The organism is Enterobacteriaceae endosymbiont of Donacia proxima (assembly GCF_012569285.1).
Classification (GTDB): domain Bacteria; phylum Pseudomonadota; class Gammaproteobacteria; order Enterobacterales; family Enterobacteriaceae.
This window is the reverse complement of the sequence record NZ_CP046198.1, coordinates 232,998-348,340: the sequence shown is the minus strand read 5'-3', so window position 1 is coordinate 348,340 and position 115,343 is coordinate 232,998. Positions and strand designations below refer to the sequence as shown.

112 protein-coding genes, 12 tRNA genes, 1 other RNA gene and 2 pseudogenes (1 of these 127 only partly in view) are annotated in these 115,343 nt (G+C 20.5%); 102 read left to right on the top strand and 25 right to left on the bottom strand.

The genetic code is table 11. From position 1 onward, the window contains the following. Window positions 1–38 precede the first annotated feature (38 nt). The 4 genes from GJT97_RS01705 (at window position 39) to crp (ending at window position 1,078) form a co-directional block, all read left to right on the top strand. Window positions 39–120: transfer RNA gene (locus GJT97_RS01705), tRNA-Tyr, on the top strand. A 42-nt stretch (window positions 121–162) separates the two neighbouring features. Further along, window positions 163–233 (top strand) — tRNA-Gly (locus GJT97_RS01700). A gap of 52 nt (window positions 234–285) precedes the next feature. Then, a tRNA-Thr gene (locus tag GJT97_RS01695) sits at window positions 286–358 on the top strand. A 90-nt stretch (window positions 359–448) separates the two neighbouring features. After that, window positions 449–1,078 (top strand): cAMP-activated global transcriptional regulator CRP, encoded by a 630-nt coding sequence (crp, locus tag GJT97_RS01690; RefSeq protein ID WP_169767767.1) that lies wholly within the window; start codon window positions 449–451, stop codon window positions 1,076–1,078. A gap of 14 nt (window positions 1,079–1,092) precedes the next feature. Here the strand turns inward: crp and trpS are convergent, their stop codons facing one another. The 10 genes from trpS to rpsF all read right to left on the bottom strand — a co-directional run bounded on the left by trpS (window position 1,093) and on the right by rpsF (window position 9,169). Continuing rightward, window positions 1,093–2,094 (bottom strand): tryptophan--tRNA ligase, encoded by a 1,002-nt coding sequence (trpS, locus tag GJT97_RS01685; protein WP_169767766.1) that lies wholly within the window; start codon window positions 2,092–2,094, stop codon window positions 1,093–1,095. A 32-nt stretch (window positions 2,095–2,126) separates the two neighbouring features. Beyond that, entirely contained in the window at window positions 2,127–2,789 is a 663-nt protein-coding gene (gene rpe / locus GJT97_RS01680) for a ribulose-phosphate 3-epimerase (protein ID WP_169767765.1), read from the bottom strand. Window positions 2,790–2,834: 45 nt separating this feature from the next. Further along, a complete protein-coding gene (gene aroB, locus GJT97_RS01675) occupies window positions 2,835–3,932 on the bottom strand; it encodes a 3-dehydroquinate synthase (RefSeq protein WP_169767764.1) in 1,098 nt (365 codons plus the stop codon). Between the two features lie 38 nt (window positions 3,933–3,970). After that, window positions 3,971–4,498, bottom strand: a complete 528-nt coding sequence (aroK, locus tag GJT97_RS01670) for a shikimate kinase AroK (RefSeq protein ID WP_169767763.1) — start codon at window positions 4,496–4,498, stop codon at window positions 3,971–3,973. Between the two features lie 234 nt (window positions 4,499–4,732). Continuing rightward, on the bottom strand, window positions 4,733–6,616 hold the full coding sequence (gene htpG / locus GJT97_RS01665; protein WP_246208919.1) for a molecular chaperone HtpG: 1,884 nt from the start codon (window positions 6,614–6,616) through the stop codon (window positions 4,733–4,735). A gap of 122 nt (window positions 6,617–6,738) precedes the next feature. After that, window positions 6,739–7,845, bottom strand: a complete 1,107-nt coding sequence (gene dnaX / locus GJT97_RS01660; protein ID WP_169767762.1) for a DNA polymerase III subunit gamma/tau — start codon at window positions 7,843–7,845, stop codon at window positions 6,739–6,741. Window positions 7,846–7,875: 30 nt separating this feature from the next. After that, window positions 7,876–7,971: signal recognition particle sRNA small type (gene ffs / locus GJT97_RS01655), an RNA gene on the bottom strand. A 49-nt stretch (window positions 7,972–8,020) separates the two neighbouring features. Next, window positions 8,021–8,476, bottom strand: a complete 456-nt coding sequence (rplI, locus tag GJT97_RS01650; protein ID WP_169767761.1) for a 50S ribosomal protein L9 — start codon at window positions 8,474–8,476, stop codon at window positions 8,021–8,023. A gap of 48 nt (window positions 8,477–8,524) precedes the next feature. Further along, a complete protein-coding gene (gene rpsR, locus GJT97_RS01645) occupies window positions 8,525–8,752 on the bottom strand; it encodes a 30S ribosomal protein S18 (protein ID WP_169767760.1) in 228 nt (75 codons plus the stop codon). 51 nt (window positions 8,753–8,803) lie between these two features. Beyond that, window positions 8,804–9,169 (bottom strand): 30S ribosomal protein S6, encoded by a 366-nt coding sequence (rpsF, locus tag GJT97_RS01640; protein ID WP_169767759.1) that lies wholly within the window; start codon window positions 9,167–9,169, stop codon window positions 8,804–8,806. A 123-nt stretch (window positions 9,170–9,292) separates the two neighbouring features. On the opposite strand from rpsF, the gene ung reads away from it, so the two are divergent. The 30 genes and pseudogenes from ung (at window position 9,293) to GJT97_RS01490 (ending at window position 43,813) form a co-directional block, all read left to right on the top strand. After that, the gene (ung, locus tag GJT97_RS01635; protein ID WP_169767758.1) at window positions 9,293–9,973 is read left to right on the top strand and encodes a uracil-DNA glycosylase; all 681 of its coding nucleotides are present in this window, start codon (window positions 9,293–9,295) and stop codon (window positions 9,971–9,973) included. A gap of 125 nt (window positions 9,974–10,098) precedes the next feature. After that, on the top strand, window positions 10,099–11,211 hold the full coding sequence (gene asd / locus GJT97_RS01630) for an aspartate-semialdehyde dehydrogenase (RefSeq protein ID WP_169767757.1): 1,113 nt from the start codon (window positions 10,099–10,101) through the stop codon (window positions 11,209–11,211). A gap of 143 nt (window positions 11,212–11,354) precedes the next feature. Then, the gene (gene fkpA / locus GJT97_RS01625; RefSeq protein ID WP_169767756.1) at window positions 11,355–12,179 is read left to right on the top strand and encodes an FKBP-type peptidyl-prolyl cis-trans isomerase; all 825 of its coding nucleotides are present in this window, start codon (window positions 11,355–11,357) and stop codon (window positions 12,177–12,179) included. A gap of 89 nt (window positions 12,180–12,268) precedes the next feature. Then, window positions 12,269–12,670: a sulfurtransferase complex subunit TusD gene (gene tusD, locus GJT97_RS01620; RefSeq protein WP_169767755.1), complete on the top strand. Its 402-nt coding sequence runs from the start codon at window positions 12,269–12,271 to the stop codon at window positions 12,668–12,670. Further along, a complete protein-coding gene (gene tusC / locus GJT97_RS01615; protein WP_169767754.1) occupies window positions 12,670–13,035 on the top strand; it encodes a sulfurtransferase complex subunit TusC in 366 nt (121 codons plus the stop codon). Before tusD ends, tusC begins: the two co-directional genes overlap by 1 nt. 22 nt (window positions 13,036–13,057) lie before the next feature. Further along, on the top strand, window positions 13,058–13,357 hold the full coding sequence (gene tusB, locus GJT97_RS01610) for a sulfurtransferase complex subunit TusB (protein WP_169767753.1): 300 nt from the start codon (window positions 13,058–13,060) through the stop codon (window positions 13,355–13,357). A gap of 42 nt (window positions 13,358–13,399) precedes the next feature. Beyond that, window positions 13,400–13,771, top strand: a complete 372-nt coding sequence (rpsL, locus tag GJT97_RS01605) for a 30S ribosomal protein S12 (RefSeq protein ID WP_169767752.1) — start codon at window positions 13,400–13,402, stop codon at window positions 13,769–13,771. Between the two features lie 63 nt (window positions 13,772–13,834). Beyond that, window positions 13,835–14,305: a 30S ribosomal protein S7 gene (gene rpsG / locus GJT97_RS01600; RefSeq protein ID WP_169767751.1), complete on the top strand. Its 471-nt coding sequence runs from the start codon at window positions 13,835–13,837 to the stop codon at window positions 14,303–14,305. A gap of 153 nt (window positions 14,306–14,458) precedes the next feature. Then, window positions 14,459–16,570, top strand: a complete 2,112-nt coding sequence (gene fusA, locus GJT97_RS01595) for an elongation factor G (protein WP_169767750.1) — start codon at window positions 14,459–14,461, stop codon at window positions 16,568–16,570. A gap of 56 nt (window positions 16,571–16,626) precedes the next feature. Next, on the top strand, window positions 16,627–17,811 hold the full coding sequence (tuf, locus tag GJT97_RS01590; protein WP_169767749.1) for an elongation factor Tu: 1,185 nt from the start codon (window positions 16,627–16,629) through the stop codon (window positions 17,809–17,811). 146 nt (window positions 17,812–17,957) lie between these two features. Continuing rightward, window positions 17,958–18,332: a preprotein translocase subunit SecE gene (gene secE, locus GJT97_RS01585; RefSeq protein WP_169767748.1), complete on the top strand. Its 375-nt coding sequence runs from the start codon at window positions 17,958–17,960 to the stop codon at window positions 18,330–18,332. Window position 18,333: 1 nt separating this feature from the next. Further along, entirely contained in the window at window positions 18,334–18,879 is a 546-nt protein-coding gene (gene nusG, locus GJT97_RS01580; RefSeq protein WP_169767747.1) for a transcription termination/antitermination protein NusG, read from the top strand. Window positions 18,880–18,946: 67 nt separating this feature from the next. Further along, window positions 18,947–19,375, top strand: a complete 429-nt coding sequence (gene rplK / locus GJT97_RS01575) for a 50S ribosomal protein L11 (protein ID WP_169767746.1) — start codon at window positions 18,947–18,949, stop codon at window positions 19,373–19,375. A gap of 6 nt (window positions 19,376–19,381) precedes the next feature. Then, complete coding sequence (gene rplA, locus GJT97_RS01570) at window positions 19,382–20,083, top strand: 50S ribosomal protein L1 (RefSeq protein ID WP_169767745.1); 702 nt, start codon at window positions 19,382–19,384, stop codon at window positions 20,081–20,083. Between the two features lie 133 nt (window positions 20,084–20,216). Next, window positions 20,217–20,705 (top strand): 50S ribosomal protein L10, encoded by a 489-nt coding sequence (gene rplJ / locus GJT97_RS01565; RefSeq protein ID WP_169767744.1) that lies wholly within the window; start codon window positions 20,217–20,219, stop codon window positions 20,703–20,705. 46 nt (window positions 20,706–20,751) lie between these two features. Further along, window positions 20,752–21,120, top strand: coding sequence for a 50S ribosomal protein L7/L12 (rplL, locus tag GJT97_RS01560; RefSeq protein WP_169767743.1), 369 nt, complete (start codon window positions 20,752–20,754; stop codon window positions 21,118–21,120). Between the two features lie 98 nt (window positions 21,121–21,218). After that, window positions 21,219–25,229, top strand: a complete 4,011-nt coding sequence (gene rpoB / locus GJT97_RS01555; protein WP_169767742.1) for a DNA-directed RNA polymerase subunit beta — start codon at window positions 21,219–21,221, stop codon at window positions 25,227–25,229. Between the two features lie 60 nt (window positions 25,230–25,289). Further along, window positions 25,290–29,507: a DNA-directed RNA polymerase subunit beta' gene (gene rpoC / locus GJT97_RS01550; RefSeq protein WP_169767741.1), complete on the top strand. Its 4,218-nt coding sequence runs from the start codon at window positions 25,290–25,292 to the stop codon at window positions 29,505–29,507. A gap of 248 nt (window positions 29,508–29,755) precedes the next feature. Then, a complete protein-coding gene (locus GJT97_RS01545) occupies window positions 29,756–30,388 on the top strand; it encodes an RlmE family RNA methyltransferase (protein ID WP_169767740.1) in 633 nt (210 codons plus the stop codon). Window positions 30,389–30,424: 36 nt separating this feature from the next. Then, window positions 30,425–32,248, top strand: a pseudogene (ftsH, locus tag GJT97_RS01540) (ATP-dependent zinc metalloprotease FtsH); the annotation flags it as partial. Window positions 32,249–33,401: 1,153 nt separating this feature from the next. Continuing rightward, complete coding sequence (secG, locus tag GJT97_RS01535) at window positions 33,402–33,671, top strand: preprotein translocase subunit SecG (RefSeq protein ID WP_281352043.1); 270 nt, start codon at window positions 33,402–33,404, stop codon at window positions 33,669–33,671. 10 nt (window positions 33,672–33,681) lie between these two features. After that, a tRNA-Leu gene (locus GJT97_RS01530) sits at window positions 33,682–33,767 on the top strand. Window positions 33,768–33,823: 56 nt separating this feature from the next. Next, window positions 33,824–33,900: transfer RNA gene (locus tag GJT97_RS01525), tRNA-Met, on the top strand. Between the two features lie 196 nt (window positions 33,901–34,096). Continuing rightward, window positions 34,097–35,591: pseudogene (gene nusA / locus GJT97_RS01520) on the top strand (transcription termination factor NusA). Between the two features lie 28 nt (window positions 35,592–35,619). Beyond that, window positions 35,620–38,007, top strand: coding sequence for a translation initiation factor IF-2 (infB, locus tag GJT97_RS01515; protein ID WP_169767737.1), 2,388 nt, complete (start codon window positions 35,620–35,622; stop codon window positions 38,005–38,007). A 41-nt stretch (window positions 38,008–38,048) separates the two neighbouring features. Next, window positions 38,049–38,390 carry a 30S ribosome-binding factor RbfA gene (gene rbfA, locus GJT97_RS01510; protein ID WP_169767736.1) on the top strand — a complete coding sequence of 114 codons (342 nt, stop codon included), beginning with the start codon at window positions 38,049–38,051 and terminating at the stop codon, window positions 38,388–38,390. Between the two features lie 48 nt (window positions 38,391–38,438). Then, entirely contained in the window at window positions 38,439–39,392 is a 954-nt protein-coding gene (gene truB / locus GJT97_RS01505; RefSeq protein WP_169767735.1) for a tRNA pseudouridine(55) synthase TruB, read from the top strand. 29 nt (window positions 39,393–39,421) lie between these two features. Continuing rightward, on the top strand, window positions 39,422–39,691 hold the full coding sequence (gene rpsO, locus GJT97_RS01500) for a 30S ribosomal protein S15 (protein WP_169767734.1): 270 nt from the start codon (window positions 39,422–39,424) through the stop codon (window positions 39,689–39,691). 85 nt (window positions 39,692–39,776) lie between these two features. Next, window positions 39,777–41,873, top strand: coding sequence for a polyribonucleotide nucleotidyltransferase (pnp, locus tag GJT97_RS01495; RefSeq protein ID WP_169767733.1), 2,097 nt, complete (start codon window positions 39,777–39,779; stop codon window positions 41,871–41,873). A 248-nt stretch (window positions 41,874–42,121) separates the two neighbouring features. After that, entirely contained in the window at window positions 42,122–43,813 is a 1,692-nt protein-coding gene (locus tag GJT97_RS01490) for a DEAD/DEAH box helicase (protein WP_169767732.1), read from the top strand. Between the two features lie 126 nt (window positions 43,814–43,939). Here the strand turns inward: GJT97_RS01490 and pgi are convergent, their stop codons facing one another. Continuing rightward, entirely contained in the window at window positions 43,940–45,556 is a 1,617-nt protein-coding gene (pgi, locus tag GJT97_RS01485) for a glucose-6-phosphate isomerase (protein WP_169767731.1), read from the bottom strand. A 116-nt stretch (window positions 45,557–45,672) separates the two neighbouring features. Here pgi and GJT97_RS01480 point away from each other — a divergent pair, with 116 nt between their 5' ends. Together GJT97_RS01480 and fldA are read left to right on the top strand one after the other, a co-directional pair. After that, window positions 45,673–46,455, top strand: a complete 783-nt coding sequence (locus GJT97_RS01480; RefSeq protein ID WP_169767730.1) for an alpha/beta fold hydrolase — start codon at window positions 45,673–45,675, stop codon at window positions 46,453–46,455. A 19-nt stretch (window positions 46,456–46,474) separates the two neighbouring features. After that, window positions 46,475–46,987 carry a flavodoxin FldA gene (gene fldA / locus GJT97_RS01475; protein ID WP_169767729.1) on the top strand — a complete coding sequence of 171 codons (513 nt, stop codon included), beginning with the start codon at window positions 46,475–46,477 and terminating at the stop codon, window positions 46,985–46,987. A 57-nt stretch (window positions 46,988–47,044) separates the two neighbouring features. Here the strand turns inward: fldA and glnS are convergent, their stop codons facing one another. Further along, the gene (gene glnS, locus GJT97_RS01470) at window positions 47,045–48,700 is read right to left on the bottom strand and encodes a glutamine--tRNA ligase (RefSeq protein WP_169767728.1); all 1,656 of its coding nucleotides are present in this window, start codon (window positions 48,698–48,700) and stop codon (window positions 47,045–47,047) included. Between the two features lie 104 nt (window positions 48,701–48,804). On the opposite strand from glnS, the gene GJT97_RS01465 reads away from it, so the two are divergent. The 13 genes from GJT97_RS01465 (at window position 48,805) to GJT97_RS01405 (ending at window position 62,618) form a co-directional block, all read left to right on the top strand. Then, window positions 48,805–48,880: transfer RNA gene (locus GJT97_RS01465), tRNA-Met, on the top strand. Between the two features lie 14 nt (window positions 48,881–48,894). Then, window positions 48,895–48,984, top strand: a tRNA-Leu gene (locus GJT97_RS01460). A gap of 10 nt (window positions 48,985–48,994) precedes the next feature. Next, window positions 48,995–49,066: transfer RNA gene (locus GJT97_RS01455), tRNA-Gln, on the top strand. A 53-nt stretch (window positions 49,067–49,119) separates the two neighbouring features. Continuing rightward, a complete protein-coding gene (gene miaB, locus GJT97_RS01450; protein WP_169767727.1) occupies window positions 49,120–50,460 on the top strand; it encodes a tRNA (N6-isopentenyl adenosine(37)-C2)-methylthiotransferase MiaB in 1,341 nt (446 codons plus the stop codon). Between the two features lie 9 nt (window positions 50,461–50,469). Then, window positions 50,470–50,925, top strand: coding sequence for an rRNA maturation RNase YbeY (ybeY, locus tag GJT97_RS01445; RefSeq protein ID WP_169767726.1), 456 nt, complete (start codon window positions 50,470–50,472; stop codon window positions 50,923–50,925). A gap of 72 nt (window positions 50,926–50,997) precedes the next feature. Then, complete coding sequence (gene leuS / locus GJT97_RS01440; RefSeq protein ID WP_169767725.1) at window positions 50,998–53,541, top strand: leucine--tRNA ligase; 2,544 nt, start codon at window positions 50,998–51,000, stop codon at window positions 53,539–53,541. A 27-nt stretch (window positions 53,542–53,568) separates the two neighbouring features. Further along, the gene (holA, locus tag GJT97_RS01435) at window positions 53,569–54,591 is read left to right on the top strand and encodes a DNA polymerase III subunit delta (RefSeq protein ID WP_169767724.1); all 1,023 of its coding nucleotides are present in this window, start codon (window positions 53,569–53,571) and stop codon (window positions 54,589–54,591) included. A 32-nt stretch (window positions 54,592–54,623) separates the two neighbouring features. After that, on the top strand, window positions 54,624–56,498 hold the full coding sequence (gene mrdA, locus GJT97_RS01430) for a penicillin-binding protein 2 (RefSeq protein WP_169767723.1): 1,875 nt from the start codon (window positions 54,624–54,626) through the stop codon (window positions 56,496–56,498). A gap of 24 nt (window positions 56,499–56,522) precedes the next feature. Further along, window positions 56,523–57,626 (top strand): rod shape-determining protein RodA, encoded by a 1,104-nt coding sequence (rodA, locus tag GJT97_RS01425; protein WP_169767722.1) that lies wholly within the window; start codon window positions 56,523–56,525, stop codon window positions 57,624–57,626. 51 nt (window positions 57,627–57,677) lie between these two features. Then, complete coding sequence (serC, locus tag GJT97_RS01420) at window positions 57,678–58,772, top strand: 3-phosphoserine/phosphohydroxythreonine transaminase (RefSeq protein WP_169767721.1); 1,095 nt, start codon at window positions 57,678–57,680, stop codon at window positions 58,770–58,772. 39 nt (window positions 58,773–58,811) lie between these two features. Continuing rightward, on the top strand, window positions 58,812–60,110 hold the full coding sequence (aroA, locus tag GJT97_RS01415) for a 3-phosphoshikimate 1-carboxyvinyltransferase (protein ID WP_169767720.1): 1,299 nt from the start codon (window positions 58,812–58,814) through the stop codon (window positions 60,108–60,110). A gap of 211 nt (window positions 60,111–60,321) precedes the next feature. Next, window positions 60,322–61,983 (top strand): 30S ribosomal protein S1, encoded by a 1,662-nt coding sequence (rpsA, locus tag GJT97_RS01410; RefSeq protein WP_169767719.1) that lies wholly within the window; start codon window positions 60,322–60,324, stop codon window positions 61,981–61,983. A 5-nt stretch (window positions 61,984–61,988) separates the two neighbouring features. After that, window positions 61,989–62,618, top strand: a complete 630-nt coding sequence (locus GJT97_RS01405) for an MBL fold metallo-hydrolase (RefSeq protein ID WP_169767718.1) — start codon at window positions 61,989–61,991, stop codon at window positions 62,616–62,618. An 88-nt stretch (window positions 62,619–62,706) separates the two neighbouring features. Here GJT97_RS01405 and GJT97_RS01400 read toward each other — a convergent pair whose 3' ends face one another. The 3 genes from GJT97_RS01400 to rmuC form a co-directional block, all read right to left on the bottom strand. Further along, on the bottom strand, window positions 62,707–63,915 hold the full coding sequence (locus tag GJT97_RS01400; protein ID WP_169767717.1) for a porin: 1,209 nt from the start codon (window positions 63,913–63,915) through the stop codon (window positions 62,707–62,709). A gap of 91 nt (window positions 63,916–64,006) precedes the next feature. Then, window positions 64,007–65,410, bottom strand: coding sequence for an asparagine--tRNA ligase (asnS, locus tag GJT97_RS01395; protein ID WP_169767716.1), 1,404 nt, complete (start codon window positions 65,408–65,410; stop codon window positions 64,007–64,009). A 641-nt stretch (window positions 65,411–66,051) separates the two neighbouring features. Beyond that, the gene (gene rmuC, locus GJT97_RS01390) at window positions 66,052–67,389 is read right to left on the bottom strand and encodes a DNA recombination protein RmuC (protein ID WP_169767715.1); all 1,338 of its coding nucleotides are present in this window, start codon (window positions 67,387–67,389) and stop codon (window positions 66,052–66,054) included. Window positions 67,390–67,524: 135 nt separating this feature from the next. Between rmuC and GJT97_RS01385 the strand changes: the two genes are divergently transcribed. Next, window positions 67,525–67,598: transfer RNA gene (locus GJT97_RS01385), tRNA-Ile, on the top strand. A gap of 14 nt (window positions 67,599–67,612) precedes the next feature. Continuing rightward, window positions 67,613–67,685, top strand: a tRNA-Ala gene (locus tag GJT97_RS01380). Between the two features lie 15 nt (window positions 67,686–67,700). Here GJT97_RS01380 and GJT97_RS01375 read toward each other — a convergent pair. Beyond that, window positions 67,701–67,940, bottom strand: a complete 240-nt coding sequence (locus GJT97_RS01375; protein WP_169767714.1) for an oxidative damage protection protein — start codon at window positions 67,938–67,940, stop codon at window positions 67,701–67,703. Between the two features lie 71 nt (window positions 67,941–68,011). On the opposite strand from GJT97_RS01375, the gene trmB reads away from it, so the two are divergent. Further along, window positions 68,012–68,719 (top strand): tRNA (guanosine(46)-N7)-methyltransferase TrmB, encoded by a 708-nt coding sequence (gene trmB, locus GJT97_RS01370; protein ID WP_169767713.1) that lies wholly within the window; start codon window positions 68,012–68,014, stop codon window positions 68,717–68,719. Here trmB and hemW read toward each other — a convergent pair. After that, complete coding sequence (gene hemW / locus GJT97_RS01365) at window positions 68,702–69,850, bottom strand: radical SAM family heme chaperone HemW (protein WP_169767712.1); 1,149 nt, start codon at window positions 69,848–69,850, stop codon at window positions 68,702–68,704. The genes trmB and hemW overlap by 18 nt on opposite strands. A gap of 618 nt (window positions 69,851–70,468) precedes the next feature. Continuing rightward, window positions 70,469–70,885 (bottom strand): Holliday junction resolvase RuvX, encoded by a 417-nt coding sequence (ruvX, locus tag GJT97_RS01360; RefSeq protein ID WP_169767711.1) that lies wholly within the window; start codon window positions 70,883–70,885, stop codon window positions 70,469–70,471. Window positions 70,886–71,154: 269 nt separating this feature from the next. On the opposite strand from ruvX, the gene rpsJ reads away from it, so the two are divergent. From rpsJ to rplQ, 28 genes are all read left to right on the top strand, one after another. After that, on the top strand, window positions 71,155–71,466 hold the full coding sequence (gene rpsJ, locus GJT97_RS01355) for a 30S ribosomal protein S10 (protein WP_169767710.1): 312 nt from the start codon (window positions 71,155–71,157) through the stop codon (window positions 71,464–71,466). 39 nt (window positions 71,467–71,505) lie between these two features. After that, the gene (gene rplC, locus GJT97_RS01350) at window positions 71,506–72,150 is read left to right on the top strand and encodes a 50S ribosomal protein L3 (protein WP_169767709.1); all 645 of its coding nucleotides are present in this window, start codon (window positions 71,506–71,508) and stop codon (window positions 72,148–72,150) included. A gap of 26 nt (window positions 72,151–72,176) precedes the next feature. Further along, a complete protein-coding gene (gene rplD, locus GJT97_RS01345; protein WP_169767708.1) occupies window positions 72,177–72,782 on the top strand; it encodes a 50S ribosomal protein L4 in 606 nt (201 codons plus the stop codon). After that, complete coding sequence (rplW, locus tag GJT97_RS01340) at window positions 72,779–73,084, top strand: 50S ribosomal protein L23 (RefSeq protein WP_169767707.1); 306 nt, start codon at window positions 72,779–72,781, stop codon at window positions 73,082–73,084. Before rplD ends, rplW begins: the two co-directional genes overlap by 4 nt. 18 nt (window positions 73,085–73,102) lie before the next feature. Next, complete coding sequence (rplB, locus tag GJT97_RS01335) at window positions 73,103–73,924, top strand: 50S ribosomal protein L2 (RefSeq protein ID WP_169767706.1); 822 nt, start codon at window positions 73,103–73,105, stop codon at window positions 73,922–73,924. A gap of 20 nt (window positions 73,925–73,944) precedes the next feature. Further along, the gene (gene rpsS, locus GJT97_RS01330; protein ID WP_169767705.1) at window positions 73,945–74,232 is read left to right on the top strand and encodes a 30S ribosomal protein S19; all 288 of its coding nucleotides are present in this window, start codon (window positions 73,945–73,947) and stop codon (window positions 74,230–74,232) included. A 35-nt stretch (window positions 74,233–74,267) separates the two neighbouring features. Then, complete coding sequence (gene rplV, locus GJT97_RS01325; protein WP_169767704.1) at window positions 74,268–74,603, top strand: 50S ribosomal protein L22; 336 nt, start codon at window positions 74,268–74,270, stop codon at window positions 74,601–74,603. A gap of 15 nt (window positions 74,604–74,618) precedes the next feature. Beyond that, on the top strand, window positions 74,619–75,329 hold the full coding sequence (rpsC, locus tag GJT97_RS01320) for a 30S ribosomal protein S3 (protein ID WP_169767703.1): 711 nt from the start codon (window positions 74,619–74,621) through the stop codon (window positions 75,327–75,329). A 17-nt stretch (window positions 75,330–75,346) separates the two neighbouring features. Further along, entirely contained in the window at window positions 75,347–75,748 is a 402-nt protein-coding gene (gene rplP / locus GJT97_RS01315) for a 50S ribosomal protein L16 (protein ID WP_169767702.1), read from the top strand. Between the two features lie 12 nt (window positions 75,749–75,760). Continuing rightward, the gene (gene rpmC, locus GJT97_RS01310) at window positions 75,761–75,958 is read left to right on the top strand and encodes a 50S ribosomal protein L29 (protein ID WP_169767701.1); all 198 of its coding nucleotides are present in this window, start codon (window positions 75,761–75,763) and stop codon (window positions 75,956–75,958) included. 3 nt (window positions 75,959–75,961) lie between these two features. After that, window positions 75,962–76,216: a 30S ribosomal protein S17 gene (gene rpsQ, locus GJT97_RS01305; RefSeq protein ID WP_169767700.1), complete on the top strand. Its 255-nt coding sequence runs from the start codon at window positions 75,962–75,964 to the stop codon at window positions 76,214–76,216. 103 nt (window positions 76,217–76,319) lie between these two features. Next, on the top strand, window positions 76,320–76,691 hold the full coding sequence (rplN, locus tag GJT97_RS01300) for a 50S ribosomal protein L14 (RefSeq protein WP_169767699.1): 372 nt from the start codon (window positions 76,320–76,322) through the stop codon (window positions 76,689–76,691). A gap of 19 nt (window positions 76,692–76,710) precedes the next feature. Next, window positions 76,711–77,025 (top strand): 50S ribosomal protein L24, encoded by a 315-nt coding sequence (rplX, locus tag GJT97_RS01295; RefSeq protein WP_169767698.1) that lies wholly within the window; start codon window positions 76,711–76,713, stop codon window positions 77,023–77,025. Window positions 77,026–77,042: 17 nt separating this feature from the next. Then, complete coding sequence (gene rplE / locus GJT97_RS01290) at window positions 77,043–77,582, top strand: 50S ribosomal protein L5 (RefSeq protein WP_169767697.1); 540 nt, start codon at window positions 77,043–77,045, stop codon at window positions 77,580–77,582. 15 nt (window positions 77,583–77,597) lie between these two features. After that, window positions 77,598–77,903, top strand: a complete 306-nt coding sequence (rpsN, locus tag GJT97_RS01285; RefSeq protein ID WP_169767696.1) for a 30S ribosomal protein S14 — start codon at window positions 77,598–77,600, stop codon at window positions 77,901–77,903. A gap of 30 nt (window positions 77,904–77,933) precedes the next feature. After that, window positions 77,934–78,326, top strand: coding sequence for a 30S ribosomal protein S8 (gene rpsH, locus GJT97_RS01280; RefSeq protein ID WP_169767695.1), 393 nt, complete (start codon window positions 77,934–77,936; stop codon window positions 78,324–78,326). A 19-nt stretch (window positions 78,327–78,345) separates the two neighbouring features. Beyond that, a complete protein-coding gene (gene rplF / locus GJT97_RS01275; protein WP_169767694.1) occupies window positions 78,346–78,879 on the top strand; it encodes a 50S ribosomal protein L6 in 534 nt (177 codons plus the stop codon). 30 nt (window positions 78,880–78,909) lie between these two features. Next, window positions 78,910–79,263, top strand: a complete 354-nt coding sequence (gene rplR, locus GJT97_RS01270; protein ID WP_169767693.1) for a 50S ribosomal protein L18 — start codon at window positions 78,910–78,912, stop codon at window positions 79,261–79,263. 24 nt (window positions 79,264–79,287) lie between these two features. After that, window positions 79,288–79,818 carry a 30S ribosomal protein S5 gene (gene rpsE / locus GJT97_RS01265; RefSeq protein WP_169767692.1) on the top strand — a complete coding sequence of 177 codons (531 nt, stop codon included), beginning with the start codon at window positions 79,288–79,290 and terminating at the stop codon, window positions 79,816–79,818. Continuing rightward, window positions 79,802–79,981, top strand: coding sequence for a 50S ribosomal protein L30 (rpmD, locus tag GJT97_RS01260; protein ID WP_169767691.1), 180 nt, complete (start codon window positions 79,802–79,804; stop codon window positions 79,979–79,981). The genes rpsE and rpmD overlap by 17 nt, the downstream gene beginning before the upstream one ends. Before the next feature lies 1 nt (window position 79,982). Then, a complete protein-coding gene (gene rplO / locus GJT97_RS01255; RefSeq protein WP_169767690.1) occupies window positions 79,983–80,411 on the top strand; it encodes a 50S ribosomal protein L15 in 429 nt (142 codons plus the stop codon). A 7-nt stretch (window positions 80,412–80,418) separates the two neighbouring features. Then, window positions 80,419–81,747 (top strand): preprotein translocase subunit SecY, encoded by a 1,329-nt coding sequence (gene secY, locus GJT97_RS01250; RefSeq protein WP_169767689.1) that lies wholly within the window; start codon window positions 80,419–80,421, stop codon window positions 81,745–81,747. A gap of 42 nt (window positions 81,748–81,789) precedes the next feature. Next, complete coding sequence (rpmJ, locus tag GJT97_RS01245) at window positions 81,790–81,906, top strand: 50S ribosomal protein L36 (RefSeq protein WP_169767688.1); 117 nt, start codon at window positions 81,790–81,792, stop codon at window positions 81,904–81,906. Between the two features lie 55 nt (window positions 81,907–81,961). After that, window positions 81,962–82,318 carry a 30S ribosomal protein S13 gene (gene rpsM / locus GJT97_RS01240; protein WP_169767687.1) on the top strand — a complete coding sequence of 119 codons (357 nt, stop codon included), beginning with the start codon at window positions 81,962–81,964 and terminating at the stop codon, window positions 82,316–82,318. 20 nt (window positions 82,319–82,338) lie between these two features. Beyond that, window positions 82,339–82,728 carry a 30S ribosomal protein S11 gene (rpsK, locus tag GJT97_RS01235; protein WP_169767686.1) on the top strand — a complete coding sequence of 130 codons (390 nt, stop codon included), beginning with the start codon at window positions 82,339–82,341 and terminating at the stop codon, window positions 82,726–82,728. A 56-nt stretch (window positions 82,729–82,784) separates the two neighbouring features. Continuing rightward, a complete protein-coding gene (rpsD, locus tag GJT97_RS01230; RefSeq protein WP_169767685.1) occupies window positions 82,785–83,405 on the top strand; it encodes a 30S ribosomal protein S4 in 621 nt (206 codons plus the stop codon). A 22-nt stretch (window positions 83,406–83,427) separates the two neighbouring features. Next, window positions 83,428–84,432 carry a DNA-directed RNA polymerase subunit alpha gene (locus GJT97_RS01225; RefSeq protein ID WP_169767684.1) on the top strand — a complete coding sequence of 335 codons (1,005 nt, stop codon included), beginning with the start codon at window positions 83,428–83,430 and terminating at the stop codon, window positions 84,430–84,432. Window positions 84,433–84,454: 22 nt separating this feature from the next. Continuing rightward, window positions 84,455–84,841: a 50S ribosomal protein L17 gene (gene rplQ, locus GJT97_RS01220; protein ID WP_169767683.1), complete on the top strand. Its 387-nt coding sequence runs from the start codon at window positions 84,455–84,457 to the stop codon at window positions 84,839–84,841. Here rplQ and fmt read toward each other — a convergent pair. Further along, entirely contained in the window at window positions 84,834–85,811 is a 978-nt protein-coding gene (fmt, locus tag GJT97_RS01215; protein WP_169767682.1) for a methionyl-tRNA formyltransferase, read from the bottom strand. The genes rplQ and fmt overlap by 8 nt on opposite strands. Further along, window positions 85,808–86,344 carry a peptide deformylase gene (gene def / locus GJT97_RS01210; protein WP_169767681.1) on the bottom strand — a complete coding sequence of 179 codons (537 nt, stop codon included), beginning with the start codon at window positions 86,342–86,344 and terminating at the stop codon, window positions 85,808–85,810. The genes fmt and def overlap by 4 nt, the downstream gene beginning before the upstream one ends. Window positions 86,345–87,016: 672 nt before the next feature. Here def and aroE point away from each other — a divergent pair. From aroE to GJT97_RS01195, 3 genes are all read left to right on the top strand, one after another. Further along, on the top strand, window positions 87,017–87,853 hold the full coding sequence (aroE, locus tag GJT97_RS01205) for a shikimate dehydrogenase (RefSeq protein WP_169767680.1): 837 nt from the start codon (window positions 87,017–87,019) through the stop codon (window positions 87,851–87,853). 34 nt (window positions 87,854–87,887) lie between these two features. After that, a complete protein-coding gene (locus tag GJT97_RS01200) occupies window positions 87,888–88,511 on the top strand; it encodes a Fe-Mn family superoxide dismutase (protein WP_169767679.1) in 624 nt (207 codons plus the stop codon). Window positions 88,512–89,330: 819 nt separating this feature from the next. Continuing rightward, window positions 89,331–89,561, top strand: coding sequence for an ABC-2 transporter permease (locus GJT97_RS01195; RefSeq protein ID WP_169767678.1), 231 nt, complete (start codon window positions 89,331–89,333; stop codon window positions 89,559–89,561). 427 nt (window positions 89,562–89,988) lie between these two features. Here GJT97_RS01195 and dksA read toward each other — a convergent pair whose 3' ends face one another. Continuing rightward, window positions 89,989–90,441, bottom strand: coding sequence for an RNA polymerase-binding protein DksA (gene dksA / locus GJT97_RS01190; RefSeq protein ID WP_169767677.1), 453 nt, complete (start codon window positions 90,439–90,441; stop codon window positions 89,989–89,991). 296 nt (window positions 90,442–90,737) lie between these two features. Here dksA and trxA point away from each other — a divergent pair, with 296 nt between their 5' ends. From trxA to GJT97_RS01170, 4 genes are all read left to right on the top strand, one after another. After that, complete coding sequence (gene trxA, locus GJT97_RS01185) at window positions 90,738–91,070, top strand: thioredoxin (RefSeq protein WP_169767676.1); 333 nt, start codon at window positions 90,738–90,740, stop codon at window positions 91,068–91,070. A 167-nt stretch (window positions 91,071–91,237) separates the two neighbouring features. Beyond that, window positions 91,238–92,497, top strand: coding sequence for a transcription termination factor Rho (rho, locus tag GJT97_RS01180; protein WP_169767675.1), 1,260 nt, complete (start codon window positions 91,238–91,240; stop codon window positions 92,495–92,497). 229 nt (window positions 92,498–92,726) lie between these two features. Continuing rightward, window positions 92,727–92,799: transfer RNA gene (locus GJT97_RS01175), tRNA-His, on the top strand. A gap of 11 nt (window positions 92,800–92,810) precedes the next feature. Further along, window positions 92,811–92,884 (top strand) — tRNA-Pro (locus GJT97_RS01170). A 27-nt stretch (window positions 92,885–92,911) separates the two neighbouring features. Here GJT97_RS01170 and ribB read toward each other — a convergent pair. Then, complete coding sequence (gene ribB, locus GJT97_RS01165) at window positions 92,912–93,559, bottom strand: 3,4-dihydroxy-2-butanone-4-phosphate synthase (protein ID WP_169767674.1); 648 nt, start codon at window positions 93,557–93,559, stop codon at window positions 92,912–92,914. A gap of 199 nt (window positions 93,560–93,758) precedes the next feature. On the opposite strand from ribB, the gene GJT97_RS01160 reads away from it, so the two are divergent. Then, complete coding sequence (locus GJT97_RS01160; protein ID WP_169767673.1) at window positions 93,759–94,985, top strand: multifunctional CCA addition/repair protein; 1,227 nt, start codon at window positions 93,759–93,761, stop codon at window positions 94,983–94,985. A gap of 26 nt (window positions 94,986–95,011) precedes the next feature. Here GJT97_RS01160 and uppP read toward each other — a convergent pair whose 3' ends face one another. Together uppP and tsaD are read right to left on the bottom strand one after the other, a co-directional pair. Beyond that, entirely contained in the window at window positions 95,012–95,818 is an 807-nt protein-coding gene (uppP, locus tag GJT97_RS01155) for an undecaprenyl-diphosphatase UppP (RefSeq protein ID WP_169767672.1), read from the bottom strand. A gap of 22 nt (window positions 95,819–95,840) precedes the next feature. Then, window positions 95,841–96,863 carry a tRNA (adenosine(37)-N6)-threonylcarbamoyltransferase complex transferase subunit TsaD gene (tsaD, locus tag GJT97_RS01150; protein ID WP_169767671.1) on the bottom strand — a complete coding sequence of 341 codons (1,023 nt, stop codon included), beginning with the start codon at window positions 96,861–96,863 and terminating at the stop codon, window positions 95,841–95,843. A gap of 130 nt (window positions 96,864–96,993) precedes the next feature. Between tsaD and rpsU the strand changes: the two genes are divergently transcribed. From rpsU to rpoD, 3 genes are all read left to right on the top strand, one after another. Continuing rightward, window positions 96,994–97,209 carry a 30S ribosomal protein S21 gene (rpsU, locus tag GJT97_RS01145; RefSeq protein WP_169767670.1) on the top strand — a complete coding sequence of 72 codons (216 nt, stop codon included), beginning with the start codon at window positions 96,994–96,996 and terminating at the stop codon, window positions 97,207–97,209. Between the two features lie 46 nt (window positions 97,210–97,255). After that, complete coding sequence (gene dnaG / locus GJT97_RS01140) at window positions 97,256–99,001, top strand: DNA primase (protein WP_169767669.1); 1,746 nt, start codon at window positions 97,256–97,258, stop codon at window positions 98,999–99,001. Between the two features lie 88 nt (window positions 99,002–99,089). Next, window positions 99,090–100,889: an RNA polymerase sigma factor RpoD gene (gene rpoD, locus GJT97_RS01135; protein WP_169767668.1), complete on the top strand. Its 1,800-nt coding sequence runs from the start codon at window positions 99,090–99,092 to the stop codon at window positions 100,887–100,889. A gap of 82 nt (window positions 100,890–100,971) precedes the next feature. Here rpoD and map read toward each other — a convergent pair whose 3' ends face one another. After that, a complete protein-coding gene (gene map / locus GJT97_RS01130; RefSeq protein WP_169767667.1) occupies window positions 100,972–101,766 on the bottom strand; it encodes a type I methionyl aminopeptidase in 795 nt (264 codons plus the stop codon). Between the two features lie 156 nt (window positions 101,767–101,922). Between map and rpsB the strand changes: the two genes are divergently transcribed. The 11 genes from rpsB to tilS form a co-directional block, all read left to right on the top strand. Further along, a complete protein-coding gene (rpsB, locus tag GJT97_RS01125) occupies window positions 101,923–102,633 on the top strand; it encodes a 30S ribosomal protein S2 (protein ID WP_425482454.1) in 711 nt (236 codons plus the stop codon). 3 nt (window positions 102,634–102,636) lie between these two features. Continuing rightward, window positions 102,637–103,449 carry a translation elongation factor Ts gene (tsf, locus tag GJT97_RS01120; protein ID WP_169767666.1) on the top strand — a complete coding sequence of 271 codons (813 nt, stop codon included), beginning with the start codon at window positions 102,637–102,639 and terminating at the stop codon, window positions 103,447–103,449. A 62-nt stretch (window positions 103,450–103,511) separates the two neighbouring features. Then, entirely contained in the window at window positions 103,512–104,240 is a 729-nt protein-coding gene (gene pyrH, locus GJT97_RS01115; protein ID WP_169767665.1) for a UMP kinase, read from the top strand. Between the two features lie 34 nt (window positions 104,241–104,274). Continuing rightward, entirely contained in the window at window positions 104,275–104,829 is a 555-nt protein-coding gene (locus GJT97_RS01110) for a ribosome recycling factor (RefSeq protein ID WP_169767664.1), read from the top strand. Between the two features lie 68 nt (window positions 104,830–104,897). Next, window positions 104,898–105,635 (top strand): polyprenyl diphosphate synthase, encoded by a 738-nt coding sequence (uppS, locus tag GJT97_RS01105; RefSeq protein ID WP_169767663.1) that lies wholly within the window; start codon window positions 104,898–104,900, stop codon window positions 105,633–105,635. A 77-nt stretch (window positions 105,636–105,712) separates the two neighbouring features. After that, a complete protein-coding gene (gene rseP, locus GJT97_RS01100; RefSeq protein WP_169767662.1) occupies window positions 105,713–107,071 on the top strand; it encodes an RIP metalloprotease RseP in 1,359 nt (452 codons plus the stop codon). Next, window positions 107,052–109,568 carry an outer membrane protein assembly factor BamA gene (gene bamA / locus GJT97_RS01095; protein ID WP_169767661.1) on the top strand — a complete coding sequence of 839 codons (2,517 nt, stop codon included), beginning with the start codon at window positions 107,052–107,054 and terminating at the stop codon, window positions 109,566–109,568. Before rseP ends, bamA begins: the two co-directional genes overlap by 20 nt. A 22-nt stretch (window positions 109,569–109,590) precedes the next feature. Next, window positions 109,591–110,112, top strand: coding sequence for an OmpH family outer membrane protein (locus GJT97_RS01090; RefSeq protein ID WP_169767660.1), 522 nt, complete (start codon window positions 109,591–109,593; stop codon window positions 110,110–110,112). 34 nt (window positions 110,113–110,146) lie between these two features. Next, window positions 110,147–110,581: a 3-hydroxyacyl-ACP dehydratase FabZ gene (gene fabZ / locus GJT97_RS01085; RefSeq protein WP_169767659.1), complete on the top strand. Its 435-nt coding sequence runs from the start codon at window positions 110,147–110,149 to the stop codon at window positions 110,579–110,581. Window positions 110,582–110,623: 42 nt separating this feature from the next. Continuing rightward, window positions 110,624–114,133 carry a DNA polymerase III subunit alpha gene (dnaE, locus tag GJT97_RS01080; protein ID WP_169767658.1) on the top strand — a complete coding sequence of 1,170 codons (3,510 nt, stop codon included), beginning with the start codon at window positions 110,624–110,626 and terminating at the stop codon, window positions 114,131–114,133. 43 nt (window positions 114,134–114,176) lie between these two features. Further along, window positions 114,177–115,343 carry the 5' portion of a tRNA lysidine(34) synthetase TilS gene (gene tilS, locus GJT97_RS01075; RefSeq protein WP_169767657.1) on the top strand. Its footprint extends 162 nt past the window's final position, so 1,167 of the gene's 1,329 nt are visible here — the first part of the coding sequence; its start codon is at window positions 114,177–114,179; its stop codon lies beyond the right edge, outside the window.

Sequence of the window (115,343 nt, the reverse complement as noted above, 5' to 3'; positions counted from 1 at the left end):
TTTATGTTTCTTTTTAGATTTTTTATAATAATAAAAAAGGTGGGATACCCAAGTGGTTAACGGGAGCAGACTGTAAATCTGTCGTCATAGACTTCGAAGGTTCGAATCCTTCTCCCACCAAAATATTTTTATAAAAAATATAATATTATAGTTTAATGTATGGCAGACATAGTATAATGGTATTACTTTAGCCTTCCAAGCTAAAAATACGGGTTCGATTCCCGTTGTCTGCTTAATAGGTAGATCTATAAATAAAAATATAAATAATATTTATATTATATTTTAGCTGATATAGCTTATTAGGTAGAGCACATTCTTGGTAAGAATGAAGGTCTCAGTTCAATTCTGGGTATCAGCATATATAAATATTTACATGTAATATTTTTAAACAAAATAAAAATTTTTTATTAATTTTATAAAATACAAGATAGTAGAAGGATAATTACTAATGTTTCTTAAGTTACAAAAAGATTCTACTTTAGAATGGTTTCTTTCTTATTGTAATATTAATAAATACCCTGCTAAAATGATTTTGATAAAACAAGGAGATATTTCTAAAAATTTATATTATATATTAAAAGGAAGTATAGTTGTTTCTATTAAAAATAGAAATGGTAAAGAAATAATACTGCATTATTTAAATGCGGGTAGTTTTATAGGTGAAAATAGAATTTTTAATAATTCTTATAAAGAAATTACCTTAATTAAATTAAGAACAGAATGTGAGTTAGCAGAAATTTCACATAAAAATTTTTTTAATTTGATCAAAATTAATCGTGATATTATCATGAGAATTACTTCGCAAATTATAAATAAATTACAAATTACATTTAAAAAAATTAGTAATTTAGCTTTTTTAGATGTTACTCATCGAATTTCTAAAGAATTATTAAATTTAGCTAAATCCCCAGATGCGATTACCCATCCAGATGGAATGCAAATAAAAATAACTAGACAAGAAATAAGTAAAATAGTAGGTTGTTCAAGAGAAACTGTAGGACGTACACTCAAAATTTTAAAAAATCGTAATTTAATTTATGCTCATGGCAAGACAATTGTTGTATATGGAACAAGATGATTTATTTTATTTTATTACATATTTAACCCAATAATATTATATACTTTTTTTAAAGTAATTTTAGCGTATTTTTCTGCTTTTTGTGCTCCATTAAGCATAATTTTTCTTAAAAGAATTTCATTTTTTCTGTAAAAAAAAAACTTTTTTCTTAATTTATTTAAAAATAAACATAAATTATTAATGACAAATTCTTTTAAATCATAATAATTTTTATTTTGAAAATTATATTCTAATTCTTTTATAGAAATTTGAGTTATATTAGATAATATAATAAGTAAATTAGAAATTCCTGGTTTATTTTTTAAATCGAATTTTATATTTGGGGGGTTATCAGAATCTGTAATCGCATGTTTAATTTTTTTTCTAATTGTAAAATCATTATCAAATAATGTAATTATATTATTTTTATTATTATCAGATTTAGACATTTTTTTAAAAGGAGATAATAATGACATTATACATGAACCATAGTTTTCATGTAATTTTTTTTTAGGAATTGTAAATATTTTTTTCTTATAAATATTATTAAATCGACGTGCAATATCTTTAACTAGTTCAATATGTTGAACTTGATCCTTTCCTACTGGAACTTTATATGTTTGATATAACAATATATCTGCTGCCATTAATATGGGGTAACTAAATAATCCGACATTAATATTTTGATTTAAATAAATTTTTTCTTTAAATTGTGTCATGCGTTTTATTACACCAAAATTAGCAAAACAATTTAAGATCCAATTTAATTGAGTATGTTGAGAAACATGAGATTGTATAAAAATAATACTTTTTTTTGGATCAATACCAGATGCTAAACATATAGATAAAACATCTAATATATTATTATTTAAAATATTTTTTTTTTGATAAATAGTTAAAGCATGTAAATCAGCTATACAATAAATACAAAAATATTTTTTTTGTAATTTTTCCCATTGACTTAATGCCCCAATATAATTTCCAATAGTTAATAAACCAGTTGGTTGAATCCCACTAAATATTATTTTTTTTTTCATAATTATATAAAATGTATTTTAAATTTTTAAAACTAAGTATTTAATTTTAATTTAATATTTTGAATATTCTCATAATATGAAAATGAATTTTTAAATATAGCTGAACCTATCACAAGAATATCTGCGCCAGCAAATGCAATTTTTTTTATATTATTAATATTAATACCTCCATCTACTTCTAATAAAATATTTTTTCTTTTAATAATTTTCTTAATTTTAATAATTTTATCATAAATATGATTTAAAAATTTTTGTCCTTCAAAACCAGGATTAACAGACATAATTAAAATTATGTCTAATTTATCAAATAAATAATCTAAATAAAACAAAGAAGTTGCAGGATTTAAAGCTAAACCAGCTTTACATCCATAATTCTTTATTAAAGAAATACTTTTATCTAAATGATAAGAACTTTCAGGATGTAAAGTGATAATATCAGCACCTGATTTTGCAAATTTAATGATTAAATCATCTACTGGTTTTGTCATCAAATGTACGTCTATTATACATTTAATTCCATAATCTCTTAAAGATTTTAAAACTAAAGGTCCAATAGTTAAATTAGGTACATAATGATTATCCATAACATCAAAATGTATGATATCAACTCCTGCCTTAAGCACATCTTTAATTTCTCTTCCTAAATACGCAAAATTAGCAGATAAAATAGATGCAGCAATCAAAATATTTTTCATTTTATAAAAAAAATTATAAATAAAACTGTATTATATACTAATAATTTATAATAATAAATTTTTATTATTATTAATAGCATTAATAACAATTTTTTCAGAAATATTCTTATATATAAGAACTTTACCAATTTTAACTGGTAAAATAATATTAATCTGTTTCTTTTTAATTTTTTTATCTCTATAAATATGTTTTAAAAATTTATATGTATGCATATTTGGTGGTGATTTAATAGGTAATTTACATTGTTTTAATAAATTAATAATTCTTATTATATCTAAATTATTCAATAAGTTTAATTCTTTAGATGTTAAAGCAGCAATAACAATACCGACTGATACAGCTTCACCATGTAACCATTTACCATATCCTAATTCGGATTCTATAGCATGTGCGTATGTATGACCTAAATTTAATAACGCTCTTTGATCATTCTCATATTCATCAATATGAATAATTTTTGCTTTTAATTTACAACATTTATTAATACAATAAAATATTTTATCTTTATTTAAATTAAATAAATCGTTTATATTATTTTCTAACCAAGAAAAAAATTTTTTATCAAAAATAATACTATATTTTATCACTTCAGCTATTCCAGCTGAAAATTCTCTTTGAGATAAAGTATATAAACAACTTAAATTAATTATTACAATGTTAGGTTGGTAAAAACTACCAATCATATTTTTTCCTAAATCATGGTTTACGGCTGTTTTCCCTCCAATAGAAGAATCTACTTGTGATAATAAAGTAGTAGGTATTTGTATATATTTTACACCTCTTTGATAAATAGATGCAGCAAAACCAGTAATATCACCTATAACTCCTCCTCCTAAAGCAACAAGAGTTGTATCTCTATTATGTAAATTTTTAAGTAATGTTGTAAAAATCATATTAACAGTAATTAATGTTTTATATTTTTCACCATCAGGAAGAATAATATGATTAATTTTAAGACCTATATTATTAAATTGATTAAATATTTTTTTAAAATATAAAGAAAAAACTTTTTGATTAGTAACAATCATAATACTATCCCCTTTCTTAAGAAAGGGATAAAATATTTTTTTATCAAATAAATTAAAATTTATAATAATAGGATAATTATTTCTTTTTGTTGAAACTAAAATAGTTTTTTCCATATATAATATTATCTTTTTTATTTAAAAAACTAATATAATTAATTTTTTTCTAATAAATTAATAAGTTGATTAGCAACAACTTTAGCACTTTGTTCGTCTGTTTTAATTATAAAATCAGCTATTTCATTATATAAATAATTTCTTTTTTTAGCTAAATCTTTCAAAATTTCTTTAGCTAATTTATTTTGTTTATTTTTTAATAAAGGACGTTTTTTATCTCTTTTAGTACGACTTAACTGTTTTTCTATAGTAGTTTCAAGATACACGACAATCCCTCTAGAAGAAAGAATTTTTCGAGTTTCTTTAGATTGTATAGAACCTCCGCCTGTAGCTAATATAATCCCTTGTTTTTTAGTAATTTCATCAATAATTTTTTTTTCACGTTTTCTAAAACCTTCTTCTCCTTCTACATCAAATACCCAATTTATATCTGCACCTGTACGATGTTCAATTTCTTGATCTGAATCAAAAAAATCCATTTTTAATAAATTTGCTAAATGACGACCAATTGTACTTTTTCCTGCTCCCATAGGTCCTATTAAAAATATATTTCTTTTTTTTGTCATTTTTTTATTAATAATTTATTATAATTGTGGATAAAATTCTTATTTTATTTAAAATAAGACATATACTTTTACATAGAATTTTTTTATATTCTAAATATTTTAATTAAATCATAAAAGTATTTTTTAAAATAGTAAATAGTTTATTTTAATAAAATAATATTTAAAATATTAAAACATCTTTCTAAAAAAAAGATAAGATAATTATTTCTTATAATTATCTTATCTATATCATATTTAAATTTGAGATAAAAATTTATTTATACGATTAATAAATTTATTTGGATTTTCTAAAGTACCTTTTTCCGCTAAAATAGCTTCATCTAGTAATAGATTAATAAATTCAAAAAAATATTTTTCGTCTTTAATTATTAATATTTTTTTAATTAAAATATGATTTGGATTTAATTCAAAATTATATTTTATTTCTGGTGTTTCTTGTCCTGCAGCTGCAAATAATTTTGCCATTTGTGTACTCATTTCATTTAAATCAGTAGTAACAATAGCAGGAGTATTAATTAATTTATTTGTTAATTTAACTTTTTTAATTTTATTACCTAATAAATTTTGTATTTTTTGTAAAAAAGGTTTAAATTTTTCTTTTATTTCATCTTTTATAAGATTATCTTTATCCTTAATAAATTCATCTAATGAATTATCTTGTTTACTAATAGATTGAAATGTTTTTCCTCCAAATTCATTAATATAACTCATCATCCATTCATCAATATGATCTATTAATAATAATACTTCTATTCCTTTTCGGTAAAAAAATTCTAAATGAGGACTACTTTGAGCTGAAAGATAATTATCTGATGTTAAAAAATATATTTTTTTTTGTCCTTTTATCATTCTTTTCGAATAATCATCTAAAGATACATTCTGTTCAGAATTATTATTAAATGTTGAAGCAAAACGTAATAATTTAATAATTATATTTTTGTTTTTTATATCTTCTGCTGGACCTTCTTTAAAAATTAAACCATATTTTTTCCAAAAATCATTATATTTTTTTACTTCTTTAGTAAGTTTCATTAACATATTAAGAACTTTTTTTGTTAATGTAATTTTCATATTATGAATAATACTATTTTTTTGTAAAATTTCTCTTGAAATATTTAAAGGTAAATCATTAGAATCTACTAAACCTCTTATAAAACGTAAATATTTAGGTAATAATTGTTCGGCATCTTCCATAATAAAAACTCTTTGTACATATAATTTTAATCCATTTTTATAATCACGATTACGAATATCCCACGGGATATTAAAAGGAATATATAATAAACTGATATATTCTTGTTTACCTTCTACATGATTATGGCTCCAAATAATTGGTTCAGTACTGTCATATGTTAATTGTTTATAAAACTCTTTATATTCATTTTCACTTATATTTGATTTATTACGTAACCAAAGAGCTTGTGCTTTATTAACTTGTTCCCAATAATATTTTTTTTTCTTTTCATCATACATTTCTATTTCTATAGGTAAAGAAATATGTTCTGAATATTTATTTATTATTGTTTTTATACGCCATACATCTAAAAATTCATCATATTTTGGACGTATATGCAATATAATTTCAGTCCCTCTAAATTCTTTATTAATATTAGCTATATGATAATTTCCTTCTCCGTTAGATTCCCAAAAAACACCTTCATCTAAAGCTTTACCGGCAGCTCTAGTTTTTACTAAAACTTTATCCGATACTATAAAAGCAGAATAAAATCCTACACCAAATTGACCTATTAATTGTGTATTTAATTCTGTTTTATTATTTGAAGATAAATTTAAAGATTTTATAAAATCTTTAGTACCAGATTTAGCAATTGTACCTAAATTTTCAATAACTTCTTCACGAGTCATCCCAATACCATTATCATTAATGGTAATTAATCTTTTTTCTTTATTTATAGAAATTTGTACTTTTAATATTGTATTATTTTCATATAAATCTGGTTTTGACAAAACTTGAAATTTTAATTTATCAACTGCATCAGAAGCATTAGATATTAATTCTCTTAAAAAAATTTCTTTATTTGAATAAAGTGAATGAATCATTAAATGTAATAATTGTTTTACTTCAGATTGAAAATTTAGCGTTTCTTTTTTTTTCATAATTATATTACTCTTTTTATATAAACATTATGATAAATATATATATTTATATTTTATAAAATACAATAATAAAAAATAATTTTTATATATATTAGATAATTAGTACATAAAATTTTTTATATTTAATTTTTATTTTTAAAATAAATTATTATTTCTAATATAATCATTTCAAATCCTATTTTAGGATTTGGAGATAAGTATAAATTTTTTTTCCCTATATTTAAAAGATTATATAAAAATTTTAATTCAATTTCCGAAAATGTATTTAATATTTTTTTATAAAATGAAATTTCATTTTTTGTAAAATTAAAATTTATTAAAAAATTACTAAAATTTTTATCTAAAATTTGAATTTTTAAAATATGATGTATTAGTATCATTATTTCGGTTATAATATTATCCCAATTAACATTAAATGTAGATATTTTATTAATTAAATTAAAAATTATATTATATTTTTGTGTTTTAAAATTTTTTATTAATGAAAATAAATATTTTTTTTTTATTAATCCTAACATCGAATTAATATTTTTTATGGTTAATTCTCCCATAGATATTAATTGATCTGTTAAATTTAAAGCATCACGCATGCTACCATATGCAGCAAAAGATAAAATTTTTAAAGCTTTTTCATCATATTTTAAATTTTCTTTATTTAAAATATTTTTAATCTGATTAAAAATCATATTTTCATCTATTAATTTTAAATGAAATTGAATACATCTAGATAATATTGTAGATGGTATTTTTTGTAATTCTGTTGTCGCAAATATAAATTTTATATATTTTGGAGGTTCTTCTATTATTTTTAATAATGCATTAAAGCTATGTTTAGATAGCATATGAAATTCATCAAAAATATAAATTTTATATCTTCCTTTTACAGGAGGATAATAAATTATTTCTAATATTTCTCTGATATCTTCTACTTTAGTTTTAGAGGCAGAATCTAATTCAATTAGATCTAAAAAAGAATTTTTTTTTATAGATATACAATTTTCACAACATCCACATGGATTAGATGTTATTCCTTCTAAACAACTTAAACCCATAGCAAATATTCTTGCTATTGTTGTTTTTCCTACTCCTCTACTACCAGATAGTATCCAGGCAGGATGAATTTTTTTAATAAATAAACTATGTTTTATAGCTTGTATCACGTGATCTTGACCAATAACGTCATCAAATGTATAAGGACGCCATTTAAATGCTAAAATATGAGAATTCATTTTTTGATTTTTATAAAAATTAAATAATAAAACATGACTATTTTTTTACACATACTATATTTACTACAGCTGCTTCTTTCCAGACCTGACTGGATTCGTAAAAATAATATTGTTTTAAATAGTCATGCTTATACAAATTATACATAATTTTATTAATTAGTCAATATTTTATTAATTATTTATCATTTACTATACTAATTTGTTTTTTAACTAAAATTTTTTCATGAAATTGAAAAATTACAGTATATTTTCCAATATATTTGAAACCTCCTTTAGGTAAATTAATTTCTTTTTTTAAAATATTAAACCCAATTTTTTCAAATTCTTTTAAAATATCATTTTTACCTATTGAACCAAATAATTTTCCATTCTTACCTGCTTTAGCAGTAATTTGTATTTTATTTTTTATTAAATTAAATTCTTTTAATCGTGATTTTGCTTTATTTAAAATATCTAATAATTTAGATTTTTTTTCTAAAATTTTTTGTTTTAACAAAATAATATTATTTTTTGTAGCAATAATTACTTTATTTTTTGGTATTAAAAAATTACGTGCATATCCAGGTTTGACATTTACAACTTGAGATTTTTCTCCTATATCAGGAATAGAAACTAACAAAATTACTTTCATTATTTATACTCTTTATAAAAAAATTTTTATTAAAAATAATCATATAAACTATTTATGATGATCAGTATAAGATATTAAAGATAAATACCTTGCTAATTTTATAGCTTTAGTTAATTGACGTTGATATTTTGCCTTAGTACCAGTAATCCTACTAGGAACAATTTTACCACTTTCAGTAATAAAATTTTTTAAAATATGAATATCTTTATAATCAATTTCTTTAATACCTTCTGCAGTAAAACGACAAAATTTACGACGACGAAAATAACGTATCATTATATAGCTCCAAATACTTATAAAACAAATTATATTTTTTTAAAAAATTTATTATATTCTTTTAATTATATCATTACGTTTTACTAGATATTCATCTTTAGATTTCAAAATAAAAGATGGATTTTTTCTTTCTGTTTTTGTTTTAATAATAAGAAATCTTATAATATTTTCATTAATTCTTAAATTATTTTCAATTTCTTTTATTATATTATTTTTTTTTAAAACAATGTTTATTAAAACATAATGTGCTTTATGTAATTTTGATATAGGATATGCCAATTGTCTTCTTCCCCAATCTTCTAATCTTGAAATATAACCATTATTTTTATAAATAATTTTTTTATAATATTCTGTAATATTATTTACTTGATCACTTTGATTAGGATTTATCATTAATACTATTTCATAGTATTTCATTTTTTTTCCTTATGGTTAAAATTTTTAATGTAAATTAAAAACAAGGATAAAATTTTATTTTTATATTAACATAATATAATATTTTTTAATAATTTATATTTATTAATAATAATTTAATATTTTATGAAAAATAAAAATCTTATATGGAAAAAATTTTTTCAAAAAGAAACAAAAAAAAAATATTTTATAAAATTAATACAAAGAATTTATAAAGATATTAATAATAACAAAATTATTTACCCTAAAAAAAAATATATTTTTAACATTTTTAAAAAAATTAATTTTAATAATTTAAAAGTAGTTATTTTAGGTCAGGATCCATATCCTGGTCTAAATCAAGCTAATGGTTTTGCATTTTCAGTTATGCCTAATATTAAAATACCTCCTACACTAAAAAATATTTATAAAGCAATAAAATTCGATATGCCTAATTTCATGATTCCTAATCATGGATATTTAATAAATTGGGTTAATGAAGGAGTAATGTTATTAAATTCTATTTTAACAGTAGAAAAAGGAAAACCACAATCTCATTCTAATATTGGTTGGGAAATTTTTACAAATAACGTAATAAAAATAATTAATTTATATTATGAAAACATTGTTTTTTTATTATGGGGAATGTATGCAAAAAAAAAAAATGTTTTGATAACATCAAAACATTTAATATTAACTACATCACATCCTTCACCTTTATCATTTTATAAGGGATTTTATTTTTGTAAACATTTTTCTAAAACAAATAAATATTTAATTCTAAACAAAAAAAAACCGATTAACTGGAATATAAAATTAATAAAATAATATATACATTATATTACAATATATTTCTAAATATAGAATTAATTTATAATAAATTTTTAAAATTAGTAATTAAAATATTTTTTATATAAAATACATAAAATAAAAATAATTTATAAGGGAAAATAATGAAAAATGTAGGATTTATTGGTTGGAGAGGAATGGTAGGTTCTGTTCTTATAAAAAGAATGATAAAAAAAAAAGATTTTAGTAATATTAATGCTATTTTTTTTTCTACTTCACAATATGGTAAACTTATACCTCATTTTTATATAAAAAATAAATTTTTAAAATTAGAAAATGCTTATAGTTTTGAAAAATTATTTGAATTAGATATAATTTTAACATGTCAAGGAAGTGAATATACAAATAAAATTTATTTTCAATTACGTAAAATAGGTTGGAAAGGATATTGGATAGATGCAGCTTCTAATTTAAGAACTTTAAATGAATCTGTTATTGTTTTAGATCCTATTAATTTACAACATATAAAAAAAAAACTAGATTCAGGTATAAAAACATTTGTTGGAGGTAATTGTACTGTTAGTTTAATGTTAATGGCTTTAGGTGGTTTATTTAAAAATAATTTAATTGATTGGATTTCTGTTTCTACTTATCAAGCTGCATCCGGTGCTGGTTCAAAATTTATGAAAGAACTTATATTACAAATGGAATATATATACCAAAAAATATCTTCTTTAATCAATGATTCTTCAATAAATATTTTAGATATAGAACAAGAAATTTCAGAACAAATGTATTCTTTTAACTTACCTAAACAATATTTTAAAGTTCCTTTAATTAATAGTTTAATTCCCTGGATAGACAAAAAAATAAAAAATACTGATCAAACAAAAGAAGAATGGAAAGGACAGTTTGAAACTAATAAAATTTTAAATACAAATAAAATTATTCCAATTGATAGTATTTGTGTAAGAATACCTACTTTACGTTCACATAGTCAATCATTTACAATTAAATTAAATAAAAATTTATCAGTAAATAATATCAAAAGTATTATTAATGAAAATAATAGTTGGGTTAAAATTATATCAAATAATTTTGATGAAACTATCAAATTTCTTACACCTTCTTTTGTTAGTGGAAAATTAGACATTAATGTAGGAAGAATAAAAAAATTAAATATAGACAAAAATTGTTTTTCTATTTTTTCCGTAGGAGATCAATTATTATGGGGCGCTTCAGAACCATTAAGAAGAATGTTAAAATTATTAATTTAATTTTTTTTAAAAAAAATTAACTTGTTTTTTTTTATTAAAAGTAATATTTTATATAAAATAAGATAAATAAATTATCTTATTTTATATATAAAATTTTAATGTGTTAAAAATTATTAATATTGTTAAAAAATTTTGGAGAAAAAATGAAATTTTTTACTAAAAAAAAATCAATGTTTATTATATTAATTTTAAGTATTTGTTTAAATATATTTAATGCAAATGCATCTACATTAAAAAATGTATCATGGTGGAAAAATAAAGAAAAAACCGAAAAAATTACAAAAAAAAAATATAATATAGAAAATAAAAAACAAAAAAAATTTTTTAAAAACGATAACGATAAAATTGCATATTCTTTAGGAATAACAATAGGAAAATACTTAACACGTACATTCCAAATACAAAAAAAATTAAAAATAGTATTAAATAGGAAATTTATTCTTCAAGGTGTATCTGATGCACTTGATAAAAAATATAAACTTTCTAATAATGAAATTGATAGAGTACTTCAGTTATATGACGCCAATGTAAAAGCTTTTAGTCCTGATGAAATTCAAGAAGAAATTAAAAATAATGGTAATATAGGTAAAAAATATATTCAAAAAATCTTAAAAGAAAAAGGTTTTAAAAAAACAAATACTGGATTAGTGTATAAAATACATAAAATTGGTAGTGGTAAAAAAATTACTAATAATAATCAAATAATTGTTATAAAATATACAGGAAAATTAATCGATGGTACTGAATTTGATAGTACTGAAAAAAATAAACCTTTATCTATATGTTTAAAACAAGTAATATCAGGTTGGAAAGAAGGTTTAAAATATATCAAAAAAGGTGGTAAAATAACATTAATTATTCCTCCAAAATTAGCTTATGGTTTAGAAATTATTTCTAGTATACCAGCAAATTCAACTTTAAGATTTGAAATTGAACTTTTAGACATAAAAAATTCAGTATCTAGTTAAAAAACTATAACATAATAAATTAAAATAATTTTTATTTATAAAAATTATATATAAATATAAAAAAATATTTTAGGATTTTCGTTTTTAATATGATCTTTGTAATATTTATAACAACAGCTCCATATAACACACAGAATTCTTATTCTGCATATTCATTTATTAAAGCAGTAATAGAAGAGAAACAAATAGTAAAAGATATATTTTTTTACAGTGATGGTGTTTCTAACTCTAATAAAAATATTTATTTTAGTGAAAATGAATTTAATTTAATTAATCATTGGAAAAAATTAAATATAAAATATCATATAAATTTATATTTATGCATTACCTCTGCACAAAAAAGAGGTTTAATAACAAAAAATAACTATTATAAAAATAGTTTATTAAATCATAAAAAAAAATATGATATTATTGATGATACATTTAAAATAACTACTTTAAGTACATTTACAAGATCTATATTAACTTGTGATCGTTTAGTCCAATTTTAATGAATAAAATAGCATTTATATTTACAAAATCTCCATATGGTAATTTTATCGGTAAAGAGGGACTCGATATAATTCTTTCTATATCCTCATTCACTGAGGATATAGCTTTATTTTTTATAGGAGATGGAATTTTACAAATATATTATAAACAAAATACAAAAAATTTTTTATTAAATAATTATAATATTAGTTTTAATATTTTAAAACTTTGTAATATTAATAATTATTATATTTGTTCAAAATCTATAAAAAATTTAGGAATGGAAAATAATAAAAAAAATCATTGGATTTTGCCTATTAAAATTATAAATCCTTTAATATGGAAAAAAAAAATTGATAATTATGATATAATTATCAACTTCTAATTTAATAAATATATTATTCTATATGTTATATACCTTATTCAGTTCTCCAACATCTTGTAATTTTTCTTTATTATTAAATATTTTAAATAAAAATGATGATCTACTCCTTATCCAGGATGGAGTATTAGCTGGATTAAAAAATAGTTTATATATTAAAAAAATTATTAAAATCAAACAAAAAATGAAACTATTAATTTTTGCTATAAATAATGATATATTAGCTAGAGGTTTAAATTCAGATATTTCAGATAAAATTATACGAATAGATTACAAAAAATTTGTTTATTTAATAATAAAACATCAAAAACAAATAGTATGGTAATTTTAAATCTTAATAAATTAAATTATTTTAGGTTAGGAAAATATGGCAACAATTAATCAATTAGTTCGTAAAAATAGATCTCGTAAAATTATTAAAACTAATGTCCCAGCTTTAAATTTTTGTCCACAAAAAAGAGGAGTTTGTACAAAAGTTTATACAACAACTCCTAAAAAACCTAATTCTGCTTTAAGAAAAGTATGTAGAGTAAGATTAACAAATGGTTTCGAAGTAACTTCTTATATTTCAGGTGAAGGACATAATTTACAAGAACATTCTGTAATTTTAATTAGAGGAGGAAGAGTAAAAGATCTTCCTGGAGTTAGATATCATACTATTAGAGGTACTTTAGATTGTATTGGCGTTAAAGATCGTAAAAAAGGAAGATCAAAATATGGTGTTAAAAAACCTAAATAATATGAATAAATATTTTTTACAAATTAATCATATTAAATTTTCTAAATTATTGGAGTAAATATTATGCCTCGTAGACGTATAGTTAGTCAACGAAAAATATCACCAGATCCTCAATTTGAGTCAGATTTATTAGCTAAATTTATTAATATAATTATGGTAAATGGTAAAAAATCTATTGCAGAATTTATTGTTTATTCAGCTTTAAATAAAGTTACAAAAAAAATAGGTAAAAAAGAAATAGATATTTTTTTAAATGCATTAGAAAATATTAAACCTGTAGTAGAAGTAAAATCAAGAAGAGTAGGTGGTTCAACTTATCAAGTACCAGTAGAAATAAGACCTACTAGAAGAAATACTTTAGCTATACGCTGGTTAGTTAATTCTGCAAGAAAAAGACAAGAAAAATCTATGATTCTAAAATTAACTAATGAAATACTAGATGCTTTAGAAAATAAAGGAAATGCTGTTAAAAAAAAAGAAGAAATACACAAAATGGCTGAAGCTAATAAAGCATTTGCTCATTATCGTTGGTAAAAAAAATAATTATAAAAATTTAAATATTTTTAATTAAAATAAAAATGAATCAATTAATCAATAATATATGTTGTGACTAAATCAATATTTTTTATTAAAAATCATATTTAATATTATTTAATAATTTTTATCTATAAGATAGAGGAATAATATATGAGTCGTATAACTCCTATAAAACGATATCGTAATATTGGTATTAGCGCACATATTGATGCCGGTAAAACTACTACAACTGAAAGAATTTTATTTTATACTGGAGTAAATCATAAAATAGGGGAAGTACATGATGGTGCAGCTACAATGGATTGGATGGAGCAAGAACAAGAAAGAGGTATTACTATTACTTCTGCAGCTACAACAGCATTTTGGTCAGGAATGTTTAATCAATATAAATCACATAGAATAAATATTATTGATACTCCAGGACATGTAGATTTTACAATTGAAGTAGAACGTTCCATGAGAGTATTAGATGGTGTAGTTATGATTTATTGTGCTGTAGGTGGGGTGCAACCCCAATCAGAAACAGTATGGCGACAAGCTAATAAATATAAAGTACCTAGAATTGCTTTTATAAATAAAATGGACAGAATGGGCGCAAATTTTGTAAAAGTTATAAAACAAATACAAAATAATTTATTAACAGAAGCAATACCGTTACAATTACCTATTGGATCTGAAGAACGATTTACTGGCGTAATTGATTTAATACAGATGAAAGCATTAAATTGGAGTGAAAAAAATCAAGGAATTAATTGTAATTATATTAATATACCTAAAAATATGGAAAAAGAAGTTCAAATATGGCATCAAAAATTAATAGAAACAGCAGTAGAATCTGATGAAATATTATTAGAAAAATATTTAAATGGTAATAAAATATCTATAAAAGAAATAAAATTTGCTTTAAGGAAAAGAGTTTTAAATAATGAAATTACTTTAATTACATGTGGATCAGCTTTTAAAAATAAAGGAGTACAAGCATTATTAGATGCGATAATTGATTATTTACCATCTCCTAGAGATATTCCTCCCATTCAAGGAATATCTAATAATAAAAGTATATCAATACGTAATACTGATGATAATGAATTATTTTCAGCATTAGCTTTTAAAATAGCTAATGATCCTTTTGTTGGGAACTTAACTTTTTTTAGAGTATATTCTGGAACGGTTAGTAGTGGAGAAATTATATATAATTCGATAAAAAAACAAAAAGAACGTATTGGTCGAATAGTTCAAATGCATGCTAATAAAAGAGAAGAAATTAAAAAAGTTTATGCAGGAGATATAGCTGCTGCTATTGGATTAAAAAATGTAACAACAGGAGATACATTATGTGATATTAATAAATGTATTATTCTTGAAACAATGGATTTCCCTGAACCTGTTATTTCTATTGCTATAGAACCTAAAACTAAAATAGATCAAGAAAAAATGGGTTTAGCTTTAAATCGTCTTGTTAAAGAAGATCCTTCTTTAAAAACTTGGACTGATAAAGAAACTAATCAAACTATTATAGCAGGAATGGGTGAATTACATTTAGAAATAATTGTAGATAGAATGAAAAGAGAATTCAATATATCTGCTAAAATTGGGAAACCTCAAGTTTCTTATCGTGAGACTATACAAAATAGTATTACTAATGTAGAGGGTAAATATATAAAACAAACAGGTGGAAGAGGACAATATGGTCATGTTGTAATAGATCTTTCCCCATTAAAAACTCCAAAAAATAATACAGGTTATTTATTTACTAATGATATAAAAGGTGGTGTAATACCTAATGAATATATATCGGCTATAGATAAAAGTATTCAAGAACAACTAAAATCAGGTCCTATGGCAAATTATCCTGTAGTAAATATTGCTGTTAGACTTCATTATGGATCTTATCATGATGTAGATTCTTCTGAATTAGCTTTTAAATTAGCTGCAGCTATTGCATTTAAAAATGCTTTTAAAAAAGCTAATCCTATTTTACTTGAACCTATAATGAAGGTAGAAATTGAAACACCTGAAGAATATATGGGAGATGTTATTGGGGATTTAAATCGTAGAAGAGGAATTATAGAAGGTATGGATAATATCCCTACTGGAAAAACCATTAGGGCTTGTGTGCCATTATCCGAAATGTTTGGTTATGCTACTGATTTACGTTCTTATAGTCAAGGAAGAGCATCTTATACCATGGAATTTTTAAAATATACTGAAGCACCTAATAGTATTACAAAAGTAATTATTGAATCTAGATCTAAATTATAAGAATTAATTAAATAATAACTATATATTTTTAAAATTTATTAGAAGGATATTATCTTGTGTCTAAAGAAAAATTTAAACGTTCTAAACCTCATATTAATGTAGGTACTATAGGACATGTTGATCACGGGAAAACAACATTAACAGCAGCTATAACAACTGTTTTATCAAAAAAATATGGTGGTTCTGCAAAAGCTTTTGACCAAATTGATAATGCACCAGAAGAAAAAGCAAGAGGTATAACTATAAATACATCTCATGTTGAATATGATACAAAATATCGTCATTATGCTCATGTTGATTGTCCAGGACATGCAGATTATGTAAAAAACATGATTACAGGAGCTGCTCAAATGGATGGAGCAATATTAGTAGTTGCAGCAACAGATGGACCTATGCCACAAACAAGAGAACATATTTTATTAGCTAGACAAGTAGGAGTCCCTTATATTATAGTATTTCTTAATAAATGTGATTTAGTTAATGATGAAGAATTGTTAGAATTAGTAGAAATGGAAGTACGTGATTTATTAACACATTATAATTTTCCTGGAGATACAACTCCTATTATTCAAGGATCTGCTTTAAAAGCATTAGAAGGAGATAAAGTATGGGAAAAAAAAATTATTGAATTATCTAATGAATTAGATAATTATATACCAAATCCTATAAGAAAAATTGATAAACCTTTCTTATTGCCGATAGAAGACGTTTTTTCTATTTCAGGACGAGGTACTGTAGTAACTGGAAGAGTAGAAAGAGGTATTATAAAAGTAGGAGAAGAAGTAGAAATTATAGGTATTAGAAATACTATTAAATCTATTTGTACTGGAGTAGAAATGTTTCGTAAATTACTAGATGAGGGACGTGCTGGTGAAAATGTAGGCATTTTACTCCGAGGTATTAAAAGAGAAGATATAGAAAGAGGTCAAGTTTTAGCAAAACCAGGATCAATTACACCACATACAAAATTTGAAGCAGAAGTTTATATCTTATCAAAAGATGAAGGTGGAAGACATACAGCCTTTTTTAAAGGATATCGTCCTCAATTCTATTTTAGAACTACAGATGTTACAGGCACTATAGAATTACCATCTAATATTGAAATGGTAATGCCTGGAGATAACATCAATATGATTGTAACATTAATTCATCCTATAGCTATGTCTAATGGTTTACGTTTTGCTATTCGTGAAGGAGGACGTACTGTAGGAGCAGGTGTAGTTACAAAAGTATTAAAATAGATATATTATAAAAGAAGATAAGGGAAAATTATATATTCCCTTTGATTCTTTTTTTATTCTGATTTTAAATATTAAATAAATTATTAGTAAAATATATCTATATAATTTATATATATTCTATATAAGTATTTTTTGGTTAATATATAATGAATATTATAAAATTTAAAAAAAATATAACGGTTTTTATTAAATGGATTATCAGTATAATTTTGTTAACTATTATTATAGTATGTAATACTATTTATCAAAAAATGAATTTATTTATTCGTTTAATTTTATCTTTTTTTATATTAACTTTAATGATTTTTATTATTTTATCTACAAATAAAGGTAAAAATTTATTATCTTTTATATATAATGCACGCATAGAAACTTATAAAGTTATATGGCCTTCTTATAAAGAAACTTGGCATACAGCTTTAATTATAACTATTATTGTTATAATAATGTCATGTTTACTTTATATATTAGATAATTTTTTAATCTATGTAATATCATATTTAACTGGAACGAGGTCATAAAATGGATAAATCTTTAAAAAAAAAATGGTATGTTATTCAAGCTCGTTCTGGTTTTGAACAACGTGTAGTTAAATCATTAAAAGAATATATTAAAATTCATAATATGAAATATTTATTTGGTAAAATTTTAGTACCTACTGAAGCTATAATTGAAATACGTAGAGGACAAAAATATAGAAGTGATCGTAAGTTCTTTCCGGGATATATATTAATACATATGATAATGAAAGAATTAAGTTGGTATTTAGTACGTAGTGTACCAAAAGTTTTAGGTTTTATCGGTGGAACATCTGATAATCCGTCTCCTATAAGTGATAAAGAAGTAAATATTATTATTGAACGTCTACAAAAAATTGGTGATAAACCTAGACCAAAAACAATATTTGAACCAGGAGAAATGATTAGAGTTAAAGATGGTCCTTTTTCTGATTTTAATGGCATAGTAGAAGAAGTAGATTATGAAAAAAATAGATTAAAAGTTTCAGTATCAATTTTTGGTAGATCTACTCCTGTAGATCTAGATTTTAGACAAGTAGAAAAAGGATAAAATAATTTTAAAAAATTATATGTTCTAGATATTTTTTATTATAATTATTAATTAATAGAGATTTTTTATGATTAAAAAAATTAAAACTTATGTAAAATTACAAGTTCCAGCTGGTAATGCTAATCCTAGTCCTCCTATAGGTCCGGCATTAGGACAACATGGTATAAATATTATGAACTTTTGTAAAAATTTTAATTTAAAAACTAATAATTTAGAAAAAGGAATGCCTATACCAGTAATTATTACAATTTATGTTGATAAAACTTTTACATTTATAACTAAAACTCCTCCAGTATCTGCATTAATAAAAAAATTTTTAGGGATAAAAAAAGGAGCTAATAAACCGAAAAAAGATAAAATTGGAACAATTACACATGACCAAATTCGTGAAATTGCAAAAATAAAATATATTGACATGAATGGGACTAATATTGAATCTATGATGTCTTCTATAAAAGGGACTGCTATATCAATGGGTTTAATTATTCAGGATTAAAATATTATGATAAAATTAACAAAAAGAATGAAATTAATTCATGAAAATATAAACATTAAAAAACAATTTTCTATTATAAAAGCTATTAATAATCTTAAAACTTTAAGTAAAGTTAAATTTATTGAAAGTATTGATATTGCTATTGTTTTAGGTATAAATCCTAAAAAAACTGAACAAAATATTAGAGGAAGTGTATCCTTACCCTATGGTACTGGAAAAAATATTAAAATAGCAGTTTTTGCCGATGGTAAAGAAGCAATACAAGCTAAAAAACTAGGAGTGAAATTAGTTGGGATGGATGATCTATCAAAAAAAATTATTAATGGTGAAAAAAATTTTGATATAGTTATCTCTACTCCAGAAGCTATGGATTTAGTAATTAAATTAGGACCTATTTTAGGACCTAAAGGATTAATGCCTAATCCTAAATTAGGTACAATCACAAATAATATAGATAAAACAATTAAAAAGATACGTGACGGACAAATTAATTTTCGTAATGATAAAAATGGAATTATTCATACTACTATTGGTAAAATTAATTTTGAAAGTAAAAAAATTAAAGAAAATTTAAAAAGTTTATTGAAAATTTTAAAAAAATATAAACCAGTACAATTAAAAAATAACTTTTTTAAAAAAATATATATATCTTCTACTATGGGTTTATCTTTAGATATTACTAAAGATTGTATTAATTTAATTAATTAATATTTTTCTTTACAATAAAAAATAAATATATTATAGTCATAATTTTTAATAAAAAATTAAAATTTTAATCGTTTTATATTATAAATTATAATAATTCTTGTTTTATAAAATTTAGGAGTGCAATAATCTTATAATGTCATTAAATATTAAAAAAAAAAAAATGATTGTTGCAAAAATGAGTAAAATAAATAAACGTGCTTTATCAGTTGTTATTGCTAATTTTTGTGGTGTTAATAATAATAATTTAAATAAATTAAGAAAAAAAAGTAAAAATAAAAATGTTACTATAAATATTATAAGAAATAAATTATTAAAATTAATTATCAAAGGTAGTAGTTTTGAATGTTTAGATTCTTTAATACATGGTCCTATATTAGTAGCTTATTCGTTTAAACATCCTGGTTCTGCGGCTCGTTTACTAAAAAAATTTAGTAAATTAGATAATAATTTAATAATTAAAGCAGCATCATTTAATAATAAAATAATAAATAGTGAAAATATTGATTTTTTAGCTGAATTACCTACATATAAAGAAGCTATTATACGTTTTTTACTAATTATAAAAGATATTTCTATAGGTAGATTTTATAGAATCTTAATTGCGATTAAAAATATAAAATAAATTAATTTATTTATATACAAAATTCTTATTATTTTAGGAAGATAAAATGGCCATAACCAAAAAACAAATCATAGAAGCTATAGAATCAATGTCTATTATGGATATAATGGATTTAATCAATTCTATGGAAAAAAAATTTGGTGTTTCTAGTGTAATAACAAGTAAACAAGATAATAATCAACAAGAAGAAAAAAAAGAAGAACAAACTGAATTTAGTATACATCTTAAAAATATAGGAAATAATAAGATTTCCGTTATAAAAACTGTTAGAAATATTTTAAATTTAGGATTAAAAGAAGCTAAAGATTTAGTAGAATCAGCTCCTGTAGTATTAAAAGAATCTATTTCTAAACAAGAAGCATTAGATTTAGAATCTAAATTAAAAATTTCTGGAGCAGAGATAGAAATTAAATAATTTTATAAAAATTTAAATAAAAACTTATTTATAAATATCTATAAAATAAATATTAATTTAATTAAATTGTTTAATTTATCAGATAACTGAGGAACCATATGGTTTATTCTCAAACTGAAAAAAAACGTATTCGTAAAGATTTTGGAAAAAGGTCTCAAGTTTTAAATATTCCATATTTACTTTCTATCCAAATAGATTCATTTAAAAAATTTATAACACAAGATCCTACAGGACAGTATGGTTTAGAAGCTGCATTTAAAAGTATTTTCCCTATTACCAGTTATAGTGGAAATGCTAAATTAGAATATTTAAATTATAATTTAGGAAAATCACTTTTTACTATGAAAGAATGTCATATTAGAGGAATGACATATTCAGCTCCTATAAAAGTAAAATTAAGATTAATTATTTATGATAAAGAAAAACCAGGATTACCTATTAAAAATATAAAAGAGCAAGAAGTATATATGGGAGAAATACCATTAATGACAAAAAATGGTACTTTTATAGTTAATGGTATTGAACGTGTAGTAGTTTCACAATTACATAGAAGTCCTGGAGTTTTTTTTGATAGTGATAAAGGAAAAACTCATTCATCAGGAAAAATATTATATAATGCTCGTATTATTCCTTATAGAGGATCTTGGTTAGATTTCGAGTTTGACTCTAAAGATAATATTTTTGTACGTATAGATAGAAAGAGAAAATTACCAGTTACAGTTATTCTACGTGCTTTAGGTTATGATGTGGAAGAAATATTAAATATTTTTTTTAAAAAAAATATTTATAAAATAAAAGGGAAACAAATTACATTAAAATTAATACCGGATAGATTAAGAGGAGAAACAGCATTTTTTGATATTAAAAATAATGATATTATATATATAGAAAAAGGAAAAAGAATTACTCTACGTCACATTAATCATTTAAAAAATGATAATATTAAATATATTAATATACCTATAGAGTATATGGTAAATAAAATAGTTATTAAAGATTATATAGATAAAAGTACTGGTGAAGTAATTATTTCGGCAAATTATCCTTTAACGATAGATATCGTTAATAAAATTTTTCATAATCAAAATATTATCGAAACAATTTTTACTAATGATTTAGATCATGGATCTTATATATCTGAAACATTAAAATTAGATAGTACAACTAATCGTTTAGATGCTTTAATAGAAATTTATAGAATGATGAGACCTGGAGAACCTCCTACAAAAGATGCTGCAGAACTTTTATTTAAAAAATTATTTTTCGTCGAAGATCGTTATGATTTATCTCCCGTAGGGAGAATGAAATTTAATCGTTCATTATTACGTCAAAATATTTTTGGTCCTGGAATTTTAAATAAAGAAGATATTATAGATGTTATTAAAAAATTAATTACCATTCGTGATGGTAACGGAAGTATTGATGATATTGATCATTTAGGTAATAGAAGAATTCGTTCTATTGGAGAAATGGCAGAAAATCAATTTCGTATAGGTTTAATTCGTGTAGAAAGAGCTGTTAAAGAAAGATTATCTTTAGGCGATTTAGAAACTTTAATGCCTCAAGATATGATAAATGCCAAACCTATTTCTGCAGCTTTAAAAGAATTTTTTTGTTCTAGTCAATTATCACAATTTATGGATCAAAATAATCCATTATCAGAAATTACACATAAAAGACGTATTTCTGCTTTAGGTCCAGGTGGTTTAACTAGAGAAAGAGCAGGATTTGAAGTTAGAGATGTTCATCCTACACATTATGGTAGAGTATGTCCTATAGAAACACCTGAAGGACCTAATATTGGTTTAATTAATTCGTTATCAGTCTATGCAAGAACAAATGAATATGGATTTTTAGAAACACCTTATAGATTAGTTAAAAATGGATATGTTACTGATAAAATTAATTATTTATCTTCTATAGAAGAAGGTAATTTTATTATTGCTCAAGCTAATACTAATATAGATAAAAATAAATATATTATTGATGATTTTATTACATGTCGTTATAAAGGTGAAGCAGGTTTTTTTAAAAAAGAACAAATCCATTATATGGATGTTTCTACACAACAAATTGTTTCTGTAGGTGCTTCTTTAATTCCTTTTTTAGAACATGATGATGCTAATCGTGCATTAATGGGTGCTAATATGCAAAGGCAAGCGGTGCCTACACTAAAAACAGAAAAACCATTAGTAGGAACTGGTATGGAACGAGTTGTAGCTGTAGATTCTGGTGTAACCGTTATTGCTAAAAATTCTGGGATTATAAAATATATAGATTCTACACGTATCTTTATAAAAAGAAATGATATTATTGATAATAATATCGATATCTATTATTTAGAAAAATATATAAGATCAAATCAAAATACATGCATAAATCAAACACCATGTGTTCATTTAGATGAATATGTAAAGAAAGGTGATGTATTAGCTGATGGTCCTGCTACCGATTTAGGAGAGTTAGCATTAGGTCAAAATATGAGAGTAGCTTTTATGCCATGGAATGGATATAATTTTGAAGATTCTATTTTATTATCTGAAAAAATTGTTCAAAAAGATAAATTTACTACTATACATATACAAGAATTATCTTGTATATCACGTGATACAAAATTAGGACCAGAAGAAATTACATCTGATATACCAAATGTAAATGAATCTTCTTTAACTAAATTAGACGAATGTGGAATAGTATATATTGGCGCTGAAGTACAAAATGGAGATATTCTTGTAGGTAAAATAACTCCTAAAGGAGAAACTCAATTATCACCAGAAGAAAAATTATTACGTGCGATTTTTGGTGAAAAAGCTTCTGATGTAAAAGATACTTCTTTAAGAGTGCCTAACGGCATGAATGGAACTGTAATTGATGTACAAATTTTTACACGAGATGGTGTAAAAAAAGATAAAAGAACTCTAGAAATAGAAGAAATGCAATTTAAACAAATTCAAAAAAATTTATTAGCTGAACAAAAAATTTTTGAAAAAAATATACTTTTAAATATAAAAAATTTTTTATTAAAAAAAAATATTGTTAATAATATTGAAAATATTAATATTAATTTTATTAATTCTCTTTCCGTTAAAAACGAAAAAAATCAAAAAAAATTAAATTATTTTATTGAAAAATATAAAGAAATAAAAAAAAATTTTAAAAAAAAAATAGAATTAGAAAAAATTAAAATTACACAAGGAAATGATTTAGCTCCCGGTATTTTAAAAATTATTAAAGTAAATTTAGCTGTTAAAAGACAAATACAACCAGGAGATAAAATGGCAGGAAGACATGGTAATAAAGGAGTTATTTCTAAAATTTGTCCTGTAGAAGATATGCCTTATGATGGAGATGGTATTCCGATTGATATTGTATTAAATCCTTTAGGTGTACCTTCTCGAATGAATATAGGACAAATTTTAGAAACTCATTTAGGTATGGCTGCCAAAGGCATCGGAAATAAAATTCGTAGTTTACTAGAAGAAAAAAAAAATATAGAAAAAATTCGTTTATTTCTTAATAAAGCCTATAGTATAGGTAATAATATACGTCAAAATGTAAATTTAAATAATTTTACTGATAAAGAAATTCTTTTATTGGCAAATAATTTAAAAAAAGGGATGCCTATTGCTACACCAGTATTTGATGGAGCTCATGAAGAAGAAATTAAAGAGTTGTTAAAATTATCTGATTTACCAGTTTCTGGGCAAATAAAATTATATGATGGACGTACAGGAGAAGCTTTTGAAAGACCAGTTACTGTAGGATACATGTATATGTTAAAATTAAATCATTTAGTGGATGATAAAATGCATGCTAGATCTACAGGTTCATATAGTCTTGTAACACAACAACCATTAGGTGGAAAAGCTCAATTTGGAGGACAAAGATTTGGTGAGATGGAAGTTTGGGCTTTAGAAGCATATGGAGCTGCATATACTTTACAAGAAATGTTAACAATTAAATCAGATGATGTAAATGGTAGAACTAAAATGTATAAAAATATAGTTGATGGAAATCATCAAATGAATGCTGGTATTCCAGAATCTTTTAATGTATTACTTAAAGAAATACGTTCATTAGGTTTAAATATTAATTTAGAAAAAAAATAATTAATACTTACTTTAAAGTATAAAATTTACTAGTAATAGTATAATTGAGGTAAGAAATTTGTGAAAGATTTATTTAATTTTTTAAAATCAAAAAATAAGATAGAAGAATTTGATTCAATAAAACTTTCTCTAGCTTCTTCTGATATGATAAAATCTTGGTCTTTTGGAGAAGTAAAAAAACCTGAAACGATTAATTATCGTACTTTTAAACCTGAAAGAGATGGTTTATTTTGCGCTCGTATTTTTGGTCCTATTAAAGATTACGAATGTTTATGTGGTAAATATAAACGTTTAAAACATAGGGGTGTTGTTTGTGAAAAATGTGGAGTTGAAGTTACACAAACAAAGGTAAGAAGAGATAGAATGGGGCATATAGAATTAGCTTCTCCAATTGCACATATATGGTTTTTAAAATCATTACCTTCTAGAATTGGATTATTACTTAACATGCCATTAAGAGATATAGAAAAAGTTTTATATTTTGAATCATATGTCGTTGTAGAAGAAGGTATGTCATCTTTAGAAAAAAAACAAATCTTATCTGAAGAACAATATTTAAATTTATTAGAAGAATTTGGGAATGAATTTGAAGCAAAAATGGGTGCAGAAGCAATACAATATTTGCTAAAGAATATTGATTTAAAAAAAGAATGTAAATTATTACGTAATGAATTATATAATACTAATTCAGAAACTAAAAGAAAAAAAATCGGTAAAAGAATAAAATTACTAGAATCTTTTATATATTCAGGTAATAAACCAGAATGGATGATTATGAATATATTACCTGTATTACCTCCTGATTTAAGACCTTTAGTTCCTTTAGACGGAGGTAGATTCGCAACATCAGATTTAAATGATTTATATAGAAGAGTTATAAATCGTAATAATAGATTAAAACGTTTGTTAGAATTATCAGCTCCTGATATTATAATAAAAAACGAAAAAAGAATGTTACAAGAAGCAGTAGATGCATTATTAGATAATGGTAGAAGAGGTAAAGCAATTATAGGTTCTAATAAACGTCCATTAAAATCATTAGCAGATATGATTAAAGGAAAACAAGGAAGATTTAGACAAAATTTATTAGGTAAAAGAGTTGATTATTCAGGAAGATCTGTTATAACAGTTGGCCCTTATTTACATCTGCATCAATGTGGTTTACCTAAAAAAATGGCATTAGAATTATTTAAACCATTTATATATAGTAAATTAGAAATTAGAGGATTTGCAACTACTATTAAATCTGCAAAAAAAATGGTTGAAAAAGAAGAATCAATAGTATGGGATATTTTAGACGAGGTAATTAAAGAACATCCTGTTTTACTAAATAGAGCTCCTACATTACATCGATTAGGGATACAAGCATTTGAACCACTTTTAATCGAAGGTAAAGCTATACAATTACATCCTTTAGTATGTGCCGCTTATAATGCTGATTTTGACGGAGATCAAATGGCAGTACATGTTCCTTTAACATTAGAAGCACAGTTAGAAGCAAGAATTTTAATGATGTCTACTAATAATATTTTATCTCCAGCAAATGGAGAGCCAATTATTGTTCCATCTCAAGATGTAGTATTGGGAATATATTATATGACTAAAGATAAAGTTAATGCAAATGGAGAAGGAATGATATTAACAGGCCCTAAAGAAGCTGAACGTGTTTATAATATAGGACAAGCTGATTTACATGCTTGTGTGAAAGTAAAAATTAAAGAATTTAATAAAGATTTAATAACAAATAAATGGATTAAAAATAATATTATTGTCAAAACAACTATTGGAAGAGCAATTTTTTGGAATCAAGTACCTAAAGGTATACCATACCATATGATAAATAAAACTTTAGGGAAAAAAGACATTTCTCAAGTTTTAAATACATGTTATAGAATCTTAGGGTTAAAATCTACAGTTATTTTTGCAGATCAAATTATGTATACTGGTTTTTATTATGCAGCTAAATCAGGTGCTTCTGTAGGTATAGATGATATTATTATACCCCAAAATAAAACTGAAATTATTAATGAAGCAGAATCTGAAGTTAATGAAATACAAGAACAATTTCAATCTGGTCTTGTTACTGCAGGCGAAAGATATAATAAAGTTATTGATATTTGGGCTGCAGCAAATGAAAAAGTATCGAAAGCTATGATGAAAAATTTATCCATTGAAAAAATAACTGATAAAGATGGTTCCATAATTAAACAAAGTTCTTTCAATAATATTTTTATGATGGCAGATTCTGGGGCTAGAGGTTCGGCGGCTCAAATTAGACAATTAGCTGGTATGAGAGGTTTAATGGCGAAACCCGATGGTTCAATTATTGAAACTCCCATTATTGCTAATTTTAGAGAAGGATTAAATGTTTTACAATACTTTATTTCTACTCATGGAGCGAGAAAAGGATTAGCCGATACTGCTTTAAAAACAGCAAATTCTGGATATTTAACAAGAAGATTAGTAGATGTAGCACAAGATTTAGTCATAACAGAAGATGATTGTTTAACTTTAAATGGGATTAAAATTTCCTCCATTATCACTGGAAAAGAGATAAAAGAATCATTAAGAGAAAGGGTTTTAGGACGAGTTACTGCAGAAAATATTTATAAAAAAGACAGTAAAACTATTCTTATTTGTAGAAATACATTATTAAATGAAAAATATTGTAATATGTTAGAACAACATTCTATTGATAATATTAAAGTACGTTCTGTCGTTAGTTGTGAAACTAATTTTGGTGTATGTTCATATTGTTATGGACGTGATTTAGCTCGAGGACATATTATAAATAAAGGAGAAGCAATAGGAGTGATTGCTGCTCAATCAATAGGTGAACCAGGTACACAATTAACAATGCGTACATTCCATATTGGAGGTGCAGCATCACGATCAGCAACAGAATCTAATATTCAAATTAAAAATAATGGAATTATAAAATTAGTAAATGTAAAATCAGTAATTAATTTTGTTCAAAAATTAGTAGTTATTTCTAGAAATGCTGAATTAAAAATTATTAATAGTTTAAATAAAATTATAGAAAGTTATAAAATACCATATGGTGCTATCATAACAAAAAAAAATGGGTCCGATGTTAAATCAGGAGAAATAGTTTCATATTGGGATCCTCATACTATGCCGATTATTACAGAAGTAAAAGGTAAAATTAAATTTATTGACATGATAGAGGGACAAACAATTATAAAACAAACTGATGATTTAACTGGATTAGCCTCAATTGTTGTATTAGATACTTCTGAAAGACCTTTTATTAGTAAAGATTTTAGACCTATGATCAAAATTATTAATCATAATAATGAAGATATAATCATATCTGGGAATGATATGCCAGCACATTATTTTTTACCTAATAAATCTATTATACATCTAAAAGATGGTAGTTATGTTAATGCAGGTGATGTTTTAGCAAAAGTACCTCAAGATTCAGGTGGCACTAAAGATATTACTGGAGGACTTCCTAGAGTAGCAGATTTATTTGAAGCAAGAAAACCTAAAGATGCGGCTATTTTGGCAGAAATTAGTGGTATTATTTCATTCGGAAAAGAAACAAAAGGTAAAAGAAGAATAATCATTACTCCTATTGATTCAAATATTAAAACACATGAAGAAATGATACCAAAATGGAGACAACTTAATGTATTTGAAAGTGAATTAATAAATAAAGGAGATATTATTTCTGATGGTCCTGAATCTCCACATGATATTTTAAGATTAAGAGGTGTTAATGCTGTAACAAATTATATAATTAATGAAGTTCAAGATGTTTATAGATTACAAGGAGTCAAAATTAATGATAAACACATAGAAGTAATTGTAAGACAGATGTTGCGTAAAGCAACTATAACAAAAATGGGAGATTCTAATTTTTTAGAAGGCGAACAATTAGATGTCTCAGTAATTAAAATTACAAATAAAAAATTAAAAGAACAAGGGAAAAAAATAGCAGAATATAATCGAAATTTATTAGGAATAACAAAAGCATCATTAGCTACTTCTTCTTTTATTTCAGCTGCTTCTTTTCAAGAAACAACTAGAGTTTTAACTGAATCTTCAGTTGCTGGGAAAAGCGATGAATTAAAAGGATTAAAAGAAAACGTAATTGTAGGAAGATTAATTCCTGCAGGTACTGGTTATACTTATCATACAAATCGTCTTAATAAAAAGAAAATTAATAATAAAATAAAAAACAGTAATATTTCTTCTGCAGATTCAGCAGCTGCTAATTTAACTGAATTATTAAATGCTAATTCTAGCTAAAATAATTATAATGCGCATTATATTATAATTTTTTTTTGTTTTAAAAAATTTTTATAGTTGGATATTACATTATTTTATTATTAAAATAATAATATACATAATTATAATAATTAAAATATAAGTTTATTTTAAATAAATAATTTACCAACTTTAGCTAGTAAATGTAATTAAAAAGAAATATTTAATATTATAAAGTTTTTTATTTTTAAAAATTACTTAAAATAAAAAATTATTTATTAAATAATTTTATGATATATAAAAAAAATAAAAAATCTAAATTATGGTTAAAAAATAATTATAAAGATTTTTATATAAAAAAAGTTAAAAATAATATTAATAAATATAGATCAAGATCATGGTTTAAATTAGAACAAATAGAAAAAATAGATAAAATTTTTAAAAAAAATATGATATTAATTGATTTAGGATCATCTCCTGGAGGTTGGTCAAGTTTTGCTTCATCAAAAATTGGTAACAAAGGTAAAATTATTGCATTTGATATATTACCTATGAATTTTATTAAAAATGTTAATTTTCACCAAGGTAATATATATGATTCTATTTTTCTAAATAGAATTTTAAAAAAATTTAATAAAAAAAAAATAGATATGATTATGTCTGATTTATCACCTAATATTTCTGGTATAAAAGAAATAGATATACCACATATTATTAACCTAAATGAATCAGTATTAAATTTATGTTATTCTTATTTAAGAAATAATGGAATTTTTTTAATAAAAACTTTTCAATGTAAGGAATTTAATAAATATTATAATAAAATTAATTCTATATTTAGAATAGTAAAAATTAGAAAACCTAATGCTTCAAGATCTCAATCCAGTGAAATTTATATTGTTGCAAAAGGATATAAAAATTAATATAAAATATATTATACAGTTATAAGAGGTTACTCTTTGAAAGACATGGCAAAAAACTTAATTCTCTGGTTAGCGATGGCAGTGATATTTATATCAACTGTACAGAGTCTTAATTTAAATTCATTTAATAAAAAAGAAAGAATTTCATACACAACTTTTTTATCTGAAGTTAAAAAAAATAAAATATTTAAAATTAGTATTAATAGTAGACAAATTCATGTTTTTAGAAAAGATAGAAGTAATTATATTACATATATGCCTATATATGATCCATTGTTATTAAGAATTTTATTTTCAAAAAATGTTAAAATATTAGGAGAACCTTTACAAAAACCTAGTTTATTACTATCTATTTTTATTTCATGGTTTCCAATGTTATTATTAATCGGAATTTGGATATTTTTTATACGTCAATTACAAAATAGTAGTAAAGGTGCTTTATCTTTTGGTAAAAGTAAAGCTCAGATGTTAACTCCAGATCAAATAAAAACTACATTTAATGATTTAGCTGGATGTGATGAAGCTAAAGAAGAAGTTAAAGAACTAGTTGATTATTTAAAAGAACCAGTTAAATTTCAAAAATTAGGAGGTAAAATTCCTAAAGGAATTTTAATGATAGGTCCTCCTGGTACTGGAAAAACTTTATTAGCTAAAGCTATTGCTGGAGAATCACAAGTACCATTTTTTACTATTTCAGGTTCTGATTTTGTAGAAATGTTTGTAGGTGTAGGTGCTTCTAGAGTAAGAGATATGTTTAATCAAGCTAAAAAATCTTCTCCATGTATTATTTTTATTGATGAAATAGATGCGGTAGGAAGACAAAGAGGTGCCGGATTAGGAGGAGGACATGATGAAAGAGAACAAACATTAAACCAAATGTTAGTAGAAATGGATGGGTTTAATAATAATGAAAATGTTATTGTAATCGCAGCTACTAATCGTCCAGATGTATTAGATCCAGCACTTTTAAGACCAGGTCGTTTTGACCGTCAAGTAATAGTAGGTTTACCTGATATTAGAGGAAGAGAACAAATATTAAAAATACATATAAAAAATGTTCCTATAACTAAAGAAGTAGATCTTAAAATTTTAGCACGAGGTACACCAGGATTTTCAGGAGCTGATTTAGCAAATTTAGTAAATGAAGCAGCATTATTAGCAGCTCGTCAAAATAGTAATTCAGTTTCTATGTTAGAATTAGAAAAAGCTAAAGATAAAATTATGATGGGTACAGAAAGACGTTCTTTAGTAATGACAGAAAAACAAAAAGAAATAATTGCTTATCATGAAGCAGGACATGCAATTATAGGAAGATTAGTTCCAGATCACGATCCTGTCCATAAAGTAACTATTATTCCTCGAGGAAGAGCATTAGGAATAACATTTTTTTTACCTGAAATTGATATAATACATATTAGTCGTCAACAATTAGAAAGTAAAATTTCTACATTATATGGAGGAAGGATCGCAGAAGAAATTATTTATGGTGAAAAATATGTTTCAACAGGATCATCTAATGATATTAAAATTGCGACTAATATTGCAAGAAATATGGTAACACAATGGGGATTTTCTAAAAAATTAGGTCCTTTATTATATTTAGAAGAAGAAAGTGAAATTTTTTTAGGTAGATCAGTTACGAAAGCAAAACATATGTCTGATGAAACTGCAAAAATTATTGATCAAGAGGTAAAATATTTAATACAAGAAAATTATGATAGAGCTTTAAAAATTTTACAAAATAATATTGATATTTTACATGAAATGAAAAATACTCTTATAAAATATGAAACTATAGGATCATTGCAAATTGATGATTTAATGGCTAGAAAAAAAGTAAGACCTCCTGAATGGGATAAAAAAAAATAAAATATTTTTTAAAAAATAAATAGTTTATGATATTTTATAACATATAAAAAGAATAAAATATGAAATATCATAAATATTTTAATATATTATATATATTTATTTAATTTTTAAAATTTATTTTTTTTTAATAAAAATAAATACCTATTTAAGGCAAAATTATCGTTAAAAAAATATAAAATATATATTTAATATATATTTTTATAGTTATTTATATAAAAAACTATAAAATAATTTTAGATATCATAATATAATATTTTTATTATAAAATTTAAAAATTCTATAAATAATTATCAAATATAATATATATTTAAAAAATATTATTGGAAATAAAATAAAAATATTTTTTTTAATTTTTTAAGTATATAAATAATATAAAAAAAATTTATATTTTTTTAATTTATTAAAAATTATATTAAATATATTATTAATGTGTTTTTCATTATTTTAACATAAATTTAAAATTATTATAAATTATATAAATAATGTTATCGTATTTTTATAATTAGAATTTTATAAATTAAATAATTATTTCATTTAATGAAAAAATATTTAGAAATTCCATATAATAAAATTTAAAATATATTAACAATATTAAATTACTAAATAATTTAGTAATATATAATATATAATTATATGTTATAACAAAAGGTTCTTTATATAAAGATAAGATGAATAATATTTATATACAAATTTAAATTATTCATTTAATTTAAAATTACTTTTATATAAGTAGAATATAAATATTATTTAATATGTTTTTAAAAAAAGATTTTTTAGTAAAATATTGTAATTAAAAATTTAAAATGTTCAACTTTATTAAATAAAATTAAATTGAAAATATTTTTTAAAAAAAGAAATATTAAATATTATTATCAATATAAATTATGATTTAATATCATGATATTGATTTATTTAATTAAAAAATTTAAATATAATTTTTATTTTAATAAAAATTTTTTTAAAAAATTTTAGTTTTAAAATAATTATTTAATTTATAAAAAAAATATAAAATTAATAATTTTTATATTACATAAAAATATTGTAAAATAAATATTTTATGTTAAAAATTTATATTGTAATTATTACAAATTAATATATAATTATATTTAGATAATATTTGATTAAAATATTTTTTGGTTTTTTTATGTATAAATTACTATTAATTTTATTTATTTTTGTATCAACTATGTTGATTAGTATTATCTTATTTCAAGATAATGATGAAATAGATATTAGTGCATCATCAAATAATACAAAATCTCCTTTTAATACAAATATGTCTAATAAAATTTTAACAAAAAGTATTATTTTACTTGCATCTTTATTCTTTATTATTGGTTTGGTAATAAATAATTTTAATGTAAAAAAATATGGAAAAAATAATATTACATTTTATAATATAAATAAGATGTAAATAAAATTTTACCGAGGTGGTGAAATTGGTAAACACGCTACTTTGAGGTGGTAGTGCCTTATTCTAGGCTTACGGGTTCAACTCCCGTCTTCGGTATTAAAATTAATATTGCATTATTTATTTTTTTATAATATCATATATTATCATTAAGACGCGGGGTGGAGCAGTTTGGTAGCTCGTCGGGCTCATAACCCGAAGGTCGTTGGTTCAAATCCAACTCCCGCAACCAATATCAACGTTATATTAATTCCTTTATTAAATTTATTTCATGTTTACTTTTATATACAATAAAAATAAATAGATAAGTTTTTTAAAAAAATTATATGAAATAATAAAGTTACTATTTAGTAAAATTATGTTACTTATATTATTTTAGTATAATCTAGTTTTCTAATTTTAAGAATTAAATATTGAGGATAACTAGGATGAATAAAGAAATATTAGCTGTTATCGAAGCTGTTGCTAATGAAAAATCTTTACCTCGTGAAAAAATATTTGAAGCAATGGAAAGTGCTTTAGTTAGTGCAACTAAAAAAAAATATGAACAAGATATAGAAGTATTTGTTAATATTAATCGTAAAAATGGTGATTTTAATACATTTAGAAGGTGGTTAATAGTTAAAAAAGTACATTATCCTACTAAAGAAATTACATTAGATGCAGCAAGAATTGAAGATAATACTCTTAATTTAGGTGATTATATATATGACAAAATTAAATCTATTAACTTTAATCGTATAACAACACAAACAGCTAAACAAGTTATTGTACATAAAGTAAGAGAAGCTAAAAAAGCTGTTACTATTGCACAATTTAAAAAGAAAGAGGGAAAAATTTTAAATGGTATTGTTAAAAAAGTAAATAGAAGTCATCTAAATATAGATTTAGGACATGGAGCTGATGCTATAATTTTACGTTCTGATATGTTACCAAGAGAAAATTTTAGAATAGGAGATAGAATAAAAGGATTGCTTTTTTATATTAAAGAAGATATTAAAGAAACACAATTATTTATAAGTAGATCTAAAATACAAATGTTAATTGAATTATTCAATATTGAAGTTCCTGAAATAGGAGAAGGTTTAATTAAAATTAAAGCAGTAGCTAGAGATCCAGGTTCTAGAGCTAAAATAGCTGTTAAAACAAATGATAAAAGAATTGATCCAATAGGAGCTTGTGTAGGAATGAGAGGTGCTAGAGTTCAAGCTGTTTCTAATGAATTAAATGGTGAACGTATTGATATTATATTATGGGATTCTGATCCAAAAAAATTTGTTATTAATGCTATGTTACCAGCAGATATATCATCAATTGTTTTAAATAAAAAAAAACATGTAATAGATATTGCTGTGGAAGAAAATAATTTAGCTCAAGCTATAGGAAGAAATGGACAAAATATTCGTTTAGCATCTCAATTAAGTGGGTGGGAATTAAATGTTATGACAAAAAATGATTTATATCATAAATATAAAAAAGAACAAAATAATATTATAAATATGTTTGTAAAACATTTAAATATTAAATATGAATTATCAAAAATAATAGTGGAAAAAGGTAAAATATCTTCTATTAAAGAATTAATATTAATTCCTACAGATATGTTATATGATATTACTAATAAATTTAATTTAAAAATAAATGATTTAAAAAAAATACAAGAATTAGCAAAAAAAATATATACTAATCCAATTTTCAAAAAAAAATATAAATAGTAAATTTAAAAAAAATAATTAAAACTAAAAAGGATAAATAATAAATTATCTAATTATTTAATAAATAAAGGTATTTACACTATTGAAAATCTAGCTGAACAGAGATATTAAAGATATATCTGAGACAGATAATTTATCTAAAATAGAAGTAGTAAAAATAATTATGTCTGTAAGCAATATTTGTCGGTTTAAAAAAAATGGTACGTAATTAATTTTAAAATAGAGGAGTAGACAGCATGATAGATGCTGTTATAACTATAAAATCATTAGCTAATGAAATTAAAGTTCCAATTAAAAAAATAATTAAATATTTTTCTAATAAAGGTATTTCTAAATTAGAAAATGATATAATTAATAAGGAAGAAAAAAAAAAATTTTTGACATATTTAAAAAATAAAAATTCTAACAAATTAAAATTTTTTTCTATACACAATAATGATATTAAAAATATTAATAAAATTAAACAAAAAAAAATATTAGTTAATAATGACAAAAGTAAATTATTATTTTTAAATAAACAAAATCTTACTAAAAAAAAATATAAACTCAATAAAATTAGTATTTTAAAAATAAAAAAAAAAAAAAAATCAATGTTATTTCATAAACATGATTATAAAGAAATAAATACTACTAAAAATAGTGTAGATTATAAAAATAAAAAAAATATAATTTTAAAAAAAAAAAAATTTTATAATTATAAAAATATAGACAAAAATTTTTTGAAAAAAAATATATATAATAAAAAAAAATATAATAAAAATTATAAAAATTTTAAAGAAAATAATAAAAAAATTATTTATAATAATAAATACAAAAAAAATTTTTCTAAATTATATCAAAATTTCAATAAACCAATTAAAAACATTAATCGTAATATTATTATTAATGAAACTATTAGTATAACTGAATTATCTAACAAAATGGCTGTTAAAAATTCAGAATTAATAAAAATTATGATAAATATGGGCGAACAATATTCCGATGTGAACCAGTTATTAGATCAAGAAACAGCACAATTAATAGCAGAAGAAATGGGTCATAAAGTTATATTACGTCGAGAAAATGATATAGAAAAATTATTAATTAATAATACTAATTTACATAGTAAACCAATTATTAGGTCACCTATTGTAACAATTATAGGACATGTTGATCATGGAAAAACTTCACTATTAGATTATATTTGTTCAAGTAATATTACAGCTAAAGAAGCAGGTGGCATCACACAAAATATAGATGCATATGAAATCGAATTTAATAATAAAAAAATAATATTTTTTGATACTCCTGGTCATGAATCTTTCACCTCTATGAGATTAAGAGGAGTACAAATTACAGATATCATAATATTAGTAATCGCTATTGATGATGGTGTTATGCCACAAACTATAGAAGCGATACAACATGCTAAAACAATGAAAGTACCTATTATAGTAGCAATTAATAAAATTGATAAAAATATTTCTAATTTTGAAAAAATAAAAAATGAATTAAGTAGATATGATATTATCTCTGAAGAATGGGGTGGAAAAAATATATTTGTTAAAATTTCTGCTAAAACAGGAGAAGGTATAAATAAATTATTAAAAATTATTTTATTACAAGCAGAAATACTAGAATTAAAAGCTATTAATGTAGGTATAGCAAAAGGAATAGTAATTGAATCTTTTTTAGAAAAAGGGAAAGGTCCAATAGCTAATGTTCTAATAAAAGAAGGGATGTTAAAAAAAGGTGATATAGTACTTTGTGGTTGTACATATGGTAAAGTAAAATGTTTAATAAATTATAAAGGATTTAAAATCCAATATGCTGGACCTTCTACACCTATTAAAATTTTAGGTTTATCTGAATTACCGGATGCAGGAGATAATTTTATAGTTGTAAGTAATGAAAAACAAGCAAAAGTAATAGCATTATATAGAAAAAATAAATTACGTGAAATAAAATTAGCTCATAAACAAAAACAATTTAAAAAATTATTTTTAAATTTAGATAAAAAAAATATTTATGAAATAAATTTATTAATTAAAAGTGATACTAAAGGTTCTATAGAAGATATTACAAATACATTATTAAATTTATCTAATAAAAAAATTAATATAAAAATTATTCACTGTGGGATCGGAGAAATAAACGAAACAGATATTTCATTAGCAATAACTAATTCTTCTAAACACATTATTATTATTGGATTTAATATAAAACAAAATACTATCATAAAAAATATAATTAAAAAAAAACATATTAAAATTATGTTTTTTACAATTATTTATGATTTAATTAATTATATGAAAAAATATATACAAAATCTTTTAATGCCTAAATACAAAGAATTAATTTTAGGAAATGCAGAAATTAAAAGTATTTTTACTATTCCTAAAATTGGTGTCATAGCTGGATGTATAGTAACATACGGATTAATTAAACGTAATAATTTAGTAAAATTATTTAGAAATAATCAAATTATTCATGTAGGCATCATAGATTCGTTAAGAAGATTTAAAGAAAGTGTATATGAAGTACGTAGTGGTATGGAATGTGGTATTAGTATTAAAAATTTTAATGATATACATTTAGGAGATAAAATTGAAATTTTTAAAAAAGATGAAATTATAAAAAAATAATTTTTTTTAATATATAATTAAATTTATATGGAGGTTATTTATTGTATCGTAATTTACGTATTGCATATGAACTAAAAAAACAAATAGCAAAAATATTACAAAATAATCTTAATGATATAAGAATAAACAAATTTACTACTATTACCGATTTAGTATTATCTAAAGATTATTCATATGCAAAAATCTTTATAATTTTGTCATATAAAGAAGAATTAAAAAATAAAAAAAAATCATTATTTTATCTAAATAAAACAACAGAATATATTAGATATATACTTCAAAAAAAAATAAAATTACGTAAGATACCTAAATTAAAATTTTTTTTAGATCCTTCTTTAAAAGAAGGTAATTATATAAGTAATATACTAAATAATATAAAATAAAAATAGACTATACTAAAAAATTAGTAGTTATAATTTTCCCGTAAAAAAATGTTGAAAATAATAAAAAAAAAAAATATAAATGGTTTATTATTACTTGATAAATCTATTGGTATTACATCAAATAAAATTCTTCAGTATGTTAAAATTATTTTTAATGCTAAAAAAGCCGGTTATATTGGGACTTTAGATCCTTTAGCTAGTGGATTATTACCTATTTGTTTTGGTGAATATACTAAATTTAGTAAATATTTAATGAATAAAAATAAAACATATTTAGTTACAGCCCTTTTAGGAGAAAAAACAAATACTGCAGATAAATATGGTTCTCTTATAAAAAAAAAAAATGTTAATGTAACTATAAAAGATATTTTAAAAAAAATAAATTTATTTAAAGGAAAAAGTAAACAAAAACCTCCTATGTATTCTGCTATTAAATATAAAGGTATACCTTTATATAAATATGCCAGAATAGGAATTAATATTCCTAATTTAGAAAAAAGAATTATTATAATATATCAAATTAAATTACTAAATTTTTATCAAAATAAAATAAAATTACAAATTAATTGTTCAAAAGGAACATATATTCGTAGTATTATTGATGATTTAGGAGATAAATTAAATTGTGGAGCTCATGTAATTAAATTACGTAGAATAGCAATATCACATATTTCAATTTTACATAAAAACGTTATAACATTAGAACAATTAAAAATATTAATTATGAATTATCGAAATCATAAATTAAGTACTCTTTTAATAAAAAAATTATTATTACCTATTGATTACATCATATGTCACATATCTAAATTATATTTATCAAGTTTATTAATAAAAAAAATAATAAATGGTAAAAAAATTAAATTAACATCCACAGTAAATAAAACAAAATTTCGTATTTTTGAAAAAAAATTTCATAATTTTATAGGTATATGCCAAATTAATAATAAAGGTTACATTATAAAATGTAAATTAATAAATTATATAAAAAAACTTTATTAATTTATGTTTTATAATAAACGGGGTTAGTTATGTATTTAAATATAGAAAAAAAAACAAAAATCATAAAAAAATATCAAAATGATATTAAAGATAATGGATCTACACAAGTACAAATAGCTTTATTAACATCTAAAATTAATTATTTACAAAAACATTTTACTACACATAAAAAAGATTATCATAGTCGTAGAGGACTTCTACGTATGGTATCACAACGTAGAAAATTATTAAATTATTTAAAAAAAAAAAAAATTAAAAGTTATAATATATTAATTGAAAATTTAGGGTTAAGAAAATAAATAAATTTTAATTTTATTTATATATTTTATAAATTTATAATTAATTAATATTTTAATATAAAAATTTATTAAAAGGATATTTATTTTGTTAAAACCGATTATTCATAGATTTCGTTATGGTAATAATACTGTAACTATAGAAACAGGAATGATAGCTAGGCAAGCAACTTCTTCTGTAATGGTAAGTATTGATGATACAGCTGTTTTTGTTACTCTAGTAGTAGATAATAAAATAAAACCAGAACAAAAATTTTTTCCTTTATCAGTACATTATCAAGAAAAATCATATGCTGCAGGTCGTATTCCTGGAAATTTTTTTCGTAGAGAAGGACGCCCTAGTGAACATGAAATTTTAATTTCTCGTTTAATTGATCGTCCTATAAGACCTTTATTTAAAAAAGGATTTTTAAATGAAATTCAAATTATAGCAACTGTTATGTCTGTAAATCCAGAAATTAATCCAGATATTGTTGCTATTATTGGAGCATCTACTGTTTTAAATTTATCTGGCATCCCATTTAATGGGACATTAGGTACAGCTCGTGTAGGATTTATTAATAATGAATATATTTTAAATCCTAATATTAAAGAAATGAAAAATAGTTCATTAGATTTAATTGTATCTAGTACTAAAAGAGCGATTCTAATGGTAGAAGCTAAATCTTATCTTTTAACTGAAAAACAAATATTAGATGCAATTATATATGGTCATAATCAACAACAGATATTAATTGATAATATTGTTAAACTATCTTCTAAAGTAAAAAAAAAATCTTATGAATGGATTTTTTCTCCTATAAATGAAAAACTTAAACAAAAAGTAATTTTTTTATCTAAAAAAAAATTAATAAAAGCATATAACATTAAAGAAAAACAAAATAGAATCAATAAAATTGATTCTGTAAAATCAAAAATTTTTGAATTAATTAAAGAAGAACAAGAATACGAAAATATTTCAATTCAATATCTAAATGAAGTTTTTTATGAATTAGAAAAAAAAATAGTTCGTAAAAATATCATAGAAAATAATCTTAGAATTGATGGACGTAGACATGATATGATACGTAATTTAGATGTACGTATAGGTATTTTACCTAGAACACATGGTTCAGCCCTCTTTACACGAGGAGAAACACAAGCATTAGTTACAGCTACATTAGGAACAACTAGAGATGCTCAAACCTTAGATAATTTAATAAATAATAAAGCAGATAATTTTTTGTTTCATTATAATTTTCCTTCTTATTCTGTTGGTGAAATTGGAATATTAGGATCACCTAAAAGACGAGAAATAGGACATGGTAATTTAGTCAAAAAATCTTTAATACCAATTATGCCGGATATTAATCAATTTCCTTATACCATACGTATGGTATCTGAAATTACAGAATCTAATGGTTCTTCTTCTATGGCTTCTGTTTGTGGAGCATCATTAGCTATGATGGATGCAGGTATACCTATAAAAAATGCTGTAGCTGGTATAGCAATGGGATTAATTAAAGAAAAAAATAATTTTATAATATTATCAGATATTTTAGGTGATGAAGATCATTTAGGTGATATGGATTTTAAAGTTGCCGGTACTAATAATGGAATTACAGCATTACAAATGGATATGAAAATAGAAGGTATAACTTATAAAGTTATAAAATTAGTTTTATTTCAAGCAAAATTAGCTAGATTACATATTTTAGAAGTAATGAAAAAAGCTATTTCTAATCCAAGAAAAAATATTTCAGAATTTGCACCAAGAATTCATACATTAAAAATTAATCCAGAAAAAATTAAAGATATGATAGGAAAAGGTGGTTCTGTTATTAGAGCCTTAACGGAAGAAACTGATACAATTATTGAAATAGAAGATAGTGGAATTGTTAAAATTGCAGCTAAAAATAATAAGAATATAAAATTTGCAATTCGTCGTATAGAAGAAATTACAGCTGATATTATTGTTGGACAAATTTATACTGGAAAAGTTATTCGTATTGTTGATTTTGGTGCATTTATCTCCTTAAGTAACGGCAAAGAAGGATTAGTTCATATTTCGCAAATTACTAATAAACATGTTAGTAAAGTAAGTGATTATTTACAGATTTTACAAAATGTATTTGTTAAAGTTATGGAAATTGATAAACAAGGAAGAATAAGATTAAGTATAAAAGCTGCTATAAATAAAATTTAATATATAAAAATATTTTTAAAAATTATATAAATTATTTTAATAAATTTTATAAATATAGTAGTTTATAAAAATTAATTATTAAATTATAATTTATATTAAATAATTTAAATATTTGTAATTATGTTTAATTACTATCAAAACATAATTACAATTTATATATTAATTTTCTAATCTTTATTATCTATTAATTATAAATTAATTACTAATTTTAAAAATTTTAAAATATATTTATGAGGAATATATATTACATGACGAATATTACTTTTTCTAATTTTGGTTTAAATAAATTTCTTTTAAAAGCTTTAAATGATATAGGATATTTAAATCCTTCTCCTATACAAAAAAAATGCATTCCACACTTATTATTAAAAAGAGATGTTTTAGGAATAGCTCAAACAGGTAGTGGTAAAACAGCAGCTTTTATATTACCCTTATTAAATAATATAAATTTATCTGTAAAAAAAACACAGTTATTAATTTTAACACCAACAAGAGAATTAGCGATACAGGTATCCGAAACAGTTTCTTTATTTTCAAAATATATAAAAAATATCAATATTTTAGCATTATATGGAGGACAATCGTATCAAATACAATTAAAAAAATTACGTTTAGGAACACAAATTATTATAGCTACTCCAGGTCGTTTATTAGATCATATTAAAAGAAAAACTGTTAATTTATCTCAATTAACTAGTCTAGTAATAGATGAAGCAGATGAAATGTTAAGAATGGGTTTTATTGAAGATGTTGAAAAAATATTAATAACAATACCTAAAAAACATCAAACTTCATTATTTTCAGCAACAATGCCTCAGAAAATCAAAAATATTACTAAAAATTTTATGATTCATCCATATGAAATTACTATAAAAACGAATATTAAAACTATACCAGATATAAAACAAAATTATTGGTTTATATATGGTAAAAAAATAGAAGCTTTAATGAAATTTTTAGAAACTGAAAATTATGATGCAGTTTTAATTTTTGTTAAAACAAAAACTTCAACAATTGAAATTGCTGATATATTAAAACAGTATGATTATAATAGTGCCGCATTAAATGGAGATATGAATCAACGCAATAGAGAACAAACATTAGAAAGATTTAGAAATGGTAATTTAGATATTTTAATTGCTACTGATATCGCTGCAAGAGGATTGGATGTAGATAGAATTGATTTAGTTATAAATTATGATATACCTATGGATATAGATTCTTATATTCATCGTATTGGTAGAACTGGCCGTGCAGGGCGGCAAGGTAAATCTTTAACATTTATTGAATATAGAGAAAAAAGATTTCTTAAAAATATTCAATATAAAATAAAATGTAATATTAACGAAGTTAATTTACCTAATTCTAATTTTTTATGTGAAAAAAGATTAGAAAAATTTATTTTTAAAATAAAAAAAGAAATTAATTTGTTTAAAAAAACAGATTTAATTCAATATCAAAATATTATATCAACAATAATAACTAAAAATAAAATAGATCAAGAAATTTTAATGGTAATTTTATTAAAATTATCTCAATATAAAAAACCTTTAGTATTACCTCCAGATCTTTCTAATATAAAAAAAAGATTTAATAAAAAAAATTTTTTTATTAAAAATAAATATTTTCAAAAACATAAAAAATATTTTAATAAAATGGATATTTATCGCCTAAATATAGGTAAAAAAGATAAAATTGAAATACGTCATATAGTAGGAGCTACTATTAATGAATTTGAAATAAACAGTAAAGATATAGGAAATATAAAATTATTTTTTGATTATTCTATTATTGAATTATCTTCTTTAATTAGAAAAAATTTGTTACAACATTCTAAAAATATTAGAATTTTTAATAAAAATATTTATTTTGAACTGATAAATAAATCTAAAAAATTTTATAAAAATACAAAATTTAATTTTAAAAAAAAATATAAATAAAATAATAGTTAAAAGCTTATTATAAGTAAATAAAATTTATAAATAAATATATATATTATTATATAATATATACATTTATTTTTTAATAAATAAAAATTTAAATGTAGTTTTTATTACAAAGGAATTTTAATTAAAATATTTATAAAATTTTATTAATCCTTCAGATGAAGGATCATGTTTATTTATTTGATAATTATTTTCATTTATTTCTTTTATTAAGGAATAAGTAATTTTTTTCCCTAATTCTACCCCCCATTGGTCAAAAGAAAATATATTTAAAATTATTCCTTGTATAAAAATTTTATGTTCATAAAATGCAATTAACATTCCTAAATTATAAGGATTAATTTTTTTTAAAAAAATAGAATTACTAGGTTTATTACCATAACAACAACAATATATATTTTTTTTACAATTATATTCTTTTATATTACCAAATGCTAAAGCTTTTGTTTGTGAAATATAATTAGCAATAAGTTGAACATGATGATTTTTGTAATTATTATAATTAGGTATAGCAGAAGCTATAAAATCACATGGTATTAATTTAGTTCCTTGATGTAACATTTGGAAAAAAGAATGTTGTCCATTAGTTCCTACATCTCCCCATATAATAGAACTAGTTTGATATTTTATTTTTTCCCCATTTCTATCTATAGATTTTCCATTAGATTCCATATTTAATTGTTGTAAATATAATGGTAAAAAATACATGTTATCATGATAAGGTATTATTGCTTCTGTTTCTGTATTCCAAAAATTACTATACCAAATATTAATTAATGCCATAATAATAGGAATATTTTTATCTATAGGAGAATTAAAAAAATGATTATCCATTTTATATGCTCCTTCTAATAATTGATAAAAATTATTAAACCCGATAGATAAAGATATTATTAATCCAATAGAAGACCATAGAGAAAAACGTCCACCTATTTCAGATAATAATGGTAAAATATTTTTTTTATTTATACCAAATAATTTTGCTTTAGTAATATTGTTAGTAACAGCAATAAAATGTTTAGAAACAATATCTTTATTAAAATTTATATTAATATTTTTTATAAACCATTTTTTAATACTTGAAGCATTAGTCATTGTTTCTAATGTATTAAAAGTTTTTGATGCGATAATAAATACACTTTCTTCTGGTTTAATTTTATTTATTATATTAATTAATTGATTAGCATCAATGTTAGATAAAAAAAATAAATTTAACTTATTTTTATAATTTTTTAATGATTCTGTAATCATTAATGGACCTAAATGAGAACCACCTATTCCTATATTTATAATATTTTTAATTTTTTTATTAGTAAAACCTTTCCATTCTCCTGAAATAATTTTATCAGAAATATTTTTTATTTTTTTTAAAATTTTATTTATATCATTATAAATTTGATGATTTCTTAAAAAGAAATTAATGTTATTATTTCTTAATGCTGTATGTAAAACAGACTTATTTTCTGTTACATTAATTTTTTCTCCATAAAACATTTCATGAATAGCATCAATACATTTAGTTTCTTTAGCTAAATTTAATAAATAAAACATAGTTTTTTTATTAATAAGATTTTTTGAATAATCAAAAAGAATAATATTATTAAAATTAATAGAAAAATTTTCAAATCTATTATTATCCATTTTAAATAAATCATAAATAGTTATTTTTTTCATTTCTTTTACATGATTTTGTAATTTTTTCCAAGAAAAGGTTTTAGTAGGATTAATATTTTTCATATATTAAAATAATAATTTTTAAATGGGAAATTATATCATATTTTTTTATATTTTTAAAAATTCAATTTTTATTTTTTTTATGATAAAATATTTTTTTTTAATAAATTTAATTATATATGCTTCTAAGTTATTTATTTATTCCTAATAATAATTTATCTATTAAGTATAAATATACTATTATTATGTTACATGGATTATTTGGTAATAAAAAAAGTTTATACTTAATGGGTAAATTTTTATTTCATAAAATGAAATATAAAGTTTTATTATTAGATATTAGAAATCATGGTTTATCCCCCCAAAATAAAAAAATGGATTATATGTCTTTATCTGGAGATATATTAGATACATTAAATTTTTTAAATATTAAAAAAAATTTTATTTTTATTGGACATTCTATGGGAGGGAAAATAGTTATGAATCTTACTCAATTAATACAATTTAATTTTATTAAAACTATCATTATTTTAGATATAGCACCTATTAAATATAAATTTAATAAAACAAATATTTTTTTTGCATTAGAAGAAGTATATAAAAAAAAAATATTTCTTAGAAAAGATGTATTTAAAATACTAACATCTTTTATTAACAATAAATTAATAATAAATTTATTGTTAAAAACATTTAAAAATGGGAAATGGGAATTTAATTTACCTATTTTAAAAAAGGAATATCATAATATATTAAATTGGAATCCGCTTTCTTCTATATGGAAAGGAACTATTTTTTTTTTAAAAGGAGAAAAATCAAATTACATAAATAAAAATTGTTATAAATATATATTTTTTCAATTTCCTAATGCTAAAATATATAACATTCCTAATGTTGGTCATTTATTACATATGGAAAATACAAAATTAATATTTAATTTAATTTTAAAATTATGTTATAAATAACATTTTGAGATAAAATAAAATGTCAAAAATAGGTATTTTTTTTGGTAGTGATACAGGAAATACTGAAAATGTTGCGTTTGATATACAAAAACAATTAGGCAATAATACTGCTTCAGTATTTAATATCGCTCAAGTAGAAAAAAAAGATATTGAACAATATAATATACTTATATTTGGAGTTCCTACATGGTATTATGGTGAAGTTCAATGTGATTGGGATGATTTTTTACCTACTCTACAAAAAATTAATTTTAAAAATAAAAATATAAGTTTATTTGGTTGTGGTGATCAAGAAGATTATGGAGAATATTTTTGTGATGCTATAAGTATTATTTATAATATAGTTAAAACAAATAAAGGAAATATTATAGGATATTGGCCAACAAAAGGTTATTATTTTTCTAATACTAAAAGCTTAAAAAATAAAGATTATTTTCTAGGATTAACTATAGATGAAGATAGACAATCAGAATTAACTAGTTCACGAGTTATAACTTGGACAAAACAAATTTCTAATAAATTAAATCTTTAATTATCTAAAATCAATTATATTATATATAATATAATTGATTTAGTTTTAAATCTTAATTTAAGATTTTCTTAATGAGAGAATTTGATTAAAAATTATTTGTTTTTTATTAGAATATTTTTTGTCTAAATAAAAATATCCTTCTCTTTCAAATTGAAAATGTTGTTTTTTTTGTTCTTGTAATAGTTTTTTTTCTATAAAACCATTATATATTTGTAATGATTTTTTATTTATATAAGATAAAATGTTATCTGTATTATTAATATTTTTTTTTTTTAATAAATTATTATATAAATAAAATAAAACTGCTTTAGAATTAGAACAAGATATCCAATGAATTATTCCTTTTATTTTTTGATTTTTTTTATCAATTTTCATCCCTAATGTATTTTTATAATATGTACAATGTACATGAATAATATTTCCATTATTATCTTTAATTATTTTGTTTGCTTTAATTATAAAAGCATATCTTAATTTTACTTTTTTACCTAAAATTAACCTTTTATAATTTTTTTTTTCTTTTTCTGAAAAATCTAATATATCTATATATATTTCTTTTGTAAAATAGATAATTTTATAACCCATATTTTTATTAGATGGATGATTAGGAATTAATAATTTAATTTTTTTCTTAACAGGGAAATTATCAATAATAATTTTTAAAGGTCTAAGTATAGCCATTGCTCTTGGAGCAACTTTATTTAATTCTTTTTTTATAAAAAATTCTAAGTAAGATAATTGTATAATATTATTTTGTTTTGTTACTCCTATATGATAACAAAAATTTTTTAATGATGACGCTGTATATCCTTTTCTACGTAGACCAGAAATAGTTAATAAACGAGGATCATCCCATCCATCAACTATTTTACTTTTGATTAATAATCTAATATTTCTTTTTGAAGTTATTCCATATTCAATTTTTAATTTTGAAAATTCATACTGTTTAGGATAATTTTTAATACTAATATTACTAAGTATCCAATTATATAATACTTTATTATCTAAAAATTCTAAAGTACATAAAGAATGTGTTATTCCTTCAATTGAATCAGATATACAATGACAAAAATCATAAGTAGGATATATAAACCATTTTTTCCCAGTATGATGATGTTTTTGAAATTTAATTCTATATAAAACAGGATCTCTCATTATAATTATTTTTGATTTCATATCTATTTTTGCACGCAAACACATTCTTCCTTCAGGAAATTTACCCAAACGCATATTACGAAATAATTTTAAACTTTCTGTTATTGAACGATTTCTATAAGGACTATTTTTACCAGGTAATAATAAAGTACCTCTATAAGATTTAATTTCTTCTATACTTAATTCATCAACATAAGCTAAATTTTTATTAATTAATTCTATTGCATATTCATATATTAATTCAAAATAATTTGATGAATATTTAATATTACCATCCCATTTAAATCCTAACCACATTAAATCTTTTTTTATAGAATTAATATATTTTATATTTTCAGTTGTTGGATTAGTATCATCAATTCTTAAAAAACAATTTCCTTTATAAAATTTGGCTATAAAAAAATTTAAACATATAGATTTAATATGTCCTATATGTAAATAACCATTAGGTTCTGGAGGAAATCTAGTACATATAAAATTATATTTTTTATTTTTTAAATCATTTTGAATAATTTTAAAAATAAAATTTTTTTTATAAAAATTATTATTTTTACACATATTTATTTTACTCTTTTCACAAATTTGATTTTAAATTTATATTTAAATTAATAAATTAGTTGACGTTAGACTTTATTATATTACATAATATAAATGTGATTATTAGCTACGTAGCTCAGTTTTGGTTAGAGCACAGCACTCATAACGCTGAGGTCATGGGTTCAATTCCCATCGTAGCTACTATAAAATAATTAGCGGAAGTGGCGGAATTTGGTAGACGCACCAGATTTAGGTTCTGGCTATTTAAATAAAATATAGTACGAGTTCAAGTCTCGTCTTCCGCATAGAAATATATGGGGTATAGCCAAGTGGTTAAGGCACCGGTTTTTGATACCGGCATCCCTGGTTCAAATCCAGGTACCCCAGATAAAATATACTTATTTTTTTCATTTTTTTAAAAATTATTTAGTTAATATATTATGTTAAAAAATAAATTATATATTAAAACTTGGGGCTGTCAAATGAATGAATATGATTCTTCTAAGATAGCTGATATTATGAAAAGTGAATTAAATTGTGAAATTACTACATCAGTCACAAATGCAAATATTTTAATATTAAATACTTGTTCTATCAGAGAAAAAGCACAAGAAAAACTTTTCCATCAATTAGGAAGGTGGAAAAGTTTTAAAAAAGATAATCCTAATATTATTATAGGTGTAGGTGGATGTGTTGCTTCACAAGAAGGTAAAAAAATTTTAGAAAGAGCATATTATATAGATATTATTTTTGGGCCTCAGACTATTCATAGAATACCTCAAATGATATATAAAGTACGTCAATTTAAAAAATATTTAATTGATATTAGTTTTCCTAAAATTGAAAAATTTAAATTTTTTCCTTTAAAAAAAACAAAAAAAATAAGTTCCTTTATCACTATTATAGAAGGATGTAATAAATATTGTACTTATTGTATAGTACCTTATACAAGAGGAAAAGAAATAAGTAGACCATATAAAGATATTATTTTAGAAATTAAACATTTAGCATCTCAAGGAGTTAAAGAAATATATTTATTAGGACAAAATGTTAATGCTTATAAATATTTTGATAAAGAAAATAAAAAATATTATACATTTGTAAAACTATTAAAATTAATTGCAAAAATAAAAAATATAAAAAGGATTAGATTTACTACAAATCATCCAAAATATTTTTCTGATGAACTTATAAATATATATAAAATAATTCCTCAATTAGTAAATTTTGTACATTTACCAGTACAAAGTGGTTCTGATAAAATTTTATATCTTATGAAAAGACAATATAATATTAAAGAATATACACAAATTATAAATAAATTACGAAGTATTAGACCATTAATGCAAATTAGTTCAGATTTTATTGTTGGTTTCCCTGGAGAAAATAAAGAAGATTTTAATAATACTATATCTTTAATACTAGATCTAGATTTAGATATGAGTTTTAGTTTTATTTATTCATCTAGACCAGGAACACCAGCTAGTAAAATGAAAGATAATATTTCTCTTCTAGAGAAGAAAAAAAGATTATATTTACTTCAATATCATATTAAACAACAAACCAAAAAATTTAGTTTAAAAATGATTAATACTATTCAAATAATTTTAGTTGAAAATTTTTCCTTCCAAAATCATAAATATTTTGGTAAAACTGAAAATAATAGAATAGTTTTTTTTACAAGTTCTGAAAATTATATTGGTAAATTTGTTAAAATAAAAATTATTGATTCGAATATATATTCTTTATATGGAAAATTTATATCTATACATAAAATCTAATATATAATTATGAAATTAGATATTATTTTAAATTATTATAATTTTTGTAAAAATTATAAAAAATTACCATATAAAAATGATATTTTATATTGGTTACATATAATATTCATAAAAACTAATATAAAAAAAATCAGAATTACTATTTCTATAGTAGAAAAAAATTATATTAAAAAACTTAATAAAAAATATTTTCAAATATCTAAACCTACAAACGTTCTTTCTTTTTTAGAAAATAATAATTTTTTAAAAAAAACATTATTAGGAGAAATAATTTTATGTAAAGAAATTATTGAATATGAATCTTTTTTACAAAAAAAATCATTAAATGCTCATTGGGCTCATATGATCATACATTCATGTTTACATCTATTAAAATATGATCATAAAAATATTGAAGAAACATGCATTATGCAGATAAAAGAAATTAACATACTTAATTTACTTGGTTATAAAAATCCATATTAATTATTATTTTTAATATAAAATATTATATTTATAATAAAATATTTTTAAAATATATTCAGGAAGTATCTTAATATGAAAAAAGAATATTTTCCTAAAGAAATAGAATCTTATGTACAAAAAAAATGGCATTTAAAAAAAACTTTTAAAGTAACCGAAAATTATAATAAACCTAAATTTTATTGTCTTTCAATGTTACCTTATCCATCAGGAAAATTACATATGGGACATGTACGTAACTATACAATAGGAGATGTTATTGCAAGATATCAACGTATGCAAGGAAAAAATGTTTTACATCCAATTGGTTGGGACTCTTTTGGTTTACCAGCTGAAATAGCAGCGCATAAAAATAATATTTCTCCTTATTTATGGACTAAAAATAATATTATAGAAATGAAAAAACAATTAAAATTATTAGGTTTTAGTTTTGATTGGGATAGAGAAATAACGACATGTGATCCTAATTATTATCGTTGGGAACAATGGTTTTTTCTAAAATTATATAAATCAGGCTTAGCATATAAAAAAAATGCTTTAGTTAATTGGTGTAGTATAGATAAAACAATCTTAGCAAATGAACAAGTTATTAATAATTGTTGTTGGAGATGTAATAATATTGTACAGAAAAAATGGGTTAAACAATGGTTTTTAAAAATTACTCATTATGCTGAAGAATTACTTCATGATTTAAAAAAATTAGATGGATGGCCTAAAAAAGTAAAAAGTATGCAAAAACATTGGATTGGGGAAAAAAAAGGAATAAATCTTCTTTTTAAGATTATAAATACTAGTTATCAATTTAATGTTTTTATAGAAAAAAAATATATTAATCACATTAATGATATTATTTTTATTAAAATTTTATATAATCATCCTATATGTAAAAAATTTATAAAAAATATAAATATTAAAAATTTTATTACAAAATGTTTATTAAATAATTTTACTAAAAAAAATAAATTTTCTTCTATCCCGATAATGGATATTAATAGTAAATTATTTGCATATAATATTTTTATAAAAAAAAAAATACCAATAATCATTGTTAATTATTTAACAAATATCACAACAATTAATGCAATAATTGGTATACCAACATATAATAACAAAGATTTAATATTTGCAAAAAAATATAACTTATTTTTTTCTAAATTTACAAAATCATTAAATGTATCGGAAAATACTAAAAATAGTGATAAATTAATTCATAATTTAATTTTAAATAAAATTGCATGTTATAAAACACATTATCATTTACAAGATTGGAGTATTTCTAGACAACGTTTATGGGGTACACCAATACCTATTATTATACAAAATAATAGAAAAATTTTACCTTTAAAAGAAAAAGATTTACCTTTAGTTTTTCCTAATTTTTTTTTTGATGGAAATATAAATGAAAATTATAATGAAAAAATTAAAAAAAATTTAAAATGGTTTCTTTATAATAAAAATGGTATAAAAGGGCAAATAGAAACTGATACATTTGATACTTTTTTTGAATCTTCATGGTATTATGCTAGATATACTTGTAATAATGAAAAAAATAGTATGATAAATAAAAAAAAAGCTAAATATTGGTTACCTGTTGATCAATATATTGGAGGTATAGAGCATGCTATAATGCATTTAATGTATTTTCGTTTTTTTCATAAATTAATGAGAGATATGGGTTTATTATATATTGATGAACCAGTAAAAAATTTATTATGTCAAGGAATGGTTTTATCTGATTCTTATTATTACATAGATAATAAAAAAAAATACCATTGGGTTAATTCGAAAGATGTTATTTTTGATAAAAAAAAAAATATTTTTTTAAATAAAGAAGGAAAAAAATTAGTCTATAATGGTATGATAAAAATGTCAAAATCTAAAAATAATGGTATTAATCCTCAAGATATGATTGAAAAATATGGAACTGATACTTTACGTATGTTTATTATGTTCGCTGCACCTCCTACTATGGATTTAGAATGGAAAGAATCAGGAATAAAAGGAATGTATAGATTTCTAAATAGATTATGGCAATTTATTTATAAATATAAAAAAATATATAAAAATTATTTAAAAATTAAAAATAATCAGAAAATAATTCAATATAATCAACAACAACTTATCATTAAAAATGATATAAATAAAACTGTTATTAGCATAACTAATAATTTTGAAAAAAATCAATCTTTTAATACTATAATATCTTCTATAATAATTTTATTTAAAAAAATTATGAAATATAAAATTAATAGTGATATTGATCATACTATCATTTTTAATGGATTATTAATTATATTAAAAATATTATATCCTTTTGCACCTCACATTTGTTTCGTATTATGGAAACATATGGGGAACAATAACGATATAGATCATCAATTGTGGCCAGTAATTAAAAATATTGATACAAAAATAAAACAAAATTTTAATATTATTATACAAATTAATGGAAAAAAAAAATATGTTCTTTTAATCCCTAAAAAATATCATAATCAAAATAATAACATTAAAAAATATATATTATCACATAATGAAATTTCTAAATTTTTAGTTAATATTAAAATAATAAAAACAATATATATACCATATAAAATTTTTAATATAGTAACAAAAAAATAAAAAATTTATTTTACTGAATAAAATAAGATGAATCAAAAATTAATTAATAATTTTTATAAAAAAATTTATAATGAAAAATATTATTGCTATATTTTAGCAGGTGATGAATTTTTTTTTCTAAAAAAAAATTTATATTTATTATTCAATAAATTAGTAAGTTTAAATTATATTAAAAATAATGTTATTATTATAGATAATGACATCATTTGGGATGATATTTTTTTAAAATTTACCGTTAATGATTTTTTTTGTAAAAAAAAAATAATACATTTACTCTTTTTAAACAAAAATATTTTTTTACAATTTCAAAATTATATTTTTTTTTTATTGAAATATATAGATACTAATAATATTCTTATTTTAGAAATTCATGATTATATTAATTTTAGTATAGAAAAAATAATAAAAAATATTACTGATAATAATCATGGTTTTTTTTTAAAAAATAATAAGTTAAATAGTGATCAATTATTAAATTGGATTAATTTTCGTTTTAAAAAGTTAAATCTATCTATAAATCAGAATATGATTTCTATATTAAAAAATTCTTATTCACAAAATTTAACTTTTTTAAATCAATTAATCGATAATATTTATATACAAAAAAAAAAAAATTTTATTAATGTAAATAATTTTATTTATAAATATTATTTAAATAATCCAATTTTATTAAAAGAAGAAAAACTTATTAATTTTATTTTATTAGGTGATTTAAAAAATAGTTTTAAATTAATTAAACAAATGAAAAATAATAAACAAAATATTTTTTTTATTTTAAATAAGTTACAAAAAAATATTTTTCTAATTTTAAAATTACATAGAAATTATAAAAAAAATTCTATAAATTTTATTTTTAATAAATTTTTGATACCTATATCAAAACAAAAAAATTTTATAAAAATTTTAAATAGAATAAATTCAAAAAAATTAAATTTAATAATTAAATTATTACTAAAAATTGAAATAAATATTAAAAGTTTTATAATAAAAAATTATACAGAAAAATATTTCTGGATAGATTTAGAAAAATTAATTTTATTAACATCATAAAATATTTTTAATTATATAGGTATAAAATAATTATGAATGTAAGTTATAATTTTTTACATGATCATATAATAAAATCAAAAATTCTTATAAAAAGAATTAAAATATTAATTAGAATATTTTTAATATTTATAGTTATTGTAATATATAATTTATATTATTTACAAATAAAATCTTATAAAAAATATAAATTACAAGCTGAAAAAAATTATATCGGTTTTTTTTTTTTAAAACCAGATAGAGGATTAATCTATGATAGAAATGGTATTATTTTAGCTAAAAATAAAAATTTTTATCAAATTACAATGAGATATAATAATCTAAAAGATTTTTATATAAATTTTAGTGTTTTTCAAAAAATATTAAAATTAAATATTAATCAATGCGATCTTATAAATTTTATAAAAAAAAGAAAAAAAAATAATCCTTTTAAATCAATTAAATTAAAAATTGATTTAGATAATGTACAAGTATCAAAATTTTTAGTAAATAAATTTAGATTTCCTACAATATCATTAAAAATTTATCAAAAACGTTTTTATCCTCAAAGTGATGTTTTTGCTCATGTAGTTGGTTATATTAATTCAATAGATAATAAAAAAAAAATTTTTTTTAAAAATAAAAATGATGTAAAAAATTATAATGATATTTCTGGTAAAGGTATTAATGGTATTGAAAAATATTATGAAAATATATTATATGGTATCCCAGGTTATCAAAAAATTGCAGTAAATAATAAAGGTATTTTTTCATATAATATATGCAAAAAAAAAGCTTATACAGGTAGTGATATTTATTTAACAATTGATTATCATTTACAAAATTATATTCACTCATTAATGAGTGATAAAAAAGGTGCTGTTATTATTAGTGATACAAGAAATGGAGAAATTTTAGCTATGGTATCAACTCCTAGTTTTGATCCTAATATCTTTGTAAATAATTTTGAAAAAAATAATATAACTTTTTTATTAAAGAGTAATGATGATCTTTTAATTAATCGAACTATTCAAGGAATTTATCCTCCTGCTTCTACTGTAAAACCATATATAGCTTTATTAGCATTAAATTTAGATTTAATAAATGAAAATACAATTTTATTTGATCCTGGGTGGTGGAAAATCCCTAAATTAAATACAATTTATAAAGATTGGAAAAAAATCGGTCATGGATATTTAAATGTTACTAAAGCATTACAAGAATCATCTGATTTTTTTTTTTATAAATTAGCTTATAATATAGGAATAAATAAAATTCATAAATGGATGATTAAATTTGGTTATGGTGAATTAACAAATATTGATCTTTTTAATGAAAAAAAAGGTAATATGCCTACTAAAGAATGGAAACTACAAAATATACAAATACCCTGGTATATAGGAGATACTATCTCAGTAGGTATAGGACAAAGTTATTGGAATGCTACTCCTATACAAATACATAATGCACTAACTATATTAGTTAACGATGGCATTAGTATCCCCTTACATCTTTTTAAAAAAAAGAAATTAAATAATATTTTTTCTTATTATTTTCCCCCAAAATACAAAAAAGTAATTAATTTATCGAAAAAATATTGGAATATAATAAAAAAAGGAATGTATAATGTAGTTAATAAAAAAAATGGTACTATTTATAATTATTTTTCTACAGTAAAAAATTATCAAGTAGCTGCTAAAACAGGAACAGCACAGGTTTTTAACCTTAAAAAGAAAAAAAATTATAATATTAATACAATTGAAAAAAAACTAAGAGATCACAAGCTTCTAATAGCTTTCGCTCCATTTAATAATCCTAAAATAGCAATGACTATAATTATAGAAAATAGTGAAAATAGTATTTCAGTAGGAGATATTTCAAAAAGTATTTGGGATTATATTTTTACACATAAAAAAAAATTTTTAAATTAAAACATTAAATTATATATTTTAATTATGAAAAAAAAAAAAATTAATTATTTTATTCATTCTATATTACATATAGATTTAATTTTATTAATATTAATAACATTAATTTTAATAATTAGTTTATTTATAACATGGAGTTCAACAGGTATATATCGTCATGTTTTTATAAAGCATAAATTAATACAAATTTTGATAGGTTTTATAATTATGTTTGTTGCGGCACAAATTCCTCCAGAAATTTATAAAAAATACTCTTTTTTATTTTATTGGTTTTGTATTATTTTATTAGTTGCTGTAGAATTTTGGGGATATACTACAAAAGGTGCAAAAAGATGGTTAAATATATATTTTACTAAATTTCAACCATCTGAAATAGCAAAGATATCTGTTCCTCTAGTAATTGCTCATATTATTAATAAAAATAAATATCCTATTAATAAAAAAATATTTTTTAGAATTATAATTCTTATATTAATACCTACAATATTAGTAGCGAAACAACCTGATTTAGGTACTGCAATATTAATTAGTTTATCTGGCATTATTGTTTTATTTTTATCTGGATTATCGTGGAAAATTATTATAAATAGTATTATTATATTTATAATTTTTCTTCCTTTTGCATGGATGTTTTTATTACATGATTATCAAAGAGAAAGAATGTCAATGTTATTGAAATCACATTATGATTTATTAGGAATAGGATATCATATTTTTCAATCAAAAACTGCAATTAGTTCTGGAGGTTTATTTGGTAAAGGATGGTTACACGGTACACAAACACAATTAAATTTTTTACCAGAAAAACATACCGATTTTGTATTTTCTGTGTTAGCAGAAGAATTTGGTTTTATAGGTGCTTTATTTATTATTTTTTTATATTTATTGCTAATAGGAAGAAATTTATATTTATCTTTTCAATGTTATCATTTTTTTAATAAATTAATAATTAGTGGGATAACATTTATGTTGTTTTTCTCTATATTTATTAACATTAGTATGGTAAGTGGTTTACTACCAATAGTAGGTATCCCTTTACCATTACTTAGTTATGGAGGTACATCGCTTGTAGTTGTTATGGCTAATTTTGGAATTATAATGTCTATGTATACTTATAATAGTAAAATATAATTTAAATAAAAAATTTTATTTTTAATAAATTATTAAGTAAGGATTATAAATATGAAAAAAATATTTAATTTTAGTCCCGGACCTGCTACTTTACCTTATGAAGTTTTGAAACAAGCGCAAAATGAACTAATAAATTGGAATAATTTAAATTTTTCAGTTATGGAAATTAGTCATCGTAGTAATGAATTTATAGATTTATTACAAAATATTAAACAAGATTTACGTGAATTAATTAATATTCCAACACAATATGATATATTATTTTGTCAAGGAGGAGCAAGAACACAATTCGCAGCAATTCCCATGAATTTATTATTTTATAATGAAATAGCCGATTATGCAAATATTGGTTATTGGTCTTTACAAGCAATAAAAGAAGCAAAAAAATATTGTGTTCCTAATATTATTAATCCAGTAAAAAAAAAAAATGGTATTTTTTATATAAAAAAAATAGAAAATTGGATTTTGAATAAGAATTCAAAATATATACATATTTGTCCTAATGAAACTATAGAAGGTATCGCAATTAATAAAGAACCTATATTACAAAATAAAATTATTATAGCAGATTTATCTTCTTCAATTCTCGCAAAAGAAATAAATGTAAAAAATTATGGATTAATATACGCAAGTGCACAAAAAAATATTGGTACCGCTGGATTAACTTTAATAATTATAAAAAAAGATTTAATTTTTAATAATCATAAAAAACGTCAAGAAATACCTTCAGTATTAGATTATAAAATAATTTCTAAATATAATTCAATGTTTAATACACCCCCTACATTTTCTTTATATTTATCCGGATTAGTTTTAAAATGGTTAAAAAAAATAGGTGGGATAAAATATATTAGTAAAATAAATAAAAAAAAATCTACATTACTCTATAATGCTATAGATAGCAGTAATTTTTATATAAATAAAATAAAACCTTGTAATAGATCTATAACAAATGTTACTTTTTATTTAAAAGATAAAAAAAAAGAAGATCTTTTTATACAAAAAGCTCAAGAAAATGGATTATATTATTTGAAAGGACATAAAATAATAGGAGGTATAAGAGCATCTATATATAATGCCATGCCTATAGAAGGAATAAAAACATTAGTAAATTTTATGAATGATTTTGAAAAAAATTATGTATAAATGTTATTATTATTTTAAAATTTAATTAAATAATATATTATGAAAAACATTTTAATTTTAAAATCAGTACATAAGGTTCAAGGTTCTATAACCTTACCTGGATCAAAAAGTATTTCAAATAGAGTTTTATTATTATCTGCTCTAGCAAAAGGAAATACTAAATTAATTAATTTATTAAATAGTGATGATGTAAAATACATGTTAAAAGCATTACAACAATTAGGAATTAATTATAATTTATCAAATAATAAAACAAATTGTCTAATTATAGGTAATAAAGGATATTTTAAACCTAAAAATAAAATAAAATTATTTTTAGGAAATGCTGGAACAGTAATAAGACCATTAACAGCAATTTTATCATTAAATGATCAATGTGATGTTATTTTAACAGGTGAACCTCGAATGAAAGAACGACCTATTAAACATCTTGTAGATGCATTAAAAAGTGGAGGAGCTAAAATTAAATATTTAGAAAAAAAAAATTTTCCCCCTATAAGTTTAAAAGGAGGTTTCCAAAATTATTATAATAATAATATTATAATAGATGGTTCTATTTCTAGCCAATTTTTAACTTCCTTATTAATTATAAGTCCATTATTAAATAATGATACATTAATTAATGTTAAAGGTAATTTAGTTTCAAAACCATATATAGATATTACTATAAAATTAATGAAAATTTTTGGTATTAATGTACAAAATAACAATTATAAACAATTTAAAATTATTGGTAAACAAACATATATTTCTCCAAAAGAATATATTATAGAAGGAGATGCATCTTCTGCATCATATTTTTTAGCAGCTGCTGCTATCAAGGGAGGGACTGTAATTTTAAAAAATTTAAATAAAAATAGTATTCAAGGAGATATAAAATATGTTAATATTTTAAAAAAAATGGGTGCCATAATATTTTACGGCCAAAATTATATTGGTTGTACAAAAAATACTTTAAAATCTATTGATATGGATTTAAACGATATTCCAGATGTAGCTATGACATTAGCTATCATTGGTTTGTTTGCTAAGGGAATTACGACTATTAAAAATATATATAATTGGCGATTAAAAGAAACTGATCGTCTTATAGCAATGTCCAATGAAATAAAAAAAACTGGAGCTAGTGTTATTACTGGTAAAGATTTTATTATAATAAAACCTCCTAAACATATTAAAAAAACTATTATTGAAACTTATAACGATCATCGTATGGCTATGTGTTTTTCATTATTATCATTGTCAAATTACCCTGTAAGTATTATTAATCCTAATTGTGTTACTAAAACATATCCAAAATTTTTTACAGAATTTAAAAAAATTAGTATTTATAGTTAAATTATAATTTTTATATTTCAGAAATTTAAAAATATTAAAAATAATAATATATTATATATAGTTGCAGAAAAAAATTATTAATGTTATATACATATATATTATGTATATAATATTTAATTTTCTCATAAAAGGAATATATGAGTTTTATAATAAATAATACTTAATATGATTTAAGTTAATATTTATTTTAATATATTTAAAAGTTACTAATATGAATGAATGTTTTGCTAAACTATTTGAAAAATCATCAAAAAATAAAATTATTAATTTAGGATCAATTGTTTCTGGAACTGTTATTTCTATTAAAAAAGATATTGTTTTAGTAGATGCAGGATTAAAATCAGAATCTTACATCCCTATTACACAATTTAAAAATACAAAAGGTGAACTTGAAATTAAAATAGGAGATATTGTTGATGTAGTATTAGACACTATAGAAGACGGATTCGGCGAAACTATTTTATCAAGAGATAAAGCGAAAAGACATGAAGCATGGCTATTTTTAGAACAAGCTAATATAAATAAAAATAATATTAAAGGTATTATTAATGGTAAAGTTAAAGGAGGATTTACAGTAGATCTTAATAATATTAGAGCTTTTTTACCAGGTTCTTTAATTGATATTAGACCGATTAAAGATACTTCTCACCTAGAAGGTAAAGAATTAGATTTTAAAGTTATAAAATTAGATAAAAAAAGAAATAACGTAGTTGTTTCCAGAAAAGCAGTAATAGAATCAGAAAATAGTGTTGAAAGAAATTTATTACTTAATACTATATATGAAGGAATGGAAATAAATGGATTAGTAAAAAATCTTACTGATTATGGAGCATTTGTTGATTTAGGTGGTGTTGATGGACTTTTACATATTACAGATATGGCATGGAAAAGAGTGAAACATCCTAGTGAAATTGTAAATATAGGTGATAATATTAAGGTTAAAATATTAAAATTTGATAAAGAAAAAATCAGAGTTTCATTAGGATTAAAACAATTAGGGAAAGATCCATGGGAATCTATATCTAAACGTTATCCAGAAAATAGTAAATTAATAGGACGTGTAACTAATTTAACGGATTATGGATGTTTTGTAGAAATTGAAGAAGGTATTGAAGGATTAGTACATGTATCTGAAATGGATTGGACTAATAAAAATATACATCCTACAAAAATAGTAGCTATTAATAATAAAGTTGAAGTGATGGTATTAGATATTGATGAAGAAAGAAGAAGAATTTCTTTAGGAATTAAACAATGTACTATTAATCCTTGGTTAGAATTTGCTAAAAATTATAATAAAGGTGACCATGTTAATGGTAAAATTAAATCAATTACAGATTTTGGAATTTTCATTGGTTTAACAGGAGGTATAGATGGTTTAGTTCATTTATCTGATTTATCATGGATAAATAATGGGGAAGATGAAATACATAAATATAAGAAAAATGAAAACATTACTGCTATACTTTTACAAGTAGATCCAGAAAGAGAAAGAATTTCTTTAGGAATTAAACAATTAACAGAAGATCCTTTAAATTATTATTTTTTAGAATATAAAAAAAATAATTTAGTAATAGGTACTATTATAAGTATAGATAATAAAAATATTAAATTAAAATTTAATAATGGTATATTAGGTAATGTTAAATTAAATGAGTATAAAAACTATAAAATTGAAAATATTATAAAATATTTTAAAATAGGGCAAAAAATAGAAGGGAAAATTAGTAATATTGATCGTAAAAATAGAATGATTAATATCACTATTAATGTCAAATTAATAGAAAATAAAATTATGAAAAAAAATAAAAATAATAATAATTTTTCTAACATCATGACAGAAGCTTTTAAAGCAGCGAAAAAATGTGAATAATTAATATGGAATATAGAATTATTTCTGTTACAAATTTTTATCAAAATTGTTATTTAATATGGTGTAAAAAAACACTTAATGCAGCAATTATTGATCCTGGTGGAGAATATAAAAAAATTTTAAATATATCAAAAAAATATAAATTAAAAATAAAAAAAATTTTAATTACTCATTGTCATTTAGACCATATTGGTTCAGCGTATATTTTATCTAAAATATTAAATATACCTATTTTCGGTTCTCATAAACATGATATTTTTTGGTTGAAAAATATAAAATTACAAAATAAACTTTTTAATCTTCCATATTGTATATTTAAAAATAATATATGGTTGAAAAATAAACAAAATATTTATATAGGAAAAATTAATTTTAAAGTATATCATTGTCCAGGTCATACTCCAGGTCATATAGTTTTTTTTAATAAATTTAATAGAATCATAATTTCAGGAGATATTATTTTTAAAAATAATATAGGTAGAACAGATTTGCCAAAAAGTAATTTTTATGTTTTAATAAATTCTATAAAAAAAATAATATCTTTATCAAAAAGTAAAGATATTATTATATTACCAGGACATGGTGAGAAAACTACTTTTTATAGAGAAATAAAAAATAATATTTATCTAAAATAGATGAACTAACTATCTCTATAGATTTTTTTAAAAAAAAATCTTAAATTTAAGAAATAGTTAGTATTTATTTTAAATAAAGATATTTTCATTAAAATTTATAAATTAAACCAATTCCAAATAAATTATGATGAAATATATGATTTGTATTTATATATCTATTATTTTTACTTAATAAATTAATGCGATAACTTATATAAGCAGATAAATTTTTACTAAATGTATATATTGTATCAATAGATACATATTTAACAAAATTTATAGTGCCTCCATTAAAATGTCTACCTAAAGGTATATTATACCCTTCTGATTGAACATAAGAAATAGTAGTTTTTAACTCATTACTAAATTTATATTGACCAACAATTTCTAAATTCTTAATTTCATTAGCAAACAAATATTTATAATCAGCTAAATATATTAATGAATTCTGTGCTTCGGTAAATACTGCAGCTAAATAAATATTATTTTTTTCATATTTAGCCCCAATAGAAAAAGCTTTAATAGAGTTATTTTTTTTATCATTTTCTTGTTTATAATTAAAATTTTTTTCTTTTGCAAAAAAAGTTGTATTAATTACATTACTTTTATTATTTATTTTTAAAGAATTAAAATACGCACCTATAAAACTTAATCCAGAATCTCCTAATTTATATTCAATAGAAGTCCCCCACCCCTTTTTATTTTTTTCTTTATCTATAAAAAGATCTCTTTCTGTGTTTTTATTATAATTATTATCTTCTTTAGGAAGATATAATCCTTTATATTGTAAAGCAATATTTAATCCTTTAATTAAACTAAAAAAATCTTTATTTCTATATGTTATAAGATTATTTGTTCTTCCAAACATAAATTTATCATTATTATTATACATAAAATCATCTGTAAAAAATAAACCTTTTTTTACATAAGAAGTCGCATCATATAATATTCCATAATTTCTTCCAAAATTTAAAAAATTATTATGATTAAAATTTAATCCTATTAAACCTAATCTTATTGATGGAAAAATATTATTATCTGTTTCTTTTTGATTTATTGGTAAACTATATTCAAATTGAGCATAGCCATAAATATTATTAAATATTTTTGTTACTCCTTTAAATCCTAAAATAATATTTGATATAGTATTTTGATATTTTTTAACAATATTTGCATCATTATTAGCATATGTTTTAGTAATTTCTAAAGATCCATATAAATCTATTTTTTGTCCATTTTTATTATAAATTTCACTAGCATGAACAATACTAATTGAAAATAATAAAGGTATTAAAATTTTAAATATATTACATCTCATAATTTTTTATCCTTATTAATAATAATCATTTATTTTAAATTAAGTTAGTAATAAAATTTATAAAAAATTATCTTATATTTTATTAAAAATTTTAAAATTTTGCATTATATGGAGTTCTTGGGAATGGAATAACATCTTTTATATTATGTAAACCAGTCATATAAGATAATAATCTTTCAAAACCTAAACCAAATCCAGAATGAGGTACTGTACCATATTTTCTTAAATCACGATACCACCAATAATAATCTTTATTTAATTTTAATTCTTTTAATCTTTTATCTAAAAAATCTATTCTACTTTCTCTTTGAGAACCTCCTATAATTTCACCTATATCAGGTAATAATATATCCATGGATGCTACAGTTTTATTATCCTTATTTAAATACATATAAAAAGCTTTAATATTTTTAGGATAATTAAATATTATTACTGAATTATTAAAATATTTATTTGTTAAATATCTTTCGTGTTCTAAAGAAAGATCATCACCCCATTTTATAAAATGTAAAAATTTTTCTTTAGAATTTTGTAAAATATTAATAGCTTCATTATATTCAATTATATCAAATTTATTTAATAAAACTTTTTCAATTTTATTAAATAAATTTTTCTCTATTTTATTAGATAATAAAATAATTTCATTTTTATGAAAATTAAGAAAATATTCAAAAATTTTTTTTAACATTTTTTCTGCAAATATTATAAGAGATTTTAAATTAGTAAATGCTATTTCTAATTCTAACATCCAAAATTCTGCTAAATGACGTTTAGTATTTGAATTTTCAGCTCTAAAAGTAGGTCCAAATGTATAAACTTTAGACATTGAACAAGCATAAGTTTCTAAATTTAATTGTCCAGAAACAGTTAAAAATGATTCTTTACCAAAGAAATCTTTTTTAAAAATATTCATATTTTTTTTATATTTAAAATTTTTTAAATCTAGAGTAGATACTCTAAACATTTTACCTGATCCTTCAGTATCTAAAGTTGTGATTAATGGAGTATTAACCCAAAAAAAATTTTTTTTATGTAAAAAATTATGTATAAATAATGATATATTATGTCTAATTCTTGTTAGACAACTTATTATTGTTGTTCTTGAACGTAAATGAGATACTTTTCTTAAATATTTTAAACTATGTTTTTTGGGAGAAATAGGATACTTACCTGGATTTTTTACCCAACCTAAAATTTTTATTTTTGTAGCATATATTTCATAATTTTGTATATTTTTATTAAGTGAAATTTTTAATTTTCCTGTAACATTTAAAGAACATCCACTAGTAATGGATAAAATATCATCTTTATAATTATTTAATGTACTATTAGCAATAATTTGTATATCATTTATATATGATCCATCATATAAATTAATAAAAGAAATACCTAATTTAGAATGTCTTCTATTACGTACCCATCCCCCAATAGATATAATACTATTAATTTTAATTTTTCCAGTTATTAACTCTGATATACTAGAAATTAAACACATTATTATTTTCTCTTTACTTATTTATCTATAAAAATTTATTTTTAATATTAAAATATTTATTTAATATATTTTAATTTATAAAAAATATAATTTCAATTATTTTTATTTAAATTTAAAAAATTAATGTATGTATTTATGTTGAGAAACTTAATAATATATTTTTTTTAAAAAAATAATTTTTTTTAAAAATTATTTTATTTATATAATTTTTTTTATTTTTTTAATAAAAAATAATTTAGTTAATTTTATAGATATGTTTATATGTGAATATTATTCAAATTGATTTTTTTTACTAGAAAAATAGTAATTTTATTACTTTAAAAATTTATAAATTAAAAATTTTAAACATATTAAAAAATTACTATTATTTTTTTGTAAAAAATTTTTTCATTTATGTAATAATATTTTTATTTCATAATTTAAAATAAAAAGGAATAAATTTTAAATAAAAAATAAGAATAATTCTTATATTATTTAATAATTTTATAATTAATAATAACTAAGAAATTTAATTATACAATTAATATATTAATTATATTAATTATTATTATATTAGTAATATTATTTATAATTTTTTATATTACTTATTAAATTAATAATAATATAAAATATATTATATAATTTTATAATTTAAAATTATTTTAATTATCATTTTTAAAATTATTATTAATTTTATTGATTACTTCAATACCTAAATTTTTAAAATTTTCAATTTGAGATATTATATTTCCTTTCCCTATAAATAATTTTTTAATAGCTGAATTATAACTTATTTGTAATTTATCCAAATTTTTTTCTAAAATATACATATCATCTACAAATAATCTAATTTTATTATATAATTTTGTCGCTTTATTAATAATTAATAAAGAATTTTTATTTTGTTTTTCTAAACGCCATAAATTTTCTATAGTTCTTAAGGAAATCATTAAAGTTGTAGGACTAACTAACATAATATTTAATTTTAAAGCTTCATATAACAAAGATGGTTTATAATTTATGGCTAAGGATAATGCAGATTCGATAGGAATAAACATTATAATATAATCTAAAGTATCTAAATTAGATAAATATTGATATTGTTTGTTACTTAACAGTTTTAAGTGATTACGAATAGCTATAATATGATCATTTAGTGCTTTTTTTTGTTTTATTTTATTATTAGTATTAAAATAACGTTCATATGCTATCAAAGTCATTTTAGCATCTATAATAATTTTTTTATTATAAGGTAAATTAATTATTACATCTGGTTGTATTTTTTTTGTATTGTTTAATTTAATTTTTTTTTGTACTTCATATTCATATCCATTTCTTAATCCAGAAGATTCTAAAATTTTATTTAATACTAATTCTCCCCAAATCCCTTGAATTTTATTATTTCCTTTTAATGCATTTGTTAAATTAATAGCTTCATTTGAAATATTTATATTTAATTTTTGTAAATTTTTAATTTCATAAGTTAATATATTTCTTTCTAAAGATTCCTGGTGTAAATTTTTTTGTAACTGATTTTGTAATGATTCTAATTTTTGATTTAAAGGACAAATAATATTTTTTATATTTTTATTATTATATTGATTAATTCTTTTTTCACTTTTTTCTAAAATTTCATTAGCTAAATTTTTAAATTCTATATTTAAATAATTTTTATTCTTGATAATTATTTTTTCTTTTTTGTGAAAAAAAATTATAGTATCAGTTAATTTAACTTCTAATTCTTTGATTTTAATTTTTAAATCTGAAATTATTTCTAATTTATTTACAATAATTTTATTTAAATTTGTGTTTTCTATTTTAAATTTTTTTAAATATTCTATTTGTTCAATTTTTTTTATTAATTCAAATTCTAATTTTTTATTTTCTTTTATTATTTTATTTAAATTTTTATTTTTTTTTTGATTTTTTTTATATAAAAAAAATATTACCATAAATAAAGATAATATTAACAAAAAAATATAATTTTGATAAAAAAACATTTTTAGTTATTAACTCCTAAAAAAAAATTTATATTAATTTTTAAAAACATGTTAGTATTTTGGAAAAAAAATATATTTTAATTGACTTTTATTTATAAATATGAATTAATTATGATACATCTATAATATTTATATAGGCTTGTAGCTCAGTTGGTTAGAGCACACCCCTGATAAGGGTGAGGTCGGTGGTTCAAGTCCACTCAAGCCTAATTTAACAGAAATAGGGGCTATAGCTTAGACGGTAGAGCATCTGCTTTGCACGCAGAGGGTCAGCGGTTCGATTCCGCTTAGCTCCATAAAAATATTTAATATTAAGATTTATTTAAAAATAAAAAATTGACCATTTCTCTTTTTAAAAGAGAAATATGTTTTTTATTTGTCATATTTAATTTTTTTTCATTAATAATTTTAGTTTGATGTATTATCCATTTTTTCCAAGCATTTTTCGATATATTATTATATATAATATCCCCTATATTACCATGATATACTTTTTTATTTAATTGCTCTAATTTACTTTTAAAATAAATACAAAAAATTTTTTTTACCATAAATTTTTCTTTACATTTTAAATATCATTATATGATAATATATTAATTAATAATTAATACCTATATAAAATATGAATTTTTATATTAAGAGTTTTAATTGTCGTTTCAGAAAATTAAAAAAATCTAAACAAATATTTTTTAATAAGTATTTTAATTCTTTTAATATTAATTATAAAAATAAATTAATAAATTTTAATAAAATATTTAATAATAAATTACCAATAGTAATTGATATTGGTTTTGGTATGGATAATAATATTATTAATATTGTTATGAATAACATAAAATATAATTTTATTGGTATAGAAGTATATTTACCAGGAATTGTTAAATGTTTAAAAAAAATTATTCAGTATAAAATTAAAAATTTAAAATTAATTTATTATGATGTTTACTTTGTATTAAAAAATATGATACCTAACTGTTCAATTAAAATAATCCAATTATATTTTCCTGATCCGTGGCCAAAAATTAAACATCAAAAAAGAAGATTATTAAAAAAAGATTTTTTAAAAATTATTTATTCTAAATTAATTAGTAATGGAATACTATATATCGTTACTGATTGCAGTAATTATAAAAAAGATATTATTTCTAATATAGAAAATTTAAGTAAAAAATATCTTTTTTTTAAAAAATCTAATTGTTATAAATATATATATAAAAATTTTGATTTATTTTCATTAAATACTAATTTTTTTAATAAAGCAAAAAAAAAAAATAAAAATGTTTATTACATAGAATATAAAAAATTAAATTATTTAAATAAATATTTCTAATAAATCATTTAGATATAAATGTCCTTTATTTGTTATATACCAAAAGTTATTATCTTCTTTTAAATAATTTAATTTTAATGCTTTATCAATCATAGACGTAATATTTATTACCTTTATACCTGTTGATTTTACAAATTCTTTTTTATTAATTTTATTATATAATCTAAATCGATTTAAAAAAAACTCAAATATTTTATCTTGATATAAAAGTGTATTTATAGAAGTAATAAAATTTCCATTTATATATTGCTTAATATTATTATTTTTAATAATTCTAATAATTTTATTATCAAATAAAGTAATTTTACTATGTGCATTACAACCAATACCTAAATAATTACCGAAATACCAATAATTTAAATTATGTTTACATTTATATTTATAATTTCTTACAAAAGAAGAAATTTCATATTGAAAATATCCGTTTTGAAAAAAAAGTTTTTTCCCTTGTAAAAACATTTTCCATAAAATATCATCATTTAATAAATTTTTAGGTTTATATTTTTCAAAAATAGTATTTTTTTCAATAGTAAGTTGATACCATGAAATATGATTTGGTTTAAAAAAAATAGCTTTACATAAATCTTGATATGAATCATTTAATGATTGCCCTGGTATACCATACATCATATCTATATTAATATTAGAAATATTATTTTTTTTTAGAATATAAATAGCATTAATCGCTTCTTCTGCAGAATGTAATCTACCCAAATTTTTTAAATTTCTATTATTAAAACTCTGTACTCCAATCGAAAAACGATTAATACCATTATTTACATAATTTATAATTTGATTTTCAGAAATAGAATTTGGATTTATTTCAATAGTAATTTCAGCTAATTTAGATATATAAACTTTTTTTCTTATTTCTTTTAAAAGAAATGATATATATTTTCCATACATTAAACTAGGTGTGCCTCCACCGAAAAAAATACTTTTAATATAAATTTTTTTTTTAAAAAAAGTTAAAGTTTTTTCTAAATCTAATAATAAACTATTTATATACTTAAATTGTATTTTTTTATTTTTTTTTATTAAAATTTTAGAAAAAAAATCACAATAAGGACATTTTTTTAAACACCAAGGAATATGAATATATAAACTATAATTTTTATTAAAATTTATCATATTTTTAAATTAAAAACCAAAATTGAGGGAATAAATTTATTAATAAATTATTGAATAAATATAATATTATATTAGTAATAAATAAAACAATATTTAAATAATAAATATTAGGACATATTATTTTTATAAAAAAATAAATTTGATTTATAAATATTTCTAAAATTTCATTAAGATCTAGAAATCTTAAATTAAGATAATTTAATATTAAATATATAGTAATTATATAAAACAATAAAAAACCAGTAATTTTAAGTAAAGTTAATATACTAATAAATATATAAATAATTATACTATAATTAAATAAATTTCCATATTGTAATAATATTATTATCGGATATTTAAAAAACAAAAAAAATAAAAATACTACTATAGATAGTATCTTATTATGTTTTATAGGTAAAATTTTTTTAATATATTTTAAAAATATATCTGTTAATATTATTACAAATCTTGCAAAGATATTGCAGTAATTATTTATAGAATAATAAATCCATAATCTTAATAAAAAAAATAATATTATAAAATTCATTAAATGTTTACATAAACATATAATTTTAACCATAAAAACTCCAGAATACATAAAATGTATTTATAAATAAATTTTATTCAAAAAATTTTTTATTTATTATTCTCAAACCAACTTTGTAAAATAATGGATGCTGATAAAGAATTTATATCACTTTTTTGTAAATTTTTCCATCCTCCTGTAGTAAATAAAATATTTTTAGCTTCTACTGTACTTAATCTTTCATCATGGAATTCAATATTATTAATATTAAATTTTTTTTTTATATGAAAAGCAAATTTTTTAACTAACGTAGTTATATATTGTTGACTTCCATCCATTTGTAATGGTAATCCAATTATAATTTTTTTTGGTTTCCATTGATTAAATAAATTATTAAATTTAATCCAATTAATAGCACCTGATTTTTTATTTTTAATTACTTTTAATGTATGTGCTATACGTATAAAACTTTGACCTACTGCAACACCTATATTTTTAGTACCATAATCGAAAGCTAATAGTGTCATGTTATTAAATTCTTTTTATATGTTAAGTTTATAAATTTTTATAAAAAATATTATATTGTATAATTATTAAATTTTAAATCACATTTAAATCAAATTTTATTTAAAATAGTTTTTTTTATTTTATAAATGAAAAATATTGCTTTATTTATACTTTATAAGTCATAATAATAATATAATTATTTATTTAATAAAATCATAATAAGTTCTCTCAATATATATGCTTTTTACAGAGAGTTATTTAAATTTTTAAAATAGGAGATTCTAGTCTAATGCAGAACCAAAGGATCCGTATTCGTCTTAAAGCTTTTGATCATCGTTTAATTGATCAATCAACAGCGGAAATCGTTGAAACTGCTAAACGTACTGGTGCTCAAGTTCGTGGTCCTATACCTTTACCTACTCGTAAAGAAAAATTTACAATATTGATTTCTCCTCATGTAGATAAAGATGCTAGAGATCAATATGAAATTCGTACTCATAAACGTTTAGTCGATATTATAGAACCTACAGAAAAAACTGTAGATGCATTAATGAAATTAGATTTAGCAGCTGGAGTTGATGTACAAATTAGTTTAGGTTAATAAAATATATTAAAACTATAATAGTGGAGCATATAATATATGATTGGATTAATGGGTAAAAAAATGGGTATGACTAGAATTTTTACTGAAGAAGGTACGTCTATTCCAATAACTGTGATACAGTTTGAAAATATACGTGTAACTCAAATTAAAACTATTTTAAATGATGGATATAATGCTATTCAAATGACTACAGGTTTTAAAAAAACTAATCATATTAATAAATCTGAAATAGGACATTTTTTAAAAGCAAAAACTGAAGCTGGTTCTATTTTATGGGAGTATCGTATTCACGATTATAATATAAATAAATTTTATGTAGGTCAAAAAATAAATATTGATATTTTTAAACAAATAGTCAAAGTAGATGTTACTGGTATATCTAAAGGAAAAGGATTTTCAGGTACTGTAAAAAGATGGAATTTTAAAACTCAAGACTCTAGTCATGGAAATTCTCTTTCACATAGAGTTCCTGGATCTATTGGACAAAATCAAACTCCAGGTAAAGTATTTAAAGGCAAAAAAATGGCTGGTCAGTTAGGTAATAAAAAAATTACTATACAAAATCTACATATTATAAAGTTAGATTTTATTAAAAATTTATTACTTATAAAAGGAGCTATACCTGGTTATAGCGGTAGCAATGTAATTGTAAAACCAGCAATAAAAAATTTTACTAAATAATAAAATATATTAATTTTAGGATTAAAATGGAAATTATAACAGAAGATACAAAAGACACAGTTATAGTTTCAAATATTATTTTTAATAGGAATTATAACAAAGAATTAATACATCAAGTTATAGAATCATATAGAACAATAGGTAGACAAGGTACTAAATCACAAAAAACAAAAGGAGAAGTTAAAGGATCTAATAAAAAACCATGGAGACAAAAAGGAACAGGAAAAGCTAGAGCAGGATCTGTAAAAAGCCCTATTTGGCGTTCTGGAGGTGTAACTTTTGCAGCAAAAAATAAAATTTATAATAAAAAAATTAATAAAAAAATGTTTCGAAATGCATTAAAAAGTATTTTTTCAAAATTAATCAAAGAAAATAGAATAATTTTAGTAAAAAAATTTATTATAAATGAACCAAAAACTAAGATTTTAGTTACAAAATTAAAAAAATATTTATCAAAAAAAATAATGATTATTACAACATTAATTAATCAAAATTTATTTTTAGCATCTCGTAATTTATATAATATCAAAATTACAAATTCAATTAATATAAGTCCTATTGATTTAATTAATTATCATAAAATAATTATTACTGTAAATGCTATTAAACACATAGAAGAGATATTAAAATGAATTTAAAAGAATCTGATTTTAAAATTATTAAAGGGCCCCATATTTCTGAAAAAGCTTCTTTTATTACAGAAAAAACAAATACAATAATTATTAAAGTTTTTAAAAAAGCTAACAAAATAGCTATTAAAAAAGTAATACAAAAAATGTTTAATATAAAAATAAAAAATATTAATACTTTAATTATTAAAGGAAAAATTAAAAAAAATAAAAAATATACATTTAAAAAAAAAAATTGGAAAAAAGCATATATAATGTTAGAGAAAAATCAAAAAATTAATTTTGATACAAAAAGTAATTTTTAAGGATTAAATTTATAGAATATGATAATTAAAAAGTATAAACCTACTTCTCCTGGTAGAAGACATATGGTTAAAATCATTAATAATTTTTTATATAAAGGTAAACCATTTTATTCTAAATTAGAAAAAAAACATAAATCAGGTGGAAGAAATAATAACGGTAGAATTACAACTCGTCATATTGGCGGAGGACATAAAAAATTATATCGTATTATAGATTTTAAACGAAATAAAGATAATATTCCTGCTATAGTAGAACATATAGAATACGATCCAAATCGTTCTGCTAATATTGCTTTAATTAAATATAAAGATGGAGTAAGAACATATATTTTATCTCCCAAAAATTTAAAAATTGGTGATACAGTAGAATCAGGAAAGAATGCTAGTATTAAAATTGGTAATACTTTACCTATGAAAAATATACCAGTTGGTACCACATTACATAATGTAGAAATGAAACCTGGAAAAGGTGGACAAATAGCTAGGGCTGCTGGTACATATGTACAATTAATATCAAAGGAAGAATATTATATAACTTTAAGATTAAAATCTGGAGAAATTCGCAAGATTAAATCTGATTGTAGAGCAACATTAGGAGAAATTGGTAATAATGAACATATGTTAAAATCATATGGAAAAGCTGGAGCAAAACGTTGGAAAGGAATAAGACCTACAGTTAGAGGAACTGCTATGAATCCAATAGACCATCCTCATGGTGGGGGTGAAGGTAAAAATTTTGGTAAACATCCTGTTACCCCTTGGGGTATTAAAACAAAAGGTAAAAAAACCAGAAAAAATAAAAGAACAGAAAAATATATTATAAAACATCGTAGTATTTAATATAAAAAAGGAAATAAATAATGCCTCGTTCATTAAAAAAAGGTCCTTTTATAGATCAACATTTATTTAGAAAAATTGAAAAAGCAATAGTAAATAAAGACAAAAAACCACTAAAGACATGGTCTAGACGTTCTACTATTTTCCCTAATATGATTGGATTAACTATAGCTGTACATAATGGCCGTCAGCATATTCCAATATATATTACTAATGAAATGGTTGGACATAAATTAGGTGAATTTTCTCCGACAAGAACATATAGAGGACATACAGCAGATAAAAAAATAAAAAAAACTTTAAAGAAATAAAATATATATTTTATTCATAAAATGAGTATAAAAAAATGGAAATTTTATCAAAATATAAATATGCTCCTTCTTCTGCACAAAAATTAAGACTTATAGCTAATCTTATTAGAAAAGAAAAAATATCTAAAGCTTTAGATATTTTAAATTTTTCAAATAAAAAATCTGCAGTTTTAGTAAAAAAAACATTAAATTCAGCTATATCTAATGCTGAACATAACTATGGATTAGATATAGATAATTTATTTATAAAAAAAATATATATAGATTTAGGTACAAATATGAAACGTATTATGCCTAGAGCTAAAGGTCGATCAGATAGAATTTTAAAATATACAAGTCATATTACTATTATTCTAACAGATAATCCATAATTGGAGTAAATATAAATGGGTCAAAAAACACATCCTAATGGTTTAAGATTAGGAATAACAAAAATATGGAATTCTATTTGGTTTGCTAATAAAAAAGATTATGCAAATTATTTATACAGTGATTTTCAAGTAAGAAAATTTTTAAGAAAAAAATTAGTAAAAGCATCTGTTTCAAAAATCATAATAGAAAGACCATCTAAAAGTATTAGAGTAAATATTTATACAGCACGTCCCGGAATAGTTATAGGAAAAAAAGGAGAAGATGTAGAAAAACTTAGAAAAATGATATCTAAAATTACAAAAGTACCTGCACAAGTAAATATAACAGAAGTTAGAAAACCGGAATTAGAAGCAAAATTAGTAGCTGATATTATATCTGCACAATTAGAAAAAAGAGTTATGTTTCGAAGAGTAATGAAAAGAGCAGTACAAAATTCCATGAGATTAGGAGCAAAAGGTGTAAAAGTAGAAGTTAGTGGTCGTTTAGGAGGAACAGAAATTGCACGTACAGAATGGTATAGAGAAGGTAGAGTACCATTGCATACTTTAAGAGCAGACATTGATTTCAGTTTATCTATAGCACACACTACTTATGGTATAATAGGAGTCAAAGTTTGGATTTTTAAAGGAGAAATATTAAAAAATACTTTTAAAAAAAAAATAACTCTTACAAAAAAAATTACACGTTATACATATAAAATGCAAAAAAATAAAGGACGTAAATAAAAAAGGAGATTAATATAATGTTACAACCAAAACGTACAAAATTTAGAAAAATGCAAAAAGGAAGAAATCGTGGAGTTATTATAGGCATGGATATACATTTTGGCATCTATGCTTTAAAAGCCATAAAAAGAGGAAGAATTACATCTAAACAAATAGAATCGGCTAGAAGAGCTATCAGTCATTCCATGAAAAGACAAGGAAAAATATGGATTAGAATTTTCCCAGATAAACCTATTACAAAAAAACCTTTAGAAGTTAGAATGGGTAAAGGTAAAGGTAATGTTGAATATTGGGTAGCTTTAATTCAACCAGGAAGAATTTTATATGAAATTGATGGTGTTTCAGAAAAAATTGCTAGTAAAGCATTAAAATTAGGTGCAGCAAAATTATCTGTTCAAACAATTTTTTTAAAAAAATGAAATATATACTATATGAAAATAAATTATTTTTTAAAACAAAAAAATAAAGAATTAAAAAATGAATTATTAAGTTTATCTAGAGAACAATTTAATTTAAAAATTCAATTAGCATCAGGAAATTTAAAACATACTCATTTATTAAAAAAATCAAGAAAAAATATTGCAAGAATAAAAACAATTTTATTACAAAGAAAAAAAAAAGGATTATAAATTATGCATAAAAAAATAAAAACCTTAAAAGGTAAAGTTATAAGTAATAAAATGCAAAAATCTATTGTTGTTCATATTAATAAATTAATAAAACATCCTATATATGGGAAATATATTAATCGTACTACAAAATTACATGTACATGATGAAAAAAATATATGTAATATTGGAGATCTAGTTGAAATTAAAGAATCTCGTCCATTATCTAAAACTAAATCTTGGATTTTAGTTAAAATTATAAAGAAATCAATAATTTAATCATAAAATTTTATTTAAAATAAATTTTTATAAAAATTAAACTTAATATAATATTATAATAATTTTATAAAATTATCTACAGTAAAAAAGAGATAGAACATATATGATACAAGAACATACAGTATTAAATATTGCAGATAATTCCGGCGCTAAAAATGTTATGTGTATCAAAGTATTAGGTGGATCAAGACGACGTTATGCTAATATTGGAGATATTATTAAAGTTACTGTTAAAGATGCAATTCCTAGAGGAAAAGTAAAAAAAGGTGATGTATTAAAAGCAGTAATTGTTAGAACTAAAAAAGGAATAAGACGTTTTGATGGTTCCATAATACGTTTTGATCATAATTCATGTGTGTTGTTAAATGATACTAACGAACAATTAATTGGTACAAGAATTTTTGGACCAATTACTAGGGAATTAAGAAATGAAAAATTTATGAAAATTATTTCATTAGCTCCAGAAGTTATTTAAATTAATGAGATTTAAATATATGAAAAATAAATTACATTGTAATGATGAAGTAATTATTTTAACAGGTAAAGATAAAGGTAAAAGAGGTTTAATTAAATGTTTTATAAAAAAAGAATTTGTATTGGTAAAAGGGATAAATATTATCAAAAAACATAGTAAACCTAATCCAGCAATATCACATACAGGAGGAATTATAGAAAAAGAAGCTGCGATCCATATTTCAAATATAGCAATTTTTAATATTGAAACAAATAAAGCAGATAAGATAAAAATTAGATATGAAAAAGGTATTAAAAAAAGATTTTTTAAATCTAATAATAAAAATTTAAAATAAATTAAAGATAATATTAAATGTTAAAATTATATAATTTTTATAAAAAAAAAATAATCAGAAAATTAATGTTAGAATTTAAATATACTTCTATCATGCAAGTTCCTTGTATAAAAAAAATTACTTTAAATATGGGTGTAGGAAAAGTTATTCTTGATAAGAAACATCTTGATAATGCTATTAATGATTTAACACTTATTAGTGGACAAAAACCTATAATAACTAAATCACGTAAATCTATAGCTAGTTTTAAAATAAGAAAAGGATATCCTATCGGATGTAAAGTTACTTTAAGAAAAAAAAAAATGTGGAATTTTTTTGATCGTTTATTATTAATAGTACTTCCAAGAATTAGAGATTTTAGAGGTTTATCTAAAAAATCTTTTGATAAAAATGGTAATTATAATATTGGTATAAAAGAACAAATAATTTTCCCAGAAATTAATTTTGATAAAATCGATCATATTAGAGGTTTAGATATTACAATAACTACTAATAAAATTTCAAATCAAGAAAGTTATGCATTATTTAAAGCATTTAATTTTCCATTTAGATCATAAATTAAGGATTTTAATATGACAAAAGAATCTATTAAAGCACGTGAATTAAAGCGTATAAAATTAGGAAAAAAATTTTTTTTAAAAAGAAAAAAATTAAAGAAAATTATTTCTGATGTACATACATCTAATAAATCTCGTTTAAATGCTATTTTTAAATTACAATCTTTACCAAGAGATTCTAGTTTGTCAAGACAAAGAAATAGATGTAAATTAACTGGTCGCCCACATGCATTTTTAAGAAAATTTGGATTAAGTAGAATTAAATTAAGAGAAGCTGCAATGAAAGGAGATATCCCTGGATTAAAAAAATCTAGTTGGTAATTTTATAAAATAATATAGGATAATATTACTATGAGTATAGAAAATCCAATTGCAGATATGTTTACACGTATACGTAATGGACAAAAATCACATAAATCTAGAATTATTATGCAATATTCAAAATTTAAAAATTCTATCGCTGAAATTTTAAAAACAGAAGGATATATAAAAAATTTTAGTATTATTAAAAATAATAATACTTTATTAGAAATTTATTTAAAATACTTTAAAGGAGAAGGTGTAATAGAAAAAATACATTGTATTAGTAGACCAGGATTAAGAATTTATAAAAAAAAAAAATTTTTACCTAAAGTAATATCTGGGTTAGGTATCGCTATTATTTCAACATCTAAAGGATTAATGACTGATTATTATGCAAGACATTATGGATTAGGTGGCGAAATTATATGCTATGTGTCTTAAAAAAGAGGTACATTAAATAATGTCTAGAATAGCAAAAAAATTAATTATTATTCCAGATAATATAAAAATTATTGTTAATAAACAAGTAGTTAGTCTATCAAATAATAATAAAATATTAGTAAATACCTTTAGCAAGGATGTCAACATTATTGTAAATAATAATAAAATATTTTTTAAACCAAAAATAAAATGTAAAAATGGATGGGCACAAGCTGGAACAGTACGTTCTTTAGTTAATTCAATGATTATCGGAATTACAAAAGGTTTCAAAAAAAAATTAATATTATTTGGAATAGGTTATAAATTTTCTATTGAAAATAATATATTACACCTAATGATAGGTTTTTCACATACAATATTATATACCATTCCAAATGGAATTACCGGAAAATGTTTAAATCAAAATGAAATTATTTTAAAAGGGATAAATAAACAATTATTAGGTCAAGTAGCTGCAGATATAAGGTCTTATCGTCCTCCTGAACCATATAAGGGGAAAGGTATCCGTTACGATGATGAAATAATAAAAATAAAAGAAACTAAAAAAAAATAATATTTAAAATAAGGTTTTTAAAATATAATTATGAATATAAAGAAAATTTCTCGTATACGTAGAGCGACTAAATTTCGTAAAAATTTACAAAAATTTAAACATATACGTTTATCAATACATCGTACTTCACGACATATATATGCACAAATAATTTCTAAAGATAATAAAATTTTAATAACAGCTTCAACATTAGAAAAAAAAATTAAAAAACAACTAAAATATACTGGAAATATCTCAGCTGCTACTTTAATAGGAACTAAAATAGCAAAAAGATCTATTAAGAAAGGTATTTTAAGTGTATCATTTGATCGTTCTGGTTTTAAATATCATGGACGTATCAAGGCATTAGCAAATTCTGCACGTAATATAGGTTTAAATTTTTAATTAATTTTTAAAAGAAAAATATTTATGAATATTTATGATGATAAAAATCAAAATAATGAGTTAAAAGAAAAATTAATTACTGTTAATAGAGTATCTAAAACTGTTAAAGGTGGTCGTATTTTTTCTTTTACAGCATTAACAGTTGTCGGTAATGGTAAAGGAAGGATAGGTTACGGATATGGTAAAGCAAAAGAAGTACCTAGTGCAATACAAAAAGCAATGGAAAAAGCTAAAAAAAATATGATTAATATTTTTATAAAAAATAATACGATACAATATCCTATTAACGGATATCATACTGGTTCATTTGTTTTTATACAACCGGCATCTGAAGGAACAGGTATTATAGCAGGAGGGGCTATGAGAGCAGTTTTAGAAGTTGTAGGAATTTATAACGTTTTAGCTAAAGCATATGGATCTACTAATCCAATAAATGTTGTAAAAGCAACTATTAAAGGTTTATCTAGTATACATTCATTAAAAATGATTGCAGCAAAAAGAAATAAAACTATAGAAGAAATAAAAAGAAATCTAAAAAATGTTAAAAACAATTAAAATTACACAAATGAAAAGTTCAATAGGTAGATTACCTAAACATAAAGCAATTTTAATTAGTTTAGGATTAAAACATATTGGACATACCGTTATTAAAAATAATATACCTAGTATTTTAGGCATGATTAAAAAAATTTCTTACATGATTAAGGTTACATATTAATATGTATTTAAATAATTTATTTTCTAAAATTAAAAATAATACTAAAAGATTAGGGAGAGGAATAGGTTCAGGAAAAGGAAAAACTAGTGGTAGAGGACATAAGGGACAAAAATCTCGTTCTGGATATAATATTAATAAATCATTTGAAGGGGGACAAAGTCCATTACATAGAAGATTACCTAAATTTGGTTTTAAATCAAGAAAAAAAAAATTTTTTAAAGAAATTAGATTAAGTGATTTAAACAAAATAAATGGAAATTATATCGATTTAAATATTTTAAAATCTTCTAAAATAATTAGTAAAAAAATTAAATATATTAAAATTATTAATAAAGGAAACATAAATACTCCTAAAAGAATTATTAAATTAAATTGTACAAAAAACGTAAAGATGATTATAAAAAAATTAGGTGGAATAGTTGAGGAATAAAAAATAAATGATTAAATCATTTAATCAAATAAATTTTCAAAGTACTAAAAATGGTTTTATTGAATTAAAAAAAAGGTTTATTTTTTTTATAAGTTCTATCATTATTTTTCGAATAGGTTCATTCATACCGATTCCAGGAATTAATACTAGTATTTTACATTCATTAATTCTTAAACAACATGGTAATATTATTGATATGTTTAATATGTTTTCTGGTGGTGCATTAAGTAGAGCTTCAATTTTTGCTTTAGGAATTATGCCTTATATATCTGCATCTATTATAATACAAATTTTAACATCAGTTCATCCTTTTTTTATATCTCTAAAAAAGAGAGGTGATGCTGGGAAAAAAAAAATTAATAAATATACTAAATATGGTACATTAATTTTATCTATAATTCAAGCATTTGGAATAACTTTTGGATTATCTCATATTCCAGGGATGAAAAATTTAATTATACATCCAGACATATATTTTTATATAATTTCTATTTTAAGTTTAATTACAGGTACCACATTTTTAATGTGGTTAGGTAGACAAATTACAAAAAGAGGAATTGGTAATGGAGTTTCTACTATTATAGTAATTGGAATATTAGCTGCTTTACCTTCTGCAGTAAATCAAATTATTTTGCAAATAAAATTAGGAAATTTAAATTTTTTTACTATTTTTATATTATTATTATTTATATTTTTTATTACTTTATTTATTATTTTTGTAGAAAAGGGACAGCGGAAAATAGTAGTACAATATGCTAGAAGATATTATGGAAGACAAATATATAATACACAACAAAATACTCATTTACCATTAAAAATTAATATGTCTGGAGTAATACCTGCAATATTTTCTTCTAGTATTATTTTATTTATCTCCACAATATTCACATGGTTTAGTAATATTATTCATTATAACTGGATAAAAAATATTTCTATATCTTTACAACCTAGACAACCAATATATATAATATTATATATATCAGCTATCATATTTTTTTGTTTTTTTTATACTCTTTTAGTTTTTAATCCTAAAGAAACTTCAGATAACTTAAAAAAATCAGGAGCTTATATTTCTGGTATTCGCCCAGGAGAACAAACAGCTAAGTATATAAAAAAAATAATTATGCGATTAACATTTACTGGAAGTTTATATATTACATTTATATGTCTTATTCCTGAATTTTTGCGTAATATTATTACTATTCCATTTTATTTTAGTGGCACATCGTTACTTATAGTAATAGTTGTAATTATGGATTTTATTACACAAATTCAAACATTAATTATGTCTACCCAATATGAATCTATACTTAAAAAAATAAATTTTAAAAATTAATTTGATAAAAATTATAAAATAATATTTTAGGGATATAATAAAATGAAAGTTCGTACTTCAATTAAAAAAATATGTCGTAATTGTAAAATTATTCGTAGGAAAAGAATGATATATGTTTTTTGTAAAACAGATCCTAAACATAAACAACGTCAAGGATAAAAAAATTAATTTTGTTTATATGTTTATAATATTTTATTTTAAAAAAGGATATAAAATGATTCGTATAGCTGGAGTTAATATTCCTGATAATAAACGTTTAATAATAGCTTTAAAATATATTTATGGTATCGGTACATCTAATGCTATTTATATATGTAAAATAACTAATCTTTCTCAAGATATTAAAATTAACACACTTACAGAAAAAAAAATAGATTTATTAAGAAATGCTATATCTAAATTTAAAATAGAAGGAGATTTAAGAAGAAATATCAATTTAAATATCAAAAGATTAGTTGATTTAGGTTGTTATAGAGGTTACCGTCATAAAAAAGGATTACCTGTTAGAGGACAAAGAACTAAAACTAATGCACGTACTAGAAAAAAATTACATAAATATTCTAAAAAATAAAATTCTAATAGGCATATATAATGAAAAAAAAAACTTTAAATTCAAAAAAAAATTTTAAAAAACAAATATTAGATGGTATAGCACATATACATGCGTCTTTTAACAATACTATAGTTACCATTACAGATAGACAGGGTAATTCTTTAGGATGTGCCACAGCTGGAGGATCTGGTTTTAGAGGGTCTAGGAAATCTACTCCTTTCGCAGCACAAGTAGCTGCAGAAAAATGTGCTGAAATTGTTAAAAATTATGGTATTAAAAATTTAGAAATTATAGTAAAAGGTCCTGGACCTGGTAGAGAATCTACTATTAGAGCATTGAATAATGCTGGTTTTAAAATTACAAATATTATAGATGTTACACCTATACCACATAATGGATGTAGACCTCCAAAAAAAAGAAGAGTATAAATAACTTATTATTTTAAAATATTTTAAAACTAATTTAAGAATTGTAGGGAAATATAATGGCAAAATATTTAGGACCAAAATTAAAATTATGTAGAAGAGAGGGAACCGATTTATTTTTAAAATCTAATACACGTTCTATTGATACTAAATGCAAATTAGAACAAGTTCCAGGGCAACATGGTTTTAAAAAAAATAGATTATCTGACTATGGAATACAATTAAGAGAAAAACAAAAATTACGTAGATTATATGGTATATTAGAACGTCAATTTCATAATTATTATAAAAAAGCTTCACGTATGAAGGGAAATACTGGATTTAATTTACTATGTTTACTAGAAAAAAGATTAGATAATGTTGTTTATAGAATGGGTTTTGGAGTAACAAGAGCTGAATCTAGACAATTAATTTCTCATAAATCTATAAAAATTAACAATAATATTGTTAATATAGCTTCTTATCAAGTATCTGTAAATGATAAAATTTCTATATGTGAAAAATCTAAAAAACAATTAAGAATTAATGCATCTATTGATTTATATTCTCAAAGAGAAAAATCTAATTGGTTAGAAGTTAATAGTAAAAAAATGGAAGGAATTTTTACACGTCTTCCTGAACGTTCTGATTTACCTGCAGATATTAATGAACATTTAATTATTGAGTTATATTCAAAATAATTTTTAATAAGAGAGTATATAAATGGATCAAAATTCCGTAACAGAATTTTTAAAACCTAAATTAGTAGATATACAACATATTAATAAATCTACTGTAAGAGTTACTTTAGAACCTTTAGAACGTGGTTTTGGTCATACATTAGGAAATGCATTAAGACGTATTCTACTATCTTCTATGCCAGGATATGCAGTTACAGAAGTAGAAATAGAAGGAATACTACATGAATATAGTACTAAAGAAGGTATTAAAGAAGATATTATTGAAATATTACTAAATTTAAAACAACTAGCTATAAAAATAGAAAATAATAAAAAAGAAATAATTTTAACTTTAAATAAAAAAGGTATTGGTATTGTTAAAGCATCTGATATTAATCATGGTAGTGATATTAAAATTATTAATCAAGATCATATTATTTGCCATATTACTAATATAAATGCATCTATTAATATAACTATGAAAATAGAATTAGGTAGAGGATATATAGCCGCTCATACAAGAATAAATAATGATATTCAAAATAATGCTAAAATAGGTAGATTATTATTAGATGCATCTTTTAGTCCTATTAAAAGAATAATATATAATGTAGAATCTGCAAGAGTAAAACAAAGGACAGATTTAGATAAATTAATTATAGAAATAGAAACAAATGGAACTATCGATCCTGAACAAGCCATTAGAAAAGCAGCTACAATTTTAGCTAAACAATTAGAATCATTTGTAAATTTAGAAGATTTTAAAAAAGAGAAGGAAATAAAAGAAGAAAAACCTAAATTTGATCCTATTTTATTACGTTCAGTAGATGATTTAGAATTAACAGTACGTTCTGCAAATTGTTTAAAAACTGAATTTATTCATTTAATTGGTGATTTAGTACAAAAAACAGAAGTAGAATTATTAAAAACTCCAAATTTAGGTAAAAAATCTTTAACAGAAATAAAAGATATATTAGCTTCAAGGGGATTATCATTAGGAATGAGATTGGATAATTGGCCTCCTGATAATAATAAAAATAATAAATAATTAATTTAATTGGATAAAAAATATGCGTCATCGTAAAACAGGTCGTTACTTAAATAGAAATAGTGCTCATCGCTTTGCAATGTTATATAATATGACTAATTCATTAATTTATTATGAAATTATTAAAACAACTTTAGCTAAAGCTAAAGAACTTAGAAAAATAATAGAACCGATTATTACTATTGCAAAAAAAAATAATGTTGCTAGTCGTAGACTAATTCGTTCTAAATTAAATAATAAAAACAATATTAATAAACTTTTTAAAGTTATTGTCCCACAATTTAAAAATACATTAGGTGGTTATACACGTATTATTAAATGCGGTTTTCGTAATGGGGATAAAGCACCTATGGCTTATATAGAATTAATAAAAAGAAAAATAATTCTAAAAAATAAAAAAATTAAGTAATTATATTATTTTTTACAAAAAGATTTTTATACTGATTAAAATTTAAAAAATTTTGAATATTCATTTGTTTTTTACCACTAGGTTGAATAATTTGAATATTTAAAATTCCATTTATAGTATTTATTTGTATACCATATCTATTTATTGATAAAATTGTTCCAGGTTTTTTATTAATATAGTTACTATTAAAATTAGTAATAACTTCTGCTTGCCATACTTTAAATCTTTTTTCTTTTATAAAAAAATAAGTCCCAGGACAAGGATTAAATGCACGGATCATACATTCTAATTTTTTGGCTGATAGTAACCAATTTAATTTACATTCTTTTTTAGATATTTTTTTTGCATATGTAGGTTTTATTATGTTAATATTTTGAGATTTAAATTTTATTTTTATACCTTTTGTAATTTTATTTAAAATAAACAATAATCCTTGTAATCCTAATATTGCTAATTTTTTATATAATGATCCATATGTATCATACAATAAAATATTATATTCTATTTGATAAATAATATCTCCTTGATCTAAAAAATCATTCATTTTTATGATACTAATACCTGTTTTTAAATCATTAGCTAATAATGCTCTTTGTATAGGTGCTGAACCTCTCCATCTAGGTAATAATGAAGCATGTACATTCATACAAAATAATTTAGGAATATTTAATATTGTGTTAGGAATTAACAATCCATAATCTACAACAACGATAATATCGCATTTATAATTTTTAATTTTTTTAATTAAGGATAAAGAACTTAAAGATTCTGGTTGTAGAATATTAATTTTATTTTTTAAAGCTAATTTTTTTATAGGGTTAAAAGTTAACTTACATCCTCTATTAGCATAAGTATCTGGTTTTGTAATTATACAAGATATTGTATAATTACTGTTTATTAAACCTTTTAAATGATAAGCAGCAAATTTTGAAGTACCTATAAAAATTATTTTAATTTTTTTTTTATTCATTTTATATAATTATGTTTTTTGATAAATATTATTTTTTTATTAATTTTATTTATTTTATCATAAATTCTTTGATATTTTAAATTTGATAAATAATCAATAAATAAGATTCCATTCAAATGATCCATTTCATGTTGTATACAAAAAGATAATAAATATTTTGCTTCTAATTCAATATTTTCATTCATTAAATTTTTAGCTCTAATTTTTATTTTTTTATATCTTAAAATATAATATTGTTGTTTAACAGGTACAGATAAACAACCTTCTTTACTATTAATTTTAGACTTATCAAATGCTATAATTGTTGGATTAATTAGTATTAAAGGATTATTTTTCCCCATAGTGATATCAATAACTATGATTTTTTTATTTATTCCTATTTGTGTAGCAGCTAATCCAATACCATTATAAAAATACATTGTTTTAAGCATATTATTAACTAATAATTGAATATTGTCATCTATTTTTTTTATAGATTTTGCTATTTTTCTTAATTTTTTATTAGGAAAATATAATAATTTCATTATAGACATAATAATAATTTTTTATTGTAAAATAATTATTTTTATAATATAACAGAAATTTTTAAAAAAATAAGTTATTAATATATCATTAATTGATAGTTTTATAAAAAATTTGTAAAAAAAATTATAGATATTAAAATTTTTATTAATAAATTAAAAATAAGTAAAATTATTACAGATTTTACTGAATTTGTATTTTTAGGATATAATCTAGATAATAAAAAATAATGTATAAGTTATTAATTACAATAAAACGTAGTATAAAAAAAGATTAATTTTAATTACTTTAAAATATAGTTAATTATCAAAATATATAAATGAAAAAAATTATTAAATATAGAAAAAAAAGAAATTTCATCTACTTAATAAGGTATGATTATATGAATTATGCTTTTTTTTGTTAATATTCTATATTAGTTACTAGGGATTTTAATTTCATTACTTTATATGTACTTAATTATTATTTAATAAAAAAAATTTGTAATTATTTTGATAAACTAATTATTTTTATCAGTAAAAATATTTTAGAAACTAAACCTTATTTAAATCTAAATAAATAGAATATCATTTTTATAATATAAAAAAACATATTTTGATTTTAAATAAAAAAAAGAAAAATATTTAAAATTTTCTGAAATTAGGAATAAATTTTAATAATTTAGTTGTTTGTAAAGGATAAATATGAAATTATTTGCATTATTTGGTAATCCTATAAAACATAGTAAATCCCCAATTATACATAAATTATTTGCGAAACAAACAAGAATATTACATAATTATATAAAAATAAATGTACCAATAAATGATTTTTCTAAATCAATTAGAAATTTTTTTCAAAATGGAGGATTAGGAGCTAATATTACTCTTCCTTTTAAAAGAGAAGCATATAAAATATGTGATATACTAACAAGTAGAGCTAAATATTCTGGGACTGTTAATACAATTAAAATTACAAGTTCTAAAAAAATTTTAGGTGATAATACGGATGGGATAGGTTTATTAAAAGATTTAAAAAATTTAAATTTTATTACTTCTAAAAGTAATATTCTATTACTAGGAGCTGGAGGGGCTGCACAAGGAATAATATATTCATTAATACAGTTTGGTTGTAATATTACGATTGTAAATCGTACTTATCAGCACGCTATAAATATTGTTCAATATTTTAAAAATACAAAAAAAATAAATTGTTTAAAAATTAAAGATTTATCAAATTATTCATTTAATCAAATACATTATGATATAATTATTAATGCTACTTCTAGTAGCATAAAAGGAGATATTCCTAATATTCCTTTATCAATAATTAAGCCAGATATTTTCTGTTATGATCTTTTTTATAATAATAGAAACACACCATTTTTAAAATGGTGTGTTTCTCATGGAGTTAAAAATATCAATATATCAGATGGTATTGGAATGTTAATTGAACAAGCTGCATATGCTTTTTATTTATGGCATGGTATTATGCCAGATACAAAAAAAACTATTATAAAATATAAAAAAAAAGATATTTAATATTAATTAAATATTTTTTAAAAAGGTTAATTATATGAATTACAAATTACCAAAATTATTATATAAATATTCTGATTTAGAACCATTTTTTGATACAAAAACAATGGAAATACATCATACTAAACATCATCAAAATTATATTAATAATACTAATTTAATACTTAAAAAAAATAATATTGAAAATTTAAAAATAAATAAATTAATATCTAACTTAGATAATCTTTCAATTCCAATATCTCAAAAAATATTTTTACGTAATAATGCAGGAGGTCATGCTAATCATAGTTTTTTTTGGAAAATTTTAAAAAAAAATACAAAACCTAATAATATCATTTTAAATATTTTAAAAGATGAATTTATAAATTTTGAAAATTTTAAAAAAATTTTTGAAGAAAAAGCCTTAAAATTTTTTGGATCAGGATGGATATGGTTAATTAAAAAACAAAATTCTTTAAAAATAATTACTACAGTTAATCAAGATAATCCACTTATGTTTTTAAATGATAAAAAAAAACTTTCAGGTTTTCCTTTAATAGGATTAGATTTATGGGAACATGCATATTATTTAAAATATCAAAATAATAGAAATTTTTATATTCAATCTTTTTGGCATGTTTTAAATTGGGATAAAGTATTACAATTATTTTTAAATAAATAATCATATGATGTATTTTATTTATATAAATAAAATACATCATATTATATCTAAAAAATAAACATAAATTTTTAAAAAAATTATTTTATTATCATTGTTTTATGAAAATAAAATTATTATGTCTTATGAAATAGAAATTAAAAATTTATTTTAAAATTATTTAAATAACTTTAAAATTTTTAAAAATTTTAATTTAAATATAAAAAAAAGATCTTTATTAGGCCCTAGTAGGGCCAGTAAAACAACTATTATTAGTATAGTTACTTCTCTAATCAATAAATTTTCTAAAAAAATTAAATTTTAAAAAAAAAATAACTATTATTTTAACAATTCATTCTTTAAAAGAAGCATAATTTTTCTGTAATCATACTGGTATTTTTGATAAAAAACTTTACTATAAATAAATTATTAAATAAATTAAAATTTGAAACATTTACATTAAAATATATAAATAAAAATAAATTTTTTCTTAAAATCAATAGATATAAATATAAAATTATTAATAATTCTAAAATAGAAATTTTAATTTTTAAAAATTAAAATTTAAATAATATTTTTATAAAATTAACAAAACAAAACATTTAAATTTTTATTTTAAAAAATAAATATTCTAAATTAGAAAAATTATTGATAGATGTTATTTCTAATTAAATTTTAACTATAAAAAAATTATCAAAATAATAATACATCCATATTTAATTGCATTGTATGCCATTATAAAAAAAGAAATAAACAGATTCGTACAAATTTAAATACAAACTTTAATACCTACTATATATAACAATATCAATATATTTTATATTTTTTGGTAATTTTATTATTATGAATATTAATAAAATATCTAGTTTTAGTTATATACAATTTATTACACCTAGATTAATAATAATGATTATTGTTAATAATTTATATTCTTATCTTGCATCATCTTTGTTTAATACTAAATTTAATCATTCTATAAAAGAATTATTAATAGCTCTAATACCTACTAAAATTATTATTTTAGGACATATTAGTGGAGGTATTTTAAAAAGTATAATTATTTGTATATTTTAAACTATTTATCTCTATTTTTTATTTCTTTACATGTATATTCATGGTTATTTCTTATAATTTTTATATTTTTAATATATATTTTATTTTCTTTATTTGTTTTATTAAATTCTATTTTTATTAATAATTTTGATGATATTAATTTTATTCCTACATTTATATTAATTTTTTTAACATATTTAGGTGATATTTTTACACTACTATTTTTTTATCTTCTTTTTAATAAAAAATGTTAAAGATAAATCTTATGTTTTATATTATATCTAGTACCCATTAGAGTTTTTAAAGTAAATATATAATATCTCTATTTTTAATTATAAAAGTTTTAATTTTTTTAATTATTACTTTATATTTATTAATTTTTATTTTAATTGGGTAAAAAAATAAGTTTACAATCTTAATAAATATTTATTTTTAGATTAATATTTTTTTATCCTGCAATTTGTTTAGCACGTATTTCTGCTAAAGTTTTGCAATCAATACATAGATTTGCAGTAGGTTGTGCTTCTAATCTTTTTAACCCGATTTCAATTTCACAGCAATCACAATAACCAAAATTTTTTGTATTAAATTTTCTTAATGTTATTTCAATTTTTTTTATTAATTTTCTTTCTCTATCTTTATTACGTAATTCTAAATTAAATTCTTCTTCTTGTGTTGCTCTATCTATAGGATCAGGAAAATTATATGTTTCATCTTTAATATAAGTAATTGTACTATTAATTTTTTTATTTATTTTATTTTTCCATGATTCTAATATTTTTTTAAAATGTAGTAATTGTTTTTTATTCATATATTTTTCATTAGGTTTTAATTTATATGGAGCTACTCCAGCAAAAGATAAAATATTTAAAGATGATAAAAAATTATTATTTTTTTTCATTGATTTTCCAATAATTTTATTAAGTAAATATTTTAATTTGAAAATTAAAATTTAATAATTATATTTTATTTAATATAAATTATCAAATTTATTAAAATTTATAAATTATCAGTTATAATAATAATATTCTTTATTTTTGTATATATTTTTATTAATTTTAAACATTATTTATTTTCTTGTAAAATAGATATAATTACTATATAATAGTTAAAATTAAAATGTAGTTAAATAAATTTTTTATTAAGTTTATTAAAATTATTAAAAATAATACTTTTTTATATAGGAATCTCAAATTTATGCAATATAAGACTAATATTATAATAGATTTAAACGACAAAAATTTTCAAGAAGAAATAAAAAAAAATAATTTAGTTTTAGTTGATTTTTGGGCTGAATGGTGTAATCCATGTAAAATTTTTTCTAAAGTTTTAGAAGAAGTATCAATTGAATATAAAAATATTATTTTTACTAAATTAAATATTGAAAATTACAAAACTATAACAGAAAAATATAATATTCGTAGTATACCTACAATTTTATTATTTAAAAATGGAAATGTTATTGATAAAATAATCGGTTCTATAACTAAAATACAATTAAAAAATTTTTTAAATAAAAATTTAAAGTAATATTTTAAATGAAGTATAAAATTTTTAAAGGAGATAAATATTATTATGAGTATTTTATTGATGAATAATAAAATAAAATTTTAATTAAAAATTATTAATATAAGTATTTTATAAATAAATTTTATAAAAAATATTTAAGAATTACTAAAAGTTAAGACCTCACCATTATGAATCTTACCGAATTAAAAAATAAACCTATATCTGATTTAATAGATTTAGGTGAAAGTATTTATCTAGAAAATTTAGCTAGAATGCGTAAACAAGATATTATTTTTACTATATTAAAACAACATTCCAAAAGTGGTGAAGATATTTTTGGTGATGGAGTATTAGAAATATTACAAGATGGGTTTGGATTCTTGCGTTCCTCTGATAGTTCTTATTTAGCAGGTCCTGATGATATATATGTATCTCCAAGTCAAATTAGACGTTTTAATTTACGCACAGGAGATACTATTTCTGGTAAAATTCGGCCTCCTAAAGAAGGAGAAAGATATTTTGCATTATTAAAAGTTAATCAAGTAAATTTTGATAAACCTGAAAATGCTAGAAGTAAAATTCTATTTGAAAATTTAACACCATTACATGCAAACTCTAGATTAAGTATGGAAAGAGGTAATGGTTCTACAGAAGATCTAACTGCTCGTGTATTAGATTTAGCTTCACCTATAGGAAGGGGACAAAGAGGTTTAATAGTAGCACCTCCAAAAGCGGGAAAAACTATGTTATTACAAAATATTGCACAAAGTATTGCATATAATCATCCTGATTGTGTATTAATAGTTTTACTTATTGATGAACGTCCAGAAGAAGTCACTGAAATGCAACGATTAGTAAAAGGTGAAGTAATAGCATCAACTTTTGATGAACCACCTTCTAGACATGTTCAAGTTTCTGAAATGGTTATTGAAAAAGCAAAAAGATTAGTAGAACATAAAAAAGATGTTATTATTTTATTAGATTCTATGACCCGTTTAGCAAGAGCATATAATACTGTTGCACCTGCATCTGGTAAAGTTTTAACTGGAGGTGTTGATGCTAATGCATTACATCGACCTAAACGTTTTTTTGGGGCAGCAAGAAATGTTGAAGAAGGAGGAAGTTTAACAATTATAGCAACAGCTTTAATTGATACAGGTTCAAAAATGGATGATGTTATTTATGAAGAATTTAAAGGTACTGGTAATATGGAGTTACATTTATCACGCAAAATAGCAGAAAAAAGAGTATTCCCTGCTATAGATTATAATAGATCTGGAACAAGAAAAGAAGAATTATTAAGTTCTTCTGAAGAATTACAAAGAATGTGGATTTTAAGAAAAATAATTCATCCTATGAATGAAATAGATGCAATGGAATTTTTAATAAATAAATTATCAATGACAAAAACTAATTATGATTTTTTTAATATGATGAAACGATCTTAAATTTTTTATTAAAAATTTTTTAAATAAAATTATTATTTGTTTAAATGTATAATTTAAAAAATTTTTATAAAAAAACTAGACATTTAAGAAATGAATTTGTAATATTATATTAGTTACATCTGTAGTTCAGTTAAATAAAGTGTTTTTTCCAAAAACAGAGATTTCAAATTTAATTGCTATTATTAGATAATAATTAAGTCATTAATTTTTCATATCTATAATTAAAGTGGTGGTTATAGCTCAGTTGGTAGAGCACTGGATTGTGGTTCCGGTTGTCATGGGTTCAATTCCCATTAATCACCCAATATTTTTACGGCGAGTAGCGCAGTTTGGTAGCGCAACTGGTTTGGGACCAGTGGGTCGGAGGTTCAAATCCTCTCTCGCCGATAAAAATAATTTTATTACTAATTAAATTTAAACATAAATATTATTTTTAATAGAATATTTTTTTATATCATTAATTGTAATTACTATCATTTTATTCTTTTTTGCAAAAGATATAGTATCAAATTTATTTGCCATAGTTCCATTTTTATTAGTTAATTCACATAATACACCCACAGGTTTCATTTTTGCAATTTTCAATAAATCTATTGTTGCTTCAGTATGTCCTTGTCTTTTAGAAAGACCTCCATCTACAGCTCTTAATGGGAAAATATGTCCTGGTTGATGTAAATCTGTAGGAACTACATGATCAGAAATAGCAGTTTTTATAGTTGTAAATCTATCTTTTGCAGATACTCCTGTAGAAATTCCTTTAGCGGCTTCAATACTAACAGTAAATCCTGTTTTATAAAAACTAGTATTTTTTTTTACCATCATAGGTAATTTTAATTTTTTACGTAAAAAATCTGTAATACATAAACAAATAATACCACTACCATTTCTAATGGTAAAAGCAATATTATCTATAGAAATTTTTTCTGCTGAAAAAACGATATCACTTTCATTTTCTCTTTTTTTATCATCTAAAATTAAAATTCCTTTTCCTTTTTTTAATGAATTAATAGCATTTTTAATACGTGTTTCAATATTACCAAATTCTATATTAAGTAAATTCATAAAATAATATTCAAATTATAATTTAATGATATTATATATTAATTTTTAATTTAATTTTTTTTTTATAAAAGAATAAAAAATGAAAAAATTAATATTTTATTATTTTTAATAAAAAATTATTTTAATAAAATTTTTTAAAAAAATATTTTATGATAAATAATAATTTTTTATGTTTTAAAAAATTTATAGGAGTAATAAATTGAAAATTTATTTAGTTGGTGGAGCTGTACGTGATCATTTATTAAAAATAAATGTAAAAGATAAAGATTGGGTTGTTGTAGGATCTGATATTAAATCAATGCTTAAATTAGGTTTTAAATTAGTTGGTAAAGATTTTCCTGTTTTTTTACATCCTAAAACACATGAAGAATATGCATTAGCTAGAACTGAATATAAATCTGGACATGGTTATAAAGGATTTAAATATTATGCAACTCCTACTATTTCTTTAAAAGAAGATCTATTACGTAGAGATCTTACTATTAATGCTATTGCGCAAGATAATTTAGGAAAATTTTATGATCCATATAATGGATTAAATGATATAAAAAATCGTATATTAAAACATGTTTCATTATCATTTAAAGATGATCCTTTAAGAGTTTTAAGAGTAGCTCGATTTGCTGCTAAATTAAATTATTTAAATTTTAAAATTCATGATAGTACATTAAAATTAATGAAAATTATGAGTAATTCTGGAGAATTATCATATTTAAAACCTGAAAGAATTTGGAAAGAAACATATAATGCACTTCGATCTAAAGATCCTCAAATATATTTTCAAATCTTAAAAAAATGTAATGCTTTATCTAGTATTTTACCAGAAATAAATAAATTATATGGAATACCTGCACCATTAAAATGGCATCCAGAAATTGATACTGGGATACATACAATGCTTACATTAAAAATTATTTCTCAACTTACAAAAAATGTATCAACAAGATTCGCTGCATTATGTCATGATATAGGTAAAGGATTAACTCCTAAAAAATTATGGCCTAGACATCCAGGACATGGTATAGCTGGAATACCATTAATTAAAAAATTATGTAAAAAACTTAAAATACCTAATAATATTAAAAAATTATCTATATTATCAGCTAAAATACATGATATCATTCATGATATATATAATCAAAAACCAGAAGATATATTAAATATATATAATATTATTGATGCTTGGCGCAAACCTGAAAGAGTGAAACAAATTGCACTAATAAGTGAAGCTGATGCACGAGGTAGATTAACGTTAGAATTAATGGAATATAAACAAGGTAAATATTTTATTGACATGTATAATTTTATTTCTAAATTAAATATTAAAAATATAATTAATAATATTAATTTAAAAGGAATTAATATAAATAAAACGATTCAAAACGAAAGATTAAAATTATTAAAATCTTTTTTAAAATCTAAGTAATAAATAATTTTTGATATAATAATTAATTAATATATTAATATTAAAATTAATATTAAAAGTATACGATATATACTAAACCATATTAAATAAATATTATTTATCAGATAAATAAATTTTTTTATTATAAATAAACTAACTATAAATGAAATAAAAAATCCTATAAATAATATTTTAAAATTATTAAAATCTATGATGAAGTAATTTTTATATAATGATAATAAATTAGCTCCTAAAATTACAGGTATAGAGATAATAAAACAAAAATCAATAGCAACGGAACGTTTTATTCCTAATAATAAACTTATAGATAATGTTGATCCTAATCTAGAAACACCAGGTAATAAAGCTAAACATTGGAAACATCCAATTATAAAATTTAAATTATATGAAATATAATTTAAATTTTTAATGCTATATATTTTAGGTTTATATATTTCGGAAAATAATAATAATAATCCGCCTAAAAATAATCCATATATAATATATAAAATATTGTTAATTGCTATAATTTTATGATAAAAAATTAATCCTATAAAAATTACTGGTAATGTAGATATTATTATCTTAAATATATTAATTTTTTTTTTATCATAAAATTTATAATAAATTGTGTTAAATATAATTTGAATAATTTTTTTCCAAAAAATAATTATGATTGCTAATGTTGATCCTAATTGTATAATAATTTCAAAAATCTGTAGATTTTTATTATTATTAATATTTAATATTTTAGAAAAAATAATTATATGAGCACTAGAAGATATTGGTAAAAATTCAGTTAAACTTTGTATTATACTTAGTATTATAATAGAAAAATAATTTAATGTTATCATAACAACCTCAAATATTAAAATTTTATGATAAAAAATCATCTTCTAAAGATAGTTTTGAATTAATAATTATATTATTTAATATATATTTGTTTTTTTTTAAAAAAAAGTTTTTTGATCCAATATAAGCGATCATTCCTGCATTATCTGTACATAATTTTTTATTACTATAAAATAATTTAATATTATATTTTTGAAATTTTTGATGAAAAATTTTTCTTAATTTTTTATTTGCACTAACTCCTCCAGCAATAACTAATTGGTTTATATGATATTTTTTTAAAGCCCATAAACTTTTTATATAAAGAGTATCTATAATCGCATCTTCAAATGCACGTGCAATATTAGCTTTAACTTGAAAATTATTTAAATCTTGTTTTTTTATAAAATTTTGTACAAAAGTCTTTAATCCTGAAAAACTAAAATTTAAATTATTTTTTTTAGATATCATCGGTCGAGGAAAAATAAATTTTTTTGATATACCAAATTGAGATAATTTAAATAAATTTTTACCTCCAGGATAATCCAACCCTAATAATTTAGATACTTTATCTAAAGTTTCACCTACAGCATTATCTATATGTTTCCCTAAAATTTTATATTTTCCAAATTTATATACATATATTAATTGCGTATGTCCCCCAGAAATTAATAAACCAATAAAAGGAAAATATGGTTTTTTTTTTTGTAACATTATTGAAAATAAATGACCTTCCATATGATTTACTGGGATAATAGGTATATTTAATGCAAATGCTAAAGTATGTGAAACAATTGCTCCTATTATTAAAGAATTTATTTGTCCTGGACCAGCAGTATAAGCTATAGCATCGAGATTATGTAAATTTTTATCAATTTTTAATAAAGATTTTTTAATTAGTGGAATAATTTTTTTTAAATGATTTCTTGCAGCTAATTCAGGTACTATACCTCCATATTTAGAATGAATTTTTTGTGTACAAATATTATTACATAATATACCTTTTTTATTATCATAAATAGATACTGATGTATCATCACATGATGTTTCTATACCCATAAAAAGCATATTTATCCCTAAAATTATAATTTTTTTTGTTAATAAAATAAAAAATTATTTATATAATATAAATTATATATTATAATATAGTTTTATAACAATATAAAATTATAATATTTAAATTATAAAAGGATATTATATGCCAGTTATTAAAATACGTGATAATGAACCATTTGATTTAGCTTTAAGACGTTTTAAACGTTCATGCGAAAAAGCAGGGATTTTATCAGAAGTTAGACGTAGAGAATTTTATGAAAAACCAACAACAGCAAGAAAAAGAGCAAAAGCTTCTGCAATAAAAAGACATATAAAAAAAATATTAAGAGAAAATTCTAAAAAAACTCGTTTATATTAAAAATTAATTATTTTTATAAAAAATAATAAATTAAAAAATTATTTTTATGATTAAATATGTATCTCGTATATTTATTAATAATTTATTAGATAAAGTTGATATTGTAAAATTAATTATAAATAGAATTAAATTAAAAAAAAAAGGTAAAAATTTTTTTGGAATTTGTCCTTTTCATATAGAAAAAAATCCTTCATTTGTTGTTAATTCTGAAAAACAATTATACCATTGTTTTGGTTGTGGAGCACATGGTAATATTATTGATTTTATCATGAATTATGAAAATTTATCTTTTCTTAAAAGTATAGAATTATTATCAAATATATTTAATATACCTATTAAAAATGAAAAAAAATTATGTTTTTTAAAAAAAAAGATTAAAAATAATATTTATTATCAATTAATGTTTAATTTAAGTTTTTTTTATAAAAATTATTTATTTAAATCTTTAGGTAAAGAAGCATTAAAATATTTATTAAATAGAGGATTTAGTTTATATATTATAGAATATTTTTCTATTGGTTTTTCTCCTTTATATTGGGCTAATAAAAAATTTCATAATAAAAAAAATACAGAAATTTTACATAAGAAATTAAAAATTTTAAAATTGAATAAAAATAATCATAACTATTATGATATTTTTTATGACCGTATAATATTTCCGATTAAGGATATACGTGGATTTATAGTTGGTTTTGGTGGTAGAGTTTTTAATAATAGAGAACCTAAATATTTAAATTCTTCAGAAAATAATATTTTTTATAAAAGTAATGAACTATATGGATTATTTGAAATAAAAAAAGAAAATAATATTTTAAAAAAAATAATGGTAGTAGAAGGTTATATTGATGTTATTACTCTATTTCAATTTAATATAAAATATGCAGTAGCTATATTAGGAACTGCAATAACTAATTTTCATATACAAAAATTATTTAATTTTACAAATAAAATTATTTATTGTTTTGACGGAGACGAAGCAGGTATAGAAGCACAATGGAATTCTTTGAAAAAAAGCTTACCTTTTTTAATAAAAGGGAAACAAATATGTTTTATGATTTTACCTAAGGGAGAAGATCCTGATAGTTTAATTAGAAAAGAAGGAAAAAATCTTTTCGAAAAAAGAATTCATAATAATTTATCATTTTCAAAATTTTTTTTTAAAAGATTATTTTTAAAAAATTTATTTTCTTCTTGTGAAGAAAAAACAAATTTTATATATAAAGCTTTATCATTTATAAAATTAATTCCTGATAATTTTTTTCAAATTAATTTAATACAAAAATTAGGTGAAAAAATAGGAATATTAAATTTTTTAGATGTATATAATTTATTAAATAATAAGAAAAAAATAATTATAAATAATAATTTTAAAAGAACTACTATTCGTAGACTATTAAGTTTATTAATACAAAATCCTAAATTAATTAAATTAGTACCTAAATTTAAATACTTTAAAAATTCAAATATAAATGGTCTATTTTTTCTTATAAAATTTGTAAATTATTATAAAAATCAACATATAACAACTGCTAAAATATTAGAACAATATAGAGGAACAAAATTAAATAAAATTATTAAAATTTTAATAACATGGAATCATATGATTCCTGATCATCAAATAAAAACATTTTTTATATATCTAATAAAAAAATTAAAAATAAATATTTTAGAAGATAGACAAGATTATTTAATATCTTTAGATAGAAAACAAGGATTAAATAATGAAAAAAAACGAGAATTATGGTCTTTAAATAAAATTTTAATTCAAAAAAAAAGTAATTTAAAAATTTAAATAAAAAATAATTAAAGTATTATAAATAATATATTTCTTAAATAAATAATTTATTTAAATATTAATAAATAATATTATGGAACTATTTATGGATTATAACTCAAAATTACAGTTTAAACTTCTCGTAACTAGAGGTAAAGAACAAGGTTATTTAACTTTTTCAGAAATTAATGATCATTTACCTGATAATATAGTTAATTCTGATCAAATAAAAAATATTATTCAAATGATAAATGATATAGGTATCCAAGTAATGGAAGAAGCTCCTGATTGTGATGATTTAATTTTAAATAATAATGAAAATAATACAACGGAAGCAGAAGATGCAGTACAAGTATTATCTAATGTCGAATTAGAAATGGGGAAAACTACAGATCCAGTAAGAATATATATGCGTGAAATGGGTACTGTAGAATTATTAACAAGAGAAGGAGAAATTAGTATTGCAAAACGTATAGAAGAAGGTATAAATCAAATGCAATCTTCAATAGCTGAATATCCTAAATTTGTTGAATATTTATTAAAAAAATATGATAAAGTTAAATCTGGAGATATTCGTCTATCAGATTTAATACATGGTTTTATTAATGATAATATCGAAAATAATATTATATTTTCTCATCAAAAATTATCTAATGATATACAAACAGAAAATAATGAAAATATTATAGATTATAGATTAGCTAAAAAAAAATTTTCAGAATTAAAAAAACAATATTATAAAACATTAGTTTTTATCAAAAAAAAAGGGAAATATGATAATAAATCATTAAATATGATTAAAAATCTTTCAAAAATTTTTAAACAATTTCGTTTAGTATCTAAAGAATTTAATTATTTAGTAGATAAAATGCGTTCTATAATATTTAAAATACATATAGAAGAACGTAATATTATGAATATAATATTTAAATATTATTATATATCAAAAAAAAAATTTATTTCAATATTTCATGGTAATGAAACCAATAAAAAATTATTTTTTAATAAACTAAAATATTTCCAATATAAAAAAAAATTTAATATATATGAAAAAAAATTATTTTTAACTCAATTTAATAATTATATTACTAATTTAGTAAATATTGAAAAAAAAGCTGGATTAACTATTTTACAAATTAAAAATATTAATAAAAAAATTACTATAGGTGAAATAAAAGCTAAAAAAGCTAAAAAAGAAATGATAGAAGCAAATTTAAGATTAGTTATTTCTATAGCTAAAAAATATACAAATAGAGGATTACAATTTCTTGATTTAATTCAAGAAGGTAATATAGGTTTAATGAAAGCAGTAGATAAATTTGAATATAGAAGGGGTTATAAATTTTCTACATATGCAACATGGTGGATCAGACAAGCAATAACAAGATCAATTGCGGATCAAGCAAGAACTATAAGAATTCCTGTACATATGATCGAAACTATTAATAAACTTAATCGAGTTTCTAGAAAAATATTACAAGAATTAGGTAGAGAACCTACACCAGAAGAGTTATCAGAACATATGTTTCTTCCTGAAGATAAAATTAGAAAAGTATTAAAAATAGCAAAAGAACCTATTTCAATGGAAACTCCTATAGGGGATGATGAAGAATCACATTTAAGTGATTTTATTGAAGATAATACTTTAGAATTACCATTAGATTCTGCAACTTCAGAAAGTTTAAAAGTAGCTACATATAATATTCTTTCTAGTTTAACTCCTAGAGAAGCAAAAGTATTAAGAATGAGATTTGGTATTGATATGAATACAGATCATACATTAGAAGAGGTAGGTAAACAATTCGATGTAACTAGAGAAAGAATTAGACAAATAGAAGCAAAAGCATTAAGAAAATTACGACATCCTAGTCGATCTGAAATATTAAAAAGTTTTTTAGATAATTAATTATATTTAACTAATATGATCCATATTATCACTAATATAATCTATATGATTAAGTAATTAAAATATTAATTACTTAATTATATTAAATTTGACTTTTTTCAAATATGTTTTTTTCTTCTTTTCTAATAGTTAACACTTTACTTCCAGTATCAGTAATAAGTATTGTATGTTCATATTGAGCTGAATTTGTTTTATCTATAGTTTTTACTGTCCAATTATCATTTGTTACATACACACTATGATGTCCTATATTAATCATAGGTTCAATTGTAAAAATCATTCCAGATTTTAATATTATACCATAATCATATGATTTATAATGTAAAATTTGAGGATCTTCATGAAAATTTTTACCTATACCATGACCACAATAATTTCTAACAACAGAAAATTTTTTAGATTCTACATATTTTTGTATTGTTTGACCAATTTTATATAATCTAATGCCAGGTTTTAAAATATTAATAGCCTTGTATAGACTTTTTTGAGCAGTTAAACATAATAATTTAGATTTTTTAGAAACATTATTTCCTACTAAAAACATTTTTGATGTATCTCCATAATAATTATTATGTAATACTGTTACATCTATATTTACAATATCCCCATTTTTTAAAATTTCTTTTTTATTTGGTATTCCATGACATACAACATCATTTATAGATATACATACAGATTTTGGGAATCCTTTATATCCTAAAGTAGCTGATTGAGCTTTTTGAATTTTTGTAATATAATTATGACATATATTATTTATTTCTTCAGTATTAATTCCAGGTATTATATAAGTTTTAATCATTTCTAATACCTTAGAAGCTAGTTTACAAGATTTATAAATTTTTTTTATTTCTTTAGAATTTTTAATTGATATTCTCATTATTTTTTTTTATAAAATATTATATAACATAAAATATTATATACTTAAATTAAATTATTTTTACAACAATTAAATTTAAGTATATTTAATAAAATTTTTGTATAAATATGAATTCTATAATATGATTTTAGTTATATATAAAATAAGGATAATATAATGTCTATATCTATGAATAAAATGTTTAAAGTAGGTGCTCATTTTGGTCACCAAACACGTTATTGGAATCCAAAAATGAAAAAATTTATTTTTAATGATAAAAATAAAATACATATTATTAATTTAGATAAAACTATTAAAATGTTTAATATTGCATTAAAAGAATTAAAAAAAATTACCTTTCGTAAAGGTAAAATTTTATTTATTGGAACTAAAAAAGCTGCATCTAATCTTATTAAAGAAACAGCTATTAATTGTAATCAATTTTTTATTAATCATCGTTGGTTAGGAGGTATGTTAACTAATTGGAAAACTGTTAAAAAATCTATTAAAACATTAAAAGAATTAGAATTACAAAGTAAAGATGGAACATTTAAAAAATTAATAAAAAAAGAAGCTCTAACACGTAATAGAAAATTATTAAAATTAGAAAAAAGTTTAGGTGGTATAAAAAACATGGGTGGTTTACCTGATGCTATATTTGTTATTGATGCAAATCATGAAAAAATTGCAATAAGTGAAGCTAAAAAATTAAATATTCCTATTTTTGCAATAGTAGATACTAATTCTAATCCTGAAGGAATCCATTTTGTTATTCCTGCTAACGATGATGCTATCCGCGCTATAAAATTATATTTATATTATGTAACTAAAAATGTATTAAATAATAAATTTGAATTAAATAATAATTTAAAATTAAAAATTAATTAGGAGATGATATTGAAAATTAATATTAATAAAATTAAAGAATTAAGAAATATAACAGGTATTAGTATTATAGAATGTAAAAAGGCATTAATAGCGACAAAAAATAATATAAATGATGCAATAAATTATATAAGAAAATATCTTAAGATAGAATCCATAAAAAAAATAAATAATGAAACAAAAGAAGGATTAATTTTAGATTATATAACAGAAGATTTTGGAATATTATTAGAAATAAATTGTCAAACAGATTTTGTTACAAAATCGATACATTTTATTAATTTTGGAAATGAAATTTTAAAATATATTATAAAAAATAACCAAAAAGATATAAACATAATAAAAAAAATTTTTTATCAAAAAAAAATAGAATTAATCGGTCTTTTAAAAGAAAATATATTTATTAATCGTTTAGAATATATCAAGGGTAAATTTATAGGAAAATATATACACCATAGTAAACATATTGGTATTATTATTAAATCTAATGTTAATAATCAGTTATTAATGAAAAAAATTTCTATGCATATAGCTATGTTAAAACCAGAATATATACAAAAAAAAGATATTCCTTCTAGGATTATAAATAAAGAATATGAATTACAAAAAAATATTGCGATTCAAAAAAATAAACCTAAAGTTATTATAAAAAAAATAATAGAAGGACGTATAAAAAAATTTATAGATAATATTACATTATATAATCAACATTTTTTATTAGATAATAATAAAACAGTATTTGAAGTTTTAAATGAAAATAAAATGAAAATTTTAAGTTTTATATGTTTAGAAATCGGTGCAAATATAATTAAAAACTAATTGTTTTATTTATATAACTTAATTAATTGTATTTTATAAAATATATAATATATAAGTATCTTATGAAGATTAAAAAAAAAATAGTTTATAATCGTATTATATTAAAAATTAGTGGAGAGTTTTTACAAGGTAAAAATTTATCGGGTATAGATAATAAATTATTAAATTATATTATACAAGAAATAAAAAGTATTTTACCTTTAGGTATTGAAATTGGTATAGTAATAGGAGGAGGAAATTTATTTAGAGGTAGATATTGTGATGAAAATAATAATATAAAAAGAGTTTTAGGTGATCAAATTGGTATGATATCAACTATAATTAATGGTTTATTGTTATATCATTCCATTAAAAATAAATTGATAAACGTATATTTAATGTCTTCTTTACCAATAAAAGGTATTTGTAAAGAATATGATACTTTTAAAGCAATTGATTTAATTAAAAATAATATAGTTATATTAGCAGGAGGTATCGGCAATCCATTATTTACTACAGATACCACAGCATGTTTAAGAGCTATAGAATTAGAAGCTGATGCTATATTAAAAGCCACTAAAGTTGATGGAGTATATTCTAAAGATCCTATAAATTATCCAGATGCTGAATTTTTTCATAAAATAAATTATGATTATGTAATAAAAAAGAAAATTAAAATTATGGATAGTACAGCATTTCTTTTAGCACATGATTATAATATACCTATACATATTTTCAATATTAAAAAAACTGGTTCTCTTTATAAAATTTTAACTGGTAAAAATATAGGAACAATAATAAAAAATTATTAAATAAATAAATTTAGTTTAAATGAAGGATAGTTATATGGATAACAAAATCATTAATGATAATGAAAAAAGTATGCAAAAATGTTTAAATTCATTTATAAAAAAAGTTAATATTTTATCACAAAATAGATTATCTCCTTGTTTATTAAATCATATTTGTTTAAAATTAAATAAGAAATTAACACCTATTAATCATATATCTTCTATAGTTTTAGAAAATAATTCTACTCTTAAAATTACACCTTTTGATTCTACAATAAAAAAAAATATAGAAAAAAGTATTATACTCGCAAATTTAGATGTAACAACTAAAATTATTGGATGTGATATATATGTATATATACCTTCTATTACAGAATCTAGAAAAATAAAAATTATAAAAAATCTAAAAATAGAAACTGAAAAAAATAAAATTAATATTAGAAATATACGTAGGAAATCAAATCATAAAATTAAAAATTTATTAAAATATAAACAAATAAATGAGAATCAAGAAAAAGAATTGTATAATAAAATTCAAAAACAAACAATTTTTTATGTTAAAAATATTCAAGAATTTTTTAAAAAAATAGAAAAAAATTTATTATGCTAATTTTATTTTTACTAAAAATAAAAGTTATTTTTTATTTATTTATATAGTAAAATTTTAAATTTTTAAAAATGGAAAAAATAATTTTACAAAAAAATATTAATCGTATTCATTATTGTCCTAGACATATTGCCATTATTATGGATGGTAATAGAAGATGGGCAAAAAAAAATAAAAAATTAAAATATTTAGGACATAAAAAAGGAGTAAAAACTGTAAAAAAAATTATTGGTTTATCATTAAAATATAAAATTAAAGCATTAACTTTATACGCTTTTAGTAGTGAAAATTGGAAAAGATCTAATCAAGAAATTAAATTTTTAATGAATTTATTTCAAGAAATCTTAGATATAGAAACAATAAATTTAAAAAAACAAGATATACGTTTAAAAATTATTGGTGATATAAATCAATTAGATTTTTCTTTACAAAAATCTATTACTAAAGCAGAATTTTTAACAAAAAATAATAATAAATTATTATTAAATATAGCCATAAATTATGGTGGACGTTGGGATATAATTAATAGTATAAAAAAAATAGCTTTTAAAATTTATAAAAGGATATTACATCCTAATGATATTAATGAAGATATGATAAATAATCATATTTGTTTAAATAATATTTTTCCAGTAGATCTAGTAATTAGAACAGGAGGTGAACATCGTATTAGTAATTTTTTAATTTGGCAAATTGCCTATTCAGAATTATATTTTACTCAAACATTATGGCCTGATTTTAATGAACATGATTTTAAACAAGCACTTAATGCTTTTAAAGAAAGACATCGTCGTTTTGGTGGAGATTAAATAAATTATTTTTATTTTTTTGTAAAAAAACTTATATATTTTTATGAAGATCAATATTAATTCTAGGAGTTATAATTTTGATAAATATATTATATAATATTATTATATTTTGTATTACTATAAGTAGCCTAATTATAATTCATGAATATGGACATTTTTTTATAGCACGTTTTTTTAATACTTATGTTGAATGTTTTTCATTAGGTTTCGGTAAAAAAATATTTCAATATCGTGATAGGTATGGAACAAATTATATAATTAGATTATTACCTTTTGGTGGATATGTAAAAATGCCTGAATCGATAAAAAATAATAATATAAAATATATTAAAAAATTTAAATTATTATTTTTTTATCAATTAAATTTTTTGAAACAAATATTTATTATATTAGCCGGACCTTTTGCTAATATTATTTTCGCAACATTTATTTATTTTATAATTTTTTTAATAGGATCCCCTATAAAAAAAAATATTATTAGTGAAATTAATTATATTTCTGTTGGAAATATAATTAATTTAGAATCTGATATCGAAATTAAAAAAATTAATGATATTAAAGTTAATAACTGGAATAAATTAAATTTAGAGTTAATTAAAAATATTCGTCAAAAAAATAAAATAAATATAGAATTTTGTAAAATAAATTCTTCTATTCTTAAAAAAAAGACATTAAATTTTGATAAAAATTTTCTTAATTTTCTTAATGAAAGAAATTTAATAACTATATTGGGAATATTACCTCAAGAATTAAAAATTTATCCTATTATTAGTTATATAATACCGGGATCTCCTGCAGAACAAGCTAATTTAAAAATTGGAGATAAAATTCTAAAAATAGAAAATGTAAAATTTACAGATTGGTATAATTTTCAAAAGATTATTTATAATAATCCTAATAAAATAATTCATTTAAATATTAAAAGAAAGAAAAATAATATAAACTTAAATATTTTATCTTCAATAAAAAAAAATAATATTGGTTTTTTAGGTTTTTTACCTAAAGTAGATAAAAATAAAAATAAGTTATCTTTTCAATATAAAATAACTTTTATTCAAACATTGATCAAATCATTAAATCAAACCATTAAAATGGTAAAATTAATTTTTAATTCTTTTATTCTTTTATTTTATGATAAAAATAATATTTCTAAATTAAATGGACCTATTTTTATAGGACATATTGCAAGTATATTATTTCGAAATAATATTACATATTATTTTATGTTTTTAGCGATGATAAGTATTAATTTAAGTATAATTAATTTATTTCCTTTACCAATATTAGATGGTGGTCAATTATTGTTTCTAATTTTTGAAAAAATAATTAATAAAAAAATATCAAATAAAATTAAACAATTAATATATATTTTTAGTATAATTACTTTAATGATAATTATGGGGATCGCATTTATAAATGATTTTCATCAGTTTTAAAAAAAAAATTTTAATAAAAATTAAAAATTATTATAAATTTTTATTTATTTTATTTTTTATTTTTAATACAAATATTTTTTGTTATGCAAATAATTTAAATAAAAAAAATAATTATATTAATCAAGTTATTTCTTTTAATTTAAATAAAATAAAATTTAAAAAAAATGAAATATATTCATATATAACGAAAAATTTTTTTTATAAAAAAAAATTTTTTAATTTATTACAAATAATATGTTTACATAATCTAATAAACAATATAAATATTATTCAATATAAAAATTTAATTTTTGTAAAAATTTTAGAAAAACCAATCATTAATAATATAAAAATTAAAGGTAATGAAATTATTGATAATGATCTTATTTATTTTTTATTAAATAAATTAAATATAAAAAAAAACAATATATTTAATAATTACTCTTTGTTATTATTTAAAAAAAATGTAAAATCAATCTTTTTAAAGAATTTTATGTTTTTTCCTTATATAAAAATAAAAATAAAAAAATATTTAAATAATAAAATAGATATTCAAATTTTATTTGAAAAAAATAATTATATAAATCTTAATTATATTAATATTACTGGTAATAAAGTTTATAAGACTAATTTTTTATTAAATTATTTAAATATTAATAATAAATTTTTATTTTTTTTTACAAAACAGAAAAAATATAAAATTAGTGATATTAATTATATTTTAGATCGATTAAATAATTTTTATATAAATCAAGGATATTTAAAATTCCATATACAAGATATTATACAAAGTTCATCAGGAGTGGGAAATAAGAAAAAAAAATTTTTAACAATAAAAATTAAAGAAAATCAACCATTTTATTATAAGAAAATAATAATAAAATTAGATAAAAACAAATATTTAAAAAAAACAATAATAGATATAATTGATATTTTTCCAAAAAAAATTTATGAAACTAATACGGTGATTAAATCAAAATATAAAATAGTAAAATTTTTAAGGGAAAATGGATTTTTATATCCTGAAATAAAAATACAACCTATCATAAATAGAAAAAAAAATACAATTAATATTTTAATTTATATAAAAACTAACAATAAATATTATGTAAGAAAAATAAATTTTTTAGGAAATAATTTTACTAAAGATTTTATTTTAAGAAATGAATTATTACAATTAGAAGGTAACCCACTTAATATTAAATTAATAAAAAAAACAAAAGAAGGATTATTATCTTTAGGATACTTTAATAAAGTAGATATTTATTTATATAAAAATAATGATTTAAAAAATACATTAGATGTAATATTTAAAGTCGATGAAAAAAATGAAGGTTTTTTAAGAACTGGATTAGGAATAATTAAAGGTGGATCATTAGGGTTAAATACTATTTTACAACAAAATAATTTTATAGGTACTGGATATGATGTAGATATTGATTTTCATAAAGATTTTTATCATTATTATTTAGAAATTTTTATTATGAAAAAACATGCTTTTTTTAAAAAAATAGATTCTGGTATAAAAATATTTTTGAATTCTATAAATGAAGATGATAATATTTCTTATAATTATATAAATAAAAACAAAGGTTTTTTAGGAATATTTAAATTATCAATTAATAATAAATTATTTATTATAAATAATATTGGATTTATAAAAAATAAAATTAGTAATATTGAACCACAATTATTGTTATGGAATTATCTTAGAAATATAGGATATCAAAAATATAATAAATCATATAAATATTATTTATTAGATGAATTTGTGATCCATTACAAATTTATATTTAAAAATTTTAATAATTTTAATTTATCATCAGGTGGTATTTTAAGTTCTATAGATACTTATTTTTCTATTCCCTGGTATAGTAAAAATCGTTATTATAAAATTAATTTTAATTATTTACAATATTTTCCTTTATTTTATTTACAAAAATTAAAAAGTAATTTACAAAATAATGATTTTATAGTTTTTTTATTTAAAACTAATTTTAGTTATGGTAATGGTTTTTTAGGTGGAAAATATCCTTTTTATAAAAATTTTTATTTAGGTGGATCTAATTCGATGAGAGGTTTCCAATCCAATAGTATTGGTCCTAAAGGTATCTATTATTCTTCAAAAGAATATAATTGTAATAATAAAAAAACTATTTGTTTATCTAATATTCCAATAGGTGGTAATATTTTATTTAATATAAATAATGAATTAATTATTCCTTTATCTTTTATAAAAAATAAATTTATAAAACAAATAAAATCTTCTATTTTTTTAGATATAGGTAATTTAATAGATACTTCATGGAAAAATAATTATTTATTTAAATTATATAAAATTCCTAAATTTAATCTTTTTTTTCAAATAAGATCGTCTATAGGTTTATCTTTTCAATTTCATACTTCATTCGGTGATATAATTGTTTCTTTTGCATATCCATTTAAAAAATATAAAATGGATAAAATTCAGTTTATTCAATTTAATTTTACACAAAATGGAAATAATTATTTAAAATAAAATAATTTAGGAGTATTTAAATATGAAAAATTTTTTTAAATTAACATTATTAATTTTTATTTTTTTTAGTTTATTTAATAAACAAGCTTTCTGTTGTACTAAAATAGTAGTGGTTAATATTGCTAAAATTTTCGATGTAATACCTCAAAAAAAAAAAATAACTAAAAAATTAGAAAAAGAATTATATTCTGATTTTTTAGTTATTAAAAAAATGAAAAAATTATATTTATCTAAAATAAAAAAATTAGAAAATAAAAATTTATCTAAAAAATCAAGACAAAATTTAGAAAAAGAAATTAAATACGAAAAAAAAATTTTAACAAGAAAAATAAAATTTTATACAAAAAAAAATCGTCAAAAACAAGAAAATGCACGTAATAAAATATTAATTTTTATTCATAAATTAATAAATATTATTGCTAAAAAAAAACATTATAATATTGTTTTAGATATTTCTTCAATAGCATATATTCAAAATGTTAAAGATATAACAAATGATGTAATTAATTTAGCAATTCAACAAAATAATGTTTTATTTATATAATAAATATAATAAACTTTTATTAAAAATAAAAATTATGATGTTAAATATCAATGAAATTTTATCTTTTTTACCACATAGATATCCTTTTATTTTAGTAGATAAAATTATAGCATTTCAAAAATTTAAATTTTTGAATGCTATAAAAAATATTTCTTTAAACGAACCTTTTTTTCAAGGACATTTCCCTAAAAATCCTATTTATCCTGGAGTATTATTATTAGAATCTATGATTCAAACTACAGGATTATTAATTTATAAAAGTGATGTAAATAAAAAAAAATTTATGTATTATGTAGTTGGTATAGATCAAGTACGTTTTAAAAAATTTCTTTTTCCAGGAGATCAAGTAATAATAAAAAGTACTTTTAAAAAAAAAAAAAATTCTTTTGTATTTTTTAATAGTACAGCAAAAATTAATAATAAAATTATTTGTAAAGCAAAAATTATATGCATATATATTGCAAAATAAAATTTAAACATGATTAATTAATTTTATACATTAACAAAAAATATGAATTATCATAAATTTATACATTTACATGTACATAGTGATTATTCCATTAAAGATGGTCTTGCAAAAATAAAACAAATTATAAATAAAGCTGTATTATTTAATATGCCAGCTATAGCTATTACAGATTTTAATAATATATTTGGTCTAGTTAAATTTTATAAAAAATCACATAATTCAGGATTAAAAGCTATAACTGGAGCAGATTTTAAAATTAAAAATTTAAATAATTATAAATTTTCTAATATAACTATATTAGTAATGAATAATATTGGTTATCAAAATTTAAAATTATTAATATTTAATAGTTATAAAAATGGTTATGATAATAACTTAGGTCCTATAATAACTTATAATTTACTTTCAAAGTATAATAAAGGATTAATTATATTATCCGGAGGAATAAAAGGAGAAATAGGAAAAAATATTTTACAAAAAAATATTTTTATAATAAAAAAATTAATTTCTTTTTATAAAAAATATTTTAATAATCGTTTTTATTTTGAAATAATACGTACAAATCGTGTAGATGAAGAAGATTACATTAATTTAATTGTAGATTTATCAAGTTATTTTAATATTCCTTTAGTCGCTACTAATGATGTTCGTTTTCTAAATAAAGAAGATTATTATGCACATGAAATTCGTATTGCAATTAATAAAGGTTTAACTATAAATAAAAATTATCATAATAATCATTATAGTAAAGAACAATTTTTAAAAAATACAGAAGAAATGTGTCTTTTATTTAAAGATATCCCAGAAGCACTATCTAATAGTGTAGAAATAGCAAAAAGATGTAGTTTATTTTTATCATTAGGTAAATCTTTTTTACCAAAATTTATAATGAAAAAAAACATTACACTAGAAAATTATATTTTTAAAAAAGCTTATACAGGTTTAAAAAAAAAATTAAATATTCTATATCCTAATGTAAATGATTTTAAAAGAAAAAATATACAATATCAAAAAAGATTAGATCAAGAATTAAAAATTATTAATCAAATGGGTTTTCCTAGTTATTTTCTTATAGTTATGGAATTTGTTCAATGGGCTAAAAAAAATAATATTCCTGTAGGGCCAGCAAGAGGTTCAGGAGCAGGTTCTTTAATAGCTTATGTTTTAAACATTACTAATTTAGATCCTATAAAATTTGATTTAATTTTTGAAAGATTTTTAAATAAAGAAAGAGTTTCATTACCAGATTTTGATATTGATTTTTGTATGGAAAAACGTGATTTAGTTATTAATCACGTAAAAAAAATATATGGATCTGAATCAGTGTTTCAAATTATAACATTTGGAACAATGACCGCAAAATCTGTTATTAGAGATGTCGGAAGAGTTTTAGGTTATCCATACGATTTTATTAATCGTATTTCAAAATTAATTCCAGTAGATATAGGTATTAATTTAAAAAAAGCTTTTTTAAAAAATAAAAAATTATTTAATTTATATAAATCAGATAATAATATTAAAGAATTAGTTAATACATCTTTAAAATTAGAAGGTACAGTTAGAAATATTGGGAAACATGCTGGAGGTGTTGTTATATCTCCTGATAATATTATAAAATATACAACTATATATTGTGATTATAATGGTAGTAATATAGTTACTCAATTTGATAAAAATGATATAGAAGATATAGGTTTAGTAAAATTTGATTTTTTAGGTTTAAGAACTTTAACAGTTATTCATCATGCAGTAAAGATGATTAATAAAAAACTTATTCAAGATAATAAAAAATTATTAGATATTAATAATCTTGATTTAGATGATAAAAAAATTTTTAATTTTTTAAAAAAAGCTAAAACTACGGGTATTTTCCAATTAGAATCAAAAGGAATTAAAGAATTAATTATACAATTACAACCTGATAATTTTGAAGATTTAATAGCGTTATTAGCTTTATATAGACCTGGCCCATTACAATCAGGAATGGTCGAAAATTTTATTAATAGAAAACATGGTAGAGAAATTATTTCGTATCCTGATAAAAATTGGCAGCATGAAAAATTAAAACCAATATTAAAATCTACATATGGTATTATTTTGTATCAAGAACAAGTAATGAAAATAGCTCAAGTATTAGCAAATTATAGTTTAGGAGAAGCAGATATTTTAAGAAGAGTAATTAGTAAAAAACAACATAAAGAAATGTCAAAGCAAAGAAAACGTTTTTTACAAGGTTCTCAAAAATTAAATATTGATAATAAATTATCTATGAAAATTTTCGACTATTTAGAAAAATTTGCCTCATATGGATTTAATAAATCTCATTCTGTGGGATATGCTTTAATATCTTATCAAACTTTATGGTTAAAAGTATATTATCCAGCAGAATTTATGGCAGCAGTTTTAACATCAGAGATGGATAATAAAAATAAAATTATTCATTTAATACATGAATGTAAAAAAATGAAAATTAAAATTTTATCACCTAATATTAATTTAAGTTTATATAAATTTCATGTTAATAAAAATAGACATATTATTTATGGATTAGGAGCTATAAAAGGTATTGGAGAACAATTAGCATTTAATATATTAAATGCTAGAAAAAAAATAGGTTATTTTAAATCTATATTTCATTTCTTTACAAGAATAAATTTTTCTAAACTTAATAAAAGGATTATAGAAACATTAATATTATCTGGATCATTAGATTTATTTAATTTTAATAGAGGATTATTAATAAATAATTTAGAAAAAATTATAAAATTAACAAATAAATATTTAAAAGAAAAACAAACAAAACAAATAGATTTTTTTAATAAAAAAAATACTTCTCTATTAAAAGATAACAATTATATTTTTAATGATATTAATTTGTCATGGACAAATAAAGATATTCTCATAAAAGAAAAAAATATTTTAGGTTTTTATTTAACAGGTCATCCACTAGATGGATTTTTAAAAGAAATTTTATTTTATACTAAACAAAATAATATAAAATATTTTTTAAAAAATTATAAAAAACCGATAAGAATTACAATAGGAGGTATAATTAATAATATCCGTACTTCTTATAATAAAAAAAAACAAAAAATATTATTATTTCATTTAGATGATAATTCTGCTGTATTAGAAATAAATTTATTTTCAAACATATTAAATAATAAAAATAATATAGTTACATTAAATAATATAGTTATTATAAATGGAATATTATATTTTAATAATTTTTTAAAATTATTTATTTGTGATGTTAATAATATTTTAGATATAACAACTGCAAGAGAAAAATATTTAAATAAAATAAATATTATTTTTAAAAATAAAAAAATTTTACATAATATTATTTTTTTTAAAAATTTAAAAAAAATACTTTTTTTTGAGAAAAAAAATTGTAAAAAAAACATACAAATATATTTTTTTTATGAAAAATTAAATTTTAGAAAAAAAATATATTTTAAAAAATCTTATTTTATTACAACTGAAATAAATGTATTTAATAAATTTATTAATTTATTAAACCAAAAAAATATTAAATTAGAATTTAATTAAATTAATATATTTTAGTTAAAAAACTATACATAAACATTGAATTATGTTAATAAAAAAAAAAATACAATCAATATTATTTAATTTTAAAAATATACTATTTGCATATAGTGGAGGAATAGATTCTACAGTATTATTATATAATTTAGTAAAATTAAGAAAAAAATATCCTTTTATAATAAGAGCTATTCATATTAATCATAATTTAAATAAAAAATCTAATTATTGGACAAAATTTTGTTTTTCACAATGTAAAAAATTAAATGTATTATTTATACATAAAAATATTTATATAAATAAAAAAAAAAATATAGAAGAATGTGCACGGAAAAAAAGATATCAAGTTTTTAAAAAAATTATAAAAAACAATGAAGTTTTAGTTACTGCTCATAATTTAGATGAACAATGTGAAACTTTTTTTTTATCTTTAAAACGAGGAAGTGGGCCTAAAGGATTATCAGGGATGTCTACAATTAAAATTATTTATAATTTTAAAATATTTCGTCCTTTTTTAAATATAAGTAAAAATGACATAATTAATTATGCTATAAAAAAAAAAATAAATTGGATAGAAGATCCGAGTAATAAAGATATAAAATATGATCGCAATTTTTTACGTAATATTATCTTACCAAAAATAATTAATAGATGGCCATTTTTCCAAAAAACTCTTTTTAGATCAATTAGAAATTGTAGTGAACAAGAAAAATTATTACATAATTTAATTAAACCTATATTAATGAAATTAATTCAGAAAAATAATAGTTTATTTATTTCTCCTTTATATGATTTTGATATGATAAAAAGAAATTTTATTATTAGAAAATGGATAGAATATAATAAATATTATTATATGCCATCTAGAAAATTATTAGATATTATATGGAAAGAAATTATCTGTTGTAAAAATAATAATCCCCATATTAAAATAGGTGAATATGTCATTAGAAAATATAAAAATTATTTATTTTGTATAAAATATTTTCCTAATTTAAAAAAAAATATTTTAATATGGAATAATTCTAAAAAACCTTTAATATTACCTAATAATTTAGGTATATTAACAATTATACATTATAAAAATTATGAAAAAAAACTAATATATATCAGAAAACCAAAAAATAATGAAATTATATATATAAAATTTAATAATCCAATAGAAAAATATTATTTTAATAATTCTAAATATAAAAAAAATATTAATAATATATGG

Coding starts and splice junctions, on each gene's coding strand:
- crp (WP_169767767.1), top strand. CDS start 449: ATGTTTCTTAAGTTACAAAAAGATTCTACTTTAGAATGGTTTCTTTCT.
- trpS (WP_169767766.1), bottom strand. CDS start 2,094: ATGAAAAAAAAAATAATATTTAGTGGGATTCAACCAACTGGTTTATTA.
- rpe (WP_169767765.1), bottom strand. CDS start 2,789: ATGAAAAATATTTTGATTGCTGCATCTATTTTATCTGCTAATTTTGCG.
- aroB (WP_169767764.1), bottom strand. CDS start 3,932: ATGGAAAAAACTATTTTAGTTTCAACAAAAAGAAATAATTATCCTATT.
- aroK (WP_169767763.1), bottom strand. CDS start 4,498: ATGACAAAAAAAAGAAATATATTTTTAATAGGACCTATGGGAGCAGGA.
- htpG (WP_246208919.1), bottom strand. CDS start 6,616: ATGAAAAAAAAAGAAACGCTAAATTTTCAATCTGAAGTAAAACAATTA.
- dnaX (WP_169767762.1), bottom strand. CDS start 7,845: ATGAATTCTCATATTTTAGCATTTAAATGGCGTCCTTATACATTTGAT.
- rplI (WP_169767761.1), bottom strand. CDS start 8,476: ATGAAAGTAATTTTGTTAGTTTCTATTCCTGATATAGGAGAAAAATCT.
- rpsR (WP_169767760.1), bottom strand. CDS start 8,752: ATGATACGTTATTTTCGTCGTCGTAAATTTTGTCGTTTTACTGCAGAA.
- rpsF (WP_169767759.1), bottom strand. CDS start 9,169: ATGAAATACTATGAAATAGTATTAATGATAAATCCTAATCAAAGTGAT.
- ung (WP_169767758.1), top strand. CDS start 9,293: ATGAAAAATAAAAATCTTATATGGAAAAAATTTTTTCAAAAAGAAACA.
- asd (WP_169767757.1), top strand. CDS start 10,099: ATGAAAAATGTAGGATTTATTGGTTGGAGAGGAATGGTAGGTTCTGTT.
- fkpA (WP_169767756.1), top strand. CDS start 11,355: ATGAAATTTTTTACTAAAAAAAAATCAATGTTTATTATATTAATTTTA.
- tusD (WP_169767755.1), top strand. CDS start 12,269: ATGATCTTTGTAATATTTATAACAACAGCTCCATATAACACACAGAAT.
- tusC (WP_169767754.1), top strand. CDS start 12,670: ATGAATAAAATAGCATTTATATTTACAAAATCTCCATATGGTAATTTT.
- tusB (WP_169767753.1), top strand. CDS start 13,058: ATGTTATATACCTTATTCAGTTCTCCAACATCTTGTAATTTTTCTTTA.
- rpsL (WP_169767752.1), top strand. CDS start 13,400: ATGGCAACAATTAATCAATTAGTTCGTAAAAATAGATCTCGTAAAATT.
- rpsG (WP_169767751.1), top strand. CDS start 13,835: ATGCCTCGTAGACGTATAGTTAGTCAACGAAAAATATCACCAGATCCT.
- fusA (WP_169767750.1), top strand. CDS start 14,459: ATGAGTCGTATAACTCCTATAAAACGATATCGTAATATTGGTATTAGC.
- secE (WP_169767748.1), top strand. CDS start 17,958: ATGAATATTATAAAATTTAAAAAAAATATAACGGTTTTTATTAAATGG.
- nusG (WP_169767747.1), top strand. CDS start 18,334: ATGGATAAATCTTTAAAAAAAAAATGGTATGTTATTCAAGCTCGTTCT.
- rplK (WP_169767746.1), top strand. CDS start 18,947: ATGATTAAAAAAATTAAAACTTATGTAAAATTACAAGTTCCAGCTGGT.
- rplA (WP_169767745.1), top strand. CDS start 19,382: ATGATAAAATTAACAAAAAGAATGAAATTAATTCATGAAAATATAAAC.
- rplJ (WP_169767744.1), top strand. CDS start 20,217: ATGTCATTAAATATTAAAAAAAAAAAAATGATTGTTGCAAAAATGAGT.
- rplL (WP_169767743.1), top strand. CDS start 20,752: ATGGCCATAACCAAAAAACAAATCATAGAAGCTATAGAATCAATGTCT.
- rpoB (WP_169767742.1), top strand. CDS start 21,219: ATGGTTTATTCTCAAACTGAAAAAAAACGTATTCGTAAAGATTTTGGA.
- GJT97_RS01545 (WP_169767740.1), top strand. CDS start 29,756: ATGATATATAAAAAAAATAAAAAATCTAAATTATGGTTAAAAAATAAT.
- secG (WP_281352043.1), top strand. CDS start 33,402: ATGTATAAATTACTATTAATTTTATTTATTTTTGTATCAACTATGTTG.
- infB (WP_169767737.1), top strand. CDS start 35,620: ATGATAGATGCTGTTATAACTATAAAATCATTAGCTAATGAAATTAAA.
- truB (WP_169767735.1), top strand. CDS start 38,439: ATGTTGAAAATAATAAAAAAAAAAAATATAAATGGTTTATTATTACTT.
- rpsO (WP_169767734.1), top strand. CDS start 39,422: ATGTATTTAAATATAGAAAAAAAAACAAAAATCATAAAAAAATATCAA.
- GJT97_RS01490 (WP_169767732.1), top strand. CDS start 42,122: ATGACGAATATTACTTTTTCTAATTTTGGTTTAAATAAATTTCTTTTA.
- pgi (WP_169767731.1), bottom strand. CDS start 45,556: ATGAAAAATATTAATCCTACTAAAACCTTTTCTTGGAAAAAATTACAA.
- GJT97_RS01480 (WP_169767730.1), top strand. CDS start 45,673: ATGCTTCTAAGTTATTTATTTATTCCTAATAATAATTTATCTATTAAG.
- fldA (WP_169767729.1), top strand. CDS start 46,475: ATGTCAAAAATAGGTATTTTTTTTGGTAGTGATACAGGAAATACTGAA.
- glnS (WP_169767728.1), bottom strand. CDS start 48,700: ATGTGTAAAAATAATAATTTTTATAAAAAAAATTTTATTTTTAAAATT.
- miaB (WP_169767727.1), top strand. CDS start 49,120: ATGTTAAAAAATAAATTATATATTAAAACTTGGGGCTGTCAAATGAAT.
- ybeY (WP_169767726.1), top strand. CDS start 50,470: ATGAAATTAGATATTATTTTAAATTATTATAATTTTTGTAAAAATTAT.
- leuS (WP_169767725.1), top strand. CDS start 50,998: ATGAAAAAAGAATATTTTCCTAAAGAAATAGAATCTTATGTACAAAAA.
- holA (WP_169767724.1), top strand. CDS start 53,569: ATGAATCAAAAATTAATTAATAATTTTTATAAAAAAATTTATAATGAA.
- mrdA (WP_169767723.1), top strand. CDS start 54,624: ATGAATGTAAGTTATAATTTTTTACATGATCATATAATAAAATCAAAA.
- rodA (WP_169767722.1), top strand. CDS start 56,523: ATGAAAAAAAAAAAAATTAATTATTTTATTCATTCTATATTACATATA.
- serC (WP_169767721.1), top strand. CDS start 57,678: ATGAAAAAAATATTTAATTTTAGTCCCGGACCTGCTACTTTACCTTAT.
- aroA (WP_169767720.1), top strand. CDS start 58,812: ATGAAAAACATTTTAATTTTAAAATCAGTACATAAGGTTCAAGGTTCT.
- rpsA (WP_169767719.1), top strand. CDS start 60,322: ATGAATGAATGTTTTGCTAAACTATTTGAAAAATCATCAAAAAATAAA.
- GJT97_RS01405 (WP_169767718.1), top strand. CDS start 61,989: ATGGAATATAGAATTATTTCTGTTACAAATTTTTATCAAAATTGTTAT.
- GJT97_RS01400 (WP_169767717.1), bottom strand. CDS start 63,915: ATGAGATGTAATATATTTAAAATTTTAATACCTTTATTATTTTCAATT.
- asnS (WP_169767716.1), bottom strand. CDS start 65,410: ATGTGTTTAATTTCTAGTATATCAGAGTTAATAACTGGAAAAATTAAA.
- rmuC (WP_169767715.1), bottom strand. CDS start 67,389: ATGTTTTTTTATCAAAATTATATTTTTTTGTTAATATTATCTTTATTT.
- GJT97_RS01375 (WP_169767714.1), bottom strand. CDS start 67,940: ATGGTAAAAAAAATTTTTTGTATTTATTTTAAAAGTAAATTAGAGCAA.
- trmB (WP_169767713.1), top strand. CDS start 68,012: ATGAATTTTTATATTAAGAGTTTTAATTGTCGTTTCAGAAAATTAAAA.
- hemW (WP_169767712.1), bottom strand. CDS start 69,850: ATGATAAATTTTAATAAAAATTATAGTTTATATATTCATATTCCTTGG.
- ruvX (WP_169767711.1), bottom strand. CDS start 70,885: ATGACACTATTAGCTTTCGATTATGGTACTAAAAATATAGGTGTTGCA.
- rpsJ (WP_169767710.1), top strand. CDS start 71,155: ATGCAGAACCAAAGGATCCGTATTCGTCTTAAAGCTTTTGATCATCGT.
- rplC (WP_169767709.1), top strand. CDS start 71,506: ATGATTGGATTAATGGGTAAAAAAATGGGTATGACTAGAATTTTTACT.
- rplD (WP_169767708.1), top strand. CDS start 72,177: ATGGAAATTATAACAGAAGATACAAAAGACACAGTTATAGTTTCAAAT.
- rplW (WP_169767707.1), top strand. CDS start 72,779: ATGAATTTAAAAGAATCTGATTTTAAAATTATTAAAGGGCCCCATATT.
- rplB (WP_169767706.1), top strand. CDS start 73,103: ATGATAATTAAAAAGTATAAACCTACTTCTCCTGGTAGAAGACATATG.
- rpsS (WP_169767705.1), top strand. CDS start 73,945: ATGCCTCGTTCATTAAAAAAAGGTCCTTTTATAGATCAACATTTATTT.
- rplV (WP_169767704.1), top strand. CDS start 74,268: ATGGAAATTTTATCAAAATATAAATATGCTCCTTCTTCTGCACAAAAA.
- rpsC (WP_169767703.1), top strand. CDS start 74,619: ATGGGTCAAAAAACACATCCTAATGGTTTAAGATTAGGAATAACAAAA.
- rplP (WP_169767702.1), top strand. CDS start 75,347: ATGTTACAACCAAAACGTACAAAATTTAGAAAAATGCAAAAAGGAAGA.
- rpmC (WP_169767701.1), top strand. CDS start 75,761: ATGAAAATAAATTATTTTTTAAAACAAAAAAATAAAGAATTAAAAAAT.
- rpsQ (WP_169767700.1), top strand. CDS start 75,962: ATGCATAAAAAAATAAAAACCTTAAAAGGTAAAGTTATAAGTAATAAA.
- rplN (WP_169767699.1), top strand. CDS start 76,320: ATGATACAAGAACATACAGTATTAAATATTGCAGATAATTCCGGCGCT.
- rplX (WP_169767698.1), top strand. CDS start 76,711: ATGAAAAATAAATTACATTGTAATGATGAAGTAATTATTTTAACAGGT.
- rplE (WP_169767697.1), top strand. CDS start 77,043: ATGTTAAAATTATATAATTTTTATAAAAAAAAAATAATCAGAAAATTA.
- rpsN (WP_169767696.1), top strand. CDS start 77,598: ATGACAAAAGAATCTATTAAAGCACGTGAATTAAAGCGTATAAAATTA.
- rpsH (WP_169767695.1), top strand. CDS start 77,934: ATGAGTATAGAAAATCCAATTGCAGATATGTTTACACGTATACGTAAT.
- rplF (WP_169767694.1), top strand. CDS start 78,346: ATGTCTAGAATAGCAAAAAAATTAATTATTATTCCAGATAATATAAAA.
- rplR (WP_169767693.1), top strand. CDS start 78,910: ATGAATATAAAGAAAATTTCTCGTATACGTAGAGCGACTAAATTTCGT.
- rpsE (WP_169767692.1), top strand. CDS start 79,288: ATGAATATTTATGATGATAAAAATCAAAATAATGAGTTAAAAGAAAAA.
- rpmD (WP_169767691.1), top strand. CDS start 79,802: ATGTTAAAAACAATTAAAATTACACAAATGAAAAGTTCAATAGGTAGA.
- rplO (WP_169767690.1), top strand. CDS start 79,983: ATGTATTTAAATAATTTATTTTCTAAAATTAAAAATAATACTAAAAGA.
- secY (WP_169767689.1), top strand. CDS start 80,419: ATGATTAAATCATTTAATCAAATAAATTTTCAAAGTACTAAAAATGGT.
- rpmJ (WP_169767688.1), top strand. CDS start 81,790: ATGAAAGTTCGTACTTCAATTAAAAAAATATGTCGTAATTGTAAAATT.
- rpsM (WP_169767687.1), top strand. CDS start 81,962: ATGATTCGTATAGCTGGAGTTAATATTCCTGATAATAAACGTTTAATA.
- rpsK (WP_169767686.1), top strand. CDS start 82,339: ATGAAAAAAAAAACTTTAAATTCAAAAAAAAATTTTAAAAAACAAATA.
- rpsD (WP_169767685.1), top strand. CDS start 82,785: ATGGCAAAATATTTAGGACCAAAATTAAAATTATGTAGAAGAGAGGGA.
- GJT97_RS01225 (WP_169767684.1), top strand. CDS start 83,428: ATGGATCAAAATTCCGTAACAGAATTTTTAAAACCTAAATTAGTAGAT.
- rplQ (WP_169767683.1), top strand. CDS start 84,455: ATGCGTCATCGTAAAACAGGTCGTTACTTAAATAGAAATAGTGCTCAT.
- fmt (WP_169767682.1), bottom strand. CDS start 85,811: ATGAATAAAAAAAAAATTAAAATAATTTTTATAGGTACTTCAAAATTT.
- def (WP_169767681.1), bottom strand. CDS start 86,344: ATGTCTATAATGAAATTATTATATTTTCCTAATAAAAAATTAAGAAAA.
- aroE (WP_169767680.1), top strand. CDS start 87,017: ATGAAATTATTTGCATTATTTGGTAATCCTATAAAACATAGTAAATCC.
- GJT97_RS01200 (WP_169767679.1), top strand. CDS start 87,888: ATGAATTACAAATTACCAAAATTATTATATAAATATTCTGATTTAGAA.
- GJT97_RS01195 (WP_169767678.1), top strand. CDS start 89,331: ATGAATATTAATAAAATATCTAGTTTTAGTTATATACAATTTATTACA.
- dksA (WP_169767677.1), bottom strand. CDS start 90,441: ATGAAAAAAAATAATAATTTTTTATCATCTTTAAATATTTTATCTTTT.
- trxA (WP_169767676.1), top strand. CDS start 90,738: ATGCAATATAAGACTAATATTATAATAGATTTAAACGACAAAAATTTT.
- rho (WP_169767675.1), top strand. CDS start 91,238: ATGAATCTTACCGAATTAAAAAATAAACCTATATCTGATTTAATAGAT.
- ribB (WP_169767674.1), bottom strand. CDS start 93,559: ATGAATTTACTTAATATAGAATTTGGTAATATTGAAACACGTATTAAA.
- uppP (WP_169767672.1), bottom strand. CDS start 95,818: ATGATAACATTAAATTATTTTTCTATTATAATACTAAGTATAATACAA.
- tsaD (WP_169767671.1), bottom strand. CDS start 96,863: ATGCTTTTTATGGGTATAGAAACATCATGTGATGATACATCAGTATCT.
- rpsU (WP_169767670.1), top strand. CDS start 96,994: ATGCCAGTTATTAAAATACGTGATAATGAACCATTTGATTTAGCTTTA.
- dnaG (WP_169767669.1), top strand. CDS start 97,256: ATGATTAAATATGTATCTCGTATATTTATTAATAATTTATTAGATAAA.
- rpoD (WP_169767668.1), top strand. CDS start 99,090: ATGGATTATAACTCAAAATTACAGTTTAAACTTCTCGTAACTAGAGGT.
- map (WP_169767667.1), bottom strand. CDS start 101,766: ATGAGAATATCAATTAAAAATTCTAAAGAAATAAAAAAAATTTATAAA.
- rpsB (WP_425482454.1), top strand. CDS start 101,923: ATGTCTATATCTATGAATAAAATGTTTAAAGTAGGTGCTCATTTTGGT.
- tsf (WP_169767666.1), top strand. CDS start 102,637: ATGATATTGAAAATTAATATTAATAAAATTAAAGAATTAAGAAATATA.
- pyrH (WP_169767665.1), top strand. CDS start 103,512: ATGAAGATTAAAAAAAAAATAGTTTATAATCGTATTATATTAAAAATT.
- GJT97_RS01110 (WP_169767664.1), top strand. CDS start 104,275: ATGGATAACAAAATCATTAATGATAATGAAAAAAGTATGCAAAAATGT.
- uppS (WP_169767663.1), top strand. CDS start 104,898: ATGGAAAAAATAATTTTACAAAAAAATATTAATCGTATTCATTATTGT.
- bamA (WP_169767661.1), top strand. CDS start 107,052: ATGATTTTCATCAGTTTTAAAAAAAAAATTTTAATAAAAATTAAAAAT.
- GJT97_RS01090 (WP_169767660.1), top strand. CDS start 109,591: ATGAAAAATTTTTTTAAATTAACATTATTAATTTTTATTTTTTTTAGT.
- fabZ (WP_169767659.1), top strand. CDS start 110,147: ATGATGTTAAATATCAATGAAATTTTATCTTTTTTACCACATAGATAT.
- dnaE (WP_169767658.1), top strand. CDS start 110,624: ATGAATTATCATAAATTTATACATTTACATGTACATAGTGATTATTCC.